This window comes from Bacillus sp. AR2-1 (assembly GCF_008368755.1).
GTDB lineage: Bacteria > Bacillota > Bacilli > Bacillales > Bacillaceae_G > Bacillus_A > Bacillus_A wiedmannii.
In genome coordinates, this window is sequence record NZ_QORY01000006.1 from 1 (window position 1) to 115,343 (window position 115,343).

115 protein-coding genes, 9 pseudogenes and 1 riboswitch (1 of these 125 running past the window's edge) are annotated in these 115,343 nt (G+C 34.3%); of the genes and pseudogenes, 96 read left to right on the forward strand and 28 right to left on the reverse strand.

Translation table 11 applies throughout. The features are described 5' to 3' along the window. On the forward strand, positions 1-621 hold a 621-nt coding region (locus DT250_RS04590), incomplete at its 5' end, for a collagen-like triple helix repeat-containing protein (protein WP_149212666.1). A gap of 248 nt (positions 622-869) precedes the next feature. On the opposite strand, the gene DT250_RS04595 is transcribed toward DT250_RS04590, so the two are convergent. Beyond that, the gene (locus tag DT250_RS04595; RefSeq protein WP_000218931.1) at positions 870-1,070 is read right to left on the reverse strand and encodes a DUF1657 domain-containing protein; all 201 of its coding nucleotides are present in this window, start codon (positions 1,068-1,070) and stop codon (positions 870-872) included. A gap of 211 nt (positions 1,071-1,281) precedes the next feature. Here DT250_RS04595 and DT250_RS04600 point away from each other — a divergent pair, with 211 nt between their 5' ends. After that, positions 1,282-2,508 (forward strand): phospholipase D-like domain-containing protein, encoded by a 1,227-nt coding sequence (locus tag DT250_RS04600; protein ID WP_097889775.1) that lies wholly within the window; start codon positions 1,282-1,284, stop codon positions 2,506-2,508. A gap of 387 nt (positions 2,509-2,895) precedes the next feature. On the opposite strand, the gene DT250_RS04610 is transcribed toward DT250_RS04600, so the two are convergent. After that, on the reverse strand, positions 2,896-3,195 hold the full coding sequence (locus tag DT250_RS04610) for a hypothetical protein (protein WP_001191994.1): 300 nt from the start codon (positions 3,193-3,195) through the stop codon (positions 2,896-2,898). A gap of 549 nt (positions 3,196-3,744) precedes the next feature. On the opposite strand from DT250_RS04610, the gene DT250_RS04615 reads away from it, so the two are divergent. The 5 genes from DT250_RS04615 to DT250_RS04635 all read left to right on the forward strand — a co-directional run bounded on the left by DT250_RS04615 (position 3,745) and on the right by DT250_RS04635 (position 7,024). Then, on the forward strand, positions 3,745-4,653 hold the full coding sequence (locus DT250_RS04615; RefSeq protein WP_098133167.1) for an acyl-ACP desaturase: 909 nt from the start codon (positions 3,745-3,747) through the stop codon (positions 4,651-4,653). 215 nt (positions 4,654-4,868) lie between these two features. After that, positions 4,869-5,330, forward strand: coding sequence for a CarD family transcriptional regulator (locus DT250_RS04620; protein ID WP_000486298.1), 462 nt, complete (start codon positions 4,869-4,871; stop codon positions 5,328-5,330). Between the two features lie 547 nt (positions 5,331-5,877). Beyond that, positions 5,878-6,024 carry a BC1881 family protein gene (locus DT250_RS04625; protein WP_000738548.1) on the forward strand — a complete coding sequence of 49 codons (147 nt, stop codon included), beginning with the start codon at positions 5,878-5,880 and terminating at the stop codon, positions 6,022-6,024. 294 nt (positions 6,025-6,318) lie between these two features. Next, complete coding sequence (locus DT250_RS04630) at positions 6,319-6,552, forward strand: hypothetical protein (RefSeq protein WP_000340034.1); 234 nt, start codon at positions 6,319-6,321, stop codon at positions 6,550-6,552. A gap of 238 nt (positions 6,553-6,790) precedes the next feature. Further along, positions 6,791-7,024, forward strand: coding sequence for a YuzF family protein (locus DT250_RS04635; protein WP_000120818.1), 234 nt, complete (start codon positions 6,791-6,793; stop codon positions 7,022-7,024). A gap of 41 nt (positions 7,025-7,065) precedes the next feature. On the opposite strand, the gene DT250_RS04640 is transcribed toward DT250_RS04635, so the two are convergent. Continuing rightward, positions 7,066-7,341, reverse strand: a complete 276-nt coding sequence (locus DT250_RS04640; RefSeq protein ID WP_001087713.1) for a hypothetical protein — start codon at positions 7,339-7,341, stop codon at positions 7,066-7,068. Between the two features lie 455 nt (positions 7,342-7,796). Here DT250_RS04640 and DT250_RS04645 point away from each other — a divergent pair. The 11 genes and pseudogenes from DT250_RS04645 to DT250_RS04695 all read left to right on the forward strand — a co-directional run bounded on the left by DT250_RS04645 (position 7,797) and on the right by DT250_RS04695 (position 21,177). Then, a pseudogene (locus DT250_RS04645) lies at positions 7,797-8,484 on the forward strand (response regulator transcription factor). Continuing rightward, on the forward strand, positions 8,481-10,265 hold the full coding sequence (locus DT250_RS04650; RefSeq protein ID WP_149212667.1) for a sensor histidine kinase: 1,785 nt from the start codon (positions 8,481-8,483) through the stop codon (positions 10,263-10,265). The pseudogene DT250_RS04645 and the gene DT250_RS04650 overlap by 4 nt, the downstream one beginning before the upstream one ends. Positions 10,266-10,389: 124 nt before the next feature. Continuing rightward, positions 10,390-11,076: an N-acetylmuramoyl-L-alanine amidase family protein gene (locus tag DT250_RS04655; protein WP_149212668.1), complete on the forward strand. Its 687-nt coding sequence runs from the start codon at positions 10,390-10,392 to the stop codon at positions 11,074-11,076. Between the two features lie 264 nt (positions 11,077-11,340). Then, on the forward strand, positions 11,341-12,183 hold the full coding sequence (locus tag DT250_RS04660; RefSeq protein ID WP_149212669.1) for a polysaccharide deacetylase family protein: 843 nt from the start codon (positions 11,341-11,343) through the stop codon (positions 12,181-12,183). 352 nt (positions 12,184-12,535) lie between these two features. After that, on the forward strand, positions 12,536-12,898 hold the full coding sequence (locus DT250_RS04665; RefSeq protein WP_001968557.1) for a Na-translocating system protein MpsC family protein: 363 nt from the start codon (positions 12,536-12,538) through the stop codon (positions 12,896-12,898). Positions 12,899-13,529: 631 nt separating this feature from the next. Then, positions 13,530-15,062, forward strand: coding sequence for an NADH dehydrogenase subunit 5 (locus tag DT250_RS04670; protein WP_149212670.1), 1,533 nt, complete (start codon positions 13,530-13,532; stop codon positions 15,060-15,062). Next, positions 15,062-17,686 carry a DUF2309 domain-containing protein gene (locus DT250_RS04675; protein WP_149212671.1) on the forward strand — a complete coding sequence of 875 codons (2,625 nt, stop codon included), beginning with the start codon at positions 15,062-15,064 and terminating at the stop codon, positions 17,684-17,686. Before DT250_RS04670 ends, DT250_RS04675 begins: the two co-directional genes overlap by 1 nt. Positions 17,687-17,765: 79 nt before the next feature. Continuing rightward, positions 17,766-18,278, forward strand: coding sequence for a carbonic anhydrase (locus tag DT250_RS04680; protein ID WP_098858032.1), 513 nt, complete (start codon positions 17,766-17,768; stop codon positions 18,276-18,278). An 85-nt stretch (positions 18,279-18,363) separates the two neighbouring features. After that, a pseudogene (locus tag DT250_RS04685) lies at positions 18,364-19,795 on the forward strand (cryptochrome/photolyase family protein). Between the two features lie 127 nt (positions 19,796-19,922). After that, entirely contained in the window at positions 19,923-20,363 is a 441-nt protein-coding gene (locus DT250_RS04690; protein ID WP_149212672.1) for a TspO/MBR family protein, read from the forward strand. 103 nt (positions 20,364-20,466) lie between these two features. Beyond that, entirely contained in the window at positions 20,467-21,177 is a 711-nt protein-coding gene (locus DT250_RS04695) for an alpha/beta hydrolase (RefSeq protein ID WP_149212673.1), read from the forward strand. 87 nt (positions 21,178-21,264) lie between these two features. Here DT250_RS04695 and DT250_RS04700 read toward each other — a convergent pair whose 3' ends face one another. Further along, positions 21,265-21,630, reverse strand: coding sequence for a YxeA family protein (locus DT250_RS04700; RefSeq protein WP_088122538.1), 366 nt, complete (start codon positions 21,628-21,630; stop codon positions 21,265-21,267). 573 nt (positions 21,631-22,203) lie between these two features. Here DT250_RS04700 and DT250_RS04705 point away from each other — a divergent pair. Further along, the gene (locus DT250_RS04705; RefSeq protein ID WP_106382932.1) at positions 22,204-23,742 is read left to right on the forward strand and encodes an alpha/beta hydrolase; all 1,539 of its coding nucleotides are present in this window, start codon (positions 22,204-22,206) and stop codon (positions 23,740-23,742) included. 112 nt (positions 23,743-23,854) lie between these two features. Here DT250_RS04705 and DT250_RS32165 read toward each other — a convergent pair whose 3' ends face one another. Continuing rightward, positions 23,855-24,010 (reverse strand): acyl dehydratase, encoded by a 156-nt coding sequence (locus DT250_RS32165; protein WP_088063940.1) that lies wholly within the window; start codon positions 24,008-24,010, stop codon positions 23,855-23,857. Positions 24,011-24,129: 119 nt separating this feature from the next. Between DT250_RS32165 and DT250_RS04715 the strand changes: the two genes are divergently transcribed. The 7 genes and pseudogenes from DT250_RS04715 to DT250_RS04745 all read left to right on the forward strand — a co-directional run. Continuing rightward, complete coding sequence (locus DT250_RS04715; protein ID WP_088063907.1) at positions 24,130-24,516, forward strand: YflT domain-containing protein; 387 nt, start codon at positions 24,130-24,132, stop codon at positions 24,514-24,516. A gap of 85 nt (positions 24,517-24,601) precedes the next feature. Beyond that, a complete protein-coding gene (locus DT250_RS04720) occupies positions 24,602-25,003 on the forward strand; it encodes a hypothetical protein (protein ID WP_061671948.1) in 402 nt (133 codons plus the stop codon). Positions 25,004-25,038: 35 nt separating this feature from the next. Then, positions 25,039-26,064: a ParM/StbA family protein gene (locus DT250_RS04725; protein ID WP_149212674.1), complete on the forward strand. Its 1,026-nt coding sequence runs from the start codon at positions 25,039-25,041 to the stop codon at positions 26,062-26,064. Positions 26,065-26,359: 295 nt separating this feature from the next. After that, positions 26,360-27,310, forward strand: a complete 951-nt coding sequence (locus tag DT250_RS04730) for a magnesium transporter CorA family protein (protein ID WP_075308981.1) — start codon at positions 26,360-26,362, stop codon at positions 27,308-27,310. A 476-nt stretch (positions 27,311-27,786) separates the two neighbouring features. Beyond that, positions 27,787-28,149: pseudogene (locus tag DT250_RS04735) on the forward strand (MarR family winged helix-turn-helix transcriptional regulator). Positions 28,150-28,367: 218 nt separating this feature from the next. Continuing rightward, positions 28,368-29,246 carry a LysR family transcriptional regulator gene (locus DT250_RS04740; protein ID WP_088063904.1) on the forward strand — a complete coding sequence of 293 codons (879 nt, stop codon included), beginning with the start codon at positions 28,368-28,370 and terminating at the stop codon, positions 29,244-29,246. A gap of 55 nt (positions 29,247-29,301) precedes the next feature. Then, positions 29,302-29,385, forward strand: a pseudogene (locus tag DT250_RS04745) (DDE-type integrase/transposase/recombinase); the annotation flags it as partial. A 179-nt stretch (positions 29,386-29,564) separates the two neighbouring features. Here the strand turns inward: DT250_RS04745 and DT250_RS04750 are convergent. From DT250_RS04750 to ycaC, 4 genes are all read right to left on the reverse strand, one after another. Continuing rightward, positions 29,565-31,400 carry an amidohydrolase gene (locus DT250_RS04750; protein WP_142293585.1) on the reverse strand — a complete coding sequence of 612 codons (1,836 nt, stop codon included), beginning with the start codon at positions 31,398-31,400 and terminating at the stop codon, positions 29,565-29,567. Positions 31,401-31,413: 13 nt separating this feature from the next. Continuing rightward, the gene (locus tag DT250_RS04755) at positions 31,414-32,007 is read right to left on the reverse strand and encodes an antibiotic biosynthesis monooxygenase (RefSeq protein ID WP_088063901.1); all 594 of its coding nucleotides are present in this window, start codon (positions 32,005-32,007) and stop codon (positions 31,414-31,416) included. Further along, positions 32,004-32,648, reverse strand: coding sequence for a hydrolase (locus DT250_RS04760; protein WP_149212675.1), 645 nt, complete (start codon positions 32,646-32,648; stop codon positions 32,004-32,006). The genes DT250_RS04755 and DT250_RS04760 overlap by 4 nt, the downstream gene beginning before the upstream one ends. A 171-nt stretch (positions 32,649-32,819) precedes the next feature. Then, the gene (gene ycaC / locus DT250_RS04765; protein WP_000131218.1) at positions 32,820-33,464 is read right to left on the reverse strand and encodes an isochorismate family cysteine hydrolase YcaC; all 645 of its coding nucleotides are present in this window, start codon (positions 33,462-33,464) and stop codon (positions 32,820-32,822) included. A 478-nt stretch (positions 33,465-33,942) separates the two neighbouring features. On the opposite strand from ycaC, the gene DT250_RS04770 reads away from it, so the two are divergent. The 3 genes and pseudogenes from DT250_RS04770 to DT250_RS04780 form a co-directional block, all read left to right on the forward strand. After that, complete coding sequence (locus DT250_RS04770; protein ID WP_088610136.1) at positions 33,943-34,779, forward strand: alpha/beta fold hydrolase; 837 nt, start codon at positions 33,943-33,945, stop codon at positions 34,777-34,779. A 441-nt stretch (positions 34,780-35,220) separates the two neighbouring features. Further along, the gene (locus tag DT250_RS04775) at positions 35,221-36,810 is read left to right on the forward strand and encodes a bifunctional metallophosphatase/5'-nucleotidase (protein ID WP_098133157.1); all 1,590 of its coding nucleotides are present in this window, start codon (positions 35,221-35,223) and stop codon (positions 36,808-36,810) included. Positions 36,811-36,940: 130 nt separating this feature from the next. After that, positions 36,941-37,079 (forward strand): annotated as a pseudogene (locus DT250_RS04780) (M15 family metallopeptidase); the annotation flags it as partial. Positions 37,080-37,284: 205 nt separating this feature from the next. On the opposite strand, the gene DT250_RS04785 reads toward DT250_RS04780, so the two are convergent. Further along, entirely contained in the window at positions 37,285-37,704 is a 420-nt protein-coding gene (locus tag DT250_RS04785; protein ID WP_088063898.1) for a DUF1259 domain-containing protein, read from the reverse strand. Positions 37,705-38,392: 688 nt separating this feature from the next. Between DT250_RS04785 and DT250_RS04790 the strand changes: the two genes are divergently transcribed. Both DT250_RS04790 and DT250_RS04795 read left to right on the forward strand, forming a co-directional pair. Then, positions 38,393-39,658, forward strand: a complete 1,266-nt coding sequence (locus DT250_RS04790) for a Y-family DNA polymerase (protein ID WP_088122526.1) — start codon at positions 38,393-38,395, stop codon at positions 39,656-39,658. Then, positions 39,655-39,996, forward strand: a complete 342-nt coding sequence (locus tag DT250_RS04795; protein WP_088122525.1) for a YolD-like family protein — start codon at positions 39,655-39,657, stop codon at positions 39,994-39,996. Before DT250_RS04790 ends, DT250_RS04795 begins: the two co-directional genes overlap by 4 nt. Before the next feature lie 247 nt (positions 39,997-40,243). Here DT250_RS04795 and DT250_RS04800 read toward each other — a convergent pair whose 3' ends face one another. Next, the gene (locus tag DT250_RS04800; protein ID WP_149212676.1) at positions 40,244-41,377 is read right to left on the reverse strand and encodes a zinc-dependent alcohol dehydrogenase; all 1,134 of its coding nucleotides are present in this window, start codon (positions 41,375-41,377) and stop codon (positions 40,244-40,246) included. Positions 41,378-41,606: 229 nt separating this feature from the next. On the opposite strand from DT250_RS04800, the gene sasP reads away from it, so the two are divergent. Together sasP and DT250_RS04810 are read left to right on the forward strand one after the other, a co-directional pair. After that, complete coding sequence (gene sasP, locus DT250_RS04805) at positions 41,607-41,819, forward strand: small acid-soluble spore protein, SasP family (RefSeq protein ID WP_046959866.1); 213 nt, start codon at positions 41,607-41,609, stop codon at positions 41,817-41,819. Between the two features lie 281 nt (positions 41,820-42,100). Next, a complete protein-coding gene (locus DT250_RS04810) occupies positions 42,101-42,616 on the forward strand; it encodes a DUF3231 family protein (RefSeq protein WP_149212677.1) in 516 nt (171 codons plus the stop codon). 35 nt (positions 42,617-42,651) lie between these two features. Here DT250_RS04810 and DT250_RS04815 read toward each other — a convergent pair whose 3' ends face one another. Then, positions 42,652-43,128 carry a YndM family protein gene (locus DT250_RS04815; RefSeq protein ID WP_142293610.1) on the reverse strand — a complete coding sequence of 159 codons (477 nt, stop codon included), beginning with the start codon at positions 43,126-43,128 and terminating at the stop codon, positions 42,652-42,654. Between the two features lie 293 nt (positions 43,129-43,421). Next, a complete protein-coding gene (locus DT250_RS04820; RefSeq protein ID WP_088610455.1) occupies positions 43,422-44,279 on the reverse strand; it encodes an MBL fold metallo-hydrolase in 858 nt (285 codons plus the stop codon). 206 nt (positions 44,280-44,485) lie between these two features. On the opposite strand from DT250_RS04820, the pseudogene DT250_RS32790 reads away from it, so the two are divergent. After that, positions 44,486-44,620: pseudogene (locus DT250_RS32790) on the forward strand (YolD-like family protein); the annotation flags it as partial. A 120-nt stretch (positions 44,621-44,740) separates the two neighbouring features. Next, complete coding sequence (gene ppsA, locus DT250_RS04830) at positions 44,741-47,347, forward strand: phosphoenolpyruvate synthase (protein WP_149212678.1); 2,607 nt, start codon at positions 44,741-44,743, stop codon at positions 47,345-47,347. Between the two features lie 55 nt (positions 47,348-47,402). Here the strand turns inward: ppsA and DT250_RS04835 are convergent, their stop codons facing one another. After that, positions 47,403-48,020, reverse strand: coding sequence for a TetR/AcrR family transcriptional regulator (locus tag DT250_RS04835; protein WP_088063894.1), 618 nt, complete (start codon positions 48,018-48,020; stop codon positions 47,403-47,405). A gap of 132 nt (positions 48,021-48,152) precedes the next feature. Here DT250_RS04835 and DT250_RS04840 point away from each other — a divergent pair, with 132 nt between their 5' ends. The 15 genes and pseudogenes from DT250_RS04840 (at position 48,153) to DT250_RS04910 (ending at position 63,765) form a co-directional block, all read left to right on the forward strand. Beyond that, positions 48,153-49,373 carry a YhgE/Pip domain-containing protein gene (locus DT250_RS04840; RefSeq protein ID WP_149212832.1) on the forward strand — a complete coding sequence of 407 codons (1,221 nt, stop codon included), beginning with the start codon at positions 48,153-48,155 and terminating at the stop codon, positions 49,371-49,373. Positions 49,374-49,799: 426 nt separating this feature from the next. Then, a complete protein-coding gene (locus DT250_RS04845; protein ID WP_149212679.1) occupies positions 49,800-50,498 on the forward strand; it encodes a response regulator transcription factor in 699 nt (232 codons plus the stop codon). Next, positions 50,491-51,585: a HAMP domain-containing sensor histidine kinase gene (locus DT250_RS04850; protein WP_149212680.1), complete on the forward strand. Its 1,095-nt coding sequence runs from the start codon at positions 50,491-50,493 to the stop codon at positions 51,583-51,585. Before DT250_RS04845 ends, DT250_RS04850 begins: the two co-directional genes overlap by 8 nt. Before the next feature lie 223 nt (positions 51,586-51,808). Beyond that, the gene (locus DT250_RS04855) at positions 51,809-52,903 is read left to right on the forward strand and encodes an efflux RND transporter periplasmic adaptor subunit (protein ID WP_149212681.1); all 1,095 of its coding nucleotides are present in this window, start codon (positions 51,809-51,811) and stop codon (positions 52,901-52,903) included. After that, on the forward strand, positions 52,900-53,574 hold the full coding sequence (locus tag DT250_RS04860; RefSeq protein WP_097890320.1) for an ABC transporter ATP-binding protein: 675 nt from the start codon (positions 52,900-52,902) through the stop codon (positions 53,572-53,574). Before DT250_RS04855 ends, DT250_RS04860 begins: the two co-directional genes overlap by 4 nt. A 2-nt stretch (positions 53,575-53,576) precedes the next feature. Beyond that, a complete protein-coding gene (locus DT250_RS04865; protein ID WP_149212682.1) occupies positions 53,577-54,761 on the forward strand; it encodes an ABC transporter permease in 1,185 nt (394 codons plus the stop codon). A 132-nt stretch (positions 54,762-54,893) separates the two neighbouring features. Beyond that, positions 54,894-56,261: an FtsX-like permease family protein gene (locus DT250_RS04870; RefSeq protein WP_149212683.1), complete on the forward strand. Its 1,368-nt coding sequence runs from the start codon at positions 54,894-54,896 to the stop codon at positions 56,259-56,261. A 197-nt stretch (positions 56,262-56,458) separates the two neighbouring features. After that, positions 56,459-56,893 carry a ferritin-like domain-containing protein gene (locus DT250_RS04875; RefSeq protein WP_000282808.1) on the forward strand — a complete coding sequence of 145 codons (435 nt, stop codon included), beginning with the start codon at positions 56,459-56,461 and terminating at the stop codon, positions 56,891-56,893. 234 nt (positions 56,894-57,127) lie between these two features. Continuing rightward, a pseudogene (locus tag DT250_RS04880) lies at positions 57,128-57,585 on the forward strand (DUF2691 family protein). A 26-nt stretch (positions 57,586-57,611) separates the two neighbouring features. After that, positions 57,612-58,124: a GNAT family N-acetyltransferase gene (locus DT250_RS04885; protein WP_149212684.1), complete on the forward strand. Its 513-nt coding sequence runs from the start codon at positions 57,612-57,614 to the stop codon at positions 58,122-58,124. Between the two features lie 4 nt (positions 58,125-58,128). Beyond that, on the forward strand, positions 58,129-59,007 hold the full coding sequence (locus DT250_RS04890) for an aminoglycoside phosphotransferase family protein (RefSeq protein WP_149212685.1): 879 nt from the start codon (positions 58,129-58,131) through the stop codon (positions 59,005-59,007). Positions 59,008-59,119: 112 nt separating this feature from the next. Next, positions 59,120-60,448 (forward strand): YjiH family protein, encoded by a 1,329-nt coding sequence (locus tag DT250_RS04895; protein WP_149212686.1) that lies wholly within the window; start codon positions 59,120-59,122, stop codon positions 60,446-60,448. Positions 60,449-60,913: 465 nt separating this feature from the next. Further along, positions 60,914-61,501 (forward strand): GNAT family N-acetyltransferase, encoded by a 588-nt coding sequence (locus DT250_RS04900; RefSeq protein ID WP_149212687.1) that lies wholly within the window; start codon positions 60,914-60,916, stop codon positions 61,499-61,501. 329 nt (positions 61,502-61,830) lie between these two features. Then, positions 61,831-62,463, forward strand: coding sequence for a YdcF family protein (locus tag DT250_RS04905; protein WP_060487279.1), 633 nt, complete (start codon positions 61,831-61,833; stop codon positions 62,461-62,463). Between the two features lie 153 nt (positions 62,464-62,616). After that, positions 62,617-63,765, forward strand: coding sequence for an acyl-CoA dehydrogenase family protein (locus tag DT250_RS04910; protein ID WP_088063886.1), 1,149 nt, complete (start codon positions 62,617-62,619; stop codon positions 63,763-63,765). Positions 63,766-63,903: 138 nt separating this feature from the next. Here DT250_RS04910 and DT250_RS04915 read toward each other — a convergent pair whose 3' ends face one another. Next, positions 63,904-64,374: a DinB family protein gene (locus DT250_RS04915; protein ID WP_149212688.1), complete on the reverse strand. Its 471-nt coding sequence runs from the start codon at positions 64,372-64,374 to the stop codon at positions 63,904-63,906. 69 nt (positions 64,375-64,443) lie between these two features. Between DT250_RS04915 and DT250_RS04920 the strand changes: the two genes are divergently transcribed. The 5 genes from DT250_RS04920 to DT250_RS04940 all read left to right on the forward strand — a co-directional run bounded on the left by DT250_RS04920 (position 64,444) and on the right by DT250_RS04940 (position 69,001). After that, the gene (locus DT250_RS04920) at positions 64,444-65,172 is read left to right on the forward strand and encodes an ArsR/SmtB family transcription factor (RefSeq protein WP_088063884.1); all 729 of its coding nucleotides are present in this window, start codon (positions 64,444-64,446) and stop codon (positions 65,170-65,172) included. A gap of 219 nt (positions 65,173-65,391) precedes the next feature. Beyond that, positions 65,392-66,537: a stage II sporulation protein P gene (locus DT250_RS04925; RefSeq protein ID WP_149212689.1), complete on the forward strand. Its 1,146-nt coding sequence runs from the start codon at positions 65,392-65,394 to the stop codon at positions 66,535-66,537. Between the two features lie 225 nt (positions 66,538-66,762). Continuing rightward, positions 66,763-67,440, forward strand: coding sequence for a copper homeostasis protein CutC (locus tag DT250_RS04930; RefSeq protein ID WP_149212690.1), 678 nt, complete (start codon positions 66,763-66,765; stop codon positions 67,438-67,440). A gap of 23 nt (positions 67,441-67,463) precedes the next feature. After that, positions 67,464-68,015, forward strand: coding sequence for a signal peptidase I (lepB, locus tag DT250_RS04935; protein ID WP_088063882.1), 552 nt, complete (start codon positions 67,464-67,466; stop codon positions 68,013-68,015). A 152-nt stretch (positions 68,016-68,167) separates the two neighbouring features. Then, positions 68,168-69,001, forward strand: a complete 834-nt coding sequence (locus DT250_RS04940; RefSeq protein WP_149212691.1) for a DNA alkylation repair protein — start codon at positions 68,168-68,170, stop codon at positions 68,999-69,001. Between the two features lie 196 nt (positions 69,002-69,197). Here the strand turns inward: DT250_RS04940 and DT250_RS04945 are convergent. Then, a pseudogene (locus tag DT250_RS04945) lies at positions 69,198-69,609 on the reverse strand (hypothetical protein). A 219-nt stretch (positions 69,610-69,828) separates the two neighbouring features. On the opposite strand from DT250_RS04945, the gene DT250_RS04950 reads away from it, so the two are divergent. From DT250_RS04950 to DT250_RS04985, 8 genes are all read left to right on the forward strand, one after another. Further along, a complete protein-coding gene (locus DT250_RS04950; protein WP_088122511.1) occupies positions 69,829-70,581 on the forward strand; it encodes an IclR family transcriptional regulator in 753 nt (250 codons plus the stop codon). Positions 70,582-70,595: 14 nt separating this feature from the next. Then, positions 70,596-71,309, forward strand: coding sequence for a 5-oxoprolinase subunit PxpB (pxpB, locus tag DT250_RS04955; protein ID WP_106074929.1), 714 nt, complete (start codon positions 70,596-70,598; stop codon positions 71,307-71,309). Beyond that, the gene (locus DT250_RS04960) at positions 71,300-72,289 is read left to right on the forward strand and encodes a 5-oxoprolinase subunit C family protein (protein WP_149212692.1); all 990 of its coding nucleotides are present in this window, start codon (positions 71,300-71,302) and stop codon (positions 72,287-72,289) included. Before pxpB ends, DT250_RS04960 begins: the two co-directional genes overlap by 10 nt. 18 nt (positions 72,290-72,307) lie before the next feature. Next, positions 72,308-73,069, forward strand: a complete 762-nt coding sequence (gene pxpA, locus DT250_RS04965; RefSeq protein WP_149212693.1) for a 5-oxoprolinase subunit PxpA — start codon at positions 72,308-72,310, stop codon at positions 73,067-73,069. A gap of 22 nt (positions 73,070-73,091) precedes the next feature. Beyond that, the gene (locus tag DT250_RS04970; protein ID WP_061671924.1) at positions 73,092-73,787 is read left to right on the forward strand and encodes a DUF969 domain-containing protein; all 696 of its coding nucleotides are present in this window, start codon (positions 73,092-73,094) and stop codon (positions 73,785-73,787) included. 1 nt (position 73,788) lies between these two features. Beyond that, complete coding sequence (locus tag DT250_RS04975) at positions 73,789-74,751, forward strand: DUF979 domain-containing protein (RefSeq protein ID WP_149212694.1); 963 nt, start codon at positions 73,789-73,791, stop codon at positions 74,749-74,751. Between the two features lie 15 nt (positions 74,752-74,766). Continuing rightward, on the forward strand, positions 74,767-75,414 hold the full coding sequence (gene pcp / locus DT250_RS04980; protein ID WP_149212695.1) for a pyroglutamyl-peptidase I: 648 nt from the start codon (positions 74,767-74,769) through the stop codon (positions 75,412-75,414). A gap of 75 nt (positions 75,415-75,489) precedes the next feature. After that, the gene (locus DT250_RS04985; RefSeq protein WP_149212696.1) at positions 75,490-76,218 is read left to right on the forward strand and encodes an NAD-dependent protein deacylase; all 729 of its coding nucleotides are present in this window, start codon (positions 75,490-75,492) and stop codon (positions 76,216-76,218) included. 201 nt (positions 76,219-76,419) lie between these two features. Here DT250_RS04985 and DT250_RS04990 read toward each other — a convergent pair whose 3' ends face one another. Beyond that, on the reverse strand, positions 76,420-76,998 hold the full coding sequence (locus DT250_RS04990; RefSeq protein ID WP_149212697.1) for a hypothetical protein: 579 nt from the start codon (positions 76,996-76,998) through the stop codon (positions 76,420-76,422). 279 nt (positions 76,999-77,277) lie between these two features. On the opposite strand from DT250_RS04990, the gene DT250_RS04995 reads away from it, so the two are divergent. Both DT250_RS04995 and lepB (DT250_RS05000) read left to right on the forward strand, forming a co-directional pair. After that, the gene (locus tag DT250_RS04995) at positions 77,278-79,431 is read left to right on the forward strand and encodes a peptidoglycan D,D-transpeptidase FtsI family protein (RefSeq protein WP_149212698.1); all 2,154 of its coding nucleotides are present in this window, start codon (positions 77,278-77,280) and stop codon (positions 79,429-79,431) included. A gap of 82 nt (positions 79,432-79,513) precedes the next feature. Continuing rightward, positions 79,514-80,035 (forward strand): signal peptidase I, encoded by a 522-nt coding sequence (gene lepB / locus DT250_RS05000; RefSeq protein ID WP_149212699.1) that lies wholly within the window; start codon positions 79,514-79,516, stop codon positions 80,033-80,035. Positions 80,036-80,219: 184 nt separating this feature from the next. On the opposite strand, the gene DT250_RS05010 is transcribed toward lepB (DT250_RS05000), so the two are convergent. Further along, positions 80,220-80,852, reverse strand: coding sequence for a cephalosporin hydroxylase family protein (locus tag DT250_RS05010; protein ID WP_149212701.1), 633 nt, complete (start codon positions 80,850-80,852; stop codon positions 80,220-80,222). Between the two features lie 182 nt (positions 80,853-81,034). Here DT250_RS05010 and DT250_RS05015 point away from each other — a divergent pair, with 182 nt between their 5' ends. The 3 genes from DT250_RS05015 (at position 81,035) to DT250_RS05025 (ending at position 82,976) form a co-directional block, all read left to right on the forward strand. Beyond that, positions 81,035-81,559, forward strand: a complete 525-nt coding sequence (locus DT250_RS05015; protein ID WP_149212702.1) for an NUDIX hydrolase — start codon at positions 81,035-81,037, stop codon at positions 81,557-81,559. A gap of 149 nt (positions 81,560-81,708) precedes the next feature. After that, on the forward strand, positions 81,709-81,909 hold the full coding sequence (locus DT250_RS05020) for an antitoxin VbhA family protein (protein WP_149212833.1): 201 nt from the start codon (positions 81,709-81,711) through the stop codon (positions 81,907-81,909). A gap of 209 nt (positions 81,910-82,118) precedes the next feature. Next, positions 82,119-82,976, forward strand: coding sequence for a PhzF family phenazine biosynthesis protein (locus tag DT250_RS05025; RefSeq protein WP_149212703.1), 858 nt, complete (start codon positions 82,119-82,121; stop codon positions 82,974-82,976). A 49-nt stretch (positions 82,977-83,025) separates the two neighbouring features. Here DT250_RS05025 and DT250_RS05030 read toward each other — a convergent pair whose 3' ends face one another. Next, entirely contained in the window at positions 83,026-83,787 is a 762-nt protein-coding gene (locus tag DT250_RS05030; RefSeq protein ID WP_149212704.1) for a class I SAM-dependent methyltransferase, read from the reverse strand. Positions 83,788-83,985: 198 nt separating this feature from the next. Between DT250_RS05030 and DT250_RS05035 the strand changes: the two genes are divergently transcribed. Both DT250_RS05035 and DT250_RS05045 read left to right on the forward strand, forming a co-directional pair. Next, positions 83,986-84,462 carry a DUF2716 domain-containing protein gene (locus tag DT250_RS05035; RefSeq protein WP_149212705.1) on the forward strand — a complete coding sequence of 159 codons (477 nt, stop codon included), beginning with the start codon at positions 83,986-83,988 and terminating at the stop codon, positions 84,460-84,462. 392 nt (positions 84,463-84,854) lie between these two features. Next, complete coding sequence (locus DT250_RS05045) at positions 84,855-86,171, forward strand: RNA-guided endonuclease TnpB family protein (RefSeq protein ID WP_149212706.1); 1,317 nt, start codon at positions 84,855-84,857, stop codon at positions 86,169-86,171. Between the two features lie 276 nt (positions 86,172-86,447). Here DT250_RS05045 and DT250_RS05055 read toward each other — a convergent pair. The 3 genes and pseudogenes from DT250_RS05055 to DT250_RS05065 form a co-directional block, all read right to left on the reverse strand. Further along, a pseudogene (locus DT250_RS05055) lies at positions 86,448-87,099 on the reverse strand (DNA alkylation repair protein); the annotation flags it as partial. Positions 87,100-87,132: 33 nt separating this feature from the next. Continuing rightward, complete coding sequence (locus tag DT250_RS05060; RefSeq protein ID WP_149212707.1) at positions 87,133-87,438, reverse strand: iron-sulfur cluster biosynthesis family protein; 306 nt, start codon at positions 87,436-87,438, stop codon at positions 87,133-87,135. Between the two features lie 113 nt (positions 87,439-87,551). Further along, complete coding sequence (locus tag DT250_RS05065; protein WP_001083377.1) at positions 87,552-89,018, reverse strand: amino acid permease; 1,467 nt, start codon at positions 89,016-89,018, stop codon at positions 87,552-87,554. Positions 89,019-89,130: 112 nt separating this feature from the next. Then, a riboswitch (Lysine riboswitch) is annotated at positions 89,131-89,323 on the reverse strand. Positions 89,324-89,707: 384 nt separating this feature from the next. Between DT250_RS05065 and DT250_RS05070 the strand changes: the two genes are divergently transcribed. Continuing rightward, the gene (locus tag DT250_RS05070) at positions 89,708-90,157 is read left to right on the forward strand and encodes a GNAT family N-acetyltransferase (RefSeq protein WP_048547765.1); all 450 of its coding nucleotides are present in this window, start codon (positions 89,708-89,710) and stop codon (positions 90,155-90,157) included. A 39-nt stretch (positions 90,158-90,196) separates the two neighbouring features. Here the strand turns inward: DT250_RS05070 and DT250_RS05075 are convergent, their stop codons facing one another. After that, positions 90,197-91,207: a sulfite exporter TauE/SafE family protein gene (locus DT250_RS05075; RefSeq protein ID WP_149212708.1), complete on the reverse strand. Its 1,011-nt coding sequence runs from the start codon at positions 91,205-91,207 to the stop codon at positions 90,197-90,199. Positions 91,208-91,305: 98 nt separating this feature from the next. Here DT250_RS05075 and DT250_RS05080 point away from each other — a divergent pair, with 98 nt between their 5' ends. The 10 genes from DT250_RS05080 (at position 91,306) to DT250_RS05125 (ending at position 98,928) form a co-directional block, all read left to right on the forward strand. Next, positions 91,306-92,103 carry a VOC family protein gene (locus DT250_RS05080; RefSeq protein ID WP_149212709.1) on the forward strand — a complete coding sequence of 266 codons (798 nt, stop codon included), beginning with the start codon at positions 91,306-91,308 and terminating at the stop codon, positions 92,101-92,103. 14 nt (positions 92,104-92,117) lie between these two features. After that, on the forward strand, positions 92,118-93,056 hold the full coding sequence (locus tag DT250_RS05085) for an aminoglycoside phosphotransferase family protein (RefSeq protein WP_149212710.1): 939 nt from the start codon (positions 92,118-92,120) through the stop codon (positions 93,054-93,056). Positions 93,057-93,069: 13 nt separating this feature from the next. Beyond that, positions 93,070-93,813 carry a metallophosphoesterase family protein gene (locus DT250_RS05090; RefSeq protein ID WP_060487251.1) on the forward strand — a complete coding sequence of 248 codons (744 nt, stop codon included), beginning with the start codon at positions 93,070-93,072 and terminating at the stop codon, positions 93,811-93,813. Positions 93,814-93,924: 111 nt separating this feature from the next. Beyond that, positions 93,925-94,056 (forward strand): hypothetical protein, encoded by a 132-nt coding sequence (locus DT250_RS05095; protein ID WP_255450039.1) that lies wholly within the window; start codon positions 93,925-93,927, stop codon positions 94,054-94,056. 99 nt (positions 94,057-94,155) lie between these two features. Next, entirely contained in the window at positions 94,156-94,698 is a 543-nt protein-coding gene (locus DT250_RS05100; protein WP_097858964.1) for a GrpB family protein, read from the forward strand. A gap of 236 nt (positions 94,699-94,934) precedes the next feature. Next, positions 94,935-95,759 (forward strand): DUF2785 domain-containing protein, encoded by an 825-nt coding sequence (locus DT250_RS05105; protein ID WP_088081003.1) that lies wholly within the window; start codon positions 94,935-94,937, stop codon positions 95,757-95,759. A 106-nt stretch (positions 95,760-95,865) separates the two neighbouring features. Next, a complete protein-coding gene (locus DT250_RS05110; protein WP_149212712.1) occupies positions 95,866-96,852 on the forward strand; it encodes an alpha/beta fold hydrolase in 987 nt (328 codons plus the stop codon). A gap of 34 nt (positions 96,853-96,886) precedes the next feature. Next, entirely contained in the window at positions 96,887-97,558 is a 672-nt protein-coding gene (locus DT250_RS05115; protein WP_088609207.1) for a response regulator transcription factor, read from the forward strand. After that, on the forward strand, positions 97,555-98,550 hold the full coding sequence (locus DT250_RS05120) for a sensor histidine kinase (RefSeq protein ID WP_149212713.1): 996 nt from the start codon (positions 97,555-97,557) through the stop codon (positions 98,548-98,550). Before DT250_RS05115 ends, DT250_RS05120 begins: the two co-directional genes overlap by 4 nt. 63 nt (positions 98,551-98,613) lie before the next feature. Beyond that, the gene (locus DT250_RS05125; RefSeq protein WP_149212714.1) at positions 98,614-98,928 is read left to right on the forward strand and encodes a DUF3892 domain-containing protein; all 315 of its coding nucleotides are present in this window, start codon (positions 98,614-98,616) and stop codon (positions 98,926-98,928) included. Between the two features lie 86 nt (positions 98,929-99,014). Here the strand turns inward: DT250_RS05125 and DT250_RS05130 are convergent, their stop codons facing one another. Beyond that, the gene (locus DT250_RS05130; RefSeq protein ID WP_149212715.1) at positions 99,015-99,455 is read right to left on the reverse strand and encodes a YaiI/YqxD family protein; all 441 of its coding nucleotides are present in this window, start codon (positions 99,453-99,455) and stop codon (positions 99,015-99,017) included. Positions 99,456-99,536: 81 nt separating this feature from the next. Beyond that, positions 99,537-100,979 (reverse strand): MocR-like pyridoxine biosynthesis transcription factor PdxR, encoded by a 1,443-nt coding sequence (pdxR, locus tag DT250_RS05135; protein ID WP_149212716.1) that lies wholly within the window; start codon positions 100,977-100,979, stop codon positions 99,537-99,539. Positions 100,980-101,103: 124 nt separating this feature from the next. Here pdxR and DT250_RS05140 point away from each other — a divergent pair, with 124 nt between their 5' ends. Continuing rightward, on the forward strand, positions 101,104-102,015 hold the full coding sequence (locus DT250_RS05140; RefSeq protein ID WP_088063852.1) for a DMT family transporter: 912 nt from the start codon (positions 101,104-101,106) through the stop codon (positions 102,013-102,015). Between the two features lie 18 nt (positions 102,016-102,033). On the opposite strand, the gene DT250_RS05145 is transcribed toward DT250_RS05140, so the two are convergent. Next, positions 102,034-102,501 (reverse strand): NUDIX hydrolase, encoded by a 468-nt coding sequence (locus DT250_RS05145; RefSeq protein ID WP_149212717.1) that lies wholly within the window; start codon positions 102,499-102,501, stop codon positions 102,034-102,036. A gap of 96 nt (positions 102,502-102,597) precedes the next feature. Between DT250_RS05145 and DT250_RS05150 the strand changes: the two genes are divergently transcribed. Genes DT250_RS05150 through DT250_RS05165 form a run of 4 tightly spaced genes read left to right on the forward strand, consistent with a single transcriptional unit; the run spans position 102,598 to position 105,392 of the window. Next, a complete protein-coding gene (locus tag DT250_RS05150; RefSeq protein WP_088063851.1) occupies positions 102,598-102,999 on the forward strand; it encodes a DUF3980 domain-containing protein in 402 nt (133 codons plus the stop codon). Positions 103,000-103,016: 17 nt separating this feature from the next. Next, the gene (locus DT250_RS05155; protein WP_060487240.1) at positions 103,017-103,487 is read left to right on the forward strand and encodes a GNAT family N-acetyltransferase; all 471 of its coding nucleotides are present in this window, start codon (positions 103,017-103,019) and stop codon (positions 103,485-103,487) included. Between the two features lie 48 nt (positions 103,488-103,535). Then, positions 103,536-104,426 carry an AraC family transcriptional regulator gene (locus DT250_RS05160; protein ID WP_149212718.1) on the forward strand — a complete coding sequence of 297 codons (891 nt, stop codon included), beginning with the start codon at positions 103,536-103,538 and terminating at the stop codon, positions 104,424-104,426. A 24-nt stretch (positions 104,427-104,450) separates the two neighbouring features. Next, on the forward strand, positions 104,451-105,392 hold the full coding sequence (locus DT250_RS05165) for a serine hydrolase domain-containing protein (protein WP_149212719.1): 942 nt from the start codon (positions 104,451-104,453) through the stop codon (positions 105,390-105,392). Between the two features lie 183 nt (positions 105,393-105,575). Here the strand turns inward: DT250_RS05165 and DT250_RS05170 are convergent, their stop codons facing one another. Beyond that, entirely contained in the window at positions 105,576-106,331 is a 756-nt protein-coding gene (locus DT250_RS05170) for a CPBP family intramembrane glutamic endopeptidase (protein WP_149212720.1), read from the reverse strand. A 169-nt stretch (positions 106,332-106,500) separates the two neighbouring features. On the opposite strand from DT250_RS05170, the gene DT250_RS05175 reads away from it, so the two are divergent. The 4 genes from DT250_RS05175 to DT250_RS05190 all read left to right on the forward strand — a co-directional run bounded on the left by DT250_RS05175 (position 106,501) and on the right by DT250_RS05190 (position 109,370). Further along, positions 106,501-107,526: an SDR family oxidoreductase gene (locus DT250_RS05175; RefSeq protein WP_149212721.1), complete on the forward strand. Its 1,026-nt coding sequence runs from the start codon at positions 106,501-106,503 to the stop codon at positions 107,524-107,526. A 65-nt stretch (positions 107,527-107,591) separates the two neighbouring features. Further along, entirely contained in the window at positions 107,592-108,023 is a 432-nt protein-coding gene (locus DT250_RS05180; protein ID WP_149212722.1) for an SMI1/KNR4 family protein, read from the forward strand. 213 nt (positions 108,024-108,236) lie between these two features. After that, positions 108,237-108,704 (forward strand): NUDIX hydrolase, encoded by a 468-nt coding sequence (locus DT250_RS05185; RefSeq protein ID WP_149212723.1) that lies wholly within the window; start codon positions 108,237-108,239, stop codon positions 108,702-108,704. A gap of 21 nt (positions 108,705-108,725) precedes the next feature. Continuing rightward, positions 108,726-109,370: an alpha/beta hydrolase gene (locus DT250_RS05190; RefSeq protein WP_149212724.1), complete on the forward strand. Its 645-nt coding sequence runs from the start codon at positions 108,726-108,728 to the stop codon at positions 109,368-109,370. A 47-nt stretch (positions 109,371-109,417) separates the two neighbouring features. On the opposite strand, the gene DT250_RS05195 is transcribed toward DT250_RS05190, so the two are convergent. Further along, on the reverse strand, positions 109,418-111,361 hold the full coding sequence (locus tag DT250_RS05195; RefSeq protein ID WP_149212725.1) for an elongation factor G: 1,944 nt from the start codon (positions 111,359-111,361) through the stop codon (positions 109,418-109,420). Positions 111,362-111,626: 265 nt separating this feature from the next. On the opposite strand from DT250_RS05195, the gene DT250_RS05205 reads away from it, so the two are divergent. The 6 genes from DT250_RS05205 to DT250_RS05230 all read left to right on the forward strand — a co-directional run. After that, positions 111,627-112,055, forward strand: a complete 429-nt coding sequence (locus DT250_RS05205; protein WP_000204177.1) for a MarR family winged helix-turn-helix transcriptional regulator — start codon at positions 111,627-111,629, stop codon at positions 112,053-112,055. Positions 112,056-112,073: 18 nt separating this feature from the next. Continuing rightward, a complete protein-coding gene (locus DT250_RS05210; protein WP_106101993.1) occupies positions 112,074-112,712 on the forward strand; it encodes a nitroreductase family protein in 639 nt (212 codons plus the stop codon). 44 nt (positions 112,713-112,756) lie between these two features. Continuing rightward, on the forward strand, positions 112,757-113,050 hold the full coding sequence (locus DT250_RS05215; protein WP_106101992.1) for a putative quinol monooxygenase: 294 nt from the start codon (positions 112,757-112,759) through the stop codon (positions 113,048-113,050). A 197-nt stretch (positions 113,051-113,247) separates the two neighbouring features. Further along, positions 113,248-113,523, forward strand: coding sequence for a TIGR04197 family type VII secretion effector (locus DT250_RS05220; protein ID WP_060487227.1), 276 nt, complete (start codon positions 113,248-113,250; stop codon positions 113,521-113,523). A 40-nt stretch (positions 113,524-113,563) separates the two neighbouring features. Next, positions 113,564-113,926 (forward strand): DUF3958 family protein, encoded by a 363-nt coding sequence (locus DT250_RS05225; RefSeq protein ID WP_106074912.1) that lies wholly within the window; start codon positions 113,564-113,566, stop codon positions 113,924-113,926. Continuing rightward, positions 113,923-115,343 carry the 5' portion of a T7SS effector LXG polymorphic toxin gene (locus tag DT250_RS05230; protein ID WP_149212726.1) on the forward strand. 220 nt of this gene lie beyond the right edge of the window, so 1,421 of the gene's 1,641 nt are visible here — the first part of the coding sequence; its start codon is at positions 113,923-113,925; its stop codon lies beyond the right edge, outside the window. The genes DT250_RS05225 and DT250_RS05230 overlap by 4 nt, the downstream gene beginning before the upstream one ends.

Here is a 115,343-nt window from a genome sequence, read left to right on the forward strand (position 1 = left end):
GGAGCAACAGGAGTAACAGGTCCAACAGGTCCAACAGGAGCAACAGGTCCAACAGGAGCAACAGGAGCAACAGGTCCAACAGGAGTAACAGGTCCAACAGGAGCAACAGGTTTAACAGGTCCAACAGGAGCAACTGAAGGTTGCCTTTGTGATTGCTGTGTTTTACCTATGCAGAATGTTTTACAACAACTTATTGGGGAAACAGTGCTTCTTGGCACTATTGCAGATGCACCAAACGCTCCACCACTTTTCTTTTTATTTACTATTACTTCTGTAAATGATTTTTTAGTTACAGTTACAGATGGTTCCACATCCTTTGTAGTCAATATTTCTGATGTAACAGGGGTAGGTTTTTTACCGCCGGGGCCATCTATGACATTACTTCCACCTGTAGACTTAGGATGTGAATGTGATTGTCGCGAACGACCAATTAGGGAATTACTAGATACGCTTATTGGTTCTACAGTGAATCTTTTAGCAAGTACTGGTTCTACTGCAGTAGATTTTAACGTGGAACAAACAGGTCTTGGTATAGTTCTAGGTACTTTACCTATAAATCCAACTACAATCGTTAGGTTTGCTATTTCAACCTGCAAAATTACAGCTGTAAACATTCTCTAAAATTTAGAGATGCATAATAAAAAATAGTATCAAATGCCCATCAACCCAACATTTTGAATTACCCCAAAAACAAAAAAATGTACATTTTCACCTGAGGATGCCAATTTTTTCGTTTTGGGGTAATTTTGAATTCTTAAATTGATGGCAATATGGTGAGACCCTTTAATCGTAATTAGCATTATGATAATCGTTATTTAAGCTGAGCACTCTTCCATGGGACGATATTCTATGTGAAAGGTATTATGTTATTACTTGTACTGAGGCTCTTCATGTTCAATTTGTTGAAGACGAGGATTTAAAGATTCAATAATTTCTTGAGCTTGTTGTGCTGCACCTTTATATAATTGTTTTGCTTGCTTGTTATCAGTGTCAAGAACAAATCCTTCTAGGCATGCTTGAGCACTCTTTAATCCAGCGATAGTTTGTTTAAGTTTAGTACTTACTGTCATGTAGTATTCCTCCTTGTAAATGTACTTCAAAATATAGAGTGCCTATTTTGTTATCGTCGTACGAATTCCAATTTTAGGGTTATGCGAATGAGAAATTTTATAGCTAATCATTCAAAGAAGGATTTTTTTAGCTAATAGATGCATGGAATAGTTTTGTCCCAATAACAAAAACTAACAGAAATAAAACGATAATATATAAAGGAGATTAAATATGCTGAAAAAGATAGGAAGAATTTTCCGAGTATTCCTCTTTTTATTTATCGGTGGATGTTTAGTTCTGTTTGTTTGGGGTGAAATTGACAGAACGATAGCCGAAAAAAATGGGGTATTTAGCCAGAATTCTAGTCAATACCCTATGCGTCAAAGTGATATTACTTTGTATACAGATGGGAAACAGTTAAACAATCAACTATTCTCAGATATAGAGAAAGCAAAGCATTACGTGCATGTTAACTTTTTTTCTATTGCTGATGATAAAGTAAGCCATCAGTTTCTAGAGTTATTACGGAAAAAAAGTCAAGAAGGTGTAGAAGTATACTATGCTTTGGACAGGTTAGGTGGAATTTTACTAAAGAAAAAGGAAAGAGAATTATTAGTTAAAAAAGGAGTTCATTTTACATATTACAATAAACCTGCTTTCCCTTATCTTTTTTCTTCTTTGGATCATCGGAATCATCGTCGTATTTCAGTTATTGATGGAAAGGTTGGTTACATTGGTGGATTCAACATCGGAAAGAAGTATTTGGGGGAAAAAGAAAAACTTGGTTATTGGAGAGATTATCATCTTCAAATACGAGGAGAAGGAGTTCAAGATTTAGAACAACAATTTGTATTAGACTGGAAGAGAAACTCAGAGAAACCGATTCCGATACACAATGCGGTAAAGGAAAAGGGAGCAACCTCGCAACGATTTACTGCATATTATAGTGGAGAAAAACTTGGGCAAGATTATAAAATGCTGTTTCAACAAGCAAAAGAATCCATTATTATATTAACACCTTATTTTATACCAAAAGACAGAACTATTTGGAACGCATTAGTAGATGCAAGAAAGAGGGGAGTCCGTGTCAAAATTCTATTCTCACCTCATTCGGATGCACTATTAGTTAAAGAAGCAGCATATCCATATATCCGAAAAGCATTAAAACAGGGGATGGAAGTATATGGTTACAAAAATGGGGTGTTACACGGTAAAGTATTTTTGATTGATGAAAAAGTATTGATGGTTGGGACCGTGAATTTTGATTCACGCTCGTTTCATTTAAATGAAGAAATGAACTGTTATATTCATGACCCTATCTATATTTCGAGAATAAAACCAGTGATTAATGCAGACTTACAAAATTCAAAGCAAGTAACATCCTCTGACGTCAACCAATTATCTATAAAAGAAAAAATAAAAGAAAAGGTTGCAAAAATGTTTGAGTATTATTTGTAAAGACAATGTATTTTTATACTTGGATAACAGGGGCTATATGCTTAGTGATTTTACATATTTTCCATGGAATCAGCTGGGCAGTTGCTACAAGTTCGATAGAAAAGGCTGTGATTGATGTATTCCACGATCTCTTCGTGGAGAAGCAATGGCATGGCTTTAGGACCAGTATTAGATCTTTGGGTAATCTTAGGTTGATGGCGGTACCCCATCGCCATCAACCTAAGAAAACAGGTCACCCCCAAAACGAAATTTTTAGGCTTTTTTCACAATAAAACCTAAAAATTTCGTTTTGGGGGTGTTATAAAACTTTACCTTGATGGAAATGGGGCGGTTACCCCTGGTTTTAAGTTAAAAACCCCCCCGGAAATAAACCTTTTATAAATATGATTATTTTATTTCGAGGGGCTCCTTATAAATCTTAGCTATATATTTTACGAAATCAATGACGGGATAATGTATGAGTGAACGGTGCTGCGTAAAACGGATCCCTTCTTTTTCCATTTTCGAAATGAGTTGTTCAATTTCCAACTCTTTTTGTTGTATCCTATTATAATTTTGATATACAATGTTTTTCCATTGATAGGAAGAACCGTGAAAAAAATTCTCTCCTTTTACCCTGTGACTAAATATAATTTCTATTTTTTCTCTACGTTGTTTTTCCTTCATATGCGCTTCCGTTGACTGCATGTTTATCGCCTCTTCCCTTTTTTTGTATACTGTTTCACAAAATTTGGTCGAACTCATCATAGCCAATGTACATTAAGCTTGTTGGGAATTGTCGTTTAAGGCTATCTCATCAACTATATTTTTTTCAAGCGCTTAATCTAATATATTGGATTATAATCTTACGTCTAAATAAGTTGATAGTGTATATAAAACACTATCAATCTTTATTATAAAACGATTCTTTATAGGCATGCACCTTTTTACACTCACCAAAATTTACAACATGACGAGTATCTTTATCGATGAATGTTATTCTGTATTTACTGAGGTTAGTTTTTATTTTGACTAACTAACATATTATTTGCCTCAATATCTATTTTATAAAAAAGAAAATAGGTGTAACGGTCCCTCTTTTGATAAAAAAATCCTATGAAAATATAGCGCTCTTAAAGAGTTTTGTTACAAGTTTGTTATGTTTGATTTAAAAAAAGGAAAGTAATATTTATTTGTAGAAAATTTTTAGAGATAAAAATAAGCTGAATATTCATGGTAAGAAAAGGGGGCACTTATATGCTAACAAATGATTTAGATTTCCGATTAGAACCACGTTTAAAAGAACTGTATGAACAACATAAAATAAGAGCGCAGAAGATAGACTGGGGTTATCATGAGTTTTTACCATGGGATAAGGGAATGGACTTTAAAAGAGTTCCTTGGGATGAAAGTCAAGTTACTCTCCCTTCTGGTGTAATTACGGCCATTGAAACAGCTTTATTAACAGAAGTGAATTTACCATGGTTTACAACGTATTTATCTGCGACTTTTAAAGGTTCCCTTTCTGTTATTATAGACTTTATTCATACTTGGACCTCAGAAGAGGATCAACATTCGAATTTATTAGAGACATATTTACTACTCACTCGAAGTGTAAACCCTAAACGTATACATGAATTAAGAAAATCAGTCGTTGAGTGTGGGTTTGAGCCTGATTTTCATACACCAATCGAAGCCATGACGTATACGACGCTACAAGAACTTGCAACAATGGTGTTTTACAATAATGTAGCTAAGGTGGCAAGTAAGCATGATCCAGATCTTGCTACATTATTACGCCGTCTTGCAAAAGATGAAACACTTCATTATGCGTTTTATCGAGACGTTATTCGAACACATTTAGAATTGGAACCAAATTATTGCTACCATATTGCCAATGTGATTAGGAATTTTAAAATGCCAGGTGCCGTCATGCCTGATTTTGAAAATAGAATGGCTGTGATTGCAAAAGAAGCAAACTATGGGCCACTACAATATTTTGATCAAGTACTTGATGTAGTGGTTGAGTATTGGGGGTTAAAAGACTTACGACCAATTGCCCCTCTAGCAGAAAAAGCAAGAATTGAGATTTTGGAGTATCATATAAGATTGAAAAAAATACGGGATCGATTTGGCCGTTTTCAAGGAAAAACTGATCTACGTTAATGAGTAGAGATTTCAGAATATACGCGTGGGAATTCCCTTTTCTTTTATTTGAAATCTAGAACGCTCTCTATTATTTTGCGGCTGTTTTCCTTAATTTAACTTCCGAATAAAAAGTGATTGACACCAAAAACAAACTCATGATATTATTAAATATTTGATAAAAAATAACGTATGTGTTAAGCTTGAGAAGGTTACCACATATGGAGGTGGGTTATATGTTTCAAATTGGCGATAACATTGTTTATCCAATGCACGGAGCAGGTATAATTGAAGCCATAGAAGAAAAAGAGTTCTCAGGGAAAAAGCAACTTTATTATGTCATAAAAATGTCCATTAGTAATATGCAAATCATGATTCCTAAGGGCAAAATATTGAGTTCGAATATACGCCCAGTTATTGATATACTTACATTAACGCGTATTATACACATTTTTCAGCATGGAGAATCAGGCGAATTAATGCCTTGGAAACAAAGGTATAAAGTAAACACAGATAAAATAAAAACGGGTGAAATACAAGAAGGTGCTGAAGTTATACGTGATTTAATCCGTATAAAGAAGGAAAAAGCACTGAATACAAGCGAAAAAAAATTGTTGGATGATGCATATAAATTTTTGGTCAGTGAGCTAGAATTAATTAAAGGAATCACTGAAAAACAAATAAAAAGTTTCTGTTGAGATTTATTATAAATACTGTATGATATTCCTCGGAAATATCCTGAATTTTCTGGGTATATGTTGATTATTAAAAGGAAAGTATTTCAAAGATATTCAATTTCTTCAACTCACTTTTAGAGTAGATACCTCTTTTGTTACTACTTCAATCTAATCCATTTTTATTTTTAAATTTCTTTTACGAACGTTTGAAGTTTCATCAAATAACTCGATTAAATAGTCACTTGATTTTTACAATCCTGACTCACACTGGCACGGACAAGGAGCCGTAAGGATGAAAGAGAGGTAGGGCTTTCATTGTTTTAGGTAATATACTATCTAAGTCATTATTTCTAGAAGAAAAAACAATCAATCTCACCACTATCTGTAAGAGTGCCTTATATCTACTGAGACGGTGAATAGTAATTGTTTATCTTCTTTACGTAAAATTGATAAACGAACTGGTAACACCATATGGTCAACTACAAAAAATTGGTTTCCAGACCAGGAAACCAATTTAAATTTTATTTACATACCAATAGTAAATTAAGCAGTAAGAAGGAGTACACACATGAAAAAAATGTTAACAAAAGAATTAAGTAATGAATTAAAGAAGCGAGAAGGGATCATCTCTATTACAGTTGAGTCTTATGAAAAAATCGAAGTTGGTGGAATTCGTGTAGATGGACCAGCTATTATTCTAATTAATCAAGAATAGGTAAAAATAGTTGCATACAAGGAGAAAAGGATCGGCCTTTAAGAGAAGGGGGGTCCTTTTTGCTTGTTGCAGCTAATATGGGATATACATAACTTTATCTGATTTGTTGGGCTTAAAAGGAAGGAGAGGGTCGGGATTATCATGGTGGAGAGCTTAATATTGGTAGGATTTCTTTTTACGTTATATAAATTAGTTGATAAAAAACAAACTAATTATTTAAAACGATAGATTGTTTCCTTTTTAAGGGTTAGATTTATTTGAGAGTGAAATGGATTATTTAAAGGAGGAATTTAGATGGATGCAAGGAAAGAACGCATAAAATACGAGAAGATGTCAAAGAATTATGATCGTATTTATTTAGTTTCGTTTATCCTATTAATTGTACTTGTTTGTAGTAGTGTGATTATCATAGGAGCTACAGGGGGAAAATATGGAGTGTTTTTATTGTTAGCAATTTTACTTAACGCACGTATTACGAAAGAATCTCAAAAAAAGTATGAGTACTATTCTAATAAAGGGCGTATTTAAAATGATACATATCCTGAAAGGAACAAACTAGATGTACATTCAAAATATCCCTATATCATCACCTATTAACTAGTAAAAGTAACTTTATATAAATAATTTTTTAGCAATGTAGAAATAGAAACCGTATCTTATTAAAATGTTATTTCCGTTCATATAATGAATTATCCTTCTAGCATATTTATAAGATTTACATCATATATTAGGAGAAAGAATGCGAGTTAGAAAGGAGTCTTATAGAATGAGTTATTTGGAGGGAAATGACTTTAGTAAACAAAATATGGTAAGTGTGCCTAATCCCTATGTATATCAGACATTACAATCAGTAATTGGTAAACATGTGGTTATTGAAACTGTAAGAGGAAATATAAGAGGTAAATTAAAGGATGTGAAACCCGATCATTTGCTCATTGAAGATACGGTGCCATATATTGTACGCATTCAACAAATTGTATGGATTATGCCAAAACAATAATCAAATTAGCGTCATAGAGCATCAAATAAAAACACAGGGTTTTATCTCTGTGTTTCTTCAAATTTTCGTTTTTGGATATATGCTTGAGCATGGATAATTTCTTTCTGAAGTTCTTTTAATTCTTTCGTAGATCCAGATTCAATCCTCATGTACGTAGTAACTAGACTAATCATCATATCCATCTTCTCTACTATATTTTGAATGACCTGTTCAGATTGCTCTTTTTTAGGGTGTTGTATTGCTATTAAAGCATTTTCTATATAATTGTTCTTTCGTTGCTGGATATCATAAATAAACTGTTTTGTGTTTGAGTTCATTTGTTATTCCTCCGTTTTGGATATACTTCTATTCTATCATATTTGAATGTGAAATATTAGATTACCCTAAATTCACACCTGTCCAGGTTTTAAGGTATTCATAATGTGTTCTAAATCAACTTTGATGTACTGAGACTGTTTTTTTACTGTTCCATTTCGAAAGTATTCAGGAAACTCATTTTTGATATACACCATATTATTTAGTTTAAGTCGCGATATCATAGTATTTCTTTTGGTTTTTTATTTGATTCAAATTCATTCCAATTACAAAATTATAATAGCATTTCAATAGTAAGGCTATCTCTGCATTTTATCTTTATACCGTCATGCTATTATCTTGATATAATTATGTTGTATGTAGTAGTGACGGAAATAGTGAAAGATTTCTAATTGGTTAACATATAAAATGAACTATTTCTTCCTTACAATAAAATAAATCGTGGAGAAGATAAAAGATGCAAAGAACAATATTAATTGTAGAAGATGAAGATATTTTACGTGAAATTATGAAAGATTACTTATTAAACGAAGGGTATAACGTCTTAGAGGCGATTGATGGGAAAGAAGCGTTATCTATATTTGAAGAGCATGAGGTGCATTTAATTATTTTAGATATTATGTTACCGGAATTAGATGGTTGGACGGTTTGTCGGCGAATTCGGAAGAAATCTAATGTACCTATTATTATGCTAATGGCTCGGGTGGATGAGGATGGTACCTTACTTGGATTTGAACTAGGAGCAGATGATTATGTTACAAAGCCATATAGTCCTCCTATTTTATTAGCAAGAGCCAAACGATTAATGGAAAGCCGATATTCTTCCGCTGTTAATGTACCAGCTGAAGACACATTAACGAGTAGTGGCATCCATGTACATTTTCCTTCTCGTACAGTAACTATAGATGGGGAAGACATAAATTTGACTCATACAGAATTTGAAATAGTAACGTATCTCATGCGAAATCAAGGAATTGTAATTTCGAGAGAACAACTAATCAATAAAATTTTGGGTTATGAATTTGCTGGGGATGATCGCACTGTTAATAGTCATATTCGTAATTTGCGTCATAAATTAGGACAAAAAAGCAGCTTGTATTGTAACGGTTGTACGAGCTGGTTATAAATTTGAGGGACAAGTATGAAAAAAGGAATTGTATTAAAGTTATTTATGTTAACAACAGCATTATGCACACTCATTTTAGTAACTATTTTTATTGGACAAACTATATTTTTTAAGCAATACTACGCAAATCGAAAAGTTAATGATATTAAAACAAATATTCAATCCTTTGAAAAAGCATATATAAAAGCTGGAGATGATGCGAAAGTAATTCAAGAATTAGAACAAAATTTCTATCAAGAGAATGCGACATGGATTACAACGTTAGATAGTGTAGGTAATATAAAATATGCAAATGATTTTTCTATAGAAATTCAATTAGACCCAAACGAAAATAAGATATTTTCTGAACGTTCCATTCACATACCGTTGTATAGTTTTATCAATTTAGAAGATATACAAAGGATGAAATATAGTTTAGAACAAGGGAGTCATATTATTATCGACGGAGTACAGAAGGGGGATATAGTAGTCCCTGCGATGTTAACAATAAAAGAGAAGAATGTTGGGCTAGAGAACAAGCAACTGTCAGAAAGGTTGTATGGGCCAAAAGCCGTATCTTCAAAAGAAAGTTCACAATTATATTTAGCGGGAAGCATTCAAAACGTGCAATTACCGGAGGGGACTGTAGGAACGAACTTTATATATGGAAATCGTGTGCTTATAGATAGAATAAAACAATTTCAAGTTGATTTATTATTGAATCAAAAATCTAATGATGTTACTTCTACAGAAATAATGGATTACGAAGAAAATGATATTAAATATAAAGTTTTAATCAAGCCAACAAAAGACGCGGGGGGTAAGACAAACTATATATTTGCTATGACATCATTGCAACCAGTTGATGAAGCGGTACAAATGATAAAGGATTATTATGTATATTTAATTATCTTTGTATTGATTTTAATTGTTTTGATATCGTTCTATTACTCAAAAAAAATCGCCAAGCCATTATTACAAATAAATGATACTACAAAAAAAATCGCGGGTTTAGATTTCTCTGAGACGCTACCTATTACTACAAAGGATGAAATAGGTGATTTATCACAAAATATTAATACACTTTCTAAAGCTTTGCATTCGTATATTCATCAATTGCAGCAAGATATAGAAAAAGAAAAGCAATTAGAGAATACACGTAAAGAATTTATCGCTGGTGTTTCACATGAGTTAAAAACACCTTTAAGTATTATGAAGAGCTGTATTTCAATTTTAGAGGATGGTGTTGCTAGTAATAAAAAGGAGTATTACTTTAAAGCAATGTCAAAAGAAGTAGATAAAATGGATATGCTCATTATTGATATGCTGGAGTTAGCGAAATTCGAATCTGGTACATATAAAATGGAAATGGATGTTTTCCATATTGATGAAATGATCGATTACATATGTGAGCAATTAACCTCGGATATAACAGCTAAGCAATTACATGTTCATAAACAACTTTCTAAAATTGAAGTTGTTGCAAACCAGCATCGCATAGAACAAGTTATAACGAACTTTATTACGAATGCGATTCGTTACACACCAGAACAGGAGAATATTATTATTTCTACAATAGAAGAGAATGAACGTGTAAAAGTATGTGTAGAAAATAAAGGGGCTCATATCGCGCCAAAACATTTAGAGAAAATATGGGATCGTTTCTATCGAGGGGATACGTCTCGTCAACGTTCAAAAGGTGGAACAGGATTGGGCCTTGCTATTTCAAAAAATATATTAGAGCTACATGATGCGGAATATGGTGTTTCAAATACAGAAGATGGAGTATTATTTTATTTCTATTTAAATAAAAACGTGTAGAATTTTTTCTACACGTTTTTATTATTTTTAAACGAAATCGACATTATCTGCATTTTATCTTTATCAGCATTCATTACTATTTTCATTAGAAAGAGAATGAAAAGTTGATAAGGAGATTGTTAAAATGAAAAAAAGAGCGATATTGCTTTTGCTTATTATAATAATAATAATGGGTACAGGCGTTAGTTTCATACATGCTAAAGGGCACAAAAACATATCAAAAGAGGATTTACGATTAAAAGGAAAAACTATTGTAATTGATCCAGGGCATGGTGGAGGAGATAGAGGGACGAAAGGAAAGAAATTAGGAACGATTGAAAAAGAGCTTAATTTAAAAGTAGCACAAAATATAAAGAAAGAATTAGAAGAAAGAACGGATGCAAAAGTTATATTAACACGTGAAAAAGATACGAGCTTACTTCCAGAAACAAAGCAAAAGGAAGAATTACAAGCACGTGTCAAAGTAGCGAAAGACCATGCGGCGGATCTTTATATTAGCATTCATCATGATGCTTTTGAGGATACAAATGTAAAAGGAATAACAACTCATTTTGGATCTAATAAAAGGAAAGATAAAAAGTTAGCTAAGACCGTACAAGAAGCTATTTTTGATCAAAATATAGACAGCCGTGATAGAGGCATTCATGGAAGTGATTTTCTTGTCTTACGAGAAAATCCTTCTCCGGCTATCTTAATTGAGTTAGGGTTTACATCTAATGCGAATGATGAAAAAAGAATGAATTCAGAAGAATTCCAAGCAAAATCGCAAAAAGGAATTGTGGATGGCATTATTAATTATTTTACGTTGTAATAAAATAGGCAAATAGAAAAATACTATTCTTTCTAAATCTTAATTAGAAAGAGTAGTATTTTTTATTTTGGGTGTATATCCAGTTTTCAAATTTAAGAATTAACTTAACCTTATTCTTTAACTGATTTCGACATTATCTGCATTTTATCTTTATCTGTTTCTATTAATCTATTTATTGTAAACACCGGTTGAAACGAATGATTCAGTCGAATAAAGGCTCAGCCTTATAAATATGAAAATGAATAGGGAAAGGATCGAAAAATAATGAAAGAATCGCAAAGTAAGAAAAAAACAAGTGTAGTAACGAAGGTAATCATATCTCTAGGAGTTGTTTTAGCGACGACCTTTTTCACATTCTTCTTAATTGGAAATTGGAACTCTACCCCAGCGAAGGGAGTAGCTAATGAAAGTAGTAAACAAGTTAATACGCAACAACAAGAAAAGAAAAAAGAAACACCACCGGTAAAACAGAAAAGACCTGATGGAAAACCGGTAGGAAAGGTTGTGTATTTAACATTCGATGACGGTCCTAGCGAATTAACTGGGGAATTTTTAGATGTACTAAAAGAGCAAAATGTTGCCTCGACATTTTTTATGCAAGGTAGTAATTTACAAAATACAGGTTTTCAGGAAAACGTAAAACGAGCAGTAAAAGAAGGACATTATATTGGTGCTCATAGTATGACACATAATAGTGATAAGCTATACAAAAAGGGACAATTTGTACCGGAGATGAAAGAAACGTTAGCTCTTATCCATAATATTACGGGTACAACTCCTAAACTAGTTCGTCCGCCATATGGATCTGCACCAGGATTAAAGGGTGAGGAAATTCGTAATCAAATTGTAGAAGCAGCAATAAAAGTTTGGGATTGGACAATAGACTCAAATGATTGGAAATTAAAAGATAATCCAACTCAGATTATCGAAAATGTAAAGAAACAAACAACAGAAGAAGTAGAAGTTGTTTTAATGCATGAAAAGGCGCAAACATTACAAGCACTTCCGGAAATCATTAAATTCTATAAGGAAAATGGATATGAATTTGGTGTTTACAATGATGCAGATCATTTTCGACTAAATTTCCAAAAAGATCAACGTCTATAGTATAAACATAGTTATTTTAAAAGGTGTTTTTATTACTAAATCAATAATTAAGCAAAAGTCGATTTCCTATTTTATAAAGAAATCGACTCTTTCGTTTATGTATTATGTCACAAGAGTTTCCTTATTTTCTCCGGAATGTCCTTTTTAGAAATCTATGCAACAGAGCCTTTATAGTAAGAGTATCTTGTTGGGAATGATCAAAAAAATCTATATTGTAATATAAAAAATCGCTATGATATGAAAGGATACCATACAACAATCCCAATAAATTCTTCTCAATAATTGAAAATAAAATCAATCCGGATTATTATATTGTTATTGTAAATTTATTTTATTGAAGGAGGATACATAGATGAAAAGCTCAAAAGGCTCTATTGAATCAGAGATAAGCAAAGCAATTACTCATTGGGAAAAGGACTACTTAGGACGCGGGTCTATATCAGTTAAGACAGATATATTACGGGATATGATTATCGTAAATTTACAAGGTATTTTAACGCCGGCTGAATATACTGTTTGCGAAACAAAAGACGGTATGTTAACGATAAAGAAAAATCGTTCGGAGCTAGTTGAATCTGGAATTGATGATTTGAAAGAGATTATACTAGAATTAACTGGAGAGAAAGTGAAAAGTTTTCATACGGATATAAGCTCCCGTACAGGCGAACGAGTAATGATTTTTAAATTGCTTCATAATCTTGAGGAAAAATTTTAAAAATAAAAAATACCTTAAGGTTAGTGGGAGGATTAAGAAACCTACAAGTTTTGCACTTTATTTAACTTTATTTAACTTTATTAACATGCTAATAATTAAAAAACTTGAAATTATTTAGGTATAATAAATCGTAATTCAAATAACTCTTAAAAAACGGATAAAGAAATTGACAAACTGCTTAATATGGTTTATCTTATAAGTGTTTTAAAAAATTGATAGATGCTCATTTTAACAGTTTGCTATAATTAAGGCTTTAGCATTTTTTTAATATGTAATATTGACTAAATGAAAAAGTTTCTTAATTGAAAGATAGCACATAACATAAATTGATATATTGATTGCATAATCTAGGAGATCAGAAATATACTTTTCTTTTTAATAGGAGTAATACATACATTATCCTCTATAAAATGGGAGCTCTTCAAAAAACTTTATTGAAGTTAGTTGAAGTGAAACCGACAATCTCCATAATTCAATGATGATATAAAATCATTGAATTATGGAAGTTGTCGGTTTTTTTTATGGGAAAAAACGATGTACTGAAAAGAGTGAATGAAAATTGAAATTAAAAAACTATCTTACTTAAAAGGAATTTTTATAGGTTATTTTCGTTTGGAAGGGAGTATTGTACATGTTAATTTCGCTGAGTTCATCAACACTGTTAACATTATTTTTTATGGCGCTTAGCGCTTCTTGGCTAAGTGGATTATTGTTTTTACATGCAAGGATGCCTTTACGTTTTGTTCATATCCATATTGGTATCGCTACATTGCCTTCATTGGTTTCTTTACTCGCACTTGTTAATCACAATGGAGATAGAGTTGTAGGGCCTTGGCATTTAGATACTTTAGCTTGGTTCATGGCTTTCTTTGTTCTTACAATTGGTTTAATCATTCAGCGTTTTTCTATATGTTACTTACTGGGAGATCGCTCATATCGAAAATACTTTGCACTTTTTACATTTACTACAGGTGTATCTTCGGTTGCATGGTTAAGTAATGATCTTCGTTTCATGATTATTTGTTGGGGAGCAACTCTTATAGGATTGGTTCTACTCATAGGGCTAAATAAAGGGTGGAAAGTGGTTAGTGAAGCAACAAAAATTTCTAGTTATTTATTTACAATAAGCTGGATTGCTTTGCTAGCAGCTATCATTTGGCTTTTTCAAGTTACTGGACAGTGGCAGTTAACATTAGTTTTAACGAATGAAAATGTAGCTCAATTTGGAACGTTGGAGAAAACAGGAATTAACTTATTAATTATAGTAGCTGTGATGATTCCAGCAGCACAATGGCCTTTTCAAAGATGGTTAATTGAGTCAGCTGTTGCTCCAACTCCTGTTTCTGCTGTTATGCATGCGGGGTTAGTAAATGCTGGCGGTATCATGTTAACTAGATTTTCACCTCTTTTTCATGATGATATGGCACAAATCATTTTACTAATTTTCTCTAGTATTTCTGTCTTAATCGGAACAGGAATTAGCCTAGTTCAGGTTGATTATAAACGTCAGCTAGTGGGGTCAACTATTGCACAAATGGGGTTTATGCTTATTCAATGCGCATTAGGAGCTTATTTGGCGGCTGTTATTCATTTAATTTTACATGGTTTGTTTAAAGCTACATTGTTTTTACAAGCTGGTTCTTCCGTACAACGTTTTGGGGCAGTGAAGCAGTCTAATGAAAAGATATCTGATTTATGGATTATGGTCGGACGTGTTTTCGGATTATTTATAGCGATTGCTTTTTGGTTTACGACTTCTGGAGAAGGGTATGAATTAGTTAGTGCGTTCATCTTAGGGTGGTCATTATACTTTTCATGGAAACAACTTGTTGTTTTTGGAGAGGGAAGAATGGGACGAATTGTTGGCGTATTTATTTTAGTTGGATTTTCTCTCATTTACTTTACCGTTCATAATTCTCTTTATAAATGGTTGCATACTGACATGTATCAAAATGTTCAACCTTCAGTTTCAGCCGTTATTTTTGTTATATGTCTCTTATTATTTGGTAGTGTTATTAGTACTCTCGTTACTCATAATCAATCCTCTACTATATTTGCTGTAATGTATCTTTGGTTCGTTCGAGTAGGGGAGGCGAGACAAAAGTCAGTAGAAAGTCATCCGAGCTATCTTAAACATTATGTATCAAAGGGAGGTAATCAGTAATGAGCATACCGTCAATCGTAACGAAAGAAACTTTAAAAAAGAAAGATACAAACATTGAAGTACAAGAAAATAATATGAATGAGTTAGTTGAATCTGCTAGCCGAGTGATTGCACCACTTTGGCCGATCGCTACATTTGCAGCTCATCATCCTTGGATGGGACTTGAAAAACAATCATTTGAACAAGTTGCAGATTGGTTAAAAGAAATTTGTAATGTGGATATATATCCTAGTGCTTCTATGATTCATTCGGCAAAGGCGAAAGGGGAGATTAAGGAATCATTTTTACAAAGTGGCTTGTCTCATTGGCTTGATTCACAATCTTTTCATATCCCGCGAAAGAAAGCGGAGCAGTTTTGCCAAGCAGCTTTAAAATTAGAGAAATTACCTTCTAGCCTATTATCATCGCCACAATTAAATAAACTGGCAGAAGAAATGAGTTATATAAATACAGGAAGTATGAAAGACTCTCCTATGCAACCTGTAAGTTCACTTATAGAGAATCAAAAGGGTGAAAACCTATCTGATATTCTTAATTATCATATCATTAAATGGTGTAAATTATATTTGGATGACTCCGGATCAAGTTGGACGATGCCAAACCGAGAGAAAGGTTTGTATCGTGCATGGCATCACCTTATTAAATTTGATCCAGCGCTCAGTAAAAATGAGCGTAGCATTTTAAAAGATTGGCCAGAGGATGCCGAGGTAGCTTTAACAAGAGCTTTATCTGAATTAGGAATTTCTGAATCTAACAAGCAAGCTTACCTTGAAGGGCACTTGCTTGCTTTGCCTGGGTGGGCAGGAATGATACTATGGCGTTCCCAACAATCAATTCAGGAACAGGAACTTATGATTGAATATTTAGTAGTTCGAATTTCTATGGAGCTGGCCATTGTCAAACCTTATTTACCTACAAAAAATCAAAAGGCTGAGAAGAAAGTTGCGATTGTCCCACTTATAGCTTCTTGGATCTATTGGGGGAATATTTCAACCCTGGAATGGTCACAAATGTCTGCAGCTGAACAAAGCGAATTATTAGCATTTGCATATCGTTTTGATGAAAATATTCGCAGGAAACTTTGGCTAGAAGCTTGGGAACAGACGCATGCAGAGCAATTAAGGGAAAAGATTGTTTCTAAGCAACGTGCAACTAATGATAAAAAACGTGTATTAGCTCAATTAGCATTTTGTATTGATGTACGTTCAGAACCGTTTCGTCGCCACCTAGAAAAATTAGGTCCGTTCGAAACGTTTGGAATAGCTGGTTTCTTTGGGTTACCAATTGCGACTAGTGAACTAGGTAGTAATGACAGTCATCCTTCTTTGCCAGTTATATTAAAACCGAAACATCAAATAAAAGAGCTCACGGATGAAAATGAATATAAATCTTATCAACAACGTAAGAAGATAGACAGCTCAGTAAGTTATACGTTTAAAATGATGAAACAAAATGTACTTACAAGTATGTTACTACCTGAGATAAGTGGCCCTTTACTTGGTCTACAAATGATGACAAGAAGTTTTGTGCCAAGAAGAGTAGGTAGTTTCATTCGTAACCTTCGCAAAACAATGTTACGAAAACCTGATACGACATTCTCACTTAATCATGTTCATGATACAAAATGTGAGATGCCTATCGGTTTTACTAAAGAAGAAAAAGTGAACTATGTGCGTCAAGCTTTAAAAATGGTGGGATTAACAGAAAAATTCGCGCCTCTAGTTGTAATGTGCGGACATAGTAGTCAAAGTACGAACAACCCTTATGCTGCAGCGCTTGAGTGTGGTGCTTGTGGCGGAGCAGCAGGGGGATTCAATGCAAGAGTTTTTGCTACTTTATGTAATCTTCCAGAAGTCAGAGAGGCTTTGTCTGCTGAAGGCATTAAAATTCCGGAGGACACCATTTTTGCAGCAGCTGAACATAAAACAACAGTGGATGAATTGGAATGGATTTACGTCCCAGAACTTTCGGAAACTGCGCAAGAAGCACTTGATAGTATTGAGTCGGTTATGCCAAATGTGAGCCAACATGCAAATAGAGAGCGTTTAACACAATTACCTAATTTTAAAACGAAAATAAAAAATCCGAGTAAAGAGGCACATCGATTTGCAGAAGATTGGAGTGAAATACGTCCGGAATGGGGATTAGCCCGTAATGCATCTTTTATTATCGGACAACGAGAATTAACTCAGGATTGTGACTTAGAAGGTAGGGCTTTCCTTCATAATTATGATTGGAAACAGGATGAAAGTGGCGATATATTAGTTAGCATCATTGCAGGGCCAGGAACAGTAGCTCAGTGGATAAATTTACAATATTACGCTTCAACTGTAGCTCCTCATTATTATGGTAGTGGAAACAAAACAACCCAAACTGTAACGGCAGGTCTCGGTGTTATGCAAGGAAATGCAAGTGACTTGTTGCCAGGCTTACCTTGGCAATCCGTTATGCAGTCAGATAGTGAGACGTATCATTCACCACTTCGTTTACTAATTGTAATTCAAGCGCCTATTGAATATATAGAACGTTTGCTAAATAATGATTTCACATTTCGAGAAAAATTTCAAAATGGATGGGTCAGACTTGCAAGTATTGATCCAGAAGGACAATGGAAAAACTGGTAACAATCATGTAATGAATAATCAACTATCGTTACTAGTTTAAAAATTTCATAAATACAATAATGAAGAAGGAGTGCTCCATATGAATTCAAAGAATAAAAAAGTATTATTATTAACAGACATTGAACACGGAATAGAGCCGATTATCCAACAAGTAACTAACATTCAACAAGAAAACGTGTTGACTATACACAGCTATGATTCTGTAATTGTACATCCTTATGGAGATATAATGAGATCTATTATTATTGCTATTTATCAAGAAAATGTGGAAGAAATTTTTGTTGTCGGAATAGAGGATAAAGAAACTGATATAGTTAATCTACAAATTCAACGTGATTCCATAAAAAATAACAGAGAAATAGACTATCTCTTTAAAAATTGCATGCCTGAATTTTCAAGTGGTAGCCTGAATGCATGGCTAAGTGGACAAGAAAATGTTAGTGAAAATATTGAGAAGAGTATAGATATGATTCGTCATCATCCGTTAGTACCTTCTGATATTAAAGTTCATGGTTTCATGATTGATAGAACAGGTGAAAAAGAAACGGTTGTTAAAATTGCTACTAATAAAATAGTTGAAAAAGTTAATTAATCTATTAAAGACAAATAAATTCTTATGTATAAATTACTGTTATATAATAAAATTTAATATGTTTTAAGAATTAGAAGGGATAGTTATGCAAAAAAAAATTATTGTTATGTTTCAAAAAGATTTTCGTTTATATGATAACCCAGCTCTATTTGAGGCTGTTCAGTCTGGTGAGGTTCTTCCGGTATATGTACAAGATGAAACTTTTTCAATAGGAAGTGCATCAAAGTGGTGGTTACACCATGCTATAATAGATGTCCAAAAGCAACTTGAGGCATTGGGCTCTACTTTAATAATTCGTAAAGGACGTACGGAGGAAGAAATACTTTCTCTCATAGAACAATTAGAGATAACGGCTGTATATTGGAATATTTGTTATGATCCGGACAGATTACAATCTAATGAAAAAATGAAAATAATGTTAGAAGGTAAAGGTATTATCTGTAAGGAATTTAATTCACATTTATTATTAGGACCGTGGATTATTAAAAAGAAAGATAACACTGAATATAAGGTGTTTACGCCTTTTTACAATGCATTTCAAAAGCAGGTAATACCTAAACCTATTAGCAGAGTGCAGAGTATAAAGTGGGGAAATTCTTTACCAGCAAGCTTATCTGTTTCAGAATTACACTTGTTGCCGACTATACCATGGACATCTCATATGGAAGCAATATGGGATCCGACAGAAGAAGGGGCATATAAAACATTCAAGAAATTTTTCTCTAGCAAATTAGTCTCTTATAGTGAAGGAAGAGATTTTCCAGATCAAAATGTCCATTCGATGTTGGCACCGTATCTTTCATTTGGTCAAATATCAGTAAAGCTAATGTTTCATTACTTAATAAATAAAATTACCGAAAGACAATGTAGTCTTTTTGAAAAACAAGTGAATAGCTTTATACGTCAATTAATTTGGCGAGAGTTTTCTTATTATTTACTATAATCATTATCCATTTACAGTATATAAACCTCTTAATAAGAGCTTTGAAAATTTCCCGTGGGATAAGGAAGAGGAGTTATTAAGAGTATGGCAAAAGGGGAAAACGGGTTATCCGTTTATTGATGCGGGAATGCGGGAACTATGGCGAACAGGTTTTATGCATAATCGAGCAAGAATGGCTGTAGCCTCTTTTCTTGTAAAGCATTTGTTAATTCCGTGGCAAGAAGGAGCAAAATGGTTTATGGATACACTACTAGATGCTGATATTGCAAATAATACAATGGGATGGCAATGGGTTGCTGGAAGTGGGGCAGATGCATCACCGTACTTTCGTATTTTTAATCCCATCACACAAGGAGAAAAGTTTGATAAAAATGGAGAGTATATAAGAAGATGGGTACCAGAATTAAGAGATATGCCTAATAAATATATACATAAACCTTGGGATGCACCTGAGCATATTTTACAAAAGGCCAATATAAAGCTTGGTCATACATATCCTTTACCAATTGTTGATCATAAGGCAGCACGTGAGAGAGCACTTTTTGCATATAAAAGTATGAAAGAGTTCGTATAAAATAGATTAAACAATATGTATTTGAAATTTAAATATTAGAAATTTATCCAATACGAGGACATACTAATCATATAAAGTTTCTATAATCTTCTAGTAAAAAGGAGAATGTTTATGAAAAAAATCTAGTATTCTAGTATTTTTACTAACATATGGTTTGTTTTATGTTTCTAGTATTTTCTTTCCTATTGATCGTATGTGGTACGATGCACTAGAAAAGCCGTCTTGGACACCTTCTGGTATGACAATTGGAATAGTTTGGGCTGTATTATATGGACTTATTGCATTGTCGATTACAATTATTTACAACAAATATGGTCGTAAGCCAAAAACATTTTGGTTTGTATTCCTTTTAAATTACATGTGCAATCAAGCGTTCAGCTACTTTCAATTCAGTCAAAAAAATTTATTTTTAGCAACAGTAGATTGTTTACTAGTCGCTATTACTACGTTACTTCTCATAGTGGTTTCTTCCAAATTATCTAAAGTATCGACATGGTTGCTAATTCCATATTTTTTATGGTCTGCATTTGCTACATATTTATCTTGGACCATTTATAGTATAAATTAAAGAAGTAAATGAAAACTTGAGCATAATAAAAATGCTCGAGTTTTTATGTTTACTAATGAAAATCTAAAATATAGAATATATACATCTTAGGGAGGTCATCTTTGTGAAGAAATGGATAAAAATTACGCTGTACTCTTTACTAGGTATTTTACTTATAGGAAGTATTAGTTTTTTTGTTTGGTCTCAGTTTACTTATAAACCGACGAAAGAGGCTTTATCGTTAGTAGAGGATAAAAAAGATGAAGAGAATATAGTTTTTGGAGAGAAAGATGGTAAAATAGGGGTTATTTTTTATCAAGGAGCTAAAGTAGAAGCTGAGGCTTATAGTTACTTAGGGGAAGCTCTCGCAAAAGATGGACATTTTGTAGTGATGCCTAAGTTGCCATTAAATTTAGCGATATTTGGAATCAATGCAGTAGACAGTGTAATGGAACAGTATCCTGAAGTTCAGAAGTGGTATGTTGCGGGGCATTCAATGGGGGGAGCTATGATTTCTAAGTATGCTTTTCAACATGAAGACAAGATAGACGGGATCATTTTCTTAGGTTCGTATCCTGCAGATGACTTCTCTACGAAATCGATTCCGATGTTATCAATTTATGGGGAAGTAGATGCTTTAGCAACAGTAGAAAAAATAGAGAACAATAAAAGGTTCATGTCAAAGAATACAACTATGCACATGATAAAGGGCGGAAATCATGCTCATTTTGGCATGTACGGTGAGCAAAAAGGTGATAATGCGAGTTTAATTACGGCAAAAGCACAACAAGATGAAACAGTGAAAGTAATGGAAGAGTGGTTATTGAAACAATGATAACGAATTTAATAAATCTACCGAAAGAATTTTCCTAAAGGTAGATGGGAGAGAGAATAAAGAGCCAAATCGTATGAATTGGCTCTTTTATTTATTTGCTATCTCCAATTGTCCCCTTATTTTCTCCGGAATATCCTCTTTAGAAATAATATCGTAAGAATACACATATTTTCCTTTCACATGAATTTTTAAGTAAGTTTTTCTTATAAAAACATTAGGCGTGTTCGTTCCAACTTTATATTCTTTTTCATTGCTTAATTCATCAACACCCTTTAGTGAGTACATAGCTCGGCCTTTATAATGATAATCTGGAATGCCATACCCATTCGCAACGGCGTATACATTTTTTTCTTCAGCAATCGGATTAAATCTGTCTAAATCCCCGCGTAATATGAAAGGTAGTAAGTATATAGGAAGGCCTATTCCTAGTATGCAAATTACAAATTTCTTCATGATCGTTTCTCCTTTTGTCTATTTACATTTTTGAGTATAGAAAAAAGTTCTTATGAATATAGAGGGAAATTCTTTAAGTTTTTCTTAATAAAGTTTAACTTTGTGAAAAAAACTAATTTGAGCATTAAGTTTACGAAATGAATAGCCAAATAACCTGTTTTCTTTATTTTTTGATGGTAGGTTATTAGGTTTTATATTGGTATGAGTGAATTAAGAAATAAGTGAGATTTAGGAAATAGAATGAATTTATCTTACAGTAATAAGAGAATTACCTAAATAAATGATAGTGAGAACAATTAAAGAAAGCATCTAGTGGGGTGCTTTTTTCTTTTGAAACAGAGAATCTCATGGGTCGGTTACATGTAATTTCGTGCTGTACTTCTAGGTCATTGGAAAATCCAACAATAAAAAAAGAGGGGGAAGGCGTTTTTTATTGAAGTTTGTTAATGATAGATTTTTAACTTGGGAGGGGGATTGTAAAATAGATTATTAATCTCTTTGGTAATTTTTATTTTCCTTATAGTTGGCATATTGTATTAGAAATTTTAAATTTTGAAGGGAGAATCAATAAGTATGGGTAAGAAAAGAAGAATAAGTAATAAGTTATTACTTATCAGTGCAATTTTTACAATAGCAATTCCCTCAGTCTCATATGCGGAGGAAGTAATTTCACCTGAAAATTTTAAGAGCTCTTCAAATTTGTATAAGGGACGGAATACGGAAATTTTGAAAACAAATTTATATCCTAATACATATAATAATCCATTTAACCACCAATTTATTTCAAAATTAAAGGAAGTAAACACAAATATAAAAAAAATAGACAATAGTGATGATGAAAATCCTATTATATCTACTACTCTTTCATTTATTCGCCATATGAATAGTGAAGATTATAAATCTGCATTTGATTTAACCTCAAGGTCATTACAGAAAATAATATCCGAAGAATGGTTGAAGAGCTATTGGGAGGGACTTCCAGTTCAATTACAAGCAGGTTCTTTTATAGAAATTGGAGAGGTTACACAAAAAGAGACAAATCCTGTTCATACAAATGTGGAGATTCAATTAGTTTTTGAAAAAATGACTGTACCTTTACTAATTAAACTAGATCCATCTGGAAAAATAGACGATTTTCAACTAAGCATGTCGTTTAGTCCTGTTGCTGAGCGTCCATCATATAGTAAGCCTGAATCATTTGTTGATAAAGAAGTAGTAGTTGGAAGTGGTGCATTTCCATTACCAGGAACATTGTCGGTTCCAAAAGGAAATGGTCCTTTTCCAGCGGTTATTCTTGTTCAAGGATCAGGAGCAACTGATCAGGATGAAACAGCGTTTGCTTTAAAACCATTTCGCGATTTAGCTGAAGGTCTTGCATCGAAGGGAATTGCTGTCCTTCGCTATAATAAACGAACGTATGAACATGGGTTGAAAACACAATTCAGTCCCTTCTATACAGTTGATAAAGAGACAACAGATGATGCTCTTCTTGTAACTCAATTTCTTAAAAATGAGCCTCTAATAAATAAGAATCAAATATATATTCTTGGTCATAGTCAAGGTGGAATGATGCTTCCGAAAATGATTGAAAAAGACCAAAATCAAAATATTGCTGGGGCAATTGTAATGGGTGGGCCAGCTCGTACGATTCAAGACGTTGTTTTAGATCAATTTGAGTATCTTTTTTCTATTGGAGCAATGAACCAGGAGCAATATAAATTCTACAAATCGCAATTTGAATTATTAAAGGATCCAAATTTCTCTGGTCAGAATCCTTCAAAAGATTTTTACTTAGGATCAGCAGTATTTTGGGATTCTATTCGGAAAATTAAAGCAGCAGAAATGTCAAAAGAACAAAAGACACCGCTTCTTATTATTCAAGGGGAAAGAGACTATCAAGTTCAATCAAAAATCGAAATTCCTCTTTGGAAAGAACAATTAAAAGAACGAGATAACGTTGATTATCAGCTATATCCAAAGTTAAATCATTTCTTTACAGAAGGGGATGGAGAAATAAGTAAACCGGATGAATATTATAGTCCTGCTAATATTCCTGAGTATGTTATAAATGATATTGCTGCTTGGGTGCAAGGAAGATCGCAATTAAATTAGCAACTATATGTTTTAATAAAGACTTTCTTTCTGTAATCAAACTAGAAACATTATTAGGTTATATGTTTTTTAGCACTCTTTTAAAAAGAGTGTTTTTTTATTTTCCTTTGATTTAATTAACGAAAAAAAATATCTTATACTCCTTTTGTAACTTTTTTAAATAGAAATTTTCTATAAAATAATGGACTTGTCTTCCAAACAAAGCGTTATTTGTAACCCTGTTATCAAAGCAAAGTGCTCGTGACATTTCTTTGATATTCAAAAACAGTAATAACCTATTGTGTGAAGTTTTTTGAAAATTTAGGTTTAACATCTTTAAAATAGGTGTATTACATATTACATAACAACTAAATAAGAAAATAAAAAATCTAAGGGAGGAAAAATACAATGCATAAGAATGAAAGAAAACCGGTGGTTCATGAATATGAAAATGAACAGGAAGTAGTTATGAAAGTAAAAGAGCTAGAATTGCAAGGGATTCGCCAAGATGACATTTACGTTTTAACACATGAAACACATCTAACAAAAAAGATTGCGGATGATACAAACACAAATACGATTGGAGTAAAAGAACAAGGATTGGGTACAAGTATTATCAACTTTTTCTCCAAAAAAGGGGACGAACTCCGAAATCAAATGGAGGAAATGGGGTTGTCGAAGGAGGAAGCTAATTTATATGAAGAAAAATTAGATCAAGGGAGAATTTTACTTCTAGTAACAGCTGAAACACCAACGGCGAGTGATAGACAGCCGCAAAACTATCATTCTCTCTAATAGATTGCAACATCTGATAAATAGGTAAGTTAATTATTTTAGGTTGTAGTATGGAAGAAAATAAAAGTAGAGAAGGGTGAGAAAAATGAAACATACAATATTTAAATATGCTGTGATTGGGATTACGACCGGAGTCATGGTCTCCCTATTAAAAAAAGAAAATCGGAAAGCTATACAAACAAAAGGAAAAAGCGTAAAAGACAAACTACAAGAAGGAAACATAAAGGAAACATTAGAGAAGGTAACTGAGACAAGTAAACAATTCTCTGTAACTGCAGCAAATGTTGCAAAACAAACATTACCACAACTGCTTACAGCCACACCGGTTGTCATTTCTACTATTAAAGATTTAACAGAAAACGAAAATAACAAAAAGAAAAAAGATGAAAAGGATAACGAAATAAATCAAAATAGTAAGGACATAGACGGAGAAAAAACGAAAAATGAAAAGAAATATATGAAAGAAGGGAAAGAAGAGAGTGCTTAGATTTAATTCTAAAAAGAGAAAGTGAGGAAAAAAGTATGAAATCTCTGTATGCAATTGATGTAGGAATTGGTTTTACTAAGCGGGCATATCGACAGGATGTAGATTCTGAGGTGACGATTAAGAGTGAAGCTTCCACACTAGCCCCTGTACCTAATCATGCTGAAAGTGAAGATTTAACAAAGGTAAGTTTTATAGACTTAGACTTTGCATACTACATGGGAAATGAAGCACATCAATCTGACGCTTCATTTCTTCCTCCATTTGAAGAAGAAATAGAAAATTATTATGAAAGCGAACAGTTTAAACAACAAATATTTGGTTGCATTGCAAAGGATTATAAAGAAAATGTCGTGTTACCTTTAGTTGTGACCGGGCTTCCCGTTACTTATTTTGGTAGTCAGCATGAGCAATTACAAAATGTATTAAAAAAAGAAACTTCCGTGCAAATTGATGGGAAATTTATTAATATTACGGTGGAAAATGTTTTGATTCTTCAGCAACCGGTTGCTTTACATGCCTATTTCTTAAAAAAGGGAATCATTCAGGAACAAGATCGTATCTTAATTATTGATGGTGGATTTCGTACATTAGAAATGACAGATATGAAACAGAATGTCATTTTAAATCATTATGAGACGGAACTAGGATGTAGCAAGCCTTTGAAAAATATTAAGAATATCCTGCAGAATCATGCAGGGGAAAGTGATGACTTGCATATTAACGACATGCCAAAAATATTAGAAAAAGGATATGGAGGTCGAGAAGAAAATCATCAGACAAGTCAGGTTAATACTTTGATTCAAGAAGAGTTGGATACACACTTCCAAGACGTTATGCGTGTCTTACAAGAACAATTTAAGTTAGACCAGTATGACACTATTATTTGGACAGGAGGAATAGTAGACATCCACAAAAAACGAATTGAAAAAATGCAAGGTGAAATTTCTTCTTTCCGTATGGTAGACGCTTCGAAAGAGGCAGCACTTCATGGATACTATATGATTGGAAGTCAAGTATTTGATGACATCACCAATCAATCTGCATATGAATCCAAATTATAATAACGACCGAAATGGAGTTCGTTGAATAGACGTGCCAAATTATGTGGCTTCTTTTCCACATATAAATAAGAAAAGATACAAAGTGCTTGTATAGAGGAAAAGTTTAAAATTTAGAATGAAAATAACTAATATATAGGAGGTCTTCCTTGTAACAGAAGAAGACCTCCTATGCCATTTAGTTTGTAATTTAGAGGATCTAAAAACTTTTCCTCCAAGACATGAATACCTACATATAAATTTCATATTACGGATATTATTCGATGAAACATAAAACTATTCAGAAAGGAAGAATAATATGGAATGCATAAAAATGCCGAAATGGGATTGGTATCATGTGAAAACTAGTGAACTTGAAAAACTTTCTTCTATAATCCCTCGTGATGTAACATCTTATTTCTCTCAATTTGTAAAAAAAATAAGTTCTCCTTGTGAAAATGGATTATATGTTTATACGTTATCACCAAGTCAAACTTGTGTATATGGTTCGTTTTTATATGATCAAGATAAAAAGGACGCCAAAATTCAAAAATTTCTTCATTATTTCGTAGCTCATGGAATACTGATAACGGTCCAGGAAAAAGAGGAAGAGGATTTCCAAAAATTAATACATAATTTCCCTATGGGTATAAAAAAATGTAATAGTTCCGCTGAAGGATTATGTGCTATCTTATCAATATTTATATCTCACTATTTACGAAAGGTTGACTATTTTGAAAACAATTTCAGAAATGTGTTATGGGATTTTTATCATCATAATAACATAGCAGTTTTAGAAAGAATTTATCATATTCGTCATGAATTATTTATGAACACACATGTGTTTCGCTTAATACAAGAAGTGTTGCAAGGCTTGGAGGAAGCTTGGTTAGAAAACCTAACAAACACCCTTTGTTATAAACAAACACACGTAAAATTAGAGCGTGGATTACAACTTGTTAAAGAGTACCAAGAAGAATTAGACACGATGATTCATTTACAAGAAGTTGTTTCTTCTCATCGTGGGAATGAAATTATGAAAGCTCTTACTGTATTAACTGCTGTAAGTACGCCTTTGACGGCCTTAGGAGCATTGTGGGGGATGAATTTTAAATACATGCCTGAACTGGAATGGAAATATAGCTATTTAATCGCTCTCTTATTTATCATTTTCACAACAGGGGGGATGTATTTGTATATGCGAGTCAAAGGATGGACAGGTGATTTATTACGAGTAAAGAAAAAGAAATCTTTTTTTAAATCTAATTAATCCTGTTTATAAAAAATATGATAGATATTAACCTAGATATATGGTTAGTAATATTTATTAATGGGGGTAGTGCCATATCCCCATCAAGTTAAAATTTTGATGTCCCCGCAATGATAAAAATGGTGAATATTTATATGAAAGATTAGAGCTCTCCTACACGAAGGAGGGCTCTAATCTTTGTTTAAAAACTATATTATATAAATGGGCAGACACATCATCTGAAATTTGTCCGGATTCAATTTAGAATATGACAAAAGAGAACTTGCGTTAGAAAACAAGCTCTCTTTAAAAGAAATAACGCAATTGAGATACTTATATAGTAACAATTGTTTTCTTCTAATTCTATATGTCTTATGTTGAGAAATAAATTATAAGTGGCTTGATAAAGCTAAAACGAATTATTGACATAATATTTTGACGATAATATAATAAATCTCGAATTCAAGATAACTTGTAAAGGATTGGTAATTAGGAACGTGAGTAACGATGAGAGCTTATCTTTAAAGTTATTTGTTATATTATCAAGGGCAGTACAGTCAATCACTAAGCGTATTGAAGAGGATATAAAAAGTTATAGACTTAATCCAACTGAATTTGCAGTGCTTGAGCTACTATACAGTAAAGGCGATCAGCCTATAAAAAATTGGAGACAAAATATTATTTGCAAGTAGTAGTATCACGTATACGTCAATTACTTCAGAAGGTATTGAATTGATGGATACTATTTTTCCACAGCATAAAGAGGGGATTCGGCAAATATTTGATAGTTTGGACTATATGGAGAAGAAATGATAATTAAAGAGTTGAAAAAGTTAGGATGTTACACACGGAAATTGTAAGTTTTTAGAGGTTATTTCTGTTTAGTAATATCCTAATTAAATATAAATTAAATAAATAGGAGGAAAAATTAATAAATAGTAGTAAATTTGTTGTAATACAAAATAAAAAAATTATGTAATTGCAATTAGTGTAGTAGGTAATAAAGTTGTTATGTTAACGTATACATATTGTCCTTTTCATTATAAATCTTTCATAAAGCGGAGAGTGGGTATCAAGAATGGAATTACGTCATTTAGAGTATTTTATTCAAGTTTGTAATAATAATAGTTTTACTAAAGCTGCGGAAGTTCTAGGTATTTCACAGCCGACTTTAAGTCAGCAAATACGTGTGTTAGAAGGTGAACTTGATACACCCTTGTTTCATCGAGTTGGAAGAGGTATCAAAATGACAGAAGCGGGTAAGCTGCTATTTGATAAAGGAAAATTTATCATGCAACAATTTGATGACGTTTATAATGAAATTTTTGAATTAAAGGGTGTAAAAAGAGGTGTGATTACTATAGGAGGTTTATTAGAGGACCTCACTTATTTAACACCTTATATTATGAAGTTTCAACAACATTATCCCAACATTATAGTAAAAATTATAGAATCCGAAGTTGCTGTAAATCAAATCGTTGACAAAAATATTGATTTAGGGATCACACGTAGTGCTCAAATTCCAGACACATTAACAAGCACCCTTTTGTATAGCGAAGAGCTCGTCCTTGTAATTCCAAAAAAACATCCTTTGAATGAAAAATCATTTGTTTCTTTTCGAGAATTAGCAGGGCTGAGTAGAATAATGGTTTCATGTAGTTGTCGTGAATCTATTAAGATATATTCTGAGAGTTTAGGGTTATCTTTATCTGAAGCAAATATAGAAACAAAATCTTCTATTTCTCTATTGAGCCTTGTATATAATGGACATGGCGTTGCCATAATACCTCTTTCACTAGTTGACTTTGTTAATAATGATAATTTGAGTATAGTTCGTATTATTGATCCGACACCAAGTCAAGATATTAATCTTATTCACTTTGATGATAAATTTTTAAGTTTTGCAGCACGTATCTTTATGCAAAAGTTAAATGATCCTGAAAAAGTATCAGTATAATAGAAATAATAATGATTCTAGTGTAAAATTTGAAAAAATCTATAAGTCTTGAGGTGAAACCTATATTAAAGTCAAAGGGCAGTGGCTTTATATGTGTGGTGTGATCGATTCAAATGGGAATCCCATTGATTTTTACTTAAGGGAAAAGGACAGACTTTGCCTGGAGAGAAGGCTGTAAAAAACAAGTCAAGTTAATCTATCAACTCTTCGGTCTTCTCGCATAGTAATAGATTCAATTAGGGATATACAATGCTACTTCAAATCTACATATCCTTATTGTAGAAAGAAACCCACCGGCATTATACCGGTGGGTTTGACTTAGAAAGCAAAACAAGTACAACCAATACCCCATTTAGTTCCATCTTTTCCTATTACAGTATGAGTGTGTTGATGGAGAGGGTTACTGCAACTATGTAACTTGTGATCATGGGCATCGTGAGAAAGTATAGTGTGGGCTAGGTTAGCACCACCATAACCATAAACTCCCGTCGGTGACCAATCAGGTGATGCTGGCGGCAATTCAGGTGATAAATTTTTAAATTCATCATTTCCATAAACAACCTGCCCACCCATAATGGTGAGTAATGATTCAAGGTCTTTGATTTCTTCTTCTGGCACAGTAAAGTAGTCAGCAGACAATACAGCAATATCAGCAAACTGACCTACTGTAAGGGTTCCCTTTTTACCTTCATCACCAGAGAACCACGCACTTCCTTTTGAATATAATTCCAGGGCTATTTTTCTATCAAGTTTATTTTTTTCATCGTATATCGAAAGACCACCAATGGTTTTTCCGGCAACCATCCAGTAAAGAGCGACCCAAGGGTTATAGCTGGAAACCCTAGTTGCATCACTACCAGCGCCAACAGGTATACCTAGGTCTAACATACGATAAATTGGAGGAGTACGCTTTGCAGCTTCCTTTCCGTATAAATCAACAAAGTATTCACCTTGAAAAGCCATGCGGTCTTGGATGGCAATACCGCCATTTAAAGCCTTAACACGTTCCATACTACGATCTGAGATTGTTTCTGCATGGTCAAACCACCATCGTAGACCATTAAAAGGAATTTCTTTGTTGACTTCCTCAAATACATTTAAGAAACGTGTGATTGACTCGTCATAAGTTGCATGTAAACGGAATGGCCAACGGTTTTCCACCAATAAAGAAATTACTTTCTTTAAGTCAGCTTCCATCATCGTAGCTAGTTCAGGCCGTGGCATTTGAAATTTTTCAAAATCAGCTGCCGAGAATACTAACATTTCTCCGGCACCATTCATTTTATACTTATCAGTTCCTTGACCGGGAGAAACAATTTTTGCCCATGAAGCAAAGTCTTCATATTCATGATTAGGATTTTGCGTAAATAGATTATAAGCAATGCGCAAAGTTAATTGTTCTTTCTCGGCTAAATGTTCAACAACTTTGTAGTCATCAGGGTAATTTTGGAAACCACCACCTGCGTCAATGGCACTTGTAATACCTAATCTATTTAATTCGCGCATAAAATGGCGAGTTGAATTAATCTGGTCGTCAAAATTAAGTATTGGAGCTTTACCCAGACTTGAATAAAGAATAGAAGCGTTAGGATTTGCAATTAAAAGGCCCGTTGGATTACCTCGTTTATCCCGCTCAATTAAGCAGCCTGGAGGGTCTGGGGTATCTTTTGTGTATCCCAGTGCACGCAGCCCAGCACGATTTACAAGTGCTCTATCGTAAAGATGTAGCACAAAGACAGGTGTGTCTTCAGAAACAGCATTAATCTCTTCCAAAGTTGGCAACCGTCTCTCTTTAAATTGAAATTCAGACCAACCTCCAACTACTCTTACCCACTGAGGAGCAGGTGTACGCCTTGCCTGTTCTTTGAGCATTTCGAGAGCAATGGCAAGTGAAGGCACACCTTCCCATCGTAATTCCATATTATAATGAAGACCGCCACGAATAACGTGTATATGAGAGTCATTCAGGCCCGGAATAGCTCTCTTTCTTTTAAGGTCTATTTTTTTTGTTTTTTCTGTGGCACTATCAAGAAGCTCATCTCCACCTACTGCAGTTATTAAACCATCAGTTATGGCGATAGCAGACACCTCAGGTTGAGAGGGATCAAGGGTAGTAATTTTTCCGTTATATAAGATCATATCCGGTAAATTCATATTCACACCTCGTCTACTTCCTATTATTTTGTAACCATGGATGAAATAATTTACCGAAAATCGGCATAACTACCCATGATAGCAAGGACACTATACATACAGAAACGAAAAAAGCGGACATAATAGGATTCATATGTTTTATAATAGGTCCTATCAATTTAGGAACTAACATGCTAAGAGGCCATACACCCAGAAGGGTAACGATAGACATTTTCCATTTTGGCGGTGGAACTGGCGTTTTCGGAGTAACAAACCAATAGGCCAAACTGCTTTCAGTTTTGTAACTCGGATTAGTAACTTGAAATTGTTCTGCCGTTTTTAACAAATCTCGGCGAACATCTGATTCTTGCCAAGCACGTAGATGCTCATACGTATCAAAGCGAAAAATAACAGTATACTCTCTGGATGCATTATTAGGGACTATTAGATTTACACCTAAATGCCCTGGGAATTTAGTAGCGGCAGCTTCGATTTCATGTCTCCATGTTTCAAACTGTTTTTCTTTACCTTGTTGAATTTTCCATGTAACAATCGTTGTTACTGGATCAGCAGCATCCATCGTGTTCTCTGTATAAGTCTCCTCGACAGCTACTCCTTCTTGTTTCATATTTTCCTGCTTGGAAGCGCACCATGCACCATAGTATATGCGTATTCTACGCCTTGACCATAAGCACCAGTGTGTTCTTTTACAATCTCCATTACCGCATCATAAGTGTCTTTGTGTGCCCAGTCACGTTGATATTCAAGTAAAACTTGAATTGCTGTTACTGGAATTGCACCAGCTTGTTCTACACGACGCATAGCAGCGTTATGTGCTGTCAAACTAGTACCACCTGAAGCATCATCAACTGCATACACCTCATAGCCAGCTTTAATTGCTTCAAGCACAGGGAATGCAAGGCAAACTTCAGTCCAAAGTGCTGCAAATATTAATTTCTTTCTACCTGTTGCTTTAACTGCTTCAACAAATTTTGGATCTTCCCAAGAGTTCATTGAACTGCGTTCTATAATTTCATGGTTTGGGAATATGTCAAGAATTTGCGGCCAAAAATAACCAGAAAAGCTGCGTGTCTCAACTGTAGTAAGAATAGTAGGTACGTTAAAAGTTTTTGCTGATTTAGCAAGTAGCATAACGTTATTAATCAATGTTTGTCTATCAATACTTGCAACTCCAAAAGTCATTTGAGGTTGAAAATCAATCAAAATTAAGGCACTGTTCTCCGGATTTAACAATTCGAAATTACTCATAATAAAACGCTCCTTTTTTTATTATTTTCAAAAAGTTAATTTAAGCTGTAATCATAAAAATAAAAGCTTTGCTATACTTTTTAATTTAAGATTTAGTGCTGATTTAATCAGCACTAAATCTATATTATCTACTTAAAAAAAGTAATTTAAAGCTATTTCTTTGGAATACATCTATGCATTTTGTTTACTAAGATCGCGCTGAGCTCCTAAATAGCTTCCAATTATATTTTGATAACCTGGAAGATTACTAGCAAGTAAATTGCCAAACCCTTCAACATCGTTGCGCCAATCGCGTTGTAATTCGCAAGCTACGCTAAACCAGTTCATAAGTTGTACGCCATTATGTGCCATACGCGTATTGGCAGCATCTGCAACTTGTTTGCTGAAAGTTCCTGAAGCATCAGTAACAGCAAATACTTCATATCCAGCTTTTATAGCAGAAAGTGCCGGGAAAGCAACACAAACGTCCGTAACTACGCCCGCGATGATAAGTTGTTTTTTTCCAGTTTCTTCGATTGCTTTTACAAAATCATCATTATCCCATGCGTTAATTTGTCCAGGTCGAGCTATTTTTTGTGCGTGAGGAAAGAGATCAACCAATTCTTGCATTAAAGGTCCATTAGGTCCGTTTTCAAAGCTAGTTGTTAAAATAACTGGTAAATCAAAAAACTTAGCAGTGTGAGCAAGAGCTAAAACATTGTTCTTAAATTCATCAACACCATAGTCACGTACTAGTCCGGACATAAGACCAGTTTGATGATCTACTAAAAGCACGACAGCATCATCTTTGTTAATACGAGAATAGAGATCAGTCATTATGTATTCCTCCTAAAAATTAAGTAATCGAAGAAAGTTTAAATAGTCAAATATTATCATGATTTTCTTCGTTTGTTACGATTAGTTTGTAACTAAGCTGAACGATAATATTAGTTATAACAGCATTCACAGAATATGAAGCGCTATACAAATTTATAGTATTTGAAAACCGATTCATTAATCAATTCTAAATTATCTATAATTCGGATAGATGGTAACTATAGTTATTTTCACCATAAAATTGATTGGTTTTACCTATACATTCTATAGATAGAACGATATTGATAGTTACCTATTTTTGTTATTAGAATTGAATAGGAGGAATGTTCAGCAATTATTTCATGCTGAAAAAACTATTAAATGGGGAATTGTTCCATGCTTAGAGTTAACAACATAAACACGCATAAATAGGTTACGAGATTCATCCGGATTATTGAAGAAAAGGATATATATTAAAATATTTTTTGGAGGTAGAAGAATGGCAAAGATTACTGTAGGAACCGAAAATCAAGCACCAATTGAGATATATTATGAGGATCATGGCATAGGAAAACCAGTTGTACTAATTCATGGTTGGCCGCTAAGTGGTCGATCTTGGGAATACCAAGTTCCCGCTCTTGTTGAGGCTGGATACAGAGTTATAACATATGATCGTCGAGGTTTTGGAAAATCATCTCAGCCGTGGGAAGGGTATGAATATGATACCTTTACTTCTGATTTACATCAACTATTAGAACAGTTAGAGCTTCAAAATGTCACACTTGTTGGTTTTTCTATGGGTGGAGGCGAGGTAGCCCGGTATATTGGAAAATATGGAACCAATAGAGTAGAGAAGGCTGTATTTGCAGGAGCTGTACCACCATTTCTTTATAAGTCAGCTGATCATCCTGAGGGTGTATTAGATGATGTAGCAATTCAAGGATTTGAAAATGGAGTAAAAAGTGATCGCCTAGCATTCCTTGATGAGTTTACGAAAGGATTTTTTGCTGCTGGAGATCGAACTGACTTAGTTAGTGAACCATTTCGACTTTACAATAGGGATATCGCTGCGGGTGCATCACCTAAAGGGACACTAGATTGTATCGCTGCTTTCAGCAAAACAGACTTCAGAGGCGATTTAGCCAAGGTTAATATACCTACCCTTGTTATTCATGGTGATTCAGATGCAACTGTACCATTTGAATATAGTGGGAAGTTAACACATGAAGCAATTCCTAATTCTAAAGTAGCGTTAATAAAGGGTGGTCCACATGGGCTAAATGCAACGCATGCCAAAGAATTTAATGAAGCACTCCTATCATTTTTAAAGGACTGATTACAACTATATAATTGTTAATTGATAAATTATAAACAAGTAAAAATAAAGCTTTATAAAAGATGCTCTTGGATAAATCCAGGAGCATCTTTTTAAATTAGGAGTAGTGCACCACGGTAATCTTCCATTATGAAATTTCTAGTCATTTTTAAATGGTGATATTGAGATGTTATCTTGAAAAATACTCATTAATTTCGAATTGAATAATCTTCTTAACAGCTAAAATGTAATGGTTAGAGTTTTTTTAGACCTCTTAGATGTATTGCTATATTACTATCAAGATAATATTTTGAATAATCCTCAAAACAAAGATTTTTTTGTCAGAAAACAATAAAATCTTATTAATTTTTATAATTAGTTGAATTTTTATAGAAATAATCCTCTTAATATATTAAAATAACATCGTATTATGTCTGATTTTAATTAGGGGAGAGAAATATTATGTTGAAAAAAATCATTCCAGTTGCTTTAGCAATAAGTACAGTTACTTTTACTAGTGTATTTGCTGCGCCTTCAGCACAAGCAAGTACAGAACCAAACCGCTACATAGATGTGCAAATGCTCGGTATTAACGATTTTCATGGGCAGGTAGACACTGTAAAAAAAATTAACAATAAAGATGCAGGGGGAATTGAGTACTTAGGGGCTTATTTACGTGATCGTGAAAAACAAAATCCGAATACATTAAAGGTACATGCTGGCGATGTTGTTGGAGCAAGTACTCCTGTTTCAGCATTATTACAAGACGAACCTACGATTGAATTTCTAAATGATTTGAAATTCGATGTTGGAACTATAGGAAATCATGAATTTGATGAAGGTGTTGCGGAAATGAACCGCCTTATTTATGGTGGATACCATGAGAAAACAGGGAATTTTAAAGGAGCAAAATTCCCATATGTTGCTGCAAATTTATATAATAAATCCACCGGTCGTTTATTTTTACCACCATTCACTATAAAAAAGGTACAAGGAGTTCCTGTTGGATTTATCGGAGTCGTAACAACGGATGTTCCTAACCTTGTTATGCCTACTATGCTAAAGAATGTAGAAATTACAGATGAAGTTGAAGCTATTAACAAATCCGTAAAGCAATTAAAAAAACTAGGCGTTAAATCTATCGTTGTTCTTGCGCATAACGGAGGTACAACAGATGGGAACGGCGTAACAAATGGTGATATCGTCCGATTAGCAAATGAGACTGATCCAGAAGTCGATGTTATTTTTGGTGGGCATAGCCACACTTATGTAAATGGAACTGTTAATAATAAACTTGTCGTACAAGCAAATTCTTATGGTATGGCTTTTGCTGATGTTGATGTAAAGATTGATCGTAAGACACAAGATATTGTTGAGAAAAAAGCAGAAATTGTTACAACTTACCATGAAGGCATGGAGCCTGATAAAAAAATAAAGAAGAAGATGGAGAAATATCAAGCAAAAATCGCACCTCTTGTTAATGAAGTTGTAGGCAAGTCTATTGCTCCACTAGATCGCAAACTAAATACGGCTGGTGAATCTACTCTCGGAAATTTAGTTGCTGATGCCCAGCGTGCAACAATGCAATCTCAAATTGCTCTTATGAATCCTGGTGGTATTCGTAATGACTTAGATGCTGGTGATATTACATGGGGAGAGATATATGGTATTCAACCATTCGGAAATCAATTAATAAAAGTAAATTTAACAGGCCAAGACATTCGTGATATTTTAAATCAACAATGGCAAAAAGACATAACAAGAATGCTTCAAATTTCAGGGATCCAATACACTTGGGATGCGAACAAGCCTAATGGAGAAAAAGTAACAAGTATCCGCTTAACAGATGGAGAAGAAATTATTCCTTCTAAAACTTACAGCGTAGTTGCGAATGCATTTCTAGCTTCAGGTGGAGATGGATTTGTATCCTTTAAAAACGGTAAAGATGCTGAAACAGGACCAACTGATTTTGAAGCATTAGTAGATTATATAAAAAAATCAAAAGAACCAATTCAGTCTATTATTGATGGAAGAATTCAAAAAATAAATTAGGTTTTTATTAATCTCAAAAACAACTAGATTACCTGTGCGCTAAACCTTTTAGTGTGCAGGTAATCTATTTTTTGTGGGTTTGAAATAAAGTCTTACTGTGGACAAGGGGTATACCGTCTAGATGCAGAGTGCAGGGTTTATCATTCGTTATCCAAAGGAAAAGGAAAATATAACTGGTTATGCGTATGAGCCTTAGCGTATTCGCTGTGTAGGAGATATTGCAAAAAATATATAAGGAAAAATTAACTTTAGAGGAATATATGAGGTAAGAAAGCCAAAGTGAATTGCAAATCTGTATTTTTGTTTAGGGAATAGTATTTTATAAAATAGTAGGGTACTTTATTTTAATAGATTCAAAAACTGCCTATCTAAAAATTTGATAGGCAGTTTTTTTCTTTTGGGCACAAAGTGAAATAATTTTATGATGTTCGCACATGTAGAAAATGTAATGTGTAAATATATCCGAAACACCAATCATTGCCCCTCATTATTAGCGATAGGATAGCTACTTAAGGACAAAAAAGAATGGGCTAACTTTTGTGCAAAATGTAATGGAGGCTCTACCGACTGGATATGAATATACATAATTAAGGGATTCATGTACAGCCAGTGATTATGTAAAGCACTTACAATGATTCCTTGTTGTACAATTGATTTCATAAATGCAGGAATTTCTTCTTGTAGAACAGCGATTTCGCCTAAATTTAATGCATTACCATTTGGATCCAACGATTCAAAACTTACTCCGACGGGCACTACAGAAGTACTCGGTTTTGCTTGAACAAGCACCCTAAAATCGCGGTGAAAAGACACTGAACAACCACCTTGATTTCTTTTACCTTTCCCTTTAAGTATTGTAGCAAATTGTTCACAAAGGAAATTAAAATTTTGCATAAATTCAATTCCTTTCTTGTACAAAATTATATAATTAGGGATTCGATTGAGGAGATACAGATAAACAATCTTTCTTTAGCATTCAAAAAACAGGCTGTGATTTTAATGTATCCAATGTTTATTTTAAAAGAAATACACGCGATATTACTTGGATATTCAGGATTTCATTGAAGATGATTCGTGTATCCGGGTTAATAAATTTATGATTCATGATAGTCCGTTCGAGATATTGTTATAAAAAATCGATAAAGTATGCAATTATACGCTATTAGTTTATGTAGGTTAGATAAATATGTGTCTAAATTTGAATGATAAAACTAGAAAACAACGTTGAGAAAATAACCAATAATAATTTATTTTCTATAAACAAGCACTGCTAAATAGTACTCTTTTTCGAAATAAGTCTTTCTTATATAAGTATATTGCTTTTAAATACAGGATTAAGTTTGAATACTAAAAAACGGGTTCTAAAATACCGTATCTATTCACGAAGAATCTAGTTGTTTCTTCTTGTATCTATTTACATTTTTCAGTATAGAAAAAATATAGAGGTGAATTCCTTGATATTTTCTTGAAAAATGTTCATGCACGGTTATTTTAACCAAAATTTTCATGAAAATACCTTTAAAAAGAACGTTAGTTCGTATATAATAAGAACGAATGTTCTTTTTTGTTAGGAGTGATAACCTTGTATGATTATTCTCTTTTACCGAATCGTATTATTCTTTGTGTAGATCTTCGTAGCTTTTATGCAAGTGTGTCATGTATTAAAAAAGGACTTGATCCACGATATACGAAATTGGCTGTCGTAGGGGATGTAAACCGGAGTGGATCAATTGTATTAGCAGCAACACCGCCATTAAAAGCGTTAGGAATAAAGAAGATGGCTAGAATGTACGAAATACCGAAGCGGTCAGATATTATTATTGTGAATCCGATTATGCATACATATATGAAGTGTTCAACTTACATAACCGGTTTAGCTTTACAGTATGTTGCGCCGGAAGATTTCCATCAATATAGTATTGATGAGTTTTTTATGGACATGACCGCAAGTATTCATTTGTTTGCGAGTAATCCGTACGAGTTTGCATTAAAGTTCAAGCGAGAAATATATGAACGTACACGGATTGAAAGTACGATTGGTATTGGGCCGAATTTATTATTGAGTAAAGTAGCGATGGATGTGGAAGCGAAAAAGAATAAAGATGGAATAGCGTATTGGACGTATGACGATATACCCGAGAAGTTATGGAATATTAGACCACTCAGTAAATTTTGGGGTATATCGTATAAAACGGAAATGAAATTGAACCGAAAAGGTATACATACGATTGGGGATTTAGCGCAGTATCCATTGAAGTATTTAAAACAATCGTTTGGTGTAATAGGAGAAGAATTACACTTGCATAGTAACGGGATTGATTTTAGCAGAATAGCAGAGAAATATGTTCCAGCGACAACATCTATAGCGAAAAGCCAAATATTATTTCGTGATTATTCGATAGAAGAGTTCATCGTTATTTTATTAGAGCATGTAGAAGAAGTTTGTTACAGATTGAGAAGCGAAAAGAAATACGCACAAACGATTCATTTTTCAGTCGGATATAGTAAGGAATATGGAGGAGGAATAAAAAAAGCACATACGTTAAATAGAGCAACAAATTTAACGATGGATATTTACAATGTTTGTACATATTTTTTATACGAGCGGCATACAGGAGAGCCGATTCGATCGATAAGTCTTTCCTTAACAAATTTAATACATGAAGGAGAAGAGCAAATTTCGCTTTTCGATAACATTATACAAAGAGAAAAAGAAATGAGATTAACGAAGGTTATGGACGAAATTCGAACACGATTTGGTAAGAACAGTATATTACGTGGAATTTCCTACACAAGCGTCGCAACAGCAAGATATAGAAACACATTATTAGGAGGGCACAAATCGTGAAGAATGCTAATATGCCAAAAGGAAGAGGCATGGTAAAATGGCAACCGTTTGCTAGTATGCCAGAGCAGTTTATCTGTATTAAAGACATGATACAGGAGCAAACAAAAATCCCGCGTCCAATCTTAACGCAAGATGCAAAAGAAAGGATTGAAAATAAGCTGTTAATTTCATATTTAGGTGAAGAAGAGGTTTTACTTACATATTATAAAGATGGCTATCTATATAAAAATTACATAACAGTAGCTGATATAAATCCATTAAATAAGACGATTACTTGTACCGATGCTTTTCGTAATCAAAGAATGTTTAAGTTTGGTGATGTAATGGAAGTGGACTAAAGTGTAACTGGAATCCATATAAAGGTTTATGGCCAACCATGAATAAATAGTTGGCCATAATGATCTTAAAGATCCATATTTTTTAATCCGGGACTATGCTTATTTGACATTTGTTACTTAATACTTTAATGATTTTTTTACCAATTGATTGCTACCTTAAAATACAATTTTTTTGGAAATAACTATTTTTGATATGAGATGAAAATGGGGGTAATAGCTACTTAGAATTTAATAAAAAATTGTATCTTCAAGGTTTCAAAATGACTTTTATACAATCATCTTCACGATTATTAAAAATTTGATAACCGTAGCTCGCTTCTTCAAGGGGAATTTTGTGTGTAATAATCTCCTTTGGATCGAATTCTTTGTTTGTTATTTTTTCAAATAGTTCTGGCATAAAATGAATAACAGGTGCTTGTCCCATTTTAAGATTAATATTTCTAACCCAAAATGCCCCGAGTGGAAAAGCATTATAATTGTCGCCATAAACACCCGTCATTTGAACCGTTCCGTATTTTTTTACGGCTTTCGTAGCAATTTGAATAGGCCCGAGAGTTCCACCTTGTAATTTCAATTTTTGTTCCAGGAATTCTAGTGGCGATTTCTTCCCATCCATGCCCACGCAATCAATGACTACATCGGCACCGCCATGTGTGATTTCCTTTAAATGTTCTCCCATATCAGGAAATTTTGTAAACTCAAATACCTCAACGTTGTTAATCTTTTTTGCATAATGTATCCGATAATCTAAGTAATCGACTGCGATTACGCGCTTAGCACCTTGCATCCAAGCAAATTTTTGTGTCATTAATCCAACAGGTCCACAACCTAGGACGATAACAGTATCACCTGGCTTAACACCTGCGTTTATTACACTCCAATAGGCTGTTGGCAAAACATCGGATAAAAACAGTAGAGATTCATCTTCAAGTTCGCATGATTCTGGTATAACAAATGGAGTGAAATTTCCGAAAGGAACTTTTAAATATTCTGCTTGTCCGCCTGGATGGTTACCAAATTTCTCTGTATAACCAAAGTATCCACCAGAATCATAATGAGGATTGGAGTTATCACATTGGCTTTCCATTTCATGTTGGCAATAAAAACAATGTCCACAAGCAACGTTAAAGGGAATAACAACAAGATCTCCTTTTTTTACTTTCGTAACATCTGGCCCAACTTCTTCAACAATGCCCATTGGCTCATGACCGATAATATACCCTTCAGGTAACGGCATGTTCCCTTGATATAAATGTAAATCAGAACCGCAAATAGCGGTTGAAGTAATTTTTACAATAATATCATCTTTTTTCTCTAACTTTGCATCATCAACTTGTTTAACTTGTACTTGGTTTGGTCCTTGATAGGTTACAGCTTTCATCACATATCTCCTTAGGAATCATTTTTCATAATTTATATGTATCTCTTGGCAAAACAGAAATCTATACATAGTGTTGTTATGAAAGTACGTTATAGCAACTCTTCTTTCTTATATCTTGTGCCCTATTTTAAGAAGAAACTCAATATTTATTCATAATCTAATTCCCACAAAAAGGATAATTATTATTTCATAATTTGTAGCATATTAAAAAAATCGGAGGTGAAACGATATGACAAACAATAATAGTGGAAGTCGTAATGAATTGTTAGTTCGAGGTGCTGAACAGGCTCTTGATCAAATGAAATATGAAATTGCACAAGAGTTTGGTGTACAACTTGGTGCAGATACAACAGCTCGTTCAAACGGATCTGTTGGTGGTGAAATTACAAAACGTTTAGTAGCAATGGCTGAACAACAACTTGGTGGTAGAGCTAACCGCTAAGTAAATTGAAATACAATGTAGCAGATATGTAAATCAATTTCTTTTGTATATGTATAAAAATAAAAACCCTTATAGTAAATGGATTCTCACTCAAAGATTATTGATAATCTTTGAGTATTTTATTTGTAAACTACTTTCCTAAACAATAAACACGCGGTGTTGGAAAGGTGTTTTCCATGCATAGTAGAAAATCTTTTGCAGGAAAAAGCATACTTAAAAATTTGATTTCAATATTGAAATCAATATTTATTATGATATTTTCGAAAGCGAGGAATTTAAAAATGGGTATATTAAGTGGAAATCCTCAAAATGAACCGTTACATTACGGAGAAGTATTTGATATTTGGAGTTATCTTCTCGCTGCACAAGGTGCAATTGCAAGCCATCAAGTATTTATGAATCACACAGGTGACGAAGATTTGAAGAAGTTTTTAGAAAGCTTAATTGAAAATGATATGAACTCGGAAATAGAAGAGTTAAAAACTCTTTTAAAGGTTAATGGCGTAGCTTTACCTCCTGCTCCTCCAGAACGACCAGTTGCATCTATCAAAGATATTCCTCCAGGAGCGCGTATTAATGATGCTGAAATAGCAGCAGCTGTTGCTACAGGATTAGCAGCTGGACTTGTGACATGTAGTCAAGTGATGGGAAAATGTCTTCGAGAAGATGTAGGGATGCTATTCGGACAATTTCATATGAAAAAAGCGCAAGCAGGTGTAACTTTGCTGCGTTTAAGTAAGAAAAAAGGGTGGGTAGTTCCACCTCCGTTACATGTAAGAAATTCTGATCAAGCTTAAGAAACAAAAATAAAAAAGTGGCATTGGCCACTTTTTTATTTTTTAGATGTATCCTCAACTTTGGATTTATTTATTGTAGAAGAATCCATATATTCATCTGACATTTCCATAGCATATTTATCATGATGAATATGATTATGATTTCTTAATTCATCGTCGTTACGCAGTACTAATCTCTTCATATAAATATGGAAGAAAACCTCTATTCCGCCAATAATTAATGCGGCAATAAATGAAGACAGGCCAATATTACGAGTAGCATCTAAATTCGTAAATAAGGATGTTAGTAGCCAAATGCCGAAGAAGCTTAAGCCGAAATCTGCCATTGTAGCAATCATATTTCCGTATTTAGGTAAAATGAAGAGATCGCCGATTAAATAGGCAGCTCCTGTTAGGAAAAGAGAAATGAGTAATACTCTAGGAATTGAAATGCCTTGAAAGATACCGAGTACCATTAGTAATACTGCAGTTATCGCTGTGTATTTAATTAATAAAGCAACAATATGTTTCATCATTTTCCTCCATTGTTTAAACGTATATGGAATAAAATATTTCATAAAAAACGGGTTATGCTATATAGCGTAACCCGTTTTAATCACCCTTTAATGGTAAGAAGTACAACCTGGGTAAAAAGCAGGCTTATACTACGTATAGTATTTGCGGAGTATCAAGTTTTATTCACAAGGTGTAGTTCCATTCTTATAATAGAGATGTTGCCTAAGTGCATTGTTTTTATATTAAACTTAATAATTTTTTCTGTTTTGATTTTGTTTCTTAAATATAAGAAGAAAAAGTATTTTTATGTTTAATGTATCTTTTTGTCTACATATTTTCCATAATCGGGTACAGCGATTTTATCAAATTCTTGAACGAGTGTTTTGAGGCTTGTTGATAGCAATTCACCGGACATTGGTATCCCATGTCCAGTAATAGCGACCAGAGGCTTTACTTTTTCTAATTTAATGACTGATTCTTTAGCGGCTTTCCAGTCTGTTGTTAAATAACGAGGGGGGCCGCTTATTTCCTGTTCCTGAGTAAATACTTTATATAGATATTCCTGTTTCACTGTAACAAAAGCATCCCCAGCAATTAAAGTTCGGTCTTTTTCTCGGAATAATGAAATATGCCCAGGAGTATGCCCTGGTGTATGAATCCATCTAAACTCTGGCATAGGGGGAACAGTTCCATCGGTAGGTAGTACTTTTACGCTATTTCCTAAATCAATCGGTTCATTAGGGAACAGGGGAGACATTTTGGCTACCATACCACCTTCAACTGTTGGATCTGGTTCAGGATAGCTTTGTTGTCCAGTCAAGAACGGTATCTCCAGTTGATGGGCATAGACTGGAACATCCCAATACTTAATGAGTTCAATTATTCCTCCAACATGATCAAAATGCCCATGAGTTAAAATAATTGCTTTTGGGCGGCTATTTGTACCAAATCGCTTCTCAGTAACGGAGATAATTTCATTTGCACATTTAGGCATTCCAGCATCAACTAAAACAAAATCATTGGTATGCGGATTTCCAACAAAACATATGTTGACGATTTGAATCGTGTAACAAAATAAATCAGGCAATACTTCAAGGCCATGACCACTTTCAATTGAAGTTGCTGGAATAAACTTGTAATCACTTCCATAATTCATTTCCTTGTTCACCTTTTATCCCCCTTAATATGTTTCAATACGACATTATAGTTCCCTAATTTCTCGAATCCATTTTGGGACATTTGAAAAAAGAATTAGTGGGGGATTACAAAAAAAAAATTAAGTCCTAGAATTAAGGTGGAGACATATGAATTTATATAATAGTTTCTACAATTTTTTTTGAGGAGGGTGATGAGTTAATAAAATATTTATCTTAATATTTTAATGTGTATTTATATAAAAATTACATAACAGTAGCTGATATAAATCCATTAAATAAGACGATTACTTGTACCGATGCTTTTCGTAATCAAAGAATGTTTAAGTTTGGTGATGTAGTTGAAGTGAATTAGAGGGGGGAAGATTTCTTCCTAACTTAATTATATCATGTAAATCAAGTTCGAAATAGACTGTTTATTCGTATTTACTACTGCTACAATCAAGAACACATGCATAGTAAGGAGAGATGGTAAATGAGTTCTTTCGTTCTCGATTTTCAGGAAATAGAAAACACGCAGCTTGCACTCGTTGGTGGAAAAGGATTGAATTTAGGGGAGTTATCAAGCGTTCAAGGGATACAAGTGCCAGAAGGATTTTGTGTTACAACGGTAGGATATGAAAAGGCCATCGAGCAAAATGACGAGCTTCAAACTTTGTTGCAGCAGCTAACAAAGTTGAAAATGGAAGAGCGAGCCCAAATTGGTGGAATTAGTAAGAAGATTAGAGAAGTCATTATGGCAGTAGAAATCCCTTCTGAAGTAGTGGAAGCGGTAGCTCAATATCTCTCACGTTTTGGAAACGAACATGCTTATGCCGTGCGTTCTAGTGCTACGGCTGAAGATTTACCGTATGCCTCATTTGCTGGTCAACAAGATACGTATTTAAATATTATCGGTAAAGAAGCGATTTTGCAGCATGTAAGAAAGTGCTGGGCTTCTTTATTTACAGAGCGAGCAGTTATGTACCGCATGCAAAATGATTTTGAACATAATCAAGTTTCTATATGTGTTGTCGTTCAAAAAATGGTTTTCCCTGAGGCTTCGGGAATTTTATTTACTGCTGATCCGGTTACTTCTAACCGAAAGGTAGTATCAATTGATGCCAGTTTTGGACTTGGTGAGGCATTAGTATCAGGACTGGTCTCTGCCGATAATTATAAAGTAAAAGAAGGCGAAATTACCGGAAAGATGATAGCAACTAAAAAATTAGCTATTTATGCTTTAAAAGAGGGCGGAACGGAGACGAAACAGATTGATCCGGCTCAGCAAAAAATTCAAACATTGTCTGAACAACAAATTTTACAACTAGCACAGATTGGAAGACAGATTGAAGCTTATTTTGGTTGTCCGCAAGATATTGAATGGTGTTTAGTGGATGATACATTTTATATTGTCCAAAGTCGCCCCATTACGACTTTATATCCAATTCCTGAAGAAAATGATGGGGGAAATCATGTGTATATATCAGTTGGCCATCAACAAATGATGACCGATGCGATGAAACCGCTTGGGTTATCTTTTTTCCTGTTAACGACTAATGCTCCTATGCGTAAAGCGGGAGGACGGCTGTTTGTGGATGCTACGCAACAATTAGCTTCACCTGCTAGCAGAGATTATTTAATAAACACTTTAGGAAAATCAGATCCACTCGTAAGAGATGCATTAACAACTATAATCGAGCGAGATAATTTTATTACATTGTTGCCGGATGATGAAAAAGAAAAGAGTGTTAGTAAAAGTAAGCAACCTGCAAATTCGCAACCAGAAATCGAAAATGATCCGGCAATCGTTACGAATTTAATACAGAATAGTGAAGCATCAATCGAAGAGTTAAAACGAAACATGCACATGAAATCAGGGGTGGATGTACTTAATTTTATTTTGGAAGACATCCAGCAATTAAAGAAAGTATTATTTAATCCGCAAAGTATCGCTGTCATTATGGCTGGTATGAATGCTTCAACATGGATGAATGAAAAGATGGAGCACTGGCTAGGCGAAAAGAATGCAGCAGACACACTTTCTCAATCGGTACAAAACAATATTACGTCTGAAATGGGGCTAGCATTACTGGACGTTGCTGATGTGATTCGGCCGTACCAAGAAGTTATTACGTATTTACAACATGTAGAAAACGATAACTTTTTAGATGAAATAGTTCAGTTTAAAGGTGGAGAAGAAGCCCGAGATGCCATTCTAACTTTTCTAAATAAATACGGAATGAGATGTAGTGGAGAAATTGACATTACGAAAACACGCTGGAGTGAAAAGCCAACTACAATTATCCCGATGATTTTAAATAATATAAGAGACTTTGAAGCGGGTGCTAGTAAACGGAAGTTTGAAGAAGGGCTGCAAGAAGCTTTGAAAAAAGAAGAAGAGTTAGTAAATCGATTGCAGCACTTGCCGAACGGAAAGCAAAAAGTAGAAGAGATGAAGCGGATGGTTCGTAATATCCGTAATTTTATCGGTTATCGTGAATATCCAAAATACGGCATGATTAATCGTTATTTCATATATAAGCAGGCATTATTGAAAGAAGCTGAGCAACTTGTGCAGAGCGGCGTCATTCGTAAGGTCGATGATATATACTATTTAACTTTCGAAGAACTTCACGAAGTTGTTCGCACGAATAAACTAGATTACGAGCTGATACAAAAACAAAAAAATGATTACAAATTATATGAAAAACTAACGCCTCCTCGTATCATGACGTCTGATGGAGAAATCATTACAGGCAAATATAAACGAGAAAACCTCCCAGCTGATGCGATTGTAGGCCTGCCTGTTTCTTCAGGCGTGATTGAGGGAAGAGCTCGCGTTATTTTAAACATGGAAGAAGCGAATTTAGAAGAAGGAGATATATTAGTTACTGCTTTTACTGACCCTGGCTGGACACCATTGTTTGTGTCTATAAAAGGGTTAGTCACTGAAGTTGGCGGACTTATGACTCACGGGGCAGTGATTGCACGTGAATATGGATTATCAGCAGTCGTCGGGGTAGAGAATGCTACGAAACGAATAAAAGATGGGCAACGAATTCGGGTACATGGGACTGAAGGGTATATTGAAGTGTTGTAATGAAATAAAAGATCATCCGCTATTATAGTGGATGATCTTTTATTATATAGCTGACTTATTTTTTTAAGCCAGCCGCATAAAAAGGTCCATGAACTGCGATTGTTGATAAAATACGAGCAATTTCCTCAGGTGTTTCTTTTTGCCCGTTATTTAACCATTGCTGAATGACACCTATATGAGCAGATGCCATATATGAAGTTAAGTATTGGCTTGGGACAAGTAAATTCTCCTTATTAATGAGAGCACCATTCGTATCTTCAAATAGTGTTTTCCACATAAAGTCTTTCAGTTTTGTTTGGAAAGATAAATCTCCTTTTGGGCTTAATACTGCTTTCATAAAATCACTATTTTCATTTAGAAATTCAAGAATAGAAGTAATAAGTATAAACGGCATTGTTGGGGAAGGGTTTGACCCAAGATCAGCAATAACTTCAGGCAATCTCTGTTTGGCAATGCTAGAAAACTCATACATAATTTCTTCTTGGCATTTCGTCATTAAATCAAATTTATCTTGATAATGTGCATAGAAAGTACCGCGATTTATGTTTGCTTTCGTTGTAATATCTTTCACTGTAATGGCGTCAAAACCTTTTTCCTCAATTAACTCAACCAATGCGTTTCGTATGGCAGTTTTCGTACGAATAACACGTAAATCTAAATTACTATCGCGCAAAGCATGTCCCTCCTTAATTTTTCTCAACACTTTTCAAGAATGTGTCTTATAACCGACACATTCACGATTTTTGATTATTGTATAAGGTTCAACTCGAACATATAATTTAAAATATAAATAAACAACACGTTGTTGGTTATTATAAATCAAACTATAGGAGGAGAAAAGAAAATGTTTAAAAATAAACTTTTATATGTATCACCAGTTATTGCACTACTTGTTGTTTTTATTTTTTCATTAACGTTATTTCCAACCGTTCAACCACAGCCGAAAAATTTGCCAATCGCAATTGTAAATGAGGATCAAGGAGTAGAAATTCCGAATCAACCGAAGATGAATATGGGGCAAACGATTGTTGATAATATGAAAAAGACATCAAAATCAGATGAAGAACCTGCGGTGAAGTGGGTAGAAGTGAAAAATAAAGAAGCAGTTCAAAAAGGCTTAAATAATCAAGAATATTACGCAGCATTAGTTATTCCAAAAGACTTTAGCACAAAACAAGCATCATTACGAACACCACAGCCATCTTCGCCAGAGGTAGAAATATTCATAAATCAAGGAATGAATACAGCAGCTTCAACTATGGCGGGGCAAATGTTAAATGTGATCGTTGATAATATGAACAATACTGTTCGTACACAACTATTAGAAGGATTGAAAGCAAAAGGAGCTACATTAACAGCAGACCAAGTTTCAAATGTAATAACACCTATTGCAAAGAAAGTGAAAAATGTGAATGAAATCGGCAAAAATAGTGCGAACGGTAACTCGCCGATGTCTTTATTCCAGCCGTTATGGATTGCAAGTTTAGCGAGCGCAGCAATTATTTTTATTGCGATAAGTAAAATGCGAGTAGGTACAAGAAAAGAAAACTTCGTATTAAAACTAAAACAAATAATAACAGGGGCTGTCGTGGCACTTGTAATTGGATTTGGCCTCACATGGATCGCGGATGGTATGGTAGGTTTAAATATTTCGAATTTCACGGATACGGCACTGTTTTTATCAATTACGTCCTTTAGCTTCTTCTTAATGATATCAGCGGTACTTTCATTAGTTGGACTAAAAGGAATTGGTGTATTTGCTCTCTTACTTTTCTTTGGGGCACCGTTATTATCGTTAGCACCTGAAATGTTGTCGCCATTTTATCAAGACTGGGTGTACGCATGGTTGCCAATGCGATTTATGATTGAAGGACTTAGAGAAATATTCTTCTTTGGAAAAGGGTTAAGCTGGAGTACACCCCTTACTGTGCTCGTTTGGATTGGCGTAGTAAGTATGGTTATTATTTTAGCGACAGCTTTCAAACGTAGTGTAGTAAAGGAACAAAAAACTGAAGTGAATGCATAAAAATAAGTAATGGAAAAACCGTTTCACTAGTAGTGAAGCGGTTTTTATGTTGAAATACAAGTAAGGGTATAAAATATATTGATATAATGAAAGGGAGTTAGCTGTTTTTTAAACTAACTGTCCATTAGCTAGGATTGGGATGAAGAAATCCTACTGAAAACTTTGTCGTATTATATAATTATTGTCCCTAATATACTTTATTTTTGTTAGTTTTTCTGCATTTTCTACCATACAGCGTAAAATCGTAGAGGTTGTTGCAAAGTTAACAAAACATAAACATGCAAAAATAAATGCATAAAGAAATATAGTACTCAAGATTATCTTAAAAAAGTAAGGATTTCATAATAAAGCTCTTTTAAGAAGGTATAAACAAAATAGACTAGTTTAAAATTGAACGTATGAAAAAGGAATGAGAGGAAGAGTAAAATGAAGCAGATTTCAATATTAATAGCGGATGATGAGGTGGAAATTGCTGAATTAATTGGGATACATTTAGAAAAAGAAGGTTATCATGTTGTGAAAGCTACTGATGGAGAAGAAGCAGTTCTTATCATTCAATCGCAACCAATTGATTTAGTTATTTTAGATATTATGATGCCGAAAATGGATGGTTATGAAGTAGCAAGACAAATTCGGATGAAACATAATATGCCAATCATTTTCCTAAGCGCGAAAACATCTGATTTTGATAAGGTGACAGGTCTTGTACTAGGTGCGGATGATTATATGACAAAGCCTTTTGCACCAATTGAATTAGTTGCACGTGTAAATGCACAATTACGTCGATTTCTTACGTTAAATCAACCGAAAGTAGAGGAGAATAAATCCGTTTTAGAAATAAGCGGAGTGGCTATTAATCTTGATCAACGAAAGGTAACTGTATATGGCGAACAAATTGAATTAACTCCAAAAGAGTTTGATATTTTATATTTATTAGTGAGTCATCCGAAGAAAGTGTACAGTGTGGAACACATTTTTCAACAAGTGTGGGCGGATGATTATTTCGATGGTGGAAGTACAGTTGCGGTACATATTCGTACTTTACGAAAAAAAATTGGGGAGGATACAAGAAAGGATAAGTTAATAAAAACGGTATGGGGGGTAGGTTATACGTTCAATGGCTAACATGATGAGAAGTTTTCGTTTTAAAATGATTGCTTTGTTTGCGCTAAGCATGGTGTTAGCAGCTGGCGGAACATATATAATTTATAAAGCATTACAGTTTTATTATAGAACGATGGTACGTTACGAAGATTATTTAGCTCAATTTAGACCAATTGTAGATATTAAATTCTTTTTAATGTGTTTTATCCCACTATCTGTTGTATTCTTTTTCTTTTTAACAAAACCATACTTAAAATATTTTAATGAAATTTCTAACGGTATTCACCATCTTTCTAACGGTGATTTTACAAAGAAAGTTCATATTACTTCAAATGATGAATTTGGCGAGATTGCGCGTGAAATGAATATAGCGAGTGAAAAATTAAAAGAGGCTGTTGAGAGAGGTGACTTTGCAGAAAGTAGTAAAGATCAGCTCGTCGTTAACTTAGCTCATGATTTAAGAACGCCTTTAACATCTGTTTTAGGTTATTTAGATTTAATTCTTAAAGATGAGAGTTTATCGAAGGAGCAAATTAAACATTTTTCTATGATTGCATTTGCGAAATCACAGCGACTTGAAAGCTTAATTGATGAGTTATTTGAAATTACGCGAATGAACTATGGCGTGCTAAAGTTAGATAAAAAAACAATTAATATAAGTGAATTGCTTATACAATTAGATGAGGAACTATATCCATTATTGGAGAAACATCATTTAGAAGCTAGGTTGAATGTTAATCCTCATTTATATATTTACGGTGACGGGAATTTGTTAGCTCGAGTATTTGAAAATCTTGTAACAAATGCGGTTAGATACGGAGATAATGGCCAATTTGTTGATATGAAAGGATATATTGAAAATGGAGAGGTTATCGTACAAATTATTAATTACGGAGATAGCATTCCAGAAGAAGATTTACCCTATCTTTTTGACATGCTTTATACAGGTGATAAAGCAAGAACAGGGCAACAAGGTGGTACAGGCCTTGGATTATTTATTGCAAAAAATATTGTTGAACAGCATAATGGAACGATTTCAGCAGAAAGTAATGTAATTAGAACAATATTTGAAGTAAGGTTGCCAAAAGAAGAGAGTTCAAGAATTTAATAAAAATTTAATGTTTACCCCACTTTTTATTTAACTAGTTTTTTCTATCCTATACGTATGTTAGGTCAAGGAGGAACTGGTAATGAAAAAGTGGGGCTTTTTATATTGTACATAGTATGTACGAGGCTTTATATATCATTTTCAAAAACGTTCAAAAATTATTAAAGAAAAGGACGTACAGTTTCTAAAAGTAAAACACATGAAAAAGTGAGGATATTATGATATGAAGAAAGCAAAAAAACTAGTCATCGTTGGTATGGTCACAATTGGTTTAGGAGTCGGGTCGTATATGACATTTGCAGGAGAATCTGAACCAGCTGAAACTTATAAAACATATAAAGTGACAAAAAAACAAATAGAGAATGAGCAAAAATTAGGCGGCGAGGTTATCCCAAATGGTATAGAAACAATTTCATTCGATCCAACAAAAGGTACGTATGAATTAGCTGTTAAAAAAGGTGATGAAATAAAAAAGGGGCAGCTTCTTTTTAAATATAATGCCCCAATTACTAAACAAGGTGTAACAGAAGCGGAAATGCAACAGAAAATCGCGCAAAAAGAAGTAACACTGCATCAGAAACAAATGGATGCAGTGAAGCAGAAATTAAAAAAAGATAAAAACGCTAATCTTCCTGAGGAAACGTTAAAAGCATCAGAAATCGAAGTACAACAATTAGAATCGCAACTTGAAATGAAAAGGTTTGAAGTAGAAAAAGCTGAGGAAATGATTAAAGCAGCAAAAGAGAAAGTAAACACACTTTCAGTAACGAGCCCGGCTGATGGTGTAATTGATGACATCGTCAAAAATAATGATGCTGGAATGAGTGGGATTACGCTTCGTCACGCTGGTCCATTTAAAGTCAAAGGTCAACTGTCTGAATATGAGCTTGCGAGTGTGAAAGTTGGACAAGAAGTAATAGTTTCATCAAAAACTGTATCTGGTAAGACGTGGTCAGGAAAAGTTACAGAAATCGGATCTACACCAGTAAAGAATATGGATGAAAACAAAAGAGTTTCTAGCTATCCATTCACTGTTACATTAAACGAGAGTGAAGGATTACAAAACGGTTTCCACGTAAACGTGACAAATAAAACAGGCGAAGCAACAGGTACAATCGTTCCGAAAAGCAGTATGGTGAAAAAAGGTGACAAAGATGTTGTATTCGTTGTCAAAGATGGAAAAGCGAAAGAACAAGTAGTTACGGTTGAATTTGAAACGGATCATGAAGCAAAAGTTTCTGGAGTGAAAAAAGGTGTACAAATTATCTCCGAACCTATGAAAAATGTAAAAGATGGTATGGAGGTTAACACAAAATGATTCATTTAAAAGGCATCACGAAATCTTTTCAAAACGGTACAGAGTCCGTCCAAATATTACATGGAATCGATGTAATACTGAATCAGGGGGAATTCACTTCCATTATGGGACCATCAGGTTCTGGTAAGTCAACCTTAATGAACATTATCGGTTGTTTAGATAAACCAACTGCAGGTACGTATGAGCTAGCTGGTCAAAATATTTCAACTATGTCTGAAACAGAACTTGCACACGTACGTAATAAAGAAATCGGCTTTGTATTCCAAAATTTCATGTTACTACCAAGGCTTACAGCCCTTCAAAATGTAGAATTACCTCTTATTTATGCAGGAGTTGATAAAAAAGAAAGACGCGAGCTTTCGTTAGCTGCTTTAACGAAAGTTGGGTTAGCTGAACGTGCTACTCATCTTCCAAGTGAGTTATCAGGTGGTCAAAAACAGCGTGTTGCTGTAGCGCGTGCAATTGTAAATAATCCGAAATTTATTTTAGCCGATGAACCAACTGGTGCACTTGATACGAAAACGAGTGAACAAATTATGGAGCTCTTTTACGAATTAAATAAACAAGGTTCAACGATTATTATGATTACTCACGATCGTGAAATCGGAGAAGCAGCAGCACGTCAAATTGTAATTCGTGACGGCAATATCGTACAAGATTGGAGAGAATAAATTTGAATACGAATGAAAATATACGCATGGCCATATCTTCTATTTTTGCGCATAAAATGCGATCTATATTAACAATGTTAGGCATTATTATTGGAATCAGTGCAATTATTACAATTATTTCAATGGGAGATGGACAGACTGCAAAGATGCAAAAGGAACTTGCAGAGAATCAGCATATGGATGAACTTAAAATAGAATACTTCAACCCGGATTCTCCGACAGAAAAAGCAAAAATTACACCACATATGGTAAAGCAATTGCAAGTGATACGAGGTGTAAAAGGTGTGTATCCCAATGTGCATATGGACGTAAAAGTATATACGGGATCAAAAAATGTTTCCTTTAGTTTAAATGGGGGAACAGGAAACTTTATGCAGGACTCTAAAATGAAAATGGTGCATGGGCGAGAGTTAACAACGGATGAACTGAAAAAGCCAATTCCTGTTGTAATTGTAGCTGAAGATTTATTTAAAACACTATTTGAAACTTGGAAAGATGATTTGTATATAGATATAAAAGGAAAACCATATAAGGTTGTCGGGGTGTACAAATATGAAGACGGTTTTCAACGTCAATTTAAATTGTATGAAGGGTATACATCTATCGATAATGCAGCTTTAATTGCAGGGATTGAGGAATACGATACAGTGAAAATTAAGTTATCTTCTCCAAGTGAGCGAGAGGCTGTAGAAAAACAAGCTATATCTGTATTGAATGAATTGAAATCCCCAGAATTTGAGCATTCTTTTACAGTGGAGGATACGAAAGCATATGGTCAAAAAATAGAAGAGTCAACACGAACGATGAAAATAGTATTTGCTAGTATTGCTGGGATTTCCTTACTTGTAGGTGGTATTGGTGTGATGAATATTATGTTAGTATCCGTTACAGAGCGTACACGTGAAATAGGTATTCGAAAAGCGCTCGGTGCAACGAGAGGAAAAATATTAACACAATTTCTCATTGAAGCATGTATTTTAACGTCATTAGGCGGGGCGATTGGTTTTGGATTAGGTATGTGTTTTGCTTGGATCGCTTCATCAATAGGTGAATGGCCACTAGTTATTTCTGTAAGTCTTGGATTACTCTCAGTTGGAATATCGATGTCAATTGGTATTGTCTTTGGCATACTGCCGGCTAATAAAGCAGCTAAATTAGATCCGATTGAGTGTTTGCGATATGAATAAGTGAAAAGGTAATTTTTTTGAAAACAAGTCATTGATGTAATGTCTTCTATTTCTGGAGGGCTGGCTGGTGACCTTATCTAGCTGTGCCCTTTGTCATATTTTACATCAATTATTTCCTGGAGGTTCCGATAAATGAATTTATTTGATATAGTTCAACGTAACATACGGCGTAATTTTAAAGAGTATATACTTTATTTTGTATCGTTAGCTTCAAGTATGCTTATCTATTTTATATTTGCATCACTTCGATATAGTACTCAAATAAAAAAAGAAATGGTTAATAATGTGATGATTAATAGTGTTCTTCAATCTTCAAAAGTGATTCTCATTATTTTTATAGCCATATTTATTATTTATTCTACTAATTTTTTTATAAGGAAACGTAAAAAAGAGGTAGGATTATATTCTTTACTAGGAATAACTAAAAAACAAATTGGTACGATGTTATTTTGTGAGACTATGATAATGGGAGGCGTTGCGTTAGTAGTTGGCATACTGATTGGCAGTATGAGTTTTAAGTTATTTTTAGAGCTGCTAATGAGTTTAATGAAATTACATGTACCTATTCATTTTGAGTTATCTATAAAAGCAATAATAGACACGTTCATCGTCTTTTTATCTATTTTATTATATACAGCATGGAAAAACTCTCGCATTATTTATAAATTTCCATTGATTGAAATGTTTCAAGCTAATCATCAAGGAGAACGGATGCCAAAAGGTTCTGTACTTAGGGCGTATATAGGTCTTATTTTAATGGGATTAGGATATATATTAGCAGGCTTCTTCCGTGAAGTAGTAAATATTGTGTGGAATCCCATTGATCCTATGAACCCACTTATAAATCCTATAATGATTCCAGTTTTTATTTTGTTTTTAGTTGTTTTTGGGACATATTTTCTATTCACTTCTTATACAGTTATTGTTTTAAAGAAAATTAGAAGTAAAAGAGAAATATTTTATAGCGGTATAAATATAATAAACATTTCGCAATTACTATACCGAGTAAAAGGGAACGCTAAGTTACTTGCAACAATTGCTATATTAAGCGCTACAGCTTTAACGGCAATTAGTACAGTCGCAGCAGGGTATTATGTAGGGCAATCTGAAACAAATGGAGATTTTATGCAACTGTATGGAGTTGCGTTATTTATTGGAAGTTTTTTAGGGGTAATATTTGTTTTGACGACAGGTTCAATTATATATTATAAACAATTATCTGAAGCGTATGCTAATCAGAGATATTATGAAACTCTTCGGAAAATAGGTGTTACGAAAAAAGAGGTAAGAAAGTCAATTTCGAAACAAGTTAGCTTTAGTTTTATTTCACCTCTAATAGTCGGACTTGTTCATAGCTTATTTGCGATACCGATAATAAACAATATACCTATAAATAACATCATTATTCCTATTTTAATTAGTAGTGGTGCATATTGCATAATTTACTTTGGGTATTATGTATTAACTGTTTATTCCTATTTTAAAGTTGTGTATAAATGAAATGTGTAAAAGATAAAACCGGTTCACTATTAGTGAACCGGTTTTTTTTTGAATTCATTATTACTCTATAGGAAAATAAAGCAGTGATAGATAGGTTTTTTTAATCGAAGAGTTCGGATTTGCGTTTTCCTTTTATATACATGCTCCTGCTATTTCAAATTGCATAAAATGTTATGTGAAATAATGGAGGGGATACGATGTATAATTCGAATGATTATGATTGGTATAGGCAAAATGATAAGTTGATTCGTGATATTGAGAAAGCAATTAATGGAGAGTTTAGTGCAATAAGTTGCTATGCGAAATTAGCCAACATGGCTCCAAATGCGGCGGAACGAAATCAAATTCTTGAAATTCGTAACGATGAAATAAAGCATTTCCATCATTTTGTACAGATCTATACAAATTTAACTGGTCAGCAGCCTAAACCACAAATTACAGAAGAATGTCCAAATACGTACTTACAAGGATTAGAATTCGCAATACAAGATGAACAGAAGACAGTAGATTTTTACTTGGAAATTTCAGATGAAGCATCGGATGCACATATGAAAGAGTTATTGCGCAGAATAGCTGCCGATGAACAAAATCATGCGGTGTGGTTTTTATATTATTTTGTGAAGACGAAGTGAGCATTAAGAATAAATGGCTGATGTGATGAATATATTAGAATTTATTTTAAAGCGCAGTGCAACAATTGCATGAAAAACTTAAATATAAGCATAAAGAAACCGTTTCATAAGTAGTGGGACGGTTTTTTTTCGCGGTGAAATACAAGTTACATAGATATCTACAAAATATGGTAATTGAATTTGGTATATAATGTATGAAATGAAAACGAAAATAAATAAGCTAGGAGCAAATAAATGAAAAGAGGAATTACAGTAGATATTCCAAATGAATATGATAATTTACTTTGGAAAGTGTTAAAGCCAATTGATATTTCTTCATATGATTGGTGGGTAGTGAGGAGTCATACTTAATAGCACGTGGTGGATTGGATGAGGCATTATTTCCAGAAGAACCAAGTATAGTGGAAGGATCAGATTTGAAAATATTATTTAAAGACAATATATATTATGTTATTTTTGCAGATTTAAAAGCGTATTCAAAAGGAGAGGAAGTAGTAGATATTGAAACATATGAAGAATTTAAAGAGAGTAAGTGTGAATTAGTTTTACTAGTTGCGGATTGTACATACGTCACAATTTACGCTAAAGATCAAAAACAGATTGAATTGATGTATGAAAACGCAAGGAATCAAGGTTATTATGTTGAATACGTTACCGACGAAAATGACGGTAGAACGCGTTTATCAGTATGATAGCGATAGGAAAGGGGAACAGCGATATGGAGAGAAATACAGTTAAAGAATATACAATTCGAACTGCTACTGAAGAGGAAAGTGATAGCATAATTACTCTATTAAAAGAAGTAGCAGAGTGGTTACAACATAAAGAAGTGGATCAGTGGCAGTATCTATTAGGTGGAGAAGCTACGGCTGAAATACTAGAAGGTATAAGAGAGAAATATACATATGTGGTTATGAAAGAAGATGAAATTGTCGGTACAGTTACAGTATCTCCTAAACAAAATAAATGGGATGAGCGTATTTTTGGTAAGGAGGAAGTTTCAGATTCTTTATATATTCATAGATTTGCAGTGAAACGAAAGTATAAGGGGAATGGAATCGGAGAGTGGATTTTACAATGGATAGACGAGAATGTGTACTGTGACAAAGAGTTTTTGAAACTAGATTGTGTTGGGCATAATCGTACGTTGAATGATTTTTATAAGAGAAATGGCTTTGAATATGTTGGAAGTACAGAAGGACTTAGTAAGTTTCAAAAAAGAAGGGGGTAAGTGGATGAATCAATTTCCTACTGCTTTAGTTAAAAGGTTGATAGAGGAACAGTTTCCTGAATGGGCACATTTAGAAGTGAGACCTGTAAAGTTTAGTGGGCATGATAATAGAACGTTTCATCTAGGGGATGAGATGAGTGTAAGATTGCCAAGTGATGCGGCATATGCACCACAAGTAGAGAAAGAAAATAAGTGGCTACCTCTATTAAGTAAGGAAATTTCTTTACCAATTTCTACACCAGTTGCGAAAGGTAATCCATCTGAAGCGTATCCATGGCCTTGGTCTATTAATAAGTGGATAGAGGGCGAAACAGTTACGAAACAAAATGTTCGTGACTTAAATGAATTTGCGGCGGACTTAGGAGCATTTTTAGTAGAATTACAATCCATTGATGCGAGTAATGGACCGATAGCTGGAGCGCATAATTTTTACCGAGGCGGGCTTATATCTGTATATGATGAAGAAGCGAGAGGTGCTATCGAAAATAATAAGGACGTTTTTGATGAAACTGTATTAAAGCACCTTTGGGATGTAGCACTTCAGTCAACGTGGAAGCGTAAACCAGTTTGGGTTCATGGAGATGTTGCACCAGGAAATTTACTCGTTAAGGACGGAAAGCTTTGCGCCGTAATTGATTTTGGGATTTTAGGAGTAGGAGATCCTTCTTGTGATGCAGCGATGGCATGGACATTTTTTGATAAAAGTAGCAGAAACGTATTTAAAGGAGTATTGTGCATAGATGAAGAAACGTGGAATAGAGCGAGAGGATGGGCACTTTGGAAGGCGTTAATTACATATGATGCGAATAAGACTAGTAATAAAATAGTGGCAGAAGAATCGTATCGTGTTATTCAAGTTATTGTGGATGATTATGAGAGGTAGTAGAAAAAGCCTATTTTAAAATAGGCTTTTTCATATGATTAAATATTAGAAATCGAAAGAAGGAATGCAACGTTATTATACAGAATATTTAGATAATAGGAGGTGTCGAATTTTGAGTGAAATTGAATTAAAAAAGAATGTAATTAAGACAGGGAGTGAGAAGAGGATCATTCTTCGGTTTATACTCGCTAGTCTAGTTGGGGTGTTTATGTTTTTCGTACCAGTTACGATAAATGGTGCTTCGTCCATTATGATTGATCATATCGTATCATGGATCAGGACTTCGGTTCCGAGCGTCGTACCTTATTACGCACTACTCGTTATGATAATGGGTGCAATTTATCCGTTTTATACAAAAAAATGGAATGCATCTATCGTAGACATTTGTTTTTCTAGTTTAAAAGTAGTTGGTGTTGTCTTTGGTGTATTATATTGCTTGAAAGTAGGACCAGCTTGGTTCTTTGCACCAGATGTAGGGCCGTTTTTGTATGAAAAACTAGTAATATCGGTAAGTTTACTCGTGCCAATTGGTTCGGCTTTTTTAGCGTTATTAGTCGGGTACGGATTACTAGAATTTATCGGTACGTTTTGTCGTCCGATTATGAGACCGTTATGGAAAACACCTGGACGATCAGCAATTGATGCGGTTGCGTCCTTTGTGGGGAGTTATTCGTTAGCTTTATTAATTACGAATCGCGTGTATAAAGAAGGGAAGTATACGACAAAAGAAGCAGCTATTATCGCTACAGGTTTTTCTACAGTATCCGCAACATTTATGATCATCATCGCAAAAACATTAGACATTATGCATTTATGGAATGTTTATTTTTGGACTACTCTTGTTGTAACATTCATCGTAACTGCTATCACCGTAAGAATCCCACCACTTAGTAGAAAACCAGATACATATGTAACGGAAGAAGGGTTCCCAGAGCCCGTTTATAAAGAGAAAATGCTAGAACGCGCTTGGGAAGATGCGCTGGAAGTATCGAAATCTGCACCGAGTATTATGAAAAATATCGCAGTAAATTTAAAAGACGGATTTATCATGACAATGGGCATTTTACCATCCATTATGTCAGTCGGATTAATTGGTATCGTCTTAGCGAAATTCACGCCAATATTTGATTGGATCAGCTATATTTTCTATCCGTTTACATGGCTATTACAATTACCAGAAGCAGAACTAGCTGCTAAAGCGGCATCCGTTGGTATTGCGGAAATGTTTTTACCTTCTCTTTTAGTTGTAAGTGCACCACTTGTGACAAAGTTTGTCATTGCGGTTGTTTCGGTAGCATCTATATTGTTCTTCTCAGCTTCCATTCCTTGTATTTTATCGACAGACATTCCGTTAAAAGTATCGGAACTTATTATTCTCTATGTACAAAGAACGATATTAACGTTACTTATTATTACGCCGATTGCTTATTTGTTACTTTAAAGTTTTAAAAAGATAAATCTCTAACAAAAGAAGCCTTCTGTAAAAGGAAGGCTTCTTTTGTTTAAAATCGGGGTATTCCCACATCACTATCATGCTAAGAAAATCAAATATCCTAAAATGTGAAAATATACTATTTTCTGTTTTTTTGATGTTTTTATTTATTTTTTGAATATGACGTCATGCTTCTTAAGAAGATTCCTAGTCCTGCAAAAAAGAAACCTAAGCATAATAAGCTGCCTGGTGTTCCCCAAGTAATTTGATCTAGCATTTTCATCCCCTCCCATTTATCATTATATAGCATTTATTGGGAATTATCAAAATTTTCCTTTTTAAAGGTTAGTGATGAGCTTGCCCGCCTTATACGAGAAGAATATATTTGAAAAGGAATTGTTTTAAATACATTCTATTATTCTTATAAAACGTTTTCTTTTCATATGATATAGTAACAACAAAGGGGGCTTTCAAATGGAAATAATTCACGAAAGAGCAAAGTTACGGATAATAGATAGTGATGATGTCGAAACTTTGTTTTCGATTGTAGAAGGAAATCGGGGTATTTGGGCGTATTTAATCTCTAAAATGGATACTGCGCAAGACATGCAGCAATATGTGCAAAAAGCGATACAGGGTTATGGAAATGGTACTCAAATACCTTTTGTTGTAGTGGATCAACAGACGAATACGATTGTAGGAAGTACACGTTTATATAATATTTCAGTAGAAGATAAAACAGTAGAGTTAGGGCAGACTTGGTATCATCCAAGTGTGCAACGTACGAGTATAAATACAGAGTGTAAGTATATGCTTCTTCACTATGCTTTTGAAAAATTGCATATGCTGAGAGTACAAATTAAGACGGATGCAAGAAATGAAAAAGCACAACGAGCAATTGAACGTTTAGGAGCAGTTAAAGAAGGTGTGCTTAGAAATGAAAGAAAATTACCAAGTGGTCATGTGAGAGATGCAGTTGTGTATAGTATTATTGCAAGCGAATGGCCAATAGTGAAAGCTCGCTTATTGGAAAAATTAGAATTGTATAAAGAAAAGTTATAATTCGTGTTTTGAAAGGTATATTGTTCGTAATACATGAAAAATATACCTTTTTTCTTACAAAATGCTACTTTATTTTAATTACTTTTGTTTCATCGTTCCCTTCTGAGAAAAAATTCGTTACAATGTAGTTGTATGGTAATAAACTTATGAATTTAAAACATGTAATGAAAACCGCAAATGAAAATGAATTGATAATCCTCAATTTTAAATGAAAACCCTTTTATATATAAATAACAAGTAAAGTTCCTTCTTTTAAATAAACTCAAACAAAACGATTTGATATAAATGTTTTTTATAGAAGTATGGATGATGTACGGAGGCAATTACAAATGAAAGAAAATAAGAAAAGTAAGAAAAGACGAATCTTTCAAGTATTTTTACTAATGATTTGTTCTGCTATTTTATATGTAAGTTATGCAGCTTACGATATTTGGAGCTATCGTTTTAAAACAGATGATAGTATGAAAACGGATGCTGGTATCGTACTAGGAGCGGCTTCTTGGAATGGAAAACCATCCCCTGTATTTAAAGAAAGAATTAATCATGCGATTTCTTTATATAAGAACGGAAACATTAAAAAGATTATTTTTACGGGTGGTACAAAGTTCGAGGCAGAACTTGAGGAAGCGCGTACTGCAAGAGTATATGCAATGAAACAAGGTGTAAAAGAGGAAGATATTTTAATTGAAACAAAATCCCTTTTCACAGAAGAAAACTTAAAGAATGCGAAGGAAGTTGGAATAGAGAACGGAATACGCACATACACGATTGTAAGTGATCCACTTCATATGAAACGCGCAATGAGAATCGCAAAACATATTAATATTGAAGCGTATGCTTCACCAACGCCGACATCAGCATATAAAACGTTAGACACAGAAATACCATTCTTCTTTAAAGAATTATTCTCGTACATTGGATATGTAACCTCTTTGCCGTTAAAGGCATTGAAGGGAGACTAATATAAGAAAAGAACCTATTTTAAATGGGAACTTTTCTTATTGGTCAAAAACATTGTATTTTTATCGGAATAGTGAAACAATAGAGAGGTAGCTTCATATAATCATAATGAAAAAGTGAGCGGTTGATGAATCGAACATAAAGGAGATTATAGTATGGCACTCTCATTTGTTGAAACAGAAGAACAATCTTTCATTATTGAACAAATAAATAAATTGATTCCGAAGTTCATGGAAAGAGAGCATCAACTAAGTGAATTAGGATCATTTCCGTATGAAAATATAAGTGATTTGAAAGATATCGGATATACGAAATTAACGTTACCGAAGGAATTTGGTGGTAGTGCGATTTCTTTATATGACTTTGTTTTATTTCAAGAGAAAATCGCGGAAGGCTGCGGAGCTACTGCGTTATCGATTGGCTGGCATATTGGCATTGTGAAAGAGCTAGCGGAAAATCACTCTTGGAATGATGAGATGTTCAAATGGTTTTGCGAAGAAGTACGTAACGGTGCACTCTTTAATCGGGCAGCAACAGAACCAAAAACAGGGAGTCCGACGCGTGGTGGTAAGCCAGAAACAATAGCGGTTCAACAAGGTGAGAAGTGGATTATAAATGGAAGAAAAACTTTTACAACGATGGCGCCAATACTTGATTATTTTATTATTTCAGCGAGTATTGAAGGTCGAGAAGAAGTTGGAGAGTTTGTCATTCCGAGAAATACGCTCGGTGTATCCATTGAAGAAACGTGGGATAGCGTTGCGATGCGAGGGACTGCTAGTCATGACCTTGTCTTACAAAATGTAGAGATAGAAAATCGCTTTTTTACAGATGTAAAGGGCGGGAAAGTGAAACAAAAGGGCATTGGCTGGTTGCTACATATACCAGCATGTTATTTAGGAATTGCACAATCAGCAAGAAATTATGCAGTTCAGTTTGCGGGATCATACAAGCCAAATAGTTTAAATCATTCTATTAGTTTATTGCCGAATGTTAGAAGATTAGTTGGAGAATTAGAACTTGAGCTTATGCAAGCTCGCGTCTTTTTATATCAAATTGCGAAAAAGTACGATGAGGCAGAGGATAAACTATCATTGCAAGCCGAACTAGCAGCAGTGAAATATGCTGTAACAAATGCGGCAATATCTATTGTAGATAAAGCAATGCGCATCGTAGGAGCAAAAAGTTTATCAGAAAAAAATCCGCTTCATCGTTACTATTTAAACGTCAGAGCAGGATTGCACAATCCGCCGATGGATGATGCAACACTATCTATGCTGGCGGATGCGGCGTTTCGGTCGTAGTAATTTTAAACTTGTATTTTATTGTTTATGAGTAATATAGTTGTTTTGAAAGCACGTGTTTGAGTAGTAATCAAACACGTGCTTTTTATGTGTTTAATATACTAGTTTAAAACGAAGCGTTGTAAACATTTGTCGTATCTAATCCCATATTAAAGGTCTTTCCAAGTTTATCATTCGTAAATATTGTAAAAATTGACCAGCATGGACCGCATCATGATAGGCAATTCGTAATAGCATGTCGCCTAAATATCTTTGATAGCCAACATCGCTTCGATCAATAAGGGTTGAATCTAGCTCGGCTATGCTTATTGATTGTACATATTCTATGAAGTCAGTAAAGTATACTTGTGCCAATTCAATTTCTTTTTTTACACAAGTAATTGGCTCGTCATCATACGGGAAATGTATATCATTTATTGAGCCGTTGTTTTTTAAAATCATATGATAATAAAAAGTTGAGCTCCATACATGACGAATCATCTCACCAAAGGACATAGCTTCATGATCAGGCTTCCAATTAAGAAAATTATCGGGAAGAGAATTCCATAATGTTTCTGAGCGCCTTCTCGTTTCTTTCAAATTTAATATACTAAGATCAATTGCATTCATAATACATTCTCCTTTACTATTAAACTTAAAATAATTGTATCAGTTTAATAGTTAGGGTATCATCGAAATATGAATGTATATCCGAATATCTCATATATAGCTAAACTAATTGCTGAACCTACAAGAGCAATTATCTTAGATTGTCTAATGAATAATCAGGCACTACCTGCTAGCGAATTGGCTTATATGGCAAAGGTGTCACATCCAACGATTAGTTCCCATCTTTCTAAATTAGTAGAGGGGAATCTACTTACAGTTGAACAACATGGTAGACATCGTTACTATCGACTTGCTAATCAAGAGGTAGCAGAAGTTCTTGAAAAGTTAGGAACAATTGCACCATCAGTCCAAGTTCGGTCTTTAAAACAATCGGATCAACTAAAACAAATTCGTTATGCTCGAACTTGCTATGATCATCTTGCAGGCAGACTCGGTGTAGAGATAACTGAAAAATTACTACATAGGGAATTTATAATTTTAAAGGAAGGAGAATACATTGTAACGGAACAAGGTAAGCAATGGTTTCTGAATTTTGGAATAAATATTGAAACGGCAGATATAAAGAGAAGGGTATTTGCAAAACCTTGTCTTGATTGGAGTGAACGACGCTACCATATTTCTGGTTGGTTAGGATCTGCGATAGCAAAACTATTTTTTGAACAGGAATGGATTACAAAAACGGATAAGAATAGAGCCGTCCATCTTACAAAAAAAGGTATGAAGTTATTGAAAGACCAATTAGGCATTGACATGGAAAATAAAAAAGTCCATCAAAATGCAGTGCCTCCTATCGAGTAAACAGTATTAAATAACCTGAGTTCTATATTTATATAGACTCAGGTTATTTGATTTGTTTTAAAATCTTTGATGATATTTGCATATGGCAACTTTAACCTCATTTGCTTTACGGAAAGAGGTTAAATGAAAACATAGTAGTTTGAGGCAGTTCTATTAAATTATTAATCATATTCATTGAAAATTAAGCGTAAGAATATAGTAAATGAAGGGAGATATAAAATGAATAAAATTAAACTGAAAGTATTAAATGTAAGATATGTAGTGATATGTATTTTATTCACTATTATATGTATCCTCACTTCATTCTTCATTTCTAGTAATTCCAGCGTATTTAAATCATTTTATATGAATCAGTTGTTAGGAACGAATTCTACTAAAGGTCTTATGTATATGATAGGAAGTGAAAATCGTTATTTTGCAGAAGAATTTCATAAAGAAAAAGGACGAGCGTCTTTGGAATCTTTTTTACTGTCACTTTCTACAAACATTAATGTAAATGATCTCCGAAGTTTATTAACTAGAGAACTTCCTAATATGAATCAATTTTATTCGGAAATATTAATTGCTGGGGAAGGAACAGATTATACGAACATTCCTGAAGAATCCAGTATTCCTTTAGATAACATTAAAGATAAAGGTACTGCTATTAAACACCCAAAGAGTGGGAAAGAAAACAATTCTACTGGTGAAAATTCAAATACACAAAATAACGGTGAAAATAAAGTTTTTATTTATCATACACATAGTTGGGAAGCGTTTATTCCTCTCATTCCAGGTGCTACGATACCCGATGATGCTTCCAGTACAAATAATGAAGTGAATATTACGTTTGTTGGAAACTATTTAAAACAAAAGTTAGAAGAAAAAGGAATAGGTGTTTCACATGATACGACAAATATGAGGGATTTTCTGCGAAATAAAAATTTAAATTGGGCCCAATCTTACAAAGGATCCCGTCAAATATTACAAGATAAATTAGTACAAGATAAAAATATTATGTTTCCAATGGACCTTCATAGAGACGATGCACGAAAAAATATTACAACAAAAAATATTAACGGAAAGAATTATGCTCGGCTTTATTTTATTTTAGGACGAGAAAATCCTAACTATGAAAAAAATAAAAAAATAGTAACGGCAATAAATTCATATTTAGATGAGAAGTATTACGGTTTAAGCCGAGGGATTTTTATTAAAGATCGTAAAAGCGGTAACGGAGTATATAATCAAGACCTTTCTCCCAATGCATTACTTATTGAAATGGGAGGGGTAGATAATACACCAGAAGAATTATATGCTTCCATTGATGCATTAGTAGAAGCATTTAGCCACTATTATAATGAAGTAACTAAGAAAAATAACTAAATGTATAGGGGAAACCTAGTATTTTTGTAAAATAAAAAGGAGTGACACCTAGTCAGAAGTTCTAGGGGTTACTCCTTTTTTAGTAGAATATAATATTAACAATGAAGGCAATCAATAAAAAAAATCTTTCTTTTCATTCTTCTTTTTACAGTTTTATAGGAGAATGCTATGCTTCTTATTTCAGCTACTGTATAATAAGAAAAAAGCACGAAAAGAGGTCATCTCATGCTAGAGGTTATTGCAACATGTTTAGAAGATGTGAAACGAATTGAACGAGCTGGCGGGAAGCGAATTGAATTAATTACATCTTATACAGAAGGCGGTTTAACGCCGAGTTATGCATTTATTAAAAAAGCGGTAGAAGCAGTACATATACCGATTCACGTTATGATTCGTCCGCATGCGAAGTCTTTTACATATACGGAAGAAGAAATTGAAATGATGAAGGAAGATATTATCATTGCGCAGAAGTTAGGTGCAGCTGGTGTTGTATTAGGTGTATTAAACGAACGAAATGAAGTGGATGAAGAGAAATTAGCGAATTTACTATCTGTTGTAGATGGAATAAATGTAACGTATCACCGAGCGATAGATGATATAGAGAATCCAGTAGAAGCGATGAAAACTTTAAAGAAGTTTCATAAAGTGACTCACGTTTTAACCTCAGGTGGACAAGGAAATATAGTAAAGAATATTCCGGTGCTTGCAGAAATGCAAAAGGTAAGCGTTGGTCAAATTCAGCTTGTAGTTGGAGCTGGTGTGACAAAAGAAAATATAAAGCAATTGCTAGATGAAACTGGAATTTCGCAAGCTCATGTCGGTACAGCGGTTAGAGAAGGGAAATCATGTTTTTCTGAAATTGATCTTAATTTAGTACAAGAATTAGTTCAAATCATACAATAAACAGTTAAGAAAGAGGAGAAACGATGAAGGAAAATACGAAGAAAGAATTATTCTCATGGGCTAAAACGATAGGATTTACTCTTGTATTAATTGCTATTATTCGCGGTGTTTTATTTACACCTTCATTAGTACAAGGTGAATCGATGATGCCTACTTTAGAAAATAACGAACGAGTTCTTGTGAATAAGATTGGTTATAGTATAAGTGGATTAGATCGCTTTGATATTATCGTCTTCCACGGAAAAGAAGGATACGATTTAGTAAAACGAGTGATTGGTTTACCAGGCGATACAGTGGAGTATAAAAACGATGTTTTATATGTAAACGGAACAGCGATGGAAGAACCATATTTAAAAGAGTTTAAAGAAAAAGCAGCAGGCCGTGTATTAACTCCAGACTTTACGTTAGAACAAATCACTGGAAAAACGAAAGTGCCAGAAGGCCAAGTGTTTGTTTTAGGAGATAATCGTGAAGTTTCGAAAGACGGTCGAATGTTCGGATTTATTTCAGAAGATGAAATTGTCGGAAAAGGCCAAGCTGTTTTCTGGCCGTTGAAACAAGTAAGAGCGCTATAAAGAAGTATGGGAGAAATATTCTTCCGGTGGATTTACATCACATTTTTTGTAAAACTGAATGTTCATTTAAGAAAGACAGAGGTCATTTTGATTATTATTTTTCAGAATGGCCTCTGTTTATTTGAAGATAGTATTGCAAGGAGGGAATTTAAATGATAACGAAAGAAGCAGAAGTTATCTTAAACAGGAAAGGAGCCAGGAAAGTAAACGAAATTCCTAAAGAGGTCTTACAATTACTACAGCAAGGGAAAATAGAAAGTGTTAATCTAACAGAATGGCTAGCTATAAATCATATTGAACTACTTAAAAATGTCTTACCTTCAATAGGACTCAAGAATAGTTTGGAATGTATAGTAGCTGAATTAGAAAAACAGAACGTTGAAACAGGAATGAAAGTCATACGAAAAACAGGAACTTTATTGGATGAAATTATACTCAAAGAGAATGAAGGAAACAAGGAAGACATATTGTTAAAATTATCTGATCATATTTCAGATAGTGTACGATGTTGGGCAGCGTTTATGAATAAAAAATCAAATAACACATTAAAAGATACATTAACGTACATTCGACCTTTTGCGGCGGATCATCATTTTGGTGTTCGAGAAATTGCTTGGATGTCTATTAGAGAAGATCTTTCACAAAATATAGAAGAAAGTGTGGAATTGTTAGTAGAATGGGCAAAAAGTGAGGATGAGAATATTCGTAGGTTCTCTGTAGAATCTATTCGTCCTCGAGGTGTATGGAGTAAACATATTGAAATATTAAAACAAGAACCTGAAAAAGCACTTCCCATTCTTAGTTTACTTAAATCAGATCCATCAAAATATGTACAAGATTCGGTTGGAAACTGGTTAAATGATGCAAGTAAAACTAAACCGGATTGGGTAATGAACCTGTGTAAAGAATGGGCAAAGGATACTGACATAAAATCAACTAGTAGAATTATTAAAAAAGCTAAAAGAACGATTTTGAAAAAGAAGTAATATGTAACTAATAGACTTGTTAAGTTGTACGAAGGAACAATCAATCATGTTAAAAAAAGAATATTTTGAATAAATAGGAGAAGAGCATGTATTGATCAATACATGCTCTTTATATTTTTTTTTATATTAGTGTTATGAATGAAAGGTGATCAAATTTCATTTCAAATCTAAACTTCTGTACTTTTTATTGTAACTTTTATTCTAATAGTTTTGTGTCAGTATGTACTTTTGAAAGTGAACCGTCTCTATTTCTAAAAATAATTTTATATTCACCGTCAGGAAGCCAATCAGTCCAGTGAATATCGAATTCACTTATCGCTTGTTCCCCAGGTTTTAAAGTTCCGTCAATCATCCAAGCACCTTTAGCGTTATAGAAAGTATAACGCTAAAGGAGAATCACCTGTATTTTGTACAAGAACGCTTAAATTATCTCCATTTAAATAGTTGGAATTATAAGTGGTTGATCCGAAAAATGCAACGTCTTCGTTAGTTATGGTACGTTGTTCAATTTGAGAGTTTAGTTTCGTATCCTCGTTTGTCGCAAATGTCACATTATAACCTATACAAAAAGATAACATAATAGCAGGAATTACTAGCAACTTTTTCAAAAGAAACACTCCTTATATGTTGGATATGTAATAGTTTGATGTGAAAATTTACAAATGCATTTAATTATTTACGTTTTTTAAACTACTGACAAATATATCGGTTCATGAGATTGAAAAAAATATTGATAGAATTGAAAGAATATTTTATAATTTTAAATTATATGTTTGTTTCGAAAAACGGAATTTAAGTTCCGAAATTCGGAACAAGAGGGAGATAGAATGAGTATAAATAAAACGGCAGTTAAGACAATGGATATTTTAGAGTTGTTTTATGAGCATGAAGAGCTAAGTTTAACAGATATGGTTCAGCTTACGAGTATGCCGAAAACATCTGTTTATCGTTTAATTGGCTCGTTAGAAGAAATGGAGTTTTTACAAAAAAATGAGAAGGGGAAGTATCGTCTAGGAGTCGTTTTTTTACGGTTCGGTCAACTTGTTTCACAAAGATTATCCGTAAGAAATATTGCGATTCCATATATGAAAGAGCTTAGAAATAGTTTAGGACAGGCAGTTAATTTAATTATTCAAGATGGTAATGACGCGATTTATGTGGAAAAGATGGAAGGTGTTCAGCCTGTACGAGTGTATACAGCTGTTGGAAGAAGAGCACCGCTTTATGCTGGCGCATGTCCGAGGATTTTACTTTCGTATTTCTCTGAGGAAGAGAAACGGAAATACGTAGAGGAAACGGATTTAAAACAGTTTGCAGATGGAACAATTGTGGATAAGAAACAATTGCTAGAAGTGTTACAAGTGGCGAAAAAGGAAGGACATACAATTAGCTACTCTGAGTTAGAAAATCATACAGCGGCTATAGCAGCGCCCATTTTCGCAAGCGATGGAACGGTTGTAGCAGGTATTAGTATTTCGGGATTAGCAATTGAGTATAACGAAAGTAACATTGCATATTTTATTGCGAAGGTGAAAGAAACAGCACATCGAATTTCGAAAGAACTCGGCTTTTTAGCATAGAAAGAGGGAGTGGGATGAAATTTTCTGCGTTAGGGGATCAAGCAATTATTGTTACATTTGGTGAAGAAATTGGGATGGAGACATACGAAAAAGTGCAGCGATTGTTTCAAGCGTTGAGGCGGCATCCGTTTACAGGAATGGTAGAATGCGTTCCGGCGTTTACTTCCTTAGCGGTTTATTACAATGTATACGAAGTGTGGAAGAAAAATGGGAGCAGTGAAGGGCCATATAATTACGTCTGCCAATATATAAAAGAGCTGTGTAATTCGTATAAAGAAGAAGTGAATCAAGATGCGAAACATATTTCTATACCAGTTTGCTACGGTGGAGAATATGGACCTGATTTAGAAGAGGTCGCACATTATAGAGGATTACGAGCGGAGGATGTCATTCGCATACATAGTGAAACAACATATTTTGTGTATATGTTAGGTTTTACACCAGGGTTCCCGTATTTAGGAGGACTATCAAAAGAACTAGAAACACCTAGAAAAGAAACACCACGGTTACAAATACCTGCTGGTTCAGTAGGGATTGGCGGAAATCAAACAGGTATATATCCGCTTGAAACACCGGGTGGATGGAATATTATTGGCCGAACACCAATCTCCTTATTTAATCCAGAAGAAGAAACACCAACATATATTCAAAGCGGTATGTATTTACGATTTATCCCAATAACGAAGGAAGAGTACGTATCACTTGAGGGGGCTAAAGAATGGATGTAGAAGTTTTACATGCAGGAATGTTTACAACAGTCCAAGATTTAGGGCGAGCTCATTATCAACAATACGGTGTACCAGTTGGCGGGGCCATGGATCAAAGTGCACTTCGGATGATCAATATGTTAGTCGGTAATGAAGAGAATGAAGCGGGACTCGAAATGACAATTATGGGGCCTAAATTGTTAATAAAGAAAAGGACTTTACTTGCGATTGGCGGAGCAAATATGGAGCCGTTACTGAATGGGAAGCGTATTCCATTATGGCGTCCCATTTTAGCGGAAGAAGGTAGTATGCTTTGTTTTGGGAAAGTGAAAAGCGGTTGCAGAGCGTATGTGACTTTTGCAGGTGGTATACAGATTGATCGCATAATGGGAAGCAAAAGTACTTACATACGTGCTGTGATTGGTGGTATTGAAGGAAGGATGCTGAAAAAAGGAGATTATTTTCAAATTGGTGCGCACACAGAAATGGCGAGTCATTGCATTCAAAACTTACAAAACGATGAGCGAAACAAAACGAAATGGGCAATTAGCAAAAGCGTACTGCCAAAGTATAAGAAATATCCTAAGCTGCGTGTCATAACTAACTTTGAATATGATCAATTCACAGAAAAAAGTATAAAGGCATTTTTTACGAAAGAGTATAAAGTATCTAATTACGCTGACCGTATGGGTTATAGAGTTGAAGGAGAAGTTTTAAATAGAGTGGAAGAAAAAGAGATTTTATCGAGTCCCGTTACATTCGGAACGATTCAAGTGCCAAACGGTGGACAGCCGATTATATTAATGGCAGATAGGCAAACGACAGGTGGCTATCCGAGAATGGGAAATATCATTTCAGTAGATTTACCTCTTCTTGCTCAGCTAAAACCGGGGGACTATGTTTCATTTGAGAAAATTACGCTTGAAGAAGCGGAACAATTGTACATAGAACAAGAAGTAAATATGAATCTATTAAAGAAATTCATCGCTTTACGAAGCTGACATTGGGAGGGAAACATCGTGATGACAATCGATTTAAACTGTGATTTAGGAGAAAGTTTTGGAGCTTATAAAATGGGGAATGATGATGAAATTCTTCCGTTCGTTTCCTCTATAAACGTTGCTTGTGGTTTTCATGCGGGTGATCCGACTGTAATGAGGAAAACGGTCGAAAAGGCACTGCAGCATAACGTAGCAATAGGGGCACATCCTGGTTTTCCTGATTTAATTGGATTTGGAAGAAGAAATATGAACGTTTCACCAAATGAAGTATACGACTATGTATTGTATCAAATTGGTGCATTAGACGCTTTTGTGAAAGCAGCAGGCGGGAAAATGCATCATGTGAAACCGCACGGTGCTCTATATAATATGGCGGCGACTAATCCGGTAATTGCAGATGCAATTGCGAAGGCAATTTGTCATAGTAATCCCAATCTATTACTTTACGGATTAGCAAATAGCGAGGCGTTTATACAGGCTGCGGAAAAATATAATGTAACTCTCGTACAAGAAGCTTTTGCTGATCGTACGTATAAACAAGATGGGACATTAACGAGCCGGACAGAAGAAAATGCGCTCATAAAAAATGAAGACGAAGCGATAAAGCAAGTGCTTCAAATGGTGAAAGAAGGGTATGTAAACGCGGTGAGCGGAGAGAAAGTAGCAGTTCAAGCGAAAACAATTTGTTTACATGGTGATGGAGAAAAAGCAGTGCAATTTGCGGGAAAAATATACAGAACATTCGAACTTAATGGTATTTCTATTTGTGCACCGAAATAAAAAATAGGGGGAAGTGCTAGAAATGATTAAATTAATCGGGATACTACTTGTTGCGGTGGGCTTTTTATTTAGATTGAATACACTTTTAGTAGTTATGGTTGCAGGTATTGTTACAGGTATGGTTTCGGGATTAAGCTTTTATGATGTGATCAGCTTGTTCGGTAAGTTTTTCATAGAAAATAGATATATGTCTATGCCAATTATATTAACTTTACCGGTAATCGGAATTTTAGAGCGTTACGGTTTAAAAGAAAGAGCAGAAGCACTTATAACGAAATCAAAAGGTGCAACAACTGGAAGAGTATTAATGTCATATTTTACGATAAGAGAATCATCAGCAGCACTGGGGCTGAACATTGGTGGTCATGCACAAACGGTAAGACCGCTCGTTGCACCGATGGCAGAAGGGGCTGCGCAAGGGAAATATGGTAAGCTCCCTGAAAAGTTAAGAGAAAAAATTAAAGCGAATGCAGCAGCTGCGGAAAATACAGCATGGTTTTTCGGAGAGGATATATTTATCGCGACTGGTGCTATTTTATTAATGAAAGGATTCTTCGATTCAGTAGGTATGCATGTCGGTGTATGGGATATGGCGCTTTGGGGCATTCCAACTGCAATATCAGCACTTATCGTAAGCTGGATCAGATTTAGAAGATTTGATAAATATATAGCGAAAACGATGGCATCAAAAGAAAAAGAAGAGAAGGAGGCAATATAAAATGAACATCATCACAATGGATACAATTTATTACGTATTAGGAATAATCGTTGCTTTTATCGCCGTTCGTATTGCATTTGATCGTCAACATCCAAATCGATTTGGTTCTAGCTCATTTTGGGCGCTATTTGCAGTTACCTTTTTATTCGGAAATGTAATCCCTTCGTTTTATGTTGGCTGTATCGTGCTCACTATGGTCGTGTTAGCTTCATTAAATAAAGTAACAAAATCAGAGGAGAAAGAAGTTCCAGTACAAGAACGTGTGAAACATGCGGAGAAATTAAAAAATAAAATTTTTATGCCTGCACTATTAATTCCTATTTTTACAATTATCGGTACGTTAACGTTAGGGAAGATTAAATGGGGGAATGTATCCCTTGTTGATCCGGATAAAGTCACATTAGTTGCATTAGCACTTGGGGCACTACTTGCATTCATTGCGGCGATGCGTATTACGAAATCGAAAATAACAACGCCTGTTCAAGAAGGAAGCAGACTATTACAAGCTGTCGGCTGGGCTGTTATTTTACCACAAATGTTAGCAGCACTTGGCGGTATTTTCGCAAAGTCTGGCGTTGGACAAGTCGTTTCTGATTTAGTCGGACAAGTATTACCGACAGAATATCCGTTCGTTTCTGTTATGGCATATTGTTTAGGAATGATGCTCTTTACAGTCGTAATGGGAAATGCATTCGCAGCATTTGCCGTTATTACTGGCGGAATTGGCTTACCTTTAATTGTTCAAATGCACGGTGGGAATCCAGCGATTATGGCAGCGCTTGGTATGTTTGCTGGATATTGCGGAACGCTACTAACGCCAATGGCAGCAAACTTTAATATCGTTCCGGCGATGCTTTTAGAACTAAAGGATAAAAATGCAGTTATTAAAGCACAAGTACCAATTGCTCTTTCAATCTTTATTATAAATATGTTTATTATGTACGGTCTTGTATATCGTTTCTAATTAGGAGGGAAAACTATGAAAACAGTATTACTAACAGGGTTCGACCCGTTCGGCGGAGAAAGCATTAATCCAGCTTGGGAAGTCGCAAAAAGTTTGCATGAAAAAACAGTGGGAGAATATAAGATTATTAGTAAACAAGTACCAACTGTATTCCAAAAATCAATCAGCGTATTAAAAGAGTATATAGAAGAACTAAACCCTGAAATGATTATATGTATTGGACAAGCTGGAGGCAGACCAGATATTACGATAGAGCGTGTCGCAATTAACGTTGATGATGCAAGAATTGCTGACAATGAAGGGAATCAGCCGGTAGATGTACCGGTTGTAGAAGAAGGACCAGCTGCCTATTGGTCTACACTTCCGATGAAAGCAATTGTAAAAAGACTGCAAAAAGAAGGTATACCAGCTTCTGTTTCACAAACAGCAGGTACATTCGTTTGTAATCATTTATTCTACGGTCTCATGCATGAACTAGAGAAACAGGATAAGAAAATAAAAGGCGGATTTATTCATATTCCGTTCTTACCAGAACAAGCGAGTAACTATCCAGACCAACCGAGTATGTCACTTTCTACGATTAGTAAAGGGATAGAATTGGCAGTTGAGGTAACGACGACAGTTGAGGTGGATATTGTTGAAATTGGGGGTACGACGCATTAAATAAATCGAATCGTACGACACCTCCTGTAAACAACTGGTATAATAAGTATAGGAAAATACATAGAGGTGATTTTTGTGCAACAATTTGAAGAAGTACGTTCAATTTTAGAAAAAGCGAAGAAAATTACAGTGTTAACAGGTGCAGGAGCAAGTACGGAAAGTGGTATTCCCGATTTCCGTTCAGCAAATGGATTGTATGCTGATGCGAATGTGGAGATGTATTTATCAAGAGGATATTATAATAGAAGCCCGAAAGAATTTTGGAAGCATTATAAAGAAATATTTCAAATTAATACGTTTCATCAATATAAACCAAATCGTGGCCATCGCTTTTTAGCTGAATTAGAAGAACAAGGGAAAGATATTACGATTTTAACGCAAAATATTGACGGTTTACATCAACTAGGCGGTAGTAAGCATGTCATTGATTTACATGGAACACTTCAAACAGCACATTGTCCGAAGTGTAAAGTGGGCTATGATTTGCAGTATATGATTGATCATGAATTGCCTCGCTGCGAGAAGTGTAATTTCATTTTAAATCCAGACGTTGTTTTATACGGGGATACATTGCCGCAATATCAAAATGCGATAAAACGTTTATATGAAACAGATGTGCTTATCGTTATGGGAACTTCATTAAAAGTACAACCCGTCGCTTCATTCCCGCAAATCGCAAAGAGGGAAATAGGGGCAACGACCATTTTAGTAAATGAAGAGTTAACAGGGCAAGAATATAACTTCGATTTTGTTTTTCAAAATAAGATTGGAGAGTTTGTTGAAGGGGTATCTTTAATGAAATAAGTTATCCCGCTTTAATAGGCAGTAAGACCCCCACCTCAAAATGCAGCGAAAGCAAAGAAGTTAGGTGGGGGATCAACTGCCCATAAAAGTCCGATTGGTGAGGGCTAATAATCAGTGGGGGATGAAGAAAACCCCCACTGATTAAAGTTTCACTTTATCGAAAAAACTGAGGTATTCACCTCAGTTTTTTTATTTGGGTAATCACTGTTTAAAACATTTCAATAATGTAGCAACCACATCTCTATAACCTATAAAAAAGGTTTTGGTTGGCAAAATAGCAAAATAGGAAGAAATGTTTTCTTTAGCGAATACACAGTCGTCATAAAGTAAACTAATATGTAGCTGTTGTAAAGTTTCTATTTCGTTTTGCTTTACGTATAAAACTAAGTCATTATAAAGTTGCTCAGTATACTCACTTACAGAACGTTCTAATGAAAGCTGACCTACTATGCTAGTCCACCATACTTTAAAACTACATACTAATTCTTTAAAAGAGTCCTCATTACATAATTGAGTGTCAAAAAGCTTCCCATAAAAGATATGGATTTCCTCATAAAAAATGTGGAAATCATATTTGTCGTCAGTAATTTGCTTGCGAAGTGTATGCCATAATTCTTTGAAATTCGCTTCAAAGTCAGAAGAGAAATTTAATTGTCTTGCTATGTAAGGAAATCTTAAATGTTCCTTTTTCTCTTTTTGGTTAAGATAAATATTTTGAATATAAATCATAAAGTTTAAACAATATGACGTATTAGTATGTATTGTAAATGAATCTGTCATTTCATTTTCTCCTTAGTAGTGTCTTTTATTGTTAGTATACAAAGAAATGTAAATGAATGGTATGAAAAAACAATTGTATACACTATTTCTTTTAGAATAACATTCATGTTATTCCTTAATAAGGGAATGGTAATAAATAGGTTATAAAATTAAAATACTGAAAATTAAATCTTTTATTTCTTTAGTAATTAATATAAAATTCTATATATATCATATAAATAAATTTGATACATAATGATTTTGCGTAGAAATGTTAATAGAATGAAGCGAGGGAGCGAAATGAGACAGAAAAAGGAGCAGAAGAAACAATCGAAAAAGAAAAAGACGCATATTCCATTTCGATTAAATGTACTATTTTTTATCGTCTTTCTTTTATTTTCAGCTATTATAATTCAATTAGGTAAAGTACAAATCATTGATGGAGAAACGTATAGAAATGAAGTGAATAAAAAGGAAGATGTAACGGTAAGCACTCCTGTTCCTAGAGGGAAAATGTTTGATCGGCAAGGTCAAGTGATTGTAAATAATAAACCACTACGAACCGTTACATATACGAAAATGAAAGGAGTAGATTCGAAAGAAGTTTTACAAGTAGCAAGAAATTTAGCTCAGCTTATTGAAATGTCGCCAGAAGATATAAATAAGTTGACGGAAACAGATAAAAAAGATTTTTGGATGCAGTTAAATGAAAAACGAGCAGCAGAAAAAGTAACGAAAGAAGATGAGAGTGCATTTAGGAAGCAAGAGATAGAGGGGAAAGAATTAGATAAAAAGGTTGAAGAGTTGCGTCGTGAAAGAATTACGCCAGAAGAATTAAGCGAACTATCAAAAGAGGATCTAGAAGTACTAGCAATTAAAAGTAGGATGAATGCAGGATATAAAATGACGCCGCAAATTGTTAAAAAAGATGTAAGTCAAAATGAATATGCAATCGTAAGTGAAAGATTGGCAATTTTGCCAGGAGTGGATACGACAGTGGATTGGGAACGTGAATACCCAAATGATAAAATACTTCGTTCTATCCTTGGTAGCGTTTCTACTGAAAATGAGGGTTTGCCGAGAGAACAGTTAGATTATTATTTAGTGCGTGATTATAACCGAAATGATCGCATTGGTAAGAGTTATATCGAGAAACAGTACGAAGATGCATTACATGGAACGAAAGAACAGTCTAGAAATATTACGGATAAAGCGGGAAATATTATTCGGACAGAAAAAGTGACTGAAGGAAAAAGTGGAAATAATTTAATGTTAACAGTGGATATGGAGTTACAGAAAAAAGTAGAGGAAAGCCTTGAAAAGAATTTACGAGCATTTCATTCGGCAGAGCCAATGATGGATCGTGCGTTCGTTGTAATGATGAACCCGAAAAATGGGCAAATATTATCAATGGGTGGAAAGAAAATTGTAAATAAAGATGGCGGTATGCAAATAGAAGACTTTGCTTTAGGAACGATGACAAGTTCTTATGAGTTAGGGTCAACTGTGAAAGGGGCTACGTTATTAGCCGGATATCAAACTGAAACAATTAAGCCGTATACGCATTTCTTTGATGCACCAATGTATTTTAAAGGAAGTGCTAAGCCAAAGAAATCGTGGAAAGACTTTGGTGACATTGATGATTTAAGAGCTTTACAAGTTTCATCGAATGTTTACATGTTTAACACTGCTTTAAAAATGGCAGGTGTAAATTATGTACCAAACAATCCGTTAGACATTAAACGAGAGACATTTAATAAAATGCGTTACTACTTTAGACAGTTCGGATTAGGTGTACCGACTGGAATTGACTTACCGAATGAATCGATTGGTCAAATGGGGAGAACTGATAACATACCGGGTTTCTTACTTGATTATGCGATTGGACAGTACGATACATATACGCCGCTGCAACTTGCTCAATATATTTCAACAATTGCAAACGGCGGTTACCGAATGAAACCACAAATTGTACAAGAAGTGAGAGAGCAACCACATAAACCAGAGGATGTTGGAAAAGTTGTTCGGTCTATTGAACCAGTTATTTTAAATCGAGTGGATATGGACACTTCATATATTAATCATGTAAAAGAAGGATTTAGAAGAGTTTTTCAAGAAACTGACGGGACAGGTACTGCAACGTTTAAAGGATTACCGTATAAACCAGCGGGAAAAACAGGAACAGCTGAAACTGTATATGGTGGAGAAAGTGATATTGGAAGAGATGAAAACTATAACCGAAAAAAATGTTATAATTTAACTCTTGCCGGTTATGCACCATATGATGCAGATCCGGAAGTTGCTTTTTCAGTTGTTGTACCTTGGGTGAATGATGACAAATCAGGAATTAATTCCGCGATTGGTAAAGAGATTTTGGATGCGTATTTTGAATTGAAAGCGAAAAGAACGGGTGGAAATCCAATCCCAGTAGAACAACAGAACAAGGCCCAGTAAAAATAGTATCACTGCATGGAGACTTATTGTGCAGTGATCTATTTTTTGAGTTAAAAAGCGTTTAAATAAGGTGGGAATGGATATGAAGCAGGAGATTAAAAGAGGCTGGGGGAAATACATACTCTTCGTGTTTGTTTTGGTAGTAGCCTATCATTCTTTTACTTTATGTAAAGTGGAAGGGAAATCGATGCAACCAACTTTATATGAAGAAGACTACGTATTTGTAAATAAAGCAGCAGTACATTTTTCTAATCTAGAGCACGGAGAAATTGTCATTATAAAGGAAGAGGATGAGTCGAAATATTATGTAAAACGAGTAATAGGACTTCCTGGTGACGTAATTAACATAACGAATGGATTAGTATATGTGAATGATAAAAAGCAAGAAGAACCGTATACAAATAAAGATTTATTCAATAATACGCAAGTGTTTTACAACTTTCAAAAGACAAAAATCCCGCCAAATAAGTTATTTGTAATGGGAGATAATCGTGAACTTAGTAGAGATAGTCGAAATGGCTTAGGATATATTGAAGAAGATAACATAATAGGCAAAGTGGAATTTGTATATTATCCGTTTTCAAAAATGAAGATTATAGAATAAGTGGGGTTTTGTATAACCCCACTTATTAAAGTTTCACTTTACCCCGCATTAACGGGCAGTAAGACCCACACCTCAAAATTCAGCAGTGCAAAGGAGTTAGGTGGGAGATCAACTGCCCGTAAAAGCCCGATTGGTTCAACTAATAATAAGTCGGGGAATGAACAAAACTCCGCTTATTAAAGTTTCACTTTATCTTCTTTAAAAAACCTTTTGGATTAAATGAAATGAAAAACTTATGTTTAGATTCATCGATTATAAAGTTGTTATTTTTAGTTAAAAACTCTTCTACAGCTTCCATCGGACCTGGCCCCCAATCGGGAGAAACAGGATTTCCATTAATAGATGTATCCTCTACAATAATATAACTACCAGTAGTAACGATAGATTTATAAAGTAAAAGTTCTTTTGCGACATGCTCTTTACTATGATCTGAATCTAAAATAACTAAAATCACATCATCAGGTTTGCGCATACTTAAAATGGTTTGGACGGCCTGTACAGAAACAGAAGAAGCTGTTACATACGTAATTCGGTCATGGGATGGACGATTTGGTTGAGGGAATATATCAATAGTAAGTACATGACCTTTTCCAATTAAATCTAATATAGAAGCTAAATACAATGCACTACCACCATAACAAGTACCACATTCAATAATTAAATCGGGTTTTAATTCGTAAACAATTTCTTGATACAAAAAAAGATCAGTGGGAAGTTTGAGAATGGGGACACCAAGCCAATGTGTATCATATAACCAGACTCGACTATCGTAATATTGTTTTAAAAACTCGCTACTTATGTTATCGATTTTGAACACTCCTTTCTGAAACGAAAGTTGTACAATATAATATGTGAAATATAATTATAAGGAGAATGTTTTTTAATAAAAATGAGCAAAATACCTCATTAAAAACCAATTGTTTATATAATAAAAAACTTAATTCAGTAAGTTCTAATCAAAATGCAATTTAAATATGTAGATGAGGGGAAAAGGAACCTATGTATAAGTACACAATTTGCTTCGTTAGAAAAGGAAATGAAATACTCTTATTAAATAGAAATAAAAAGCCGAATATGGGAATGTGGAATGGTGTTGGTGGAAAAATAGAAGAGAATGAGACGCCATACGAAGGGATTATTAGAGAAACGCTTGAGGAAACGGGAATAGAGCTTCCAAGTGTAACGTATAAGGGGAATGTTATTTTTAAAGATAAAGACGAGTCTTGGGATGGTGAGGGAATGTATGTATTCCTTGCTGATTTACCAGATGGAGTACAAATGAATACACCATTAAGTACGGCGGAAGGATTATTAGAATGGAAAGAAATTGATTGGATATTGAATCATGATAATAGAGGTGTAGTTAGCAATTTACAAAAATACTTACCGATAATATTAAAAGAAGAAAATAAGTTAGAGCATATATTCACATATGATAATCGGAATATTATTAACTACACAACTGCATGTTTGTCAGAAGATGATGCGAACAAACGGTATGAAAAACAACTTATTTCTCAATAGAAAAATATGAAAACATTCAATCTTATATTCTAGTAGATAATACTTTTATAGAGCAATCAGCATTTTTATGTTGATTGCTCTCATTATATATGCGAGGTGAGGATATGTTTCGGAAATATATTTCATTAGGCATCAACATCATATGTACGATGCTCCTTTTTGTAGCTTGTTCTGAAAGTGATAAAGAACTGAATAAAGCTTTTGAGGCAGCTAAAGCGGATCTAGCAATAGAAGGTATGATTATTACAAAAGAAATGGAAAAAATTATTAAAGCGAAGGTAACAGGAAAGATAACGCACGAGCAACTTATTACATTAGCTGATGCGATTGCGAGACGCGAACTTACTTAATGATCTAGAAGCTACCACAAACTTTTGCTAAATAAACGGGAAAAAAGAGATGGTAGATCTAACTCTCAGACTGTAGACAAACTATTTTTGGAGAGTTCAGATGCTAAAAAATAGTTTGTCTCTTGCTTTATGGCTAATTTATCCAACAATATATATATGTAGTACGTTCTATGCTACAATTTACTATAAGTGAGGAAAGAAGGTGTCTTATGAAAATATCTGTTTATGTTGCAAGTGCATTTAGCAAGGATCATAAAGGCGGAAATAAAGCAGGAGTGGTATTTATGGAGAATACATTGACCACTACTCAAAAAATGGCAATAGCCAAACAACTGGGCTATGCGGAAACCGCATTTATATCAGAATCTGAAATTGCTGATTATAAAATTGAGTATTTTACACCAAAAGAGGAAGTTGATTTATGTGGTCATGCCACAATTGGCTCTTTCGCGATACTGATGCATGTAAATAAACTTTTCAAGAATCGCTATACGATTGAAACGAACAGCGGTGTTCTTACTATTACCATAAAAGATGACATCATATTCATGGAACAAAACGAACCGATATTCTATGATGTTATATCTCCAAATGAGTTTATCGACTGCTTTGACATTAAAGATATAGACAATACATACCCAATTCAAATTGTCTCCACGGGCTTAAAAGATATTTTAATTCCTATAAAAAGCGAAACACAATTACATACAATGCAACCTAATTTTGAAAAAATTAAAGAAATCAGCAAGTATTATAATGTTGTCGGGATGCATCTATATACTTTTAATGACAATCGAATTATATGCAGAAACTTTGCTCCGCTATACGACATTAATGAAGAAGCAGCGACTGGAACTTCAAATGGTGCATTAGCTTGTCACCTTTATGAACAGCGCTACTTACAAAAAGAAGTCTATGTATTTGAACAAGGTTATACTTTACACTCGCCTTCCGAAATATTAGTTAAATTAGCAACCGATAGCGAGAATAAAATAGAAAAAGTTTATGTTGGTGGCAAAGGCTATTACTGTGAAACGAAGTGTTTAAATATAGAAAATATTGAGTGAAAATAAAAAAAGAGATGGTAGATCCATCTCTTTTTCATATGCTCCATGATTAACTGCGAATCGCTTTAATCATAAAACGATGTTGCTTCACATCAAAATAACCTTTTTGTAAGATGATTTCATGTATACGATATAATTCCTCATAGTAACCTTCGACAGTAAAATCAGGAATTTGCCACAGAATCGCTTTTAAATAATAGACGATAGCGCCAATGTCGTAAAAGCGTTGAAAAGGGAATTCTTCTTTTTCTTCTAAAATAGTAAATCCATTTTTCTTTAACTCAATGCATGCTGCTTCAAGCGACCAACTTGTAAATTCGCTATTTAGCGGTGCGTTAAACTGCTCATTAAGTTCCGCACAATCAAGGCCGCCAACTTGTTGGGTAAGAAATGTTCCATTTGTAGAAAGTATTCTTTTTACTTCAGAAGCAGCATATGATTCATGTTGATTTATGATTAAATCAAACTGACCATTTTGAAATGGTAAAGCAGTATCATCTGTTACCTCTATAACTGTAACCCCTAAAGGTTCTAATTTCTTTCGAGCGATTGGCACGTTTGGAGCATAGCCCTCAGTAGCATAAATAGTTGACGGGAACGGTTGTAACATAGATAAAAACTCTCCACCGCCAGTACCCATATCGAGCATTGATTCTGCATGCTGCATAAGCTGGAAAGCAGTGCTGCCGTACGACCACGATAAAGGCTGGCTCTTCATTCGACCCGTTTCTGAAATGAATGAGAAATCCCAACCGCTAAAATTTGTATTAGCACTTTCTAATAAAGTTAAAAATAATGGATCATGTTTCATAATTGTATCCTCCTATTTTGTAAGTAAATGTTATGATGAGAAAAGAAAAAAAGGAGGACCTCTTATTAAAGTGGAACGGTTTTACGTTTCGTGTTCGAATAGATTCATATACATTCGCTCCTTGTGAGAATGGTGATTTATATATTCGGGATAATCGAGTGAAAATCCTTTGAAATTATGGGGGAAGGTAGTTGTTTAATGGGAAACTGGATGGAGTATACAGACGAGGAGTACGACCAAATTTGGGACAGGATAGATAGTAAGCTAAAGTTTTCACCAAGTGATTCTATATTTCCATCATTTAAAGTGCCAAGTCCTTTTGTAACATATGATATTTCTCATTACTTTGGGGAGTCGATAAACGATCTGGAAAGTAAAGCGTTACAAGCTTTTAAAAAAAATACAGCATCGAATGAATATATCATGGCACTGGATTGGCAACATGAGTGTTATTGGGTGAATCCACATTTAGAGTTTGAAAGAAATGAATTTAATGAGTGGATTATACCTGTATTTCCAAATGGAGATTACTACTTCTTTATTCAGAAAGACTTTAAGTGGGGCTATTTAGGCCACCCTTGGGAAGAGAGTATAACGATATTTGGAAAAGAACTTATAGAAAGCTTTGAACGAAATAAGCCGGAAATGTTTCGAAATATTTTAAGGCAAGGGTAATGTTTGAAAGAGAAAAAGTCCTTATACTTCATTTTTGAAGTATAAGGACTTTTTCTCCCTTTCGGCAATTCATCTCCATCTGATTTGTGTTACGGGCGAAACCCAACAATTCAGGTGGAGATGAATTGCTGTCAGAAGGTAGACTGAACTCTTTTGTTTCGTTTGTAATAAATTTCCCGGGGCGAATATTTATTTCTTTTTATCTTACGATATAATCTATCATAGATAAGGAGGGAACAGATTGTAAGACAACGAAATTGAATAATGATCATCATTCGGCTACTTGAACCAAAGGGAATTACGATGAAGAACATGTTCACATTTTGTTGCGTTTCGTTCCAAATATTGATTTGTCAAAAGCAATGAACTCTCTAAGAAAGGTGGTGAAAACAATGGCTAGAAAGAAAGCAGTGAAAGTATTACGTAAACAAAAGAAAAGAGAAACCATGCAACGATTCACGCAGAAACAAAATATCGGACGGGCTTGCCTTACCGCAAAAGAATTTCGTTTACTTCAGCGCATGTCACATAGTTCAAAAGCGTTGCGAAATGTTGGATTGTATACGATGAAACAAAGTTACCTGAATAATAACAAGATGGCTACTGTAAAAGAAGTGGACACTGCCATGCAAGCCGATATGAATTACTGTGGCATTCAATCAAACTCTGTTCAAGCCATTCGTAGAGCCTTGTATGCAGAAGTAAAGAGCTTTTTTAAAGCCTTGGAACAGTGGAAGAAAAATCCTGAGAAGTTTACAGGTCGCCCTAAGTTTCCGAAGTATTCTCGTTCCACTGACAAACGAATCATTGAAATCTATCAAGTTCCAAAAGTGGATGATAACGGGTTTTGGATGATTCCGATGAGTGTTGCATTCAGGCAAAAATTCGGTTCCATTAAAATACGTATGCCGAAAAACTTAAGACATAAAAAAATCTCCTACATTGAGATTGTACCGAAGCAAAAAGGTCGGTTCTTTGAGGTGCATTATACATATGAAATGCACGTTTCTCAAATGAAGAAACAATCCACGACTACGAGTAACGCTTTGAGTTGCGATTTAGGTGTAGATAGATTAGTAAGTTGTATAACAAATACAGGTGATACCTTCTTAATTGATGGAAAAAAATTAAAATCCATAAACCAATATTTCAACAAAATGATATGTAATCTGCAACAGAAAAATATTGAAAACGGAATTTCAAAACGAGAAAGACAAATAAATGGTTACATTTCACAAACGATAGGCTTGTTGTTTAAAAAAGTGAAAGCATTTGGCATAGATACGATTGTCGTAGGCTATAACGTTGGTTGGAAACAAAAATCTGAGATGGGGAAAAAGAATAATCAAACATTTGTTCAAATCCCGTTTCATAAACTGATTGCAGCAATTGAGAATAAATGTGTAAAAGAAGGGATCCGATTTTTAAAACAAGAAGAAAGCTATACTTCAAAAGCTAGTTTTCTGGATAAAGATCCGATTCCAGTTTGGACTAAGGATGATAAGACGCATTATCACTTTAGTGGCAAACGAATCACTCGTGGTCTGTACCAAAGTAAAGCAGGAACATGTATCCATGCTGATATTAATGGTGCGCTGAATACATTGCAAAAATCAAGAGTTGTAGAATTGGATGACAACCTCAAAGTGAAAACGCCGATTCTATTAGAAGTGCAAAAACGTAAGGCTGTTGCCTCGTGCATAGCTTAGTGGGTGTGTCAACCATCCATGTGTATTCGACTTGTCGGGGCTTGTAGCACACGCCAGATTCATCTGAGTGGTGGCTTCTTCCATAAGGAAGAATCGCTCTTTTTCGAAAGGGTGGTGCAAGTGGGAAAACACTCGTTCGTTGCCAGTACCAACCAAAAACTTACTTGGGATGTTACCGTAAGGTGGCATGAATGCTAGAGCGTCAACCTGTCTAGTGATAGACGAAAAGACCTAGCATTCAAACTCAAGCCCCACTGAAACGTTTTATCTCAGTGGGAGTAGTTGACCTTCTTTCGTAATATCGTTAATATGATTGGCTACTGATTTTTGGACATATTTAGAAGGATCATTCATTAATGGTTCAAGAAGCTGTAAATTGTTCTTAAAGTCACCTTTCAGAGCTCCTATTTTTTTAGCCCAAGGAAGTCTGGGCCTTGTACCTTCGGAAACTAATCTTCTAAATGTGGCTGTTTTCGTCATGAATCCACTGTTGTAATATGTGTAGTGTCTCTTCATGGTATGTTTCGAGAAAAGGCCGAATGGCATATTCAGCAGTATTCATTTTTGTTATTTCATACATGGCGTTACATGAGGTTTCAAAATCGTTAAGCCCATATTTTTCAACGTATTTTGCAAAAGGCATGTACATATATCCGTTTGTAAATGTGCCTACTTCTGTTGTGTTTTCTGGCCCCAATGTTTTCAGTAAAATATGTATTGCTGCATTAAAATCTTTTTGTAATGCATCGTGTAATTCATCTGCTATTACTTCTATACGTTGCTTTAACTCTAAATTTTCAACTTTACATGTTACGGAAGATACGAAGTTTCTTTTAGAGAAATTAGGATCGTGTTTACAAATAGAATCAGCCATTATTTCTGCTAATTCTTCATTAAATAAAAATTTTAACGGAATATAATTACCCATTTTTTCACCTCATTGATCAGCTGAAAATAATTTTTATTTTTTAATCGACAACCCATAAACTAAAGTCTCACTCGGAGTCGTAATACTAAAACCTGTCGTTTTATAATCAAGTGTCACCGTATCACCAGTGTAGTCTTTCGTAAATGAATCCATTTGTACGATAAACTCAGCATCTTCATATACAACATAATCTGCATCATATGTATCCCAAATTAAATCAACATCAACGAAAATACTGCAAGAGTTTGTCATTGTTCCTCTAATGCGAATGATTTTTTTGTCTTCACGTTCTAATCTATGTATAGCTGCTTTTGCTTCATCAGTAATGCGAATGTTCATGGTATCCCAACCTTTATGTATATTTCCTTTATTATTGCAAAAACAGGAGGAATAGGGAAGGGAGAAGCATTGGAATAAAAAACGAGCAAACATATTTGTTTGCTCGTTTCACTTTATTTCAATTCACATTTATCAAGTGGAATCACTTTCGTTTTCTTCGTAAATTTATATCCTAACCATAGTACTAAGAAGAGTGGTAAACCGATGTAAGAAACGAGTACACCGTTCCAATCGATTGCTTCGCCCATGAATGCGCCGTAGTTTTGTCCTAAAATTACGATGACACAAAGTGCAAATGCGAAGATTGGACCGAACGGGAACCATTTTGCTCTATATGGTAAGTCTTTTAAATCTTTACCTTGAGCGATATATGCTTTACGGAAACGGTAATGACTAATTGCGATTCCGACCCATGCGATAAAGCCAGACATTCCAGATGCGTTTAATAACCAAATGTATACAACACCGTCACCGAATAAGGAAGCAATGAAAGCGATACTACCAACAATTGACGTTACGATTAATGCGTTAACAGGTACACCGCGGCTATCTAATTTACCAAGAAACTTCGGTGCTTTACCTTGGCGAGCTAAGTCCCAAAGCATACGAGTTGATGCGTACATTCCAGAGTTACCAGCAGATAGTACTGCCGTTAAAATAACAGCGTTCATAACAGAAGCAGCAAAGGCAACGCCTGCTTTTTCAAAAATAAGTGTAAATGGACTTACTGTAACATCACTTGCGGCAAGGCTTTCAGTTGTATAAGGAATTAATAAACCGATAACGAGAATCGCAAGGATATAGAATAAAAGAATACGCCAAAAGATCGAGCGAATTGCTTTCGGAATGTTACGCTCTGGATCAGCAGTTTCACCAGCAGCAACTCCTAATAATTCAGTTCCTTGGAAGGAGAACCCAGCAGCCATAAATACACCGATAATTGCCATAATGCCGCCATTAAATGGCGCATCTGCAACAGTGAAGTTTTTAAAGCCAACAGATTCGCCGCCCATAATCCCGAAAATCATCATGAAGCCGACAATTAAAAAGATAATAATAGTAACTACTTTAATAAGTGCGAACCAATATTCAGATTCACCAAACCCTTTAACAGATAAATAGTTTAAAAGGAAAATAATAGCTAAACATAATCCACTCCAAATAAGAGAAGGGGTATCTGGGAACCAAAATTTCATAATTAATGTTACAGCAGCGAGTTCAGCAGCAATTGTAATGGCCCAGTTATACCAATAGTTCCATCCAAGTGCAAAGCCAAGGGACGGATCAACAAATTTTGTTGCATAAGTACTAAAAGATCCAGTAACAGGCATGTAAGCTGCGAGTTCAGCTAAGCTTGTCATTAAAAAGTAAACCATAATCCCGATTGCGGCGTATGCAATTAATGCGCCACCAGGTCCAGCTGAATGGATGACACCACCGCTGGCAAGAAATAGTCCGGTACCGATTGTACCACCGAGAGAAATCATCGTAAGGTGACGAGATTTTAATCCGCGTTTTAATTCACCTTGTCCTTGTGTAGTTTGCGTTTTAGAGGTAGCTTGATTCGTTGCGCTATTCATGTTCAACACTCCTTTTCTTGTAAGATAGGAAGGAACGGGGGAGAAAAATACAAAAAACCGCCAAAGGAATTTGGCGGAACGTTTCACAAATAACCACCCCATCATACCCTTCCGTTAAGATAGCACCCCACGTTTACACGGTAATTTTGTAAACGTGACAGTTCTGTTCCTTTCGGAGACAGACCCAGCTCATAATTCCAGAGAAGAAATATAAACTTCGGCAACTTTTCCTTTCAAACGGAGTCGGTGACATTCTCTGTGTCTCGTCCGTTTTACTCATAAAAGTCGCAACCTCTACCTCATCGGATTGATGAGGATTTGATATATTGCTAAGATTTTTAATATATGGCAATTGTAATGACTTTCTGAATATATTGCAAGATATTTTGTTAGGAAAAGTCAAAAAATATCGGTTATTGTATAGGAAACGCTCGCAAAACTCCACCCGAACCAACTGTTATGTAAAAAAATAAAGAAAGAAATTGTTATACAAATGTTTCGCAAAAAATATTGAAAAACCCTCTAAAATTAAAAGAAAATTCAGAAAATATAATTCGACATAAGTATCAAAAGAGGATTATTCCTTAAATTCGTTTCAAAGAATAAGTATAAATCTGATAAATAGAATGAATATTCTATTTATTTCTGGTAAAATTGAAGTATTGTTTAATTGAAAAGGGGACATCAACATGAAATTAGAAACAGAAAGGCTCTATATAGTACCGTGTACAGAAGAGAGGATGCACGTTGCGAGCAAGCAAGGATATGATAGTGGTCCACATATTGTAGGACATGTAGAAACTGTAAAAAAAGATAAGGAAGTATTACCTTGGGGCGCGTGGTATGTCATTCGAAAAGAAGATGACATCGTTCTAGGTGATATAGGGTTTAAAGGGAAACCAAATGAGGAACATATAGTAGAAATTGGTTACGGATTTATTGAGAAATATTGGAATAAAGGGTATGCGACAGAAGCTGTAAGAGAGCTAATAAATTGGGCTTTTCAAACAGAAGAGGTAGAAACGATTATTGCAGAGACACTTCTTGAAAATATTAGCTCGATTCGTGTATTAGAGAAACTACATATGAAGAGAATTGGCACTACAGAAACGATGATTAATTGGAAAATAGAACAATAAAAAATACCGCTCGAAGTATATCGGGCGGTATTTTTATCGTTATGGTAGCATTTGTTTTTGATCATTCGGATATCCAGCTGTCGATGCGTTAGAACGCTTGGAATGATTGTGAACAGCAATGAAAATAGAAATAATAACGACAAGACCAACTGCCACGTAAGAAAGTGAAATAATAGTTGGATCAACTTTAAATGTAGTAAGCAGTGTACGAATGTTTGTAAAGATAATAAGGCCACCAACTAATACGCCAAGTAAATGAGAAGGAACGATGCGCACTAACCATGCAGCGATCGGTGCCGCAACGATACCACCGAGCATAAGAGAAAATACCCAAACCCAGCTTACTTGTTCCCAGCCAAGAGAAATGAAAAAGCCGATTGTTGCAGCGAGTGAGACAGGAAACTCACTCGTGTCTACAGATCCGATAACTTTTCTAGCTTCATTTCCTCTTGCCAAAAGTACAGGTGTCGTAATTGGCCCCCAGCCACCACCACCAGTTGAATCAACGAATCCAGCAAATAAGCCAAGCGGAACAAGCTGTTTAGCAGACATACGCTTATTTGAAGTAACAATTTGTTTTTGAATGAGGAATCGTAATAAAATATAAACCCCTAAAGTAAATAAAAATACGGAAATGTACGGTTTAATTACATCGCCAGGTAAATTACTTAAAAAACATGCTCCAATAAATGCGCCAATTGCTCCTGGCAATGTAAGCCTGGAAACGGTATATTTATCAACGTTTCCAAATTTGAGGTGAGATGCACCAGAAGCGGCGGTTGTAACGACTTCAGCTAAATGAACAGATGCGGAAGCTACAGCCGGTGCGATACCAAACATTAATAATAGTGAGGTAGATGTTACCCCGTACGCCATTCCAAGCGCCCCATCAATCAATTGAGCGAAAAATCCAATAATAGCAAAGACAATTAATTTCTGCATAAATAATCCCCCTGTAATAATAAATGAAAAAGACACTTTTCCCGTATGAGAAAAGTGCCTTTGGTTTTTCCAATCAGCAATAATTAAATTTGTTTCATTATAATACATATTAATCGTATAAATCAACTGGGTTTTAAAGTTTTTTGAATTGAATGAAAGAAAAATAAAATATACAATAAAAGGATGGAGAGAAAGGGGAGAAAGACATGTTACGATTTGATCATCTCGTACACGCAGTACACGGTACACCGGAGGAAGCGGCGAAACAAATGCAGGAGCGTGGATTTCATACTGCACTAGGCGGAGAGCATACGGCCTGGGGTACTTGGAATAGTTTATGTTATTTTGATTTATCCTATATAGAATTTTTAGCAATTCAGCATGAAGAAAAAGCGAAGAAAGCAAACAATCCATTAGTACAAGAAACAGTAGTGAAATTACAAGACGGAGAAGGAATGCTACAAATCGCAATTCGAGCAGATGCCATTGAAGACCTAGCAGTTAAGTTTAGTAAGCAAGGTTTACATACGGTAGGACCATTTGAAGGGAAACGTATGAGAAAAGATGGCCGCCTTTTAGAATGGAAAATGTTATTTGTAAAGCAAGAGGAAAACGGACCGAAATTACCATTCTTTATACAATGGAATGAAACGGATGAAGAAAGAAGAAACGATTTACGTAACATAGGGACGATCACTGAACATAAAAACAAAGTACAACAAATTGAAACGATTCATTACGCAGTGAAAAATGTTCGAGAAACAGTACGGAAATGGAAAGAAGTAATGGGGCTAACTGCAAGCCAGGTCGTTAAAAATGAAGAATGGAATGCAGAGTGCCAAAGCGTATCATTTGGAGATGTTCATGTGCAGTTTTGTGAACCAAAAGGAGAAGGGTTAGTACTAGAACGTTTGAATCATCATGGCGAATATCCATTTGCAGTGGAGTGTAATGGGGAAAATAAACGAGAGCATGAAGTGTTAAGTAGTTTGTACATATATTGATAGAGGTGAACATAGTGGAAGAAACACTTAGAGAGATAGAGAGAAAACTAGAATGGCCTCGTATTACAAAGTGTACAGCTATTTCAAAAGGTTTTTCACATGAAGAGAAATATAAAATAGAATTAGAAAATAGAGTGACATATTTTGTAAAAATATGTGATGCTGTTCATTTTGAACGTAAACAAGAAGAATATACGTATATGAAACAATTAGAGTTATTACATATTCCTACGCCTAAGTTCATTCATTTTATAAAGCTGGAGGATTTAAATAAATGTATTCAAGTATTTGAATGGATCCAAGGTGTAAATGGTGAAGAAGGTTTAGGGAAACTATCGGTGGAAGAACAGTATTATGCAGGAAGAAAAGCAGGAGAAGTATTAAAGAGAATCCACTCAATTGAAAGAGAAAGTGCAAGTAATAAATGGGAAACGGTTCGATGGAATAAATACGAAAGATACGTAGAAGCGTTAGCAAACTATGAAATAGACTTCCTTGATTTGAAGCCAGTATTAAGTTTTGTAGGGGAGCATAAACAATTATTGAAAAATCGCCCAATCACATTTTTACACGATGACTTCCATCCAGCAAATAGTATGATTCATAATAAAGAGTTTATCGTTATAGATTTTGGTGGATATGATTTTGGCGATCCAATACATGATTTTTATAACGTAGCGATCTTTACTACAAGAATAAGTAAACCATTTGCGGTTGGACAAGTTCACGGTTATTGTGGAGGAGAACCGTCACTTCACTTTTGGCAGCTGTACTCATTATATGCAGCAATGACATTCCCAGCTGATATCGTATGGACAAACCGAAGCACGCCACATTTAGTAGATGATATGAAGGAAAGATTGAACGGAATTTTAGAAGATCATAACAATTTTTCATCCTATATTCCAAAATGGTATCAATCACAACATGAGGATATAATAAACAATAAGTAATGGAGGGATTCATATGGATAAAATAGCGGTAATTTCAGATATTCACGGTAATATTCCAGCTTTAGAATCTGTGCTGCAAGATATTAAATTAAGAGGAATTGAGCGCATCATTTGTCTTGGAGATTTAGTCGGAAAAGGCCCTCATTCTAGCGAAGTGATTAAAATCATTCGTAAAGAATGTGATGGAGTTGTAATGGGAAACTGGGATGATTTCATTACAAAACCGACTGAATTTGAAGCCTTAAAATGGCATCAAAAACAATTATCAGAAGAACAAAATGACTATTTAAGAAGCTTACCATTTTCAATCGAATTTTTTATGAGCGGCAAACTGATTCGTATGTTCCACGCTTCACCGAGAAGTTTATATGAAAGAATTCAACCACATGCCTCAAGAGAAGAGCGTATTAGTATGTTCGAAAATAGTGAGCTCACAGAGAATATAGAAGGGGAAAGAAAACCCGATGTCGTTTGCTACGGTGATGTTCACCAAGCGTTCGTTCAAAATTTCAGAGGTAAAACGTTATGTAATGCAGGTAGTGTAGGCAATCCACTTGAAATTACACAAGCTTCCTATTTAATATTTGAAGGAACATACAATGAAAAAGAAGCCGCAAGCTTTTCCATTCAACTCGTACGTGTACCGTATGATATTGAATTAGCTATCAGGCTAGCAGAAGAACTCGATATGCCAGAAATTGAAGAATACAAACAAGAATTACGGACTGCTTTATATCGAGGGTTTAAGGGAAAGTAAGCTAATCATAATATATCAACGATTTTTTCGATATATCGACTTACCGACAAATAATGACATGGATTGTTACTTGTAATTATGTTATGTAAACTAACTGTGGGAGGAAATATCATGAACCGAATACAACGCATGAAAGAAATTGCAGATCATATTTTAAAATTAAATTTAACACATCCAATAAGAGTTGGAGTAAGTGGTATTACAGCTTCAGGAAAAACAACATTGGCAAGCGAACTAGCATAATCCGAAAGAGTGTGCGGATGTTGTATTTTGGAATAGTAATTTTGATGATCCGGTAATTGTATTTAAAGGAATCTAAAATCGTGAAATGGGAGGCTTTGGATGGATAAGAAAGATAATCTGAACGATTGGCCTGTATGGGCGAATGAGTCAGTAGAGATAGTTAATGCAAATCCTGATTGGCAAGATAAAGGCCGATGTGAAGAGCAGCAATTATATGAACTGCTTGCTCCTCTAGGTATAAGCAAAGTAATACATATAGGAAGTACATCCATACCTGGTTTACCTGCAAAACCTATCATTGATCTAATGGCTGAAATAGACTCATTTGAAAGAGTACTAGATATTTCAGCTACATTGGCCATATATAATTGGCATTATGTAAGCCCAGAATTAGATGAAAGACCTTGGAGAAGGTTCTTTGTGAAAGTTAAGAATAATAGGCGTGTAGCACACCTGCATTTAATGGTTAAAGGAACTGAGCGATGGGACCATCAACTTTTATTTCGTAACCGCTTACGAGAAAATCCACAATTAGTTTATGATTATTCAAATCTGAAACAAGATTTAGCTAAAAGATATAACCAAGATAGAGAAGCATACACAAAAGCTAAAACAGAGTTTATTAAACAAGTTCTAAAATGATGCAACCTTTTATTGTAACTACGTTTGAATATAAAAGAAAAAACATACTGTATTTTATAACTTAAACTGACATGAAATGCATGTAAACAAAGTGAGAGACTGCGATGTTCTAATGTATTTCCTTTTATTTATCAGGATAAATTTTATATAATTGAATCAAGTTCATATAAGGATAGGCAATTACAGGGGATAAGGCGAAAATATGTTAATAAAGTAAAAAGGGGACAGGAAATATAATGAATGAAGTACTAGAACTAAAAGAAGAACTACTACAAATTAAAAATAATAATTATGCTGTACCAGAAGATGTAGATGCATATCCATATGCGCAGTGGATGCTAGATTATATCGGTTCACCTGATGCTGAATTACGTGATGATTTAATTTATAGTACGCTTCACACATGGATTACGAATGATGTATTTAGACAAAAAGAGTTACGAGGGTTAATGTTACAAGCGATTAGTCCTGATTATTTATTTTATAAAATTGGTGAAAAGGGAACAGACTCTGTATTTAAACGTGCATTCTCCGTATTAATTCCACCACTTATTTTATCTGTTCATGAAAGAGAACCATTGTTATCTGAAGAACAATTGTACAGTGTGGCAGAACAAGTGTTGGAATATGTATATTTAGAAGAAGATGTAAGAGGTTACGTAGAAGGAAAAGGTTGGGCACATTCTACAGCACACGCTGCTGATGCACTTGATGCTTTAGCACGTACTATACAAAATCGTGAGTTTTCATATGCGATTCTTGCAGCTGTTCGTCAGAAGGTTCGATTAAGTGATTACGTGTATGTGCACTTTGAAGATGAGCGATTAGTAAAGCCGATTATGTCTTTACGTAACCAAAATCTTTTAACTGAAGAAGAGTGGAGCAACTGGTTACACAGTATAGCAACTGTTGAAGACATTCGACATCCGCAGCATGCTATTTTAGTACAAAATATTAGAACTTTCCTAAGAAGTTTTTATTTCAGAGTTTTAGAGACAGAAGGTAGTACAGCCTTTACAGATGATATATTGGAGACTTTGAAGGGTTTACGTAGGTATTAAAAGTGATTCATCCTTAGAAACAATGAATAGATATTAATTTTGAAAAATTTATTAGAAATTTATTTTTATATTGTACCCTTTCAATATAGGTTGAAAGGGGTGTCAAATGAAAAAATTATTGAAGTCAGTGAAAATAATATTTTTAATGTGTATTAGTATGATTTTCTTTGGAACAGGCGCTGTATTTATATATCATAACTATCAATTAAAAATCGAATCGAAATTAATGAAGAATGAAGGTGAACTTGTTAATTTCGATAATAAAAAAGTGAATATTTATAATGAGGGGAGCGGGGCGGTTACATTTGTATTTATGGCCGGATCTGGAATTGCCGCTCCTGTTTATGAATTGAAAGGCTTATATAGTAAATTTTCAAAAGAAAACAAGATTTCTGTAATTGAGAGAGCGGGTTATGGATACAGTGACGTTTTTCAAGATGATAGAGATATTGATACGATATTAGAACAAACGAGAGAAGCGCTTATTCGAAGTGGAAATAAACCACCTTACATTTTAGTACCACACTCTCTATCGGGAATAGAGGCTATTTATTGGGCACAAAAATATCCAAGTGAAGTAAAAGGGATTATTGCGTTAGATATTGGTTTACCTAAACAGTACGTAACTAATAAAATAGGTATGCTTGATTCATTAAAAATAAAAGGGATGAATATTTTAACGAAATTTGGTTTTCAGAGATTAGCTCCCTCTATTACTTATAATCCCGAAGTCATTCGTCAATCCTTTTTAAACGAACAGGAAAAAGATATTTATAAAGCGCTTACGTATAAGAGGGCTTTTAATGATGATATGAAGCAAGAACTTTTACAAAGCTACAATAACAGTAAAAAATCAAATTCCTTATCGATCCCAAAAGAAACACCAATGTTATTTATAGATGCGATTGCTAGGCAATATAAAGATTCGAATTATACAAAGCAAAAAAACGAAGATTATAAGGAGTTTGCTAGCAAGTTATTAATAGCCGATGTAAAAATAATTGAAGGTACACATAGCATTTATTTATACGCTCCTGATGAAATATACAAATTTACTATGGACTTTATTAAGAATAAAGTAATGAAGAACTAAGCTATTGTTATTTTAGTGATGAAAGGTCTACATAATGAAAGTATATAACATATTAATTGTTGAAGACGATTTGATTATAGGAGAATTATTACAAAAAATTTTACAGCGCGAGAAGTATAATGTGTGTTGGGAAAAAGAGGGAAGGAAAGTTCTTGATGTAATTCATGAAATAGATTTAGTCATAATGGATGTTATGTTACCAGGCGAAGATGGTTATCAAATTACAAAGAAAATAAAAAATCTAGGATTAAATATTCCAATTATATTTCTATCAGCTAGGAATGATATGGATAGTAAACTAAAAGGTTTGACTATTGGAGAAGAATACATGATAAAACCTTTTGATCCTAGAGAGTTGTTGTTAAGGATTCAGAAAATGTTAGATAATCAATATGGTACATTCACGCAAATTAACCATTTATTTATAGATGCAGAATATAAAAGAGTTTTCATTAATGATTTGCGTAATGAAGTTGCTTTTACAGCAATCGAACGTAAAATATTCTTCTATTTATATGAAAATAGAGATAGAATTTTATCGAAAGAACACTTCTATGATTACCTATGGCAACTTGAAGATAGAAATCAAAATATCATGAACGTACATATAAAGAAAATCAGGACCAAAATTGATGATAAAACGGGTGATATTATTCAGAACATATATGGAGAAGGGTATAGACTAAATACCTATATGAAGAAATGAACTTAAAGAAAAAATATCAGTTACTATTACTCTCCGCTATTATTAGCGTACCACTGTTATTATTGTCAATTAGTATCTTTGCATCAGTTATTTATAATGTTGTCTTTAAAACTAAAAATAAGAACATTCCTTTTCACGAATCCTATGCATATCCTACGATGTTAATCATATTTTTATTATCACTATTAATATTAGCTTTTGTATTTTCAAAATCGATTAACACAGTATTAAATAAAATTAATGTATTAAATCAAACGATTCGAGATTTAGCAAGTGATAAAAAAATCCCTAATATAATAAATGTTAAAAGTGATGATGAAATGGGAGAGCTGATTAAATCAGTAAATTTGCTTATAGAAAGAACAACTTATCGAGAATTAGAACTAAAACAACAGGAACAAATAAAAAAAGAACTATTAAATAAATTACGGCATGATATTAATACACCCTTAACAGCAGTCAGATTACAATTATATTATTTAGAAGGTGAGTACAAGGAACAAGCACCAGTACTTGAATCAATGTATGAGCAGATACAATATATAAGTGATTTAACTAACGAATTTAATATTCAATCTACAGAGACCTTAGAGAATACTTATATTGTGAATGATGAAGTTAATATACATAATTTAATAGAAAATATGATTAAAAAATGGAGCTATTTGTATAGCATTCATAAAATTGAATTAGCATATAATCTACAAGATAAAGAGTTGATATGGAATAGTAATGAGTTATGGATGCAAAGGTTATTTGATAATATTTTTCAAAATGTCCTTAAACATTCTAAAGCTAAAAAACTCAAAATTATTATAGATGAAGATATTGTTTCCTTTAGAGATAATGGGATTGGGTTTGATATAAACAGTAAAGGTACGGGACTTGGTTTGAAAAATATTGAAGATATATCAAAGATGTTCGATGTAAAATACACTTTACAATCAAATAGTGGGGGTACTATGTTTTCATTTGAAAATACTAAAGTTTAGAGCAAATTACATAAAACCACCATCTCCCAACCATACTAATAAAATGTGTTGGAGGTGAATGTTATGGACGAAAAAGACTTTGAAAAAGTTTATAATGAATACTTACATCAAGGAGAAGAGCAAGCTCAATTTGAAGTAGACCATGAAGTCAATTCAGGAGCAGAACAAATTGTTGCCGTTCGTAAAAATGATGATGGGGATTTAATAGCGTTTAAAACAAGTAGCGGAAGAGAGTTAGATTATATGGCTGCACTTAGTGAAGCGAAATCAGGGAAGTTAGCTCATGTGGACGTATTTCATAAGTATGGTAGAGATATTATACGTAGTGAACCTGATGGAATAAAGGAAAATAACTTAGATAATTTACCTTCATTTTAAAAGGGTAAACCTCAAGAAGAGAATGTTCATTTCGATATTCTCTTCTTTGTTTTGCGAAGTTTTCCTTGCAAATAGACGGTTCATTTTTAAAGTGCAATCATACTTTTAAAGAGCGCTCTAAATTTCTCTTTATCTTCTGCTGTAAATGGTTTTGGTCCCTTTGTACGCTTACCGCTTTTTCGAACCATTGCACTTAAATACCGTGTTTGTAACAATTGTTCAATGTTATCATTCGTATACTTATAGCCTTTATGGTGTAGCACGATACAGCCTTTTGCTAAAGCGAGCGAAGCAAGACCGTAATCTTGTGTTACTATTAAATCTTCTTTTTGAGCTAATTGCATAATTCGGTAATCTGCAGCATCTGCTCCGGAATCAACATAAATTGTTTCCACACCTTTAGGCTGCTGAGCATTAGAATAATGAGAAAAACTAGTAACGAGGGTTACAGGGATTTCAACATTCGTAGCTTCTAAAATAATTACATCTTTTACAGGACAAGCATCTGCATCAACGTAAATGTTCATTTTTATCACTCCTAAAAATAGGTTCGAGTTGATGATAATGGTAGATTTTTCTTTTGTCAAACGAGAAAGCTTTATTAAAAATTATTTTCCACAAACTAAAATAGCCTCACGCAAACGAGAAATACCCTCCTCAATTTGATTAATATCCACTTTTCCATAAGATAAACGAATATAACCATCTTTCGCGCCGAAAATACTCCCAGGCATAAATGTGATTTCTTGTTTTAAACTTTGCATAATAAGTTGTTTTTCGTTTATCGGTTCTTTTAATTTTCCCCATATGTATATACCGCCGTTCGGGTTTGAAAAAGAGATTTTATCGTGAAGTTGCTCATTTAAGGCGCGAACGATAACGTCTCTTTTTTCTGCTAATTGTTTTCGTAACTGTACGATATGAGACTGAAATGGTACAGTTTCAAAAAATTGTTGCATAAGCCACTGCGGGAAAATGCTCATACCTAATTCCATTTGGTGCCTTGCATCTGATAGCCTTTCTACTACAGACTGCGGAGCGACAAGCCAGCCAACTCGTAAGCCTGGTGCAATCATTTTAGATAAGGAATGTACATAAATGACAGTTCCATTTTCATCAATCGATTTCAAAGTAGGGCAAGGTTGTTTCTTGTCTAGAGTAAGTAAACTAGATGGATCATCCTCAACAATCGCAATTCGTAAATCTGCGCAAAGTGATAACAGTTTTTTTCTACGGTTTGGATGCAGCATTGTTCCTGTAGGATTTTGGAAATTTGGATTTAAAAAGATCATTTTAATACGATGTTTTCTATATAACTCTTGCACATCATCTGGATTAATACCGTGTTCATCGACAGGTAACGGGAAAATACGAATACCTGCTGATTGGAATAACGGTAAGGAATAACAGTGTGAAGGACTTTCGAAAGCAACTGCATCACCGGGATTTAATAAACATTGAACGATAAGGTGAAGTGCTTGCTGTGCGCCAGATGTAATCATAATGGATTGTTCAGTCGCTTCAACTTTTAAATATTCCTTCATATATTTTACGACCGCTTGTCTTAGCGGAAGATAGCCTTGCGGATGATCGTAACTTAATGAATGCGTTAACGGTTGTTCTCGTAAAATCGTTTGTAGTTGATCGTGAGGATAGAGGTTACAACCGAGCTCTCCATTTGCAAAATCTATAATGTTTTCATTTTGTTGTACTTCCGCCCGAATATGGCGAAGTAACGGCAAGTTTGGTAAAAAAGTGCCACCTTCTACGAAATTTCTCCAATTCGGCGTTAATGTTGGAGAAACGCCCCACATATGTGTACTTACACGTGTCCCTTTACCAGTCGTACTTTCCACAATCCCCATAGCACGTAGTTCATTATAAGCAGTCGTTACCGTACTTCGGTTTACATTTAACTGCATAGCTAATTTCCGTTCAGAAGGGAGGAAGCTACCAGGTGGAAGTTCTCCGTATGTAATACGCTTTTCAATAAAGTCAACAACTTGCTGATAAATAGGGATTTTACTGTCGTTATCTAGCTTCCATTCCATACAAACGCCTCCGTATCTCTTAACTACATCAAGTATAACAAATTGGCTGGGTAAAAAAACAGCCAATTGGACGGTGTTATATCCAGCCAATTTTACTATGCTAAATATGGAAGGGGAGATTCGGATGAAACGATGGCAAATGGAATGGCTCCTAGTATCAGTAGCATTAGTATGGGGAGCAAATTATACAATTGGAAAATATGGCGTGGCATATATGTCATCCATTCAATTTAATAGTTTACGATTTTTAGTAGCATCTCCGGTATTATTACTTATTACATTTATGATGGAACGTTCATTACGTATTGAAAGAAAAGATTGGTTACGATTAGTAGCAGTCGGTATTGTTGGTACGGCGATGTATCAAACGATGTTTATGCTATCTGTGAAATATACTTCAGCAACGAACGCCTCATTATTAATTGCGATGTCACCTATATTTACAGGGATATTAGCAGTATTACACAAACAAGAACGTTTTTCGATGAAAGTACAAATTGGTTCAATAATAGCGTTTATTGGTGCAGCATTCGTTTTATTAACAGGACATACAGGAGGAGCTACTTATGAATATGCGTGGCTCGGAAATGTAATTGGATTAGTCGCAGCAATTGCGTGGGGATGGTATCCAATATTAGCGCAACCTCTTATTACAAAATACTCCGCAATGAGAGTCACATCATGGTCTACTTTAATTGGGATAGTACCACTTGTTATATACTGTTTATTCAACGTAAATTCTTTAACGTGGCCAGTAGATACGCCAAGCTGGGGATCACTAGCATATTCAATCATCTTTGCAACCATCTTCGGACTAGCAATGTGGTATGTCGGTATTAGTCAAATAGGTTCAACAAAAGTAATGGTTTATATGTATCTCGTACCATTATTCGCAGTTATCTTTGCAGCAGTAACAATTGGGGAGCAAATTAATATGATGCAACTCGTTGGCGGACTTATTATCTTTGTGGGTCTATATGTTGTAAAAAAAGGCGGAATGAAAAAGCCAGCTCTCAATTTGAAAAAAGTAAGTTAACAGTAAAAAGGATCTCTTTCATATAGAAGGAGATCCTTTTTGTTTTCGTAATAAAAGGGTTTGTTCAACGGCCCATTTTTGATGATCGTGAAGGAGAAGTTCGACAGCAAGTAAAGGAGACATCCACCTTAGAACATGATCATCCTCACAGTTTTCAGTTTGTTTCTGCACCATGTTCGCAATATAAAAGAACCCGTCATTTAAATAATATATATCTTCCTTTTCTGCATAAAAATATCGAGCCGCATTACCGATATATTGATTAATTTCAATTGCCCATCCTAATTCCTCTAGTAGTTCACGGTGCAAACACTCTTCTTTTGTTTCATTACCTTCCATACCACCACCAGGTAAAAAGTAACGGTCTCCTTTTTGGATAACAGCAATCATTGAAGAAGATGAATGGAAAATAATCGCATAACAACTAGGTCTTAATACATAATGAGCTGTAGATTTTTTCAAGCCAAACGTAAGTTTTGAAATCATAAAACACGACCTTTCTCTATAAAATACATAAAAGAGATATTAAGGTAAATAAAGAATGGTATAAGTATAATCTTAATAGATTGGAGTGGTAACAACATGATAAATCGAAAATGTTCAAGGTGTAAAGAGATAACAGGTACGCTGCACGGTGGTAAAAAAATTAAGGAAGAATTTTTATGTGAAGATTGTCTTCAAAAAGGAATTGAGAGCGGGGAAATCGAATTATCACAAGTGGAGCAAGAAAAAACTTCGTATCTTTCTATAAAAATATTAAAAATAATGAGTGTTATTTATTTAATAGTATCTATTATAACCCCTTTTTCTGCTGGAGCATTTATACAGGATCCAGGGCTTGGTGGAATATCCTTTTCAATAACAGGTGCAGTTGGTGTTATGATAATTGGATTGATATTCCAGTCTGTTCTTGTATTTTGCGGGATATGGGTATTCATCCTATTAGTAGAAACAGTCATTAAAATATATGAAAAAATGAAGTGAGTGAGAGGGAGAAACATATGCGAGTTAGAAACATCCAAGGGGAAGATTATGTAAAGATTAATTCTGTTTTAAATGATTGGTGGGGCGGGAGAGATATGTCTGCTATGTTGCCAAAACTGTTCTTCGTTCATTTTCAAGAAACGAGTTTTATCATTGAAGAAGATGGCGAGACGTTAGGTTTTTTATGTGGATTTTTTTCACAAACATATAAAGATGAAGCATACGTTCATTTTATCGGTGTAAATCCGAAGTATAGAAGAAGAGGAATCGCATCGACATTGTATTCTTATTTCTTTGATGCCGCTCGTGCAAATAACCGTAAAGTTGTAAAAGCAATTACGTCACCAATTAACAAAAAGTCGATACAGTTTCATCAAGAAATCGGTTTTCGAATTGAGGCTGGGGATGATGAGGTAGAGGGTGTATCGGTACATACAAATTATGATGGGAACGGCGGTAGTAGAGTATTATTTTTAAAAAATGTATAAAAGTAGGCTAGCTTAACGTTAGCCTTTTTGTTGTGAGGAGATAATAATATGGAGAGTAAACAAAGTAGAAATGAATACATACGACGCATTTACAAAGTACAAGATTATATAGAATCACACATAGATGATTCACTTTCAATTGAAGAGCTGGCGGATGTAGCAGGATTTTCAAAGTTTCATTTTCATCGTATTTTTAAGGGGATAGTAGAGGAGCCATTATCACGGTATGTAAACCGATTAAAATTAGAAAGAGCAACAAATTTACTTACATACCGTTTGGATATGACAATTACACATATTGCGTATCACTTCGGATTTACAGATTCCGCAGTTTTCTCCCGTACATTTAAAAATTATTACGGAGTAAGTCCGTCGCAATATCGAAACGATAATAGCAAGAATTGCAAAGACGTAAGGAGAGCTTCTCAATACAATGAGTGTAAGAAGGTTCGAGGAAATGTTGAAATTGTAACAGTGGATAATATAAACGTCGCATACATAAGACATATCGGTACATATGAAGAGTTAACGATAGCTTTTCCAAAAATGATAGAGAAATTATTTCATTACGCAGCGGAGGAAAAGTATTATGTATTTGAGAATACGAAAGTATTAACCATTTACCACGACCATCATGAATTTACTGAGGACAACCATTTAAGAACTAGTTTATGTATAACAATTCCGGATGAATCCGCAGTAGAAACGAGCGATATTGGAATAATGGTAATACCTTCTGGAAAGTATGCGGTAGGTCATTTTGAAATATTCCAAGATGAATATAAAGGAGCATGGGATTTCTTATACGGTGAGTGGCTTCCCAATAGCGGATATAAACCGAGAGATTCATATCCTTTTGAAATGTATAAAAATGACCCAAGGCAGCACCCAGAAAATAAACATATAGTTGATATATATGTACCTATCGAACCTTTTTAATCATGGGTTAAAGGGGAATGAATAATGAAAACTGCTGAAAAGTTAGATCAGATTATAAAAGAAGAATATGAAAATACTAATGGTATGTTAGTAGTGCAGAGAGAGAATGTTGTTTTTGAAAATTATTATAATGGTTACATTCCAAATAATGCGTTTCATGTAGCGTCAGTCACAAAAACGATTGTTTCTGCGCTAATAGGGATATGTGTAGATAAAGGATATTTAAAAAGTGTTGATCAAAAAGTAATAGAATTTTTCCCAGAATATAATTGTAATTCATCTGAAATAACAGTGCGGCATCTACTTACTATGACAGCTCCATACCCTTATGCAGATTGGCAGGAACCGCTAGAAGAATTATGTAAACAAAAGGATTGGATAGAATATACGTTAAATAGAATTGGACAAGGCGGAGAAATCGGATCTTTTAAATACTCATCTGCAGGAGCTCATGTACTATCAGCAATCATAACGAGCGCAACAGGAAAAAGTGCTCGTGAATTTGCGAATGAATACTTATTTCAGCCACTCGGCATGAGAGAAATTCCAAACTACAATATGAAAGCATTTGGATTCGATGACTTATTCGGAAAAGATGTAAAGGGATGGGTTCATGATCCAAATGGTATTTCGACGGGGGGCTGGGGACTAACGTTAACAGTTAAAGATATGGCTAAGTTTGGACAGTTGTATTTGAATGAAGGTATTCATAATGGAAAACAAATACTATCAAAATCATGGATAAAAGAATCGACAGAAATGGACCAAAATCAATATGGTTACTTATGGTGGTTACGAGAAAAAGATGGAATCTTTTCATACTGTGCAATGGGCGATGGTGGGAATGTGATTTGTTGTATTCCGGAGAAGGAATTGGTGGTGGTGATCGCTTCTGAAATTATGGCGAATGTGGGAGATAGATGGAAGTTAATTAAAGAGTCTATATTTCCTTATTTAAACGATTAATATGGTTATTTTTATAAGAATAAGAATGAAAGGTTTAGTTAAACTTGTTTTGTTCTTCATGATAGAAAAAAGTGTTGTATTAACCAAGTTGTTCAACTAAGGCTAGAAAACTTCAACACCTATACGATTATTGAATAATTGCAAGGTGTTGAAGTACTTTATAATTTGTTTAGGTACTCTTAACTATTTTTTAACTTTTTGATGTATTAGATACATCATGCCAAACACAATTACCAGCAAGATAAATTTAATTAATTCCATTAGGCTAATATCCCATTTTGTTTCTACTCCATCTGTTAAATAAAATACATTGAACATGCCATGTAAAATTGCAGGTGTTATCACAGAACGGCTATACTCTCTCGTATACGTCAAAATTATAGATAAAATAAATAATAACGAGAGATAGCTTAATATTCCTACAAACCATAATTCATAGTTTTTATAAAAGATTGATACTGGTAAATGCCATAAAGACCAAAGTGATGCAGTAATGATTGCTGTTTGTTTTAATGAATATTTTTTTCGTAAATGGTAATGGAAATTTCCACGCCATATGATTTCTTCTAAAAATGCAGATAAAGCAGCAATTGTAAGGCCAATGAGTAGGAGAAGTCCCAATTCATTATAATGATTAAATAAGAATTTTATATTATAAATATAAAAATAGAAATGTAGACATAGCCCTAGAATTATTGGGAATAAAATGGAGAAAATTAAAGTTCTTATTTTTGGACGTGAAATTTCAAATGTATGAACTATTTTTTGTTTCTTATATAATTTTTGATATAAAATAGCAGCTAAAAGCGGAATGCCCATCGTAAATCCTAAATAATTACGACCATTTTCTATGTTCAGTAAGATAATATATACAAGAGATGTGAGGCAATAAATACAAAATGTTGAATGGTAAACTATGTTTCTATTAATATTGTTCACCTACTTACATGTATAAGTGATTAATCAAATATCCGATATTTTAATTATATATGAAATGGAAATTACATATGTTGAACTTGTAGAAAAAGTTAGACCAACCCCGTAACTTTCCATAGCAAAAAATCGTTTAACAAAAGAAAGGATTTTCAATCACGAATGGGGGAGAACCATGAAGATGTTAATTCTAGGTGGTACACGATTTTTAGGAAGAGCTTTTGTAGAAGAGGCTTTAAAAAGAGGGCATGAAGTTACATTATTTAATCGCGGAACGAATAAAGAAGTTTTTCCAGAAGTAGAGCAGTTAATCGGTGACAGAAATGATGATGTTTCAAGTTTAGAAAATCGAGAATGGGACGTTGCCGTAGATACGTGTGGATTTTCTCCGCATCACATTAGGAATGTTGGAGAAGCCTTACGGGATAATATAAAACATTATATATTCATTTCAAGTCTTTCCGTATATAAAGATTGGATTCCGCATCATATAAAAGAAGATTATATATTACAACCTGAACCAACGGGTGATCAAATAAAGGCTGTGGAAAATGGTGAAGTTTCTCCTTATGAGTATTACGGTGCGCTGAAAGTATTGTGTGAAAAAGAAGCAGAGAAGTATTGGCCAGGGCGTGTTTTACACGTAAGAGCAGGACTTCTTTCAGGGATGTTTGATTATACAGATCGGCTTCCATACTGGATTGGGCGTGTAGCAAAGGGAGGAGAAGTGTTAGTTCCAGGAAGAAAAGACCGTCCAGTGCAGATAGTTGATATAAAAGACGTGGCAAACTGGGGACTAAACATGGCAGAAAACAATAAAGCAGGTACATTCAATGTAACAGGTCCAAGTTATGAATTGACGATGGAAGAGCTATTAAATACTTGTAAAAAGGTTACGAATAGTGATGCTGCATTCGTTTGGGTAGATGAATCGTTTATGAATGAACATAAAGTGCAGCCTTGGACAGAGATGCCACTATGGCTTCCAGAAACTTTTTCATTAGAAGGTGAGACGAAGCCGTGGAAAGGTGGTTTTTCTATTAGTATTGAGAGTGCTGTTAAAGAAGGACTTACTTTTAGAAGGTTAGAACATACAGTTACAGACGTGTTTGAGTGGATGAAGAGTGTGGATGAATGGGAATTAAAAGCAGGTATTTCAGGCGAGAGGGAGAAGAGGTTGTTAGAAAAGTGGTATCAATAAATTGAGCAGAGCCTTTTTGTCTATACATGATTGAACATAAGCGATGGAAGGAAGGATAAAAAGCTATGTGGAAAAACACAATTCACAGTATCTCACTAAACTTAAGTTTGAAAAAACCAGCTACGAAGGATGAAGTTACTGATATACAAAAATGTTTACATGTGGAGTTACCGAATGATTTATATCAATTATTACAGGAAACAAACGGTGTAGAAGGTGAATACGGGGACTTTATATGGTCTGCTTCAAAAATTAAAACTGAAAATATGAATATGAGAAATATAGTTGATTTCAAGGATTTATATATGCCTTTTGACTGTTTATTGTTTTTCGCTGATGGTGGAAATGGTGATTTGTTTGGTTATTCCATTTTGAATGGAATAGTGCAAAGAGATGATATATATGTATGGAATCATGAAAATGATAGTAGAACTTGGGTTGCTCCTTCTTTAAAAACTTTCATGGAGTGGTGGGAGAGTGGGGAGATAACAATTTAAATATAGTATCAAGAAAAAACGCTTTGTTATTAAAGAAACAAGGCGTTTTTCGCGTGTACTATTATTGTAATATATGCATATGTATTGTTGCTGATGAAAAGATTCGTAAAATTGAAAAAACATTGAACAAACTAGGAAAATTTAGTAATCTTATTTGTACGATAAATAATAGTTTTATAGCGATTTTTAAATGAAATATAGGAGGCAATCGTTGTGGATCTTACGTTCAAAGTTGAGGAAACATGTTTTAATTACCGCGTTGGAGCAATTTGTAAACAGGATAATAAAATACTTATTCTGCAAGGTGACGGTGAAGATTTTTGGTACGTACCAGGCGGAAGAGTGAAAATGTTAGAAAATAGTGAAGATGCGTTAAAACGAGAGCTTGCTGAAGAGTTAGCTGTTCCTATTGAGGTGAAGAAATTAATATGGTCGGTAGAAAATTTCTTTACACTTTCTGAGCGGAAGTTTCATGAAATTAGTTTCTACTATGAAGTAGAGCTACATGAGTTACCTGCGAATGGAGCGGATCAATATATTTTGGAAGAAGAGGGTAGAACGTATTTGTTTAGATGGGTGCCAGTAGAAGAACTGCATACATATAACTTACAGCCTGCATTTATAAAAGAGAAAGTAAAGGATATAACAGTCCATACAGAACATATTGTTTTACGAAAATAAACGTATTTGGAGGGGAAAACGGTGAAGGGGATTAAAAAAGAGATACATATAAATGACAAAGTAATTCATTACACACATATCGAAAAAGGTTCTAGTACGGTTTGCTTTATGTTCTCAGGTTCAGGATACAATTACGATAAGCCGTTATTTTATTATGCAACGATGCTTATGCTTGAAAATAAAATAGATGTAGTACATATTCATTATTCTTATGACGAACAGGTAATGAATAAATCAATGGAAGAAATAACGAAAGTAATGATGGATGATATTAATCCTGTAATGAAGGAAGTATTAAAAGGTGAGCAATACAATCATACGATGTTTTTAGGGAAGTCACTCGGAACAATACCGATTGCAAATGATGTAATGAAGAGAGAAGAATTTTTACAGTCAAAAATGATAGTACTTACACCTTTACTAACTTTTGATTCCATTTTCGATTCCATCTTACATAGTCAACACGAAGGGCTTTTAGTAATTGGGGATAAAGATCACCAATACGATGCAGATCAAATTGATCAGTTGTATAAAATAAATTTAAAAATCGATGTTGTTAAAAACGCAAATCATTCTTTAAATGTTGGAGAATATGAAACCGAGAATTCAATCGAAGCAATAGCAACAATAATAGAAAAGCTTAAAGAAGTTGTTAGGACAAACTAACTTATCAATACATGCAAAAAGAGGTGCAATTTGCACCTCTTTTTTACTTAATAAGCCCTAAGCACATGAAGCAAATAATCCTTACGATTCAGTGGATTATAATCAACACGTTTACGAGTAGGGAAGAGAGCCTTCAGTTTTGTGTAACCAGATGGTTTCGTTGTAAAGATACTTTCTCCTTCTGTAAAGGAATGGAGCATGCGTTTAAAATTCTCTGTTTTCGCAACAGGTAAAGATCCAGTTAACTGGTAAGAGTTATTACTTAATATAGGTTCTCTAAAAGTTGCTGGAATGGCAGCAAGTTTATACATTGCGGTACTAATTGCTTGCTCCGGTACAGTTAATTCAAACTCGTTTACTGGTTCATATACATATGTTTCAGCTTGCTTTAAAGCATCCATTAATACGAGCGGTGTTAAGTTTCTAAAGTCACTCGCTGTTGTAACAGGACTAGCATAACCAGTATGTGTTAACGTGACGATAATGTCCGTAACTTCCCATCCGTACAAACCTTGTTTTAACGTTTGAAATACAGTATCTTCAATTGCTTTATGAAATGCTAATGGCAATGATCCAAGTTCAACATCTAACTTATATGTTATGCCAGAGTTAAGCTCACCACGTTCAATTTTAAAACCAATTGTTGCGTAAAATGGATTCGCTTTTTCGCCCATTACTTCAACGCTATTACCTATGCCAATTGGTTTCTCAATACATACAACTCGCGTATTTGAGAAAGTAACCTGCAAATTATATTTATCATAAAGTGTTGTTTCAATCACTTCTTTTTGTACTTCACCGAAAAGGCGAATGTATAGTTCATGATGAATATCATCTTTCCACACTTTAATGAGCGGATCTTCTTCACATAGTTCCATAAGTGCAGCGTATAAATCATGAATTCGTTCTTTTGGTACTGCTTCAATAGCAGCTTCCATTTGTGGTTCGGCAAAGTGAATGTCTTTTATATAATCCGTTCGTTCACCAATAATATCACCAATTTTAATATCACTTAGCCCCCACACTTTGCAAAATTCTCCGCTTGGAACGATAGCAGTTTGAATAGCATCTCCGTTATGAAATACACATAATTTCTTAATCTTTTCTTTATGTGCTAGAGATTTACTACGTTGTATATGAACATATTTTCTAACGTGTAAATGACCAGAAAAAACTCTTACATATGCAATCTTTTCCCCAGAAGGTTCACGTTCAATTTTAAAAACAATACTGGATAATGTTTCATCTTGTACCGATGTATTGGCTGGAATTAGGGCTGGAAGTTTTTCAAGTAGTTCCGTTACTCCTATACCTGTCATTGCTGAACCGAAAAAGATTGGATACACATTTGCTTGCTGTATTTGTTTTTCTAGTTCTTCTCTTAATAGTGTGTCCGTTACGATTTCGTTATTTACATATGACTCAAGTAATGATTCATTATAAGGTGCTAATCGTTCAATACAATCGTCATATGATTTATATTCAATAATACGAGCTTCCTTTGTTCCTTCGTTTTGCACAGAGTAGAAGGGGAATGCTTCATTTGAAAGAATCGTTTTTATTTGCTTTACAACTTTTTCAGTATTTGCGCCACTACGATCAATTTTATTTACGAATAATATGGTTGGTATGTTTAGTTTCTGTAATGTGCGCATTAAAATTTTTGTTTGTGCTTGCACACCTTCAACAGCAGAGATAACTAAAATCGCACCGTCTAAAACGCGGAATGATCGCTCCACTTCAGCGATAAAATCAGCGTGTCCAGGTGTATCAATGACATTTACTTTTACATCATCAATAAAGAAAGAAACGACAGATGCTTTAATCGTAATGCCGCGTTGTCTTTCTAATTCCATTGAGTCAGTTTGTGTACTTCCACTATCAACTCGGCCAATTTCTTTAATCACATTCGTTTCATAAAGAATACGCTCAGTCAAACTCGTCTTGCCAGCGTCTACATGCGCGACAATCCCTATATTTATTGTTGTCATATGTGAATATCCTCATTTCATTTTCCATTTTTATTTCCTCATTTCTATTTGTGTATTGCCGCATTACAATCACTCTCCAGTCATTTAAATTAGTACTATTATAGTGCAATTAACATTATTTGTAACGCGACAAAGCGCCTTAATTTGGAAAAAATATAAATGAAAACAAAATGCTTGCATTCTAAATCGATATAGATTATATTAATTGACATATCAACTATTGATACATCAAACGATTTTGATTTGGATGTAAAGGAGGGTTAATATGACAAGTTCATGCTCAAAAGAAGCGATTATTTTATATAAATTACACTTTCTAAATAAAGAAGTAAGTTCGAAGTTTGAAGGGTGTACGGGTATGAGCCAGTCTCGATTAGAGCTTATACTTCAGTTATATGAAGTAGGTGAAATTAGTCAAAAAGCACTTCAACAAGAAGTGAATATTGATAATGCTGCGATAACAAGGCATTTAAAGCAGCTTGAGGCAAATGAAATGATAGTAAGACGTAAAAATCCAGAAGATAACAGAATTACGTTAGTTTCTCTAACTGAAGAGGGACGAAATAAAATTCAGGCGTTTCAAGAGGAAAAAGAACGTTTTGCAGCATCTGCATTTAAAGGATTAAGTGAGGAAGAACGCGATAATCTTTTAAATATGTTAAATCACATTCAAGAAAATATAAAAGAATTATAAAAAAGGGAGACTTCAACTATGACTAACTCAGTAAAAACAAATAACTTTAACGAAATTTTAACAGGCCGCCGTTCAATTCGTAAGTACGATCCTTCAGTGAAAATTAGCAAAGAAGAAATGACTGAAATTCTTACAGAAGCAACACTTGCACCATCTTCAGTAAATATGCAGCCATGGAGATTCCTTGTGATTGAAAGTGACGAAGCAAAAGCAACACTTGCTCCACTTGCGAAATTTAATCAATCTCAAGTAGAAACATCTTCAGCGATGATTGCTGTATTTGGTGACTTAAACAACTTTGATAACGCAGAAGAAATTTACGGTACAGCAGTAGAGCGCGGTTTAATGCCAGCAGAAGTAAAAGAAGATCAAATGAAAAAACTTTCTGGTTACTTCTCAATGGTTACACCAGAAATAATGAAAGATACAGTACTAATTGACGGTGGTCTTGTAGCAATGCAATTTATGTTAGCAGCTCGTGCTCACGGTTACGATACTTGTCCAATTGGTGGATTTGAAAAAGACCAAATCGCAGAAGCATTCGGATTAGATAAAGAACGTCACGTACCAGTTATGTTAATTTCAATCGGAAAAGCTGCTGACAGTGGTTACCAATCAGTACGTCTTCCAGTTGAAAAAGTTGCTGAGTGGAAGTAATTTTATAAATACAGAAATAAGTGAGATATGAGAGGGGAAACACCATGATTATTATTCACGCAATATTTCAAGTAGATCCAGCAAAACAACAATCATTTTTAGAAGAAATTCGTCCGCTTATTCATAGTTCAAGAGAAGAAAGTGGAAATATTTCGTATGACCTTTATAAAGATACAGAAAAAGAAAATGTATATACGATGGTAGAAGTATGGAAAGATGAAGAGGCAGTTGCGGGTCATAATACGAGTGAACACTTCACATCTTTCGTTAGTAAAGCAGCACAGTTTTTAACTGCTCCATTAGATATAAAAGCTTATAATGGAGAGTTAGTGAAATAATAAGGCAGAAAAGATGACTTTAGCGTATAGCTGAGGTCATCTTTTTTGTATAAGTAGAACCTACTTTTGACACAATTATGTTGAAATTATGTTCAGTAATAGTGGTGAATTGTATGTTAAATTCGAACATTTCGTTTATTAGAATATTTTTCCATGGTATAATTTTCTTGAAAATATAAGGTAGAGGGGAGTAAGTGATGGGAGAATTTCAAAGTAATTTGCATAGGGCAACGCAACTTGCAACGAAAATGAGAAATGCTTCAGATCGAATGCAAAGTGCTACTAGTCGCTCTATAAATAAGGCAACGCGTACGACACTATCTGTGAACTCTAAAGCACAAGAAGCAAATCAACAAAATTTACAGATCACGACACAATTTTGCGCTGCTTTTCAACAAACGATTGATAATATCCATTCCGTAGCAAATGAATTTGAGAAAATGGATACCGGACTTCAAAAGACTTTTCAATAATGTAACAGCCTACGTAAAGGGGAAAAGGTAGGGAGAAAAGATGAGTCAAGAAATTGAAACGAAAATCAGTCAATGTAATCAAAAATTACGAATTATATTTGAAGAACAAAATGAAAACCGAATGGCGCTGCAAAATCAAGAACGAGCTGAGGCTAGTTTTCATGAATGGAAAAATAGAAATAATCGTTTATTTAACCGAATACTAGAAACTTGGTATGGTGACAAAGAAGCATTTCACTTTTTTACGAATATGCGGCAAGAGATCGGGCAGTATGAAAGAAAACTTACATTCGAATTAGAAAACGAAAAAGAGACGTTGCTTAAAGAAAAACGGCATCTCAGTGAGAAAGAAAACAACCTTTCCTATGAACAGCAGCAACTACAAAGGGAGGCCAATACATGAGTTTAAACATGTATTTGGGAGAAGTACAAAGTCAAACTCAAAGTATGAACGCTATATGTAATGCTACGATTCAAAGTATGGAACAAGCCATTCAATCTATTGATGCCTTTGCGATAGACACAGTATTACAAGGACAAACATACAGTAGTGCAAAAGCCTACCTTGTCCAAACATTTCGGCCATTAGCACAAGGAATCATATGCTTATGTGAAGAATTAATTCGCCAAAATGAAGCATTTCCAAACGATTTTCAAGCAAAAGTTGCTTCAACAGATGTTATCGAACATGAAATAAGACAACAAATACAAGAAATCAATCAATCCATTGCAAGTATAGAAGCAATAGAAGTACTTACACCAATGCCTGGAGTAGACGCAATTATTGCAGTCTTAATTGCAATGAGAAAAAAACTAGAAGAAAAACTAGAGCGTCTATATGAATTCAATCATTCATCCAGCAACAACTACAGCACCGCCCTCCAATTAGCCGCTAGCATCACAGCCGGACTCGCTGAAGTGCAAAGCGGGAAAGGATTTAGTCCTGTGAGTGGAACGTTTCATAGTGAAAAGTTAAATATGGAATGGGCAAAGCAAATTCAAATAATTATAGAAGAGAAAATACGGAAATCTGACAATGGTATTGGAAAAAGTGTAGATTTAGAGCACAATGTGTATAACGACATTGAAGGAATAAGCAGCGAAAATCAATCTATCAATAATAGATTTACAAAAGAAGAGATACAAGCGACACAAAAATACCTTGAAGGAATTAAAAATGGTACAATAAAAGGGAATATAGGTGAGGATTTCCAAGTTGAAACCGATGATTATGAAATGGAGCATAACATTTTTGGCCAGCCAGTCGGTGGTAGAAGGCCAGAACTCGATCCTTTTTTAATCGGTTTGGCGAAGTTTGGATTCGATTTTCTCTTTGGTGATCTTTTCACACTCTTTGACCCAGAAGCTACCTATGGTGAAAAACTCCTAGCAGTTGGGATGATGACTCCATATGGGAAAGGTGTAAAAATAGTTGATAAACTTCATGATTTAAAAAAGGTTGGAGATGTGAAGAAAGCAACGTCTGGGAGTGCGGGGGTTGCTAAGGGTACGGGTAAAACTAGTGAAATAGCTAAGGAATCTGGAAAAGTAGCCCAAACATTAGAAGCAGCTAGAGCACAACAACGTACGGTAATAGAATCAGTAGAAAGTGGCGAAGTAGCTTTAAAAACAACGAAGCGTAAAGGGAATTATGGTGAAATGAAGATGGATGACTTTTTTGAAAGTCAAACATATACTAGAATTAGTGATGATCGTGTATTAACATTAGATCAAAAAATTGTTAAGGGAATAGACGGTGTATATGAAAATTCAGCTCCGCCACCTAAGTATGTAATAGCGGAGGCTAAGTATAATACTGC

Bases quoted from the DNA above. Each gene is read 5' to 3' on its own strand.
- DT250_RS04595 (WP_000218931.1), bottom strand. From the start codon at position 1,070: ATGACAGTAAGTACTAAACTTAAACAAACTATCGCTGGATTAAAGAGT.
- DT250_RS04600 (WP_097889775.1), top strand. From the start codon at position 1,282: ATGCTGAAAAAGATAGGAAGAATTTTCCGAGTATTCCTCTTTTTATTT.
- DT250_RS04610 (WP_001191994.1), bottom strand. From the start codon at position 3,195: ATGCAGTCAACGGAAGCGCATATGAAGGAAAAACAACGTAGAGAAAAA.
- DT250_RS04615 (WP_098133167.1), top strand. From the start codon at position 3,745: ATGCTAACAAATGATTTAGATTTCCGATTAGAACCACGTTTAAAAGAA.
- DT250_RS04620 (WP_000486298.1), top strand. From the start codon at position 4,869: ATGTTTCAAATTGGCGATAACATTGTTTATCCAATGCACGGAGCAGGT.
- DT250_RS04625 (WP_000738548.1), top strand. From the start codon at position 5,878: ATGAAAAAAATGTTAACAAAAGAATTAAGTAATGAATTAAAGAAGCGA.
- DT250_RS04630 (WP_000340034.1), top strand. From the start codon at position 6,319: ATGGATGCAAGGAAAGAACGCATAAAATACGAGAAGATGTCAAAGAAT.
- DT250_RS04635 (WP_000120818.1), top strand. From the start codon at position 6,791: ATGAGTTATTTGGAGGGAAATGACTTTAGTAAACAAAATATGGTAAGT.
- DT250_RS04640 (WP_001087713.1), bottom strand. From the start codon at position 7,341: ATGAACTCAAACACAAAACAGTTTATTTATGATATCCAGCAACGAAAG.
- DT250_RS04650 (WP_149212667.1), top strand. From the start codon at position 8,481: ATGAAAAAAGGAATTGTATTAAAGTTATTTATGTTAACAACAGCATTA.
- DT250_RS04655 (WP_149212668.1), top strand. From the start codon at position 10,390: ATGAAAAAAAGAGCGATATTGCTTTTGCTTATTATAATAATAATAATG.
- DT250_RS04660 (WP_149212669.1), top strand. From the start codon at position 11,341: ATGAAAGAATCGCAAAGTAAGAAAAAAACAAGTGTAGTAACGAAGGTA.
- DT250_RS04665 (WP_001968557.1), top strand. From the start codon at position 12,536: ATGAAAAGCTCAAAAGGCTCTATTGAATCAGAGATAAGCAAAGCAATT.
- DT250_RS04670 (WP_149212670.1), top strand. From the start codon at position 13,530: ATGTTAATTTCGCTGAGTTCATCAACACTGTTAACATTATTTTTTATG.
- DT250_RS04675 (WP_149212671.1), top strand. From the start codon at position 15,062: ATGAGCATACCGTCAATCGTAACGAAAGAAACTTTAAAAAAGAAAGAT.
- DT250_RS04680 (WP_098858032.1), top strand. From the start codon at position 17,766: ATGAATTCAAAGAATAAAAAAGTATTATTATTAACAGACATTGAACAC.
- DT250_RS04700 (WP_088122538.1), bottom strand. From the start codon at position 21,630: ATGAAGAAATTTGTAATTTGCATACTAGGAATAGGCCTTCCTATATAC.
- DT250_RS04705 (WP_106382932.1), top strand. From the start codon at position 22,204: ATGGGTAAGAAAAGAAGAATAAGTAATAAGTTATTACTTATCAGTGCA.
- DT250_RS04715 (WP_088063907.1), top strand. From the start codon at position 24,130: ATGCATAAGAATGAAAGAAAACCGGTGGTTCATGAATATGAAAATGAA.
- DT250_RS04720 (WP_061671948.1), top strand. From the start codon at position 24,602: ATGAAACATACAATATTTAAATATGCTGTGATTGGGATTACGACCGGA.
- DT250_RS04725 (WP_149212674.1), top strand. From the start codon at position 25,039: ATGAAATCTCTGTATGCAATTGATGTAGGAATTGGTTTTACTAAGCGG.
- DT250_RS04730 (WP_075308981.1), top strand. From the start codon at position 26,360: ATGGAATGCATAAAAATGCCGAAATGGGATTGGTATCATGTGAAAACT.
- DT250_RS04740 (WP_088063904.1), top strand. From the start codon at position 28,368: ATGGAATTACGTCATTTAGAGTATTTTATTCAAGTTTGTAATAATAAT.
- DT250_RS04750 (WP_142293585.1), bottom strand. From the start codon at position 31,400: ATGAATTTACCGGATATGATCTTATATAACGGAAAAATTACTACCCTT.
- DT250_RS04755 (WP_088063901.1), bottom strand. From the start codon at position 32,007: ATGAAACAAGAAGGAGTAGCTGTCGAGGAGACTTATACAGAGAACACG.
- DT250_RS04760 (WP_149212675.1), bottom strand. From the start codon at position 32,648: ATGAGTAATTTCGAATTGTTAAATCCGGAGAACAGTGCCTTAATTTTG.
- ycaC (WP_000131218.1), bottom strand. From the start codon at position 33,464: ATGACTGATCTCTATTCTCGTATTAACAAAGATGATGCTGTCGTGCTT.
- DT250_RS04770 (WP_088610136.1), top strand. From the start codon at position 33,943: ATGGCAAAGATTACTGTAGGAACCGAAAATCAAGCACCAATTGAGATA.
- DT250_RS04775 (WP_098133157.1), top strand. From the start codon at position 35,221: ATGTTGAAAAAAATCATTCCAGTTGCTTTAGCAATAAGTACAGTTACT.
- DT250_RS04785 (WP_088063898.1), bottom strand. From the start codon at position 37,704: ATGCAAAATTTTAATTTCCTTTGTGAACAATTTGCTACAATACTTAAA.
- DT250_RS04800 (WP_149212676.1), bottom strand. From the start codon at position 41,377: ATGAAAGCTGTAACCTATCAAGGACCAAACCAAGTACAAGTTAAACAA.
- sasP (WP_046959866.1), top strand. From the start codon at position 41,607: ATGACAAACAATAATAGTGGAAGTCGTAATGAATTGTTAGTTCGAGGT.
- DT250_RS04810 (WP_149212677.1), top strand. From the start codon at position 42,101: ATGGGTATATTAAGTGGAAATCCTCAAAATGAACCGTTACATTACGGA.
- DT250_RS04815 (WP_142293610.1), bottom strand. From the start codon at position 43,128: ATGAAACATATTGTTGCTTTATTAATTAAATACACAGCGATAACTGCA.
- ppsA (WP_149212678.1), top strand. From the start codon at position 44,741: ATGAGTTCTTTCGTTCTCGATTTTCAGGAAATAGAAAACACGCAGCTT.
- DT250_RS04845 (WP_149212679.1), top strand. From the start codon at position 49,800: ATGAAGCAGATTTCAATATTAATAGCGGATGATGAGGTGGAAATTGCT.
- DT250_RS04850 (WP_149212680.1), top strand. From the start codon at position 50,491: ATGGCTAACATGATGAGAAGTTTTCGTTTTAAAATGATTGCTTTGTTT.
- DT250_RS04855 (WP_149212681.1), top strand. From the start codon at position 51,809: ATGAAGAAAGCAAAAAAACTAGTCATCGTTGGTATGGTCACAATTGGT.
- DT250_RS04860 (WP_097890320.1), top strand. From the start codon at position 52,900: ATGATTCATTTAAAAGGCATCACGAAATCTTTTCAAAACGGTACAGAG.
- DT250_RS04870 (WP_149212683.1), top strand. From the start codon at position 54,894: ATGAATTTATTTGATATAGTTCAACGTAACATACGGCGTAATTTTAAA.
- DT250_RS04875 (WP_000282808.1), top strand. From the start codon at position 56,459: ATGTATAATTCGAATGATTATGATTGGTATAGGCAAAATGATAAGTTG.
- DT250_RS04885 (WP_149212684.1), top strand. From the start codon at position 57,612: ATGGAGAGAAATACAGTTAAAGAATATACAATTCGAACTGCTACTGAA.
- DT250_RS04890 (WP_149212685.1), top strand. From the start codon at position 58,129: ATGAATCAATTTCCTACTGCTTTAGTTAAAAGGTTGATAGAGGAACAG.
- DT250_RS04900 (WP_149212687.1), top strand. From the start codon at position 60,914: ATGGAAATAATTCACGAAAGAGCAAAGTTACGGATAATAGATAGTGAT.
- DT250_RS04905 (WP_060487279.1), top strand. From the start codon at position 61,831: ATGAAAGAAAATAAGAAAAGTAAGAAAAGACGAATCTTTCAAGTATTT.
- DT250_RS04910 (WP_088063886.1), top strand. From the start codon at position 62,617: ATGGCACTCTCATTTGTTGAAACAGAAGAACAATCTTTCATTATTGAA.
- DT250_RS04915 (WP_149212688.1), bottom strand. From the start codon at position 64,374: ATGAATGCAATTGATCTTAGTATATTAAATTTGAAAGAAACGAGAAGG.
- DT250_RS04920 (WP_088063884.1), top strand. From the start codon at position 64,444: ATGAATGTATATCCGAATATCTCATATATAGCTAAACTAATTGCTGAA.
- DT250_RS04925 (WP_149212689.1), top strand. From the start codon at position 65,392: ATGAATAAAATTAAACTGAAAGTATTAAATGTAAGATATGTAGTGATA.
- DT250_RS04930 (WP_149212690.1), top strand. From the start codon at position 66,763: ATGCTAGAGGTTATTGCAACATGTTTAGAAGATGTGAAACGAATTGAA.
- lepB (WP_088063882.1), top strand. From the start codon at position 67,464: ATGAAGGAAAATACGAAGAAAGAATTATTCTCATGGGCTAAAACGATA.
- DT250_RS04940 (WP_149212691.1), top strand. From the start codon at position 68,168: ATGATAACGAAAGAAGCAGAAGTTATCTTAAACAGGAAAGGAGCCAGG.
- DT250_RS04950 (WP_088122511.1), top strand. From the start codon at position 69,829: ATGAGTATAAATAAAACGGCAGTTAAGACAATGGATATTTTAGAGTTG.
- pxpB (WP_106074929.1), top strand. From the start codon at position 70,596: ATGAAATTTTCTGCGTTAGGGGATCAAGCAATTATTGTTACATTTGGT.
- DT250_RS04960 (WP_149212692.1), top strand. From the start codon at position 71,300: ATGGATGTAGAAGTTTTACATGCAGGAATGTTTACAACAGTCCAAGAT.
- DT250_RS04970 (WP_061671924.1), top strand. From the start codon at position 73,092: ATGATTAAATTAATCGGGATACTACTTGTTGCGGTGGGCTTTTTATTT.
- DT250_RS04975 (WP_149212694.1), top strand. From the start codon at position 73,789: ATGAACATCATCACAATGGATACAATTTATTACGTATTAGGAATAATC.
- pcp (WP_149212695.1), top strand. From the start codon at position 74,767: ATGAAAACAGTATTACTAACAGGGTTCGACCCGTTCGGCGGAGAAAGC.
- DT250_RS04990 (WP_149212697.1), bottom strand. From the start codon at position 76,998: ATGACAGATTCATTTACAATACATACTAATACGTCATATTGTTTAAAC.
- DT250_RS04995 (WP_149212698.1), top strand. From the start codon at position 77,278: ATGAGACAGAAAAAGGAGCAGAAGAAACAATCGAAAAAGAAAAAGACG.
- lepB (WP_149212699.1), top strand. From the start codon at position 79,514: ATGAAGCAGGAGATTAAAAGAGGCTGGGGGAAATACATACTCTTCGTG.
- DT250_RS05015 (WP_149212702.1), top strand. From the start codon at position 81,035: ATGTATAAGTACACAATTTGCTTCGTTAGAAAAGGAAATGAAATACTC.
- DT250_RS05020 (WP_149212833.1), top strand. From the start codon at position 81,709: ATGCTCCTTTTTGTAGCTTGTTCTGAAAGTGATAAAGAACTGAATAAA.
- DT250_RS05025 (WP_149212703.1), top strand. From the start codon at position 82,119: ATGAAAATATCTGTTTATGTTGCAAGTGCATTTAGCAAGGATCATAAA.
- DT250_RS05030 (WP_149212704.1), bottom strand. From the start codon at position 83,787: ATGAAACATGATCCATTATTTTTAACTTTATTAGAAAGTGCTAATACA.
- DT250_RS05035 (WP_149212705.1), top strand. From the start codon at position 83,986: ATGGGAAACTGGATGGAGTATACAGACGAGGAGTACGACCAAATTTGG.
- DT250_RS05045 (WP_149212706.1), top strand. From the start codon at position 84,855: ATGGCTAGAAAGAAAGCAGTGAAAGTATTACGTAAACAAAAGAAAAGA.
- DT250_RS05060 (WP_149212707.1), bottom strand. From the start codon at position 87,438: ATGAACATTCGCATTACTGATGAAGCAAAAGCAGCTATACATAGATTA.
- DT250_RS05065 (WP_001083377.1), bottom strand. From the start codon at position 89,018: ATGAATAGCGCAACGAATCAAGCTACCTCTAAAACGCAAACTACACAA.
- DT250_RS05070 (WP_048547765.1), top strand. From the start codon at position 89,708: ATGAAATTAGAAACAGAAAGGCTCTATATAGTACCGTGTACAGAAGAG.
- DT250_RS05075 (WP_149212708.1), bottom strand. From the start codon at position 91,207: ATGTATTATAATGAAACAAATTTAATTATTGCTGATTGGAAAAACCAA.
- DT250_RS05080 (WP_149212709.1), top strand. From the start codon at position 91,306: ATGTTACGATTTGATCATCTCGTACACGCAGTACACGGTACACCGGAG.
- DT250_RS05090 (WP_060487251.1), top strand. From the start codon at position 93,070: ATGGATAAAATAGCGGTAATTTCAGATATTCACGGTAATATTCCAGCT.
- DT250_RS05095 (WP_255450039.1), top strand. From the start codon at position 93,925: ATGAACCGAATACAACGCATGAAAGAAATTGCAGATCATATTTTAAAA.
- DT250_RS05100 (WP_097858964.1), top strand. From the start codon at position 94,156: ATGGATAAGAAAGATAATCTGAACGATTGGCCTGTATGGGCGAATGAG.
- DT250_RS05105 (WP_088081003.1), top strand. From the start codon at position 94,935: ATGAATGAAGTACTAGAACTAAAAGAAGAACTACTACAAATTAAAAAT.
- DT250_RS05110 (WP_149212712.1), top strand. From the start codon at position 95,866: ATGAAAAAATTATTGAAGTCAGTGAAAATAATATTTTTAATGTGTATT.
- DT250_RS05115 (WP_088609207.1), top strand. From the start codon at position 96,887: ATGAAAGTATATAACATATTAATTGTTGAAGACGATTTGATTATAGGA.
- DT250_RS05120 (WP_149212713.1), top strand. From the start codon at position 97,555: ATGAACTTAAAGAAAAAATATCAGTTACTATTACTCTCCGCTATTATT.
- DT250_RS05125 (WP_149212714.1), top strand. From the start codon at position 98,614: ATGGACGAAAAAGACTTTGAAAAAGTTTATAATGAATACTTACATCAA.
- DT250_RS05130 (WP_149212715.1), bottom strand. From the start codon at position 99,455: ATGAACATTTACGTTGATGCAGATGCTTGTCCTGTAAAAGATGTAATT.
- pdxR (WP_149212716.1), bottom strand. From the start codon at position 100,979: ATGGAATGGAAGCTAGATAACGACAGTAAAATCCCTATTTATCAGCAA.
- DT250_RS05140 (WP_088063852.1), top strand. From the start codon at position 101,104: ATGAAACGATGGCAAATGGAATGGCTCCTAGTATCAGTAGCATTAGTA.
- DT250_RS05145 (WP_149212717.1), bottom strand. From the start codon at position 102,501: ATGATTTCAAAACTTACGTTTGGCTTGAAAAAATCTACAGCTCATTAT.
- DT250_RS05150 (WP_088063851.1), top strand. From the start codon at position 102,598: ATGATAAATCGAAAATGTTCAAGGTGTAAAGAGATAACAGGTACGCTG.
- DT250_RS05155 (WP_060487240.1), top strand. From the start codon at position 103,017: ATGCGAGTTAGAAACATCCAAGGGGAAGATTATGTAAAGATTAATTCT.
- DT250_RS05160 (WP_149212718.1), top strand. From the start codon at position 103,536: ATGGAGAGTAAACAAAGTAGAAATGAATACATACGACGCATTTACAAA.
- DT250_RS05165 (WP_149212719.1), top strand. From the start codon at position 104,451: ATGAAAACTGCTGAAAAGTTAGATCAGATTATAAAAGAAGAATATGAA.
- DT250_RS05175 (WP_149212721.1), top strand. From the start codon at position 106,501: ATGAAGATGTTAATTCTAGGTGGTACACGATTTTTAGGAAGAGCTTTT.
- DT250_RS05180 (WP_149212722.1), top strand. From the start codon at position 107,592: ATGTGGAAAAACACAATTCACAGTATCTCACTAAACTTAAGTTTGAAA.
- DT250_RS05195 (WP_149212725.1), bottom strand. From the start codon at position 111,361: ATGACAACAATAAATATAGGGATTGTCGCGCATGTAGACGCTGGCAAG.
- DT250_RS05205 (WP_000204177.1), top strand. From the start codon at position 111,627: ATGACAAGTTCATGCTCAAAAGAAGCGATTATTTTATATAAATTACAC.
- DT250_RS05210 (WP_106101993.1), top strand. From the start codon at position 112,074: ATGACTAACTCAGTAAAAACAAATAACTTTAACGAAATTTTAACAGGC.
- DT250_RS05215 (WP_106101992.1), top strand. From the start codon at position 112,757: ATGATTATTATTCACGCAATATTTCAAGTAGATCCAGCAAAACAACAA.
- DT250_RS05220 (WP_060487227.1), top strand. From the start codon at position 113,248: ATGGGAGAATTTCAAAGTAATTTGCATAGGGCAACGCAACTTGCAACG.
- DT250_RS05225 (WP_106074912.1), top strand. From the start codon at position 113,564: ATGAGTCAAGAAATTGAAACGAAAATCAGTCAATGTAATCAAAAATTA.